This is a genomic window from Lederbergia sp. B243.17, from assembly GCF_057657925.1.
This window is the reverse complement of the sequence record NZ_JBWBKF010000043.1, coordinates 1-111,727: the sequence shown is the minus strand read 5'-3', so window position 1 is coordinate 111,727 and position 111,727 is coordinate 1. Positions and strand designations below refer to the sequence as shown.

Genomic DNA, 111,727 nt, shown 5'->3' with positions numbered 1-111,727 from the left:
TGGACAGACTCCTTCATCGGGTCGAAGTAATCCACCTGAATGAGGACAGTTATCGAATCAAACACAGAAGCACCATATTCAGAGAAGAACATGTTCAATCCTAGTTAGCAAAAAGTGTTCAAAACTACTTGACGGTAACAGCAAACCAATTAAATCGGCATCCCCGTCTCTATTGTTCTCCGTTCTGTGATAAACAAAGTTGTCTAAAACAAAAAATCCATTTAGTCGTAAATACCAATATGCAAGTTCTTCCCCATAATTTTTCATGTCATGACTGTTCTCCTATATTCTCTCTTAGGTAATCCTGATTAATAGCTAACTACAGGAATATTATAACATGTAAAAAAATAGAACGAGATTTTTTGCTTCTATACTCCAATTTAAACCTTCCTCCTTTCCCTTTCTACGCGGTCGATACTTGTCGCCTTGAACACATTCAAAGAGCTTCTTTGACAAATGTATATACTCTCGCTGCTGTGTATTTCAAGCCTGCCACCTTTAACCCACTAAGAGCATGTATGGGTGTTCCTCCTTTCAGTCCTAATACCTCTTTTATGAATAAATAAGTTATTATGTTACTTTTACGGAAAAATAGTTATCAACGCAAAAAGAGCAGATACAATAGCTTCTACCACATAGTTGCTATCATCCTGCTCCCATAATATTATTAACTGATTTAGTAATTCATTAAATTATCTTCTATTGCCTTGTAATTTGGTTTCACATTCTCATAGTAGTATGTCTTCGACAATAGTTTGCTTGCTTTCTCTTCCATAAAAAATGTAGCAATAATCGTGTCTATTTTTTTGTCTTCTTCGACACTCTCAACAGTTAATACTAGACTATTACTGTCGCCTTCAGCCTTGGGAACGTTGACCTAGATGTAAAATGGTGTTTTATGCTTGCCTATTTGCTCTGTTGCCTTTGCTATATCCAAAACACCAAGAGCGACAAGTTTGTCTATTTATCCTTTGTCTGTTACTATCACAACCATACTTAGCTAGTAAATCTTTAACATCCACTTTAACATCTAACAGTCCCTTGCGTTTGGTCATACAAAAAAACCTCCTATATCGTTAAATAGTCGATATACGGTGTAATTTCTTACATGACCGTTATACTGACCGTTTCACTAAACGATATAAGAGGTTGATTTGACGGGCTTATGTACCCATTTTTTTAGCGTCCCAGGAGAGATTCGAACTCCCGATCGACGGCCTAGAAGGCCGTTGCTCTTTCCTGCTGAGCTACTTATCGAATTAGTGATTCGGTCAAATTACGTACTTAGACCGAGATTCAAGCTTGAAGCAAAGCCATGTTTGTTTCGTTCTTAACTCCATTTCGTGTGTCTGTCAGATGTCACAAATACCCTACCTCAATATCAGAAATCGTGACGCCTCCAAAGCTCTCTTTTTTTTACAAACAGTCAATAATTTTACCAATCATCGAATAACACTTCTTTAATTACTATTATTTATCAACAACGCTGAAACTTTTCGAACGTTTATTCGTATGAATATTAAAGTATTTCCAAAGGTGGTCTAAACAATGAAAATATTCTTTCGAATTACCCTGTTATTTTTAGCTGTTTTGTGTTCACTAACATTATTATCGCAACTTACACATTATCCTTTGATATTATTAATCATACTAGCCGTAATCGGAATGGCAGGGCTTTTGCTTCAGAAAAAAATATATAATAAGTTTCTTCAACAGTTCAGGTTTATCTACGATACATCTAACCTAGAAGTTCCCAATTTGATAAAAAATATAAACGCTGCAGGAATGGAACTTGCTTTTATTTTCATCCTTGCTTCAATAGGTGCTAATCCTGTTACTGATTTAATCGAAGGTAAAATAAAAACAACCTTCTCATATAATACACTATTCTTTGAATTGGCATTAATTTCTATTTTTTTTGCTATTATTCCTACCCTTATTTATATTATTTATCATTTCATAAAGAACCCTGAAGAAAATTAACTGGACAAGCTAAGACAAATGAATGTCTTAGTTTTTTTGTTCATAACCCATCTATAGCAAACGTAAGTCAAGAAGCCTATTTTCATTTTATGCAACATTAGGCCCCATAGAGCCACAAGTAATTTAGAAATATCTATACTTCTATGTAAATTATGATAATAATTATTAAAAGTAGAAGTCAAGCCTATAGTAATTATCTAAGTTATCTAGTCTGGATAGGAAAAAATCCCCCTATTTCATTCGCAAATTGATGTAAGGGTAAACAATCTATATTTACATTGTGTTTATTTTGTTTCTAGAGTAGAAGATTATGATAATGAATTTATAAATTTTTCACTTTAACCCCTATTAAAACAATAAATCCACTTTTACATTAATAGATTGCTAAAACTTAGATTTTTACTATCAATTATTAAAGCATTTACTTAAGAATGATTTTAGAGTCTTTAAACGTGTGAGCTTTGTCTGATTTGAAACAATCATTGAACCTATCACCGATAAGTTGTATCTACTTTTATATCCTCCAAATATTCTACATACGCTGCCTTTTGGAAATGTGGACTATAGTTTCATAACCCTTTATTATAAGCTCTCTATAGCCACATGTTTTCATTTGTTGAAGAATAATAATCAATGCATCCTCAATGCTTTTTGAATCATTAACTTTTACCTTGGATTGTTGCGGTATGATTTCGACTTCCTCTGTATCAAAATCTACATCAAACAAACCCGATTTCTAAGTCATAATAAAAAATCCTTCATCTTGATTGAAATAGAAGTTAATTCCGGAACTATAATCACGTATAAAAAAAGGGATTCTGCATCGATGAACGAAGCCCCGACCGAATCCCTAATTTCTCACAAACCTTTATGTATTAAAGGTTTGAGACTGTTAAACTGTACGTCCCAGAAGGGAATAGAACTCCCGAGCGAATGTCCTTCTATGTGACCGAAGACTGACACAATCCCAGACGGGGAGGGGGTGCATAGAGCCATCTACCAGTCAATCCCCAAGCCTCATCCCCTCAAGCACCCTCGCCTTCTATTTAAACCAACCCTTCTTCTTCGACTGGGCAATCGCTTCAATCCGGTTGGTGACTTCGAGTTTATCCATGATCTGCGATATATAATTGCGGACAGTACCCGTTTTGATGCTCAGTTCGTCGGCGATTTCTTTTGTGTTGAGGCCGTCCGCGACAAGTTCCAGAACGGCTTTTTCCCTTTCGGTCAGCGGGTTTTCTTCGCTGTAGAGATCGTCCATCAATTCAGGTGCATACATCCGCCTGCCTGCCATGACGGCTCGGACGGAGCTTGCGAGTTCTTCGCTCGGGCTGTCTTTCAGCAAGTAGCCTTGGACGCCGGCACGGATTGCCCGCTGGAAATATCCGGTTCTCGCAAAAGTGGTCAGAATGATCACTTTGCAGCCGGTGTCCTGGATTTCCTCGGCCGCTTCCAATCCGGTTTTTTCCGGCATTTCAATATCCATGATGCAAATATCCGGCGAAAGGCTGCGGACAAGTTCCACTGCTTCTGTTCCATTCGCCGCTTTACCGACCACTTCCATGTCCTCTTCCAGACTTAGCAGTGATCCGAGTGCCCCGAGCATCATCCGTTGGTCTTCTGCCAGTACGATTCTGATCATGATTCCACCGCCTTTCCTTCCTGCCCTTTCACTTTCGGTACGGTCATGATGACGGTTGTGCCTTTCCCCGTCTCAAGTTTCAAGCTTCCATTTACAAACTCAAGCCTCTCCCTCATTCCAGAAAGTCCGTTTCCCGGTTCAAGTTTCTCGCCGAGTCCGCGGCCATCGTCACTCACTGTCACAGTCACTTCCCGTTCATTTTGTTCGATGATGATGTTGCAAGCCGATGCGTTGCTATGCTTCACGACATTCGTTACCGCTTCTTTCAAACACATGCTTAAAATGTTTTCAAGGAAAAGGTTGACGTTTTGCAGCGGAGGGTTATAACTGGCAGAGTAGCCGATTCCTGCCGCTATCAAAATCTGCTCCACCATCACCAGTTCGTCCCTAAGCTTGATTCCTCGCATAGCTGACACCATATTCCGCACTTCGTTCAGTGCGGTCCTTGCCGTCTGCTGGACATCCTTCAACTCCGCCTTCGCCTGTTCCGGATCTTTATAGACCAGTTTTCCGGCCAGATCACTTTTCAAGCCGATCAGCGACAGCTTTTGCCCTAGCGTATCATGCAGGTCTCTGGCAATCCGCTGCCGCTCCTCCTGTTTGACCAATTCGGCAATCCTCGTGTTTGCGACTTCGAGCTGCGCTTCCAGTTTCTCCTGTTTTTTTCGATTGAAGACATTGAACGGGAGAAGGATAACAGAGATATAAATGATGACAATGAACGGGATCTGTTTCAAAAAGAGCGGATCCTGCATGACGAGATTGAAATTGATCGATGCAGTGGTTGCCACGAGATGGATGATGTACAAGGTTAGAAAGGCAATCCGGTTTTTGATGTTTCCGTTATAATACGCGATATAAAATGCAAAATAGATAAATTGAAAAAGAATCGTCATCGTAATGGATATGGCGATCAAAATGCAGGTCCATAAATAGACCGGCCAGCGCTTAGAAAGGAAGGCGAGCCGGAAAACAATGAAAAACAGGCCGGTCAGCACGATTCCCGTAATGGTCTCAATGATGGATGTAGACTGGAATATAAAATAAAACGGCAGGATTGTGAAGATGCTCCAAATATAAGGCGAAATGCCTGACAGCTTGCTTGCGATTCGTTTCTTCATCTTTTTCCTCCGTTCCGATAAATAAAAGGCAAGCCCTCCATGCCATCATACCACATGGGGGCTTGCCTGCCTTGCCAATTCAGGATTTTGCGGTTTTGACTGAAGGTTTCACTTTCGTTCTCTTTTCATTTTCCATGCTTTTGATTTCGCTGAAGCTGATGAATTGTTTCTCTTTTTCATCCCATAGCTTAAAGCGAAGTGATTTCAAGCTTGTCTTCAATGTAATCGTCGGGACGTCCTGGAAGGTTTCATGCTTTTCATGCAACTCTTCCAGATAATAATTCGGCACACGCGGGCTCAAATGGTGGATATGGTGAAAGCCGATATTGCCGGTCAGCCATTGAAGCACTTTCGGCAGTTTATAGTAAGAGCTTCCGTCCATTGCCGCTTTGACAAAATCCCACTGATCCTGCGTCTCGTAATACGTATCCTCAAATTGATGCTGGACATAAAAGAGCCAAATGCCGAGAGAACCGGAGAGGAAGAAAATCGGCCCCTGGATGAGCAGAAATGCCTGCCAGCCGACGATCCAGCACACCAGTGCAGCTGAGGCCACTATCAGAAAGTTCGTCAGATAGGTGTTTCTTCGCTCTTTCGGTTTTGCGGTTTTTGTATTGAACCGGTACGCGATCAGAAACACGTAAATAGGTCCAAGCACAAACATAACGAAAGGATTACGGTAGATTCTATAGCTGAGCCTTCTCCATTTCGAAGCTTCCAAATACTCGTCCACTGTCATTACCCATACATCGCCGATCCCACGCTTGTCGAGGTTGCTGCTTGTTGCGTGATGGATCGAATGGCTGTGTTTCCACTGTTCGTAAGGGACAAGCGTCAGAACACCCGTGATGGTTCCTAAAATCCGGTTGGCCCGCCTGTTTTTGAAAAAGGACATATGGCAGCAATCATGGAAAATGATGAAAATCCGCACGAGGAATCCTGCTGCGACTGCACTGATGGCAAGCGTCAGCCAATAGGAAACGGACATGCTTTTCAGCGCCAAATACCAAAGGGCGAAAAACGGCAAAAGGGTGTTTACAATCTGCCAGATGCTCGTTCTCAAATTTGCTTTTTCATATGGAGCCACTTGTTTTCTCATACTTTTATGGTCATGGAATGACATATACGTACCTCCCTATAAAACTCTGTATCTTTAGGATAAGGGAAGAATTCGTTTTCATACAGGCATAATTGTCATGAGAAAAACATGACACTTGTCATGGTGATTGGAAACCGCAACCAGTTGGATAGAAAATAGTCCATCCGCACACCGGATGGACTCTGTGATTTATATTATTTTCGGTACACCGGCAGTGAGCAGCAGCGGAATGAGCCGCCGGACTTGATGATTTCCGACATGTCCACTTCCAGCACATTAAAATTCCGGCTGCGGAGACTCCGGTTCACTTCTTCGTTGACCGGCAGGCTTAACACCTTCTTGTCGCCGATCGACAGAACGTTCGTACCGAGTGTGAACTGTTCTTCCTTCGACACTTCGATCAGCTTGTAGCGTGAATCGAGCATCGACAGTGTTTCCCGGTCAAGCGCTTCCGGGAAAACGAGTGCATCCTTTTCGGAAAGGATGTTGAAAACACAATCAAGATGCAGGTATTCCTCTTTGAACGGCACCGGCACTATTTGGTGGTCAGGCAATTTATTAATCAGTTCAACGATCGCCTCCCCGTTCGTCCGGCTGCTGACGCCGACATAAACGGTGTTGCGGTCGACGATGACATCGCCGCCTTCGATCGTGCCGTGTGTCAACTGCTCAAAGGGAATCTTTTCGTGCTGCAGTTTTTCGGTGAGCACGTCTTCTTCTCCCTGCCTGATTTCCGCAGCCATTTCCCCGACAAACACTTTTTCCCCGATCGTAAAGCCAATGTCACGGGTGAATACTTGCTCTGGAAACTCTTTCCGGGGCGGAAGAAGGGTGACATGCACCCCATTATCTTCAAGTGTCGCAGCAAAAGCTTGATGTTCCTTCAACGCCCTGTCCGGGTCGATATTTTCATCCGCATATTGTTTCTGCGTTTCATTAATGATGTCTTTGATTTCCATATGTGTCGGCGGGCAGAGAATCACTTTTTGTAAAGCATCATACTCGCTGTTGCAAAAAGCGGCGCCTCGCCGGTCGGATACGATAGTCATGAACGGCCTCCTGTTTCGGTATAACTACTGACTGTTCTTTACCCGTTTTGGATCAGCCGCAAACTAATCAAGAGAAAGTCGCAGGCAGTAAGTGTTCAACGACAATCGTGTTGATCGCATTGATATACGCCTCAGCGCTCGCCTTAAGAATGTCGGTATGCGATGCTTTGGCGATATATGTTTCACCCTGGAATTCCACTTGGATTTTTACTTTGCCCAAAGCTTCTTTCCCCCTCGAAACACTTCTTATGTCGTATTGAACGAGCTTCACATCAATACTGCATGCGTCCATGATGGCGGAATATAAGGCGTCGATCGGGCCGGAGCCAGCCGCACTTCCTTTTATCGATTCACCAGCTTTCTTTAGTTCAACGCTGGCAAAAGGGAACTTTGAATTGCTGACGACTTGAAGGTCAAGTAATTCGTAAAAGTGGTCGCTGAAATGGTGGACGTCCTCCTCCATCGGGTTATGCTTCTTGTAATGGTTCTCAATGATCACATAGAGATCATGGTTGTATACTTCTTTTTTGGCGTCGGCCAATTCAAGAAAATCAGCAAATATGTCTTCGAACTCCGCTTCTTCAAACGGCTGCATGCCTAATTTTTGAAAAGCGGTTTTTACGGCATGTCTTCCGGACCGGGCAGTCAATACAAGCTCCATGTCATCAAGCCCGATATCGGCAGGCTGAATGATTTCATACGTATCTCTTGATTTGATCAGTCCATCCTGGTGAATGCCCGAAGAATGGGCAAACGCATTTTCGCCGGTAATCGCTTTATTCACTTGGACGTCCAGCCCCATAAAACCACTTACCATCCTTGATGTATTCATAATTTCCTTCGTCTGTATATCCGTGTATGCTTGGTAGATTTCAGGACGCGTATGGAGGGCCATCACGACTTCCTCCAAGGATGCATTTCCTGCCCGTTCTCCGATTCCGTTGATTGTGCACTCCACTTTGTCCGCGCCATTTTTAATGGCTGCCAATGTATTGGCTGTCGCCATGCCCAAATCGTTGTGGCAGTGGACACTTAACAGCACTTGATCATTCAAATTCTTTAAGCGGTCATTGATCCGATAGATCAAGTGGCCGAATTCCTCCGGCTCAGCGAACCCGACGGTATCGGGCACATTGATCATCGTCGCTCCCGCTTTGACAACCGCTTCAATCGTTGCCCATAAATAGTCAAAATCAGATCGGGAAGCGTCTTCTGTTGAATATTGCACATCCGGAAGCAGTGTTTTGGCGTATTTGACAGCCTCCACTCCAATATTCATGATTTCGTTTTTCGATTTGCCGAATTTCTTTTCTGCGTGAATGTCCGATGTGCCCAAAACGATATGGATAAGCGGATTTTCAGCATATTTTACGCTTGAATAGACTGCATCGATATCTGACTGAACGGCCCGGGCTAAGGCGGTAATGATCACATCATCCTTGTTCCCTACCTTCATCGCGATTTCCTTGACAGCCTGAAAATCGCCGGCGGAGGATGAGGGGAATCCCGCTTCGATCATATCGACTCGGAGATTTCTTAATTGCTTTGCGACCTCAAGTTTTTCATATAAATTCAATTTCGCACCCGGCACTTGTTCTCCATCTCTCAACGTCGTGTCAAACACCCATATTTTCTTTGTCATCGGAAACCACTCCTCTGTTCATGATTAAAATAAAAAAGCCCCGTCTCTATAAAAATAGAGACGAGGCGTTGCTCGCGGTACCACTCTAATTGGTTATGATTGATCATAAACCCACTTGTTTTCAGCGGCCATCACCGCCTATCTTAATAACGGAAGAAATCCGGCATCCCTTACTGTTGGTGTTCAGGGACCAGCTCTTGGATGAGTTCAAAGGGGTTAACTGCCGGTTTCCACCACCCACCGGCTCTCTAAAAGTTTATAAGCCTTTTACTAGTTCCAATCTTTGCTTTTTTGTATGGAATTATAGGCTATACTAATACAGCCGTTTCGAATAGTCAAGCGCAAATTTTCTGAAGCATGCGATTTTATCAAATCATTATTTGGCGGCTGCCTGCGGTACATCGATGGAGACTCTCCAGCCGAACGGGTCTTCTTCCTTGCCGGTCTGGATGCCGGTCAAAACATCATACAGTTTCTTTGCGACTGGTCCTGTTTTGCCGTCATTGATCGTCCAGTTTTCGCCTTTCCAGGCGAGCTCACCGATCGGGGAGATGACTGCAGCCGTGCCCGTGCCGAATGCTTCTTCCAATCCGCCGTTTTTATAAGCCTCTGCAAGGTCTTCCATCGAAATTCTTTTCTCTTCCACATCCATGCCCCAGTGTCGGAGCAGCTCAAGCACCGATTTGCGCGTGATCCCTTCAAGGATGCTTCCGCTCAAGGCAGGAGTGACGATCTTGCCGTTGATTTTGAAAAAGACGTTCATGCTGCCGACTTCTTCAATGTATTTCTTTTCTTTTCCGTCAAGCCAGAGGACTTGCGCGAAGCCTTCTCTTCCTGCTGCTTCCTGGGCCTTCAACGCACCTGCATAGTTGCCGGCGGTCTTAGCGTTGCCTGTTCCTCCAACAGCCGCACGGACATATTCGCTTTCGACGGCGATTCTGACCGGGTTGATGCCTTCTTTGTAATAGGCGCCGACCGGGGACAGGATGATCAGAAATGTATATTTTTTGGACGGGGACACCCCGAGATATGGTTCAGTTGCAAAGATGAATGGGCGGATGTAAAGCGATGTGCCCGGAACGTCTGGTACCCACGCCTGGTCGAGCATGATCAGCTGGTACAGCCCATGGAGCGCCAATTCTTCGTCGATATCCGGGATGCACAGCCTGTCGCATGAACGGTTCATCCTTTTCATGTTCTCGTCAGGACGGAACAATACGATTTCGCCTTCGTCCGTCTTGTATGCTTTCATCCCTTCAAAAACGGTTTGCCCGTAATGAAAGACAATCGCTGCCGGATCAAGGACAATCGGCTGATAAGGAATGATGCGGGCATCATGCCAGCCCTCGCCTTCCGTATAATCCATTGCAAACATATGATCCGTAAAATGAGTGCCGAAAGACAGATCATGGAAAGATGGTTTTTGCTTCAAGTTGCTGGCCTCTTGTACTATTATTCGTTCGTCTTTCACAAGGACATCTCCTCTTTTTCATTCTCGTTGCCAAATGCATTATTTGGATACCATTCATTGTAGCATATGTTTGCTGAAAATTCCGTTTTGTTGTACGAAAAACAAGAAATTTTGCAGTCTTATTTTCTAATTTGGCCGTCTCCATAAATAAAATACTTGGAGGAAGTCATCGCCGCAAGTCCCATCGGGCCACGCGCATGCAGCTTCTGGGTGGAGATGCCGATTTCCGCTCCGTAGCCAAACTCGAATCCATCTGTAAATCTAGTTGACGCATTATGATAGACACAAGACGCATCGACACGGGAAAGGAACAGTTCAGCATGAGCTGGGTCCTCGGTGATGATGGCTTCCGAGTGCATGGTACCGTACTTGTTGATATGCTCAATTGCCTCCTGGACGCTGTCCACCGTTTTGACGGCGACGCGGAGATCGAGATATTCTTCTTCCCAATCTTCTTCCGTTGCCTTTTCGGCAAAAGGGCATGCAGCTGTGACGGTTTCGTCTCCCGCAATCTCGACTTCTTGTTCATGGAGCTTTTCCAGCAGCGATGCACCGTGCTCCCGGAACCAGACTTTTTCGATCAGGATGGTTTCAACCGCATTGCAGACAGACGGACGCTGGCATTTCGCGTTGATCACAATCTCTTCCGCCATTTCCGGTTTCGCCGTCCGGTCGATAAAAATATGGCAATTGCCTGCGCCTGTTTCGATTACCGGCACGCTCGCTTCCCGGATGACGGTTTCAATAAATTTCTTGCCTCCGCGCGGAATGAGCACATCGAGATACTGGTTGAGCCCGAACAGCTCCTTCGCCGTTTCCCGGTTCGTGTCCTCGATCAGTCCAACTGCCTCCGCAGGAACCGCACTTTTTGCCAGCGCCTTGTGGATTGATTTTACCAATGCCTTATTGGAATGAATGGCAGATGAGCTGCCGCGCAGAATGACGGCATTGCCCGTTTTTAGCGAAAGGGTCGCCGCATCGACCGTCACATTTGGCCTTGCTTCGTAAATCATCCCGATTACCCCGATCGGCACCCGTTTGCGGACCATTCTTAAACCGTTGTCCTTTTCAATCGTCTCAAGCGTCTCGCCGAGCGGGCTCAGCATCGCAGCCAGTGTGCTGACCGCTTCGGCCATCGCCTGCAGTCTGTCCGGATTAAGCAAAATCCGGTCGAGCACCGCTTTTGGCAGGCCATTTTTCTCGCCCTCATCCAGATCCCGTGCGTTTTCCCGCAAAATCTCTTCTTCGTCTTCAAGCAATTGGGTGCTGATCAAGCGAAGCGCTTCGTCCCTTGCTTCCCCTGCAGCTGCCGCAAGTTCAATGCTCGCTCGCTTAGCTGCCTTTCCTTTATTGATCACTTCTGACATGTCATCTTCCCCCTCATTTATATTTTCACCCACCGGTTGCGGTGGATCACTTCCACTGTCGGCATGACCGGATTTTTGCCGCTCTCCCCTTTTTGGATGGCCGCTTTCAGTTCATCCGATGAATAGCCGACCTCTCCCTTGCCGAGCAGCCCAACTGATCCATGAACTTCGACGACATCTCCTTTTTGGAATGTTCCCTGAACTTTGAACACACCGGGAGCAAGCAGGCTTTTACCGTTGTAGAGAATCGCCTCTTCCGCCCCTTGATCGACGAACACCTTGCCGGCGGCCTCGGAATGGATGGCAATCCATTGTTTACCGGTTTTGACCGGGACAAGACCCGGCTTGCCGATGTAGGTGCCGTCGCCTCTCAACTCCAAAATATCAATCAGCTTCCGCTCCCCCTCCCCTTTTCCGATAAAAGTAGGAACACCGAGCGAGAGGGCTTTTTTTGCGGCGAGCAGTTTGGACTTCATGCCGCCTGTCCCCGCCTTGGATCCGGCCCCGCCTGCCGCCTCCAGCAGGATGTCCGGAATTTCTTCAAGCTTGTCAAGCCGGCGGGCAAGCGGGTTCATCCGCGGATCGGCGTCATACAAACCATTCACATCCGTCAAAATGATCAGCCTGTCAGCATGCAGGAAGCCGCTCACCAGCGCTGACAGCATGTCGTTGTCGCCAAACGTCAGCTCCTCGACGGAGACCGTATCATTCTCGTTAATAATCGGGAGAATCCCCCGTTCGAGCAGTTCTTCGAACGCCGCAAACGCATTCCTGAATCGCTCCCTGTTGGAAAAATCACTTCTCGTCAGCAAAATCTGTGCAGGGATCAGGCCGTAGGCGGCAAAGCTTTCAATATAATATTGGATAAGCAGGCTTTGCCCGACAGCCGCGGCTGCCTGCCGTCCTTTGATTGTAACCGGCCTGGAAGGATAGCCGAGCCGGGCGAATCCGGCAGCGACCGCCCCAGAGGACACTAGGATCACCTCATGCCCAGCATGCCGCAGCGCGGCAATTGCCCGCACATGGTCCTGGAACCTCGCTTCATCAATGCCCCCCCGCTCGTTTGTCAACGAACTGCTGCCAATCTTTACAACAATCCTCATCTTCTTCATTCTCCTGCACCTCGCCACATCATGATCGAACGGCCCAGCCGATAAGAAAAAGAGCCCTCCCGTCCCTATGAGTTAGGGACGGAAGAGCTCTCTTCCGCGGTACCACCTTAATTGGACGCCAAAAAACGCATCCCGCCTTTGGCTGTTAACGCCAGCATACGCCCATGTTTCGCATGGGACTCCGGAGGCAGGTTCGGCGGCTGACCTGCGGCGGGGCCTTTCAGCTCATAAGCCCCGTTCTCTGTCACCGTCATTTCCGCGTACTGATCCTTCCGTCACCGTTCTATTTTCAACTATTATTGCCTTGTTCCCCGCCGATGTCAAGCCGTTTTTGGCAATACGCCAGCACTTCTGCTTCTTCTTCGTCTTCCAGTCCAAAATCGAGCACTTGATCCGAGCCGTTTTCAATTAAATGATACTGGACAAGCCTGCCTGCATCGTCATTGACCGCAAAAATGGCCCTAAGATGGACTCCCTGTTCACGGAAAAGTTCATCATCCTCAGGCACGTCAAGCTGGAGGATCACTTCATATCTTTTTCCTTGTAAAATGCCTGTCGGGTCAACAAGCTCTTCAATCGAATCGTCAGTTATCTTCATCTTTAAAACCGCCTTATCTTCTTCTTTTTTTTATCCATAGTACCACAACAACAAGGAATGCTACGACGATTATCGCATACATAATAGTCGAATAGGTATCGAAATAGCGGATGATGTCATGCCAGGACTCGCCGACAGCCGCCCCGATGCTGACAAGGACCGCATTCCAGATGAAAGTCCCGAGTGCGGTGAAAAGGAGAAAAACGCCAAAGTTCATCTTCATCATGCCGGCAGGTATCGAAATCAGGCTGCGAATCACCGGGATGAACCGGCAGAAGAAAACAGTGAGAACTCCTCGGCGTTCGAACCACTTTTCCGCTTTATGCAAATCATCAACGGTCAGGCGCAGCACCCTCCCATACTTGCCAACAAATCCTTCAAGCCTGCTCACCTCGGCAAGCCGCCCTACTCCGTATAGGATAATCGCACCGGCAACGGATCCAAGTGTCGAAAACCAAACAACACCGCCGACAGTCAGCTCTGCTTTCGTAGTAATGAAACCGCCGAACAACAAAATCACTTCCGACGGAATCGGCGGGAATAAATTTTCAACCATGATCAGTAATAAGATTCCCATATAACCGAATTCTTCAATCATGCCGATAATCCAATTTTCCATGCATCTTGTCCTTTCCGCTCTTACTCCCATCATACAAGCATCTTGCCTATTTGATGACAATTGTTTGAAAGAATCGCGATCACACTGTCGTACCCGTTCAATTTTACACAGAACGGGTATGTTAGCAAAGAAGGAGTGATTTGTATGTATAAAAAACAGGAGCGCATCTTGATGTGGCTCGCCTTCGGTGCTGCCGCCATCATGCTGGCGGCGATTATCGGAAGGTTTTTCAGATGATAAAAGAAAGGGGAACTGAGAATGGGAAATGGTGATGCCTTGTTTTACAGCAGGGCGCTGACAGAACTGACTCTGTCATTCCACATTATTTACGCAACAATCGGGGTTGGCGTTCCGCTGATGATCATGATTGCCCAGTATGTCGGCATCAAAAGAAATGATGAGCATTATATCCTGCTTGCCCGGCGGTGGACGCGCGGTTTTGTCATTACGGTGGCTGTCGGCGTCGTGACCGGAACGGCAATCGGCCTGCAATTGTCTTTGCTTTGGCCAAATTTCATGGAACTTGCCGGAAATGTGATCGCCCTGCCGTTGTTTATGGAAACATTCGCTTTCTTCTTCGAAGCGATTTTTCTAGGCATTTATTTATACACTTGGGACAGGTTTGAGAATCAGAAGAAACATATGCTGCTGTTGATCCCCGTCGCGATTGGCGCATCGTTTTCCGCTGTTTTCATCACGATGGTCAATGCGTTCATGAATGCACCGCAAGGATTCGACTTTGTTGACGGCCAACTGATCAATATCAGCCCTCTCCTGGCGATGTTCAACCCGGCGATGCCGACAAAAGTGGCGCATGTCGTCGCGACCGCCTATATGACAGCGGCATTCCTGCTTGCTTCAATCGCCGCTTTCAGGCTCTTAAGAGGGTCGAATCATGTTTATCATAAAAAAGCATTGGCGCTTACGATGAAGCTCGGGTTAATTTTTTCTATTTCCGCTGCGCTGATCGGCGACTTTTCCGGAAAATACTTGGCGGAGTACCAGCCGGAAAAACTGGCAGCTGCTGAATGGCATTTTGAAACCGAAGGGAAAGCACCGCTCATGATGTATGGAGTACTTGATGACGGTGAAGTGAAATATGCAATCAAAATTCCATATGCACTCAGCATACTCGCCCATTCCAATCCGAATGCCGAAGTAACAGGGCTGAACGACTTCCCTGAAGAGGATATTCCGCCGCTTTACATCCATTACTTATTTGACATCATGGTAACGATCGGCATGTTTCTGGCAGGACTCTCTCTTATTTTCTGGATTGGCAGCAAGCGCAATTGGGCCTGGGTCCGCTCCCGTTTTTACCGCTGGCTCATTGTGCTTGGCGGACCGCTTGCCATCGTCGCCATCGAAGCCGGCTGGTGGCTTGCCGAAGTAGGCAGGCAGCCGTGGATCCTGCGCGGTTTTATGAGGACAAAGGATGCCGCCACTTCAAGCGGCCATGTCGACTTGATGCTGATGCTTTTCGCAGGGCTTTACATCGTCCTCGGTATCGGTTCTGCCGTCATCCTATGGAGAATGTTCCGGAGCAACCCGGTAGAACGTGAACTAGCGGACCGGGCCGCAGAAAAAGGCGGTGATCCTAAATGAATCTTGAATTAATCGGAATTTCCGTCCTCTGGATTTTTCTTTTCGGCTACATCATTATCGGTTCGATCGATTTCGGCGCCGGATTCTTTAATGCTTACACGCTTTGGACGAGGAAACATCACCTCATCAATGACATCATCCGCCGGTACTTGAACCCGGTCTGGGAAGTGACGAACGTCTTCCTCGTCTTCTTCTTCGTCGGGATGGTCGGATTTTTTCCGAAGACCGCCTTTTATTACGGGACAATCCTGCTTGTGCCGGCAAGCATCGCCATCATCCTGCTCGCGGTTCGCGGTTCGTACTATGCATTTGAAACATATGGGACAAAAGGACACCGGGGCTATGCGTTCATGTATGGGCTGTCCGGTCTTCTTATACCGGCATCGCTTTCCATCGTCCTCACCATCTCGGAAGGCGGCTTTGTCACAATCGAGAACGGCAAGCCTGTACTTGATTACTGGGGATTGTTCACGAGCCCGCTCACATGGAGCATCGTCGTCCTCAGCATTACTGCGGTCCTTTACATCTCGGCTGTTTTCCTGACGTGGTATGCGAATAAATCCGGTGACCGGAAGGCGGCGGAACTCATGCGGAAATATGCCCTCATCTGGGCGCTTCCCGCCATTATTACAGCAGGCGGGATCATTTATGAATTACGCGGCCATAATCCCGAGCACTATGCAAGGATGCTCGACCTGTGGGGTGCTTTCCTTCTTTCGTTCATTCTGTTTCTTGGCACTGTCGTGCTCATCATCCAGAGAAGACGATACGGCCTCGCTTTCGGCTTGCTTGTCGCACAATTTGCTCTCGCCTTTTTCGCTTACGGGTATTCGCATTATCCGTACCTGCTTTATCCGCACCTGACGCTTTATGAGAGCTTTACCAATGAAGCGATGGCGATCTCGCTGATCATCGCCTTCATCGGAGGGCTTTGCTTGCTCCTGCCTTCGCTCTACTTACTGCTACGGCTTTTCCTTTTCGATAAAAAGTATGTCGAAGGCAAAACCGATTATCATCCATGAAGGAGGAAAAATAGTGACCGATTTTCTGATCTTCTACGCACCGTTCATCATCCTTGCCCTGACCATCATCGCCGCTTTCTGGGTGGCGCCAAGGGATTGAACGGTCTACGGCCAAGAACGTACTAAAAATTGTAGTAGATCTTTTGCCACCGCTAGAACAGCGAGATAATGGCAAAGGATCTGTCTTCCAAACGAGGATGCCCGGAAAATCAGCGACTCTGATTCCGGCCGCATCCTCGTTTTTTAGTGCGATTTTCTTTATTCTCCGTTGCTCCTGTAATTTCCGCAAAGCGCTGGTGACGGCAGCCTTCCTTGAGGCATATCGGCCAGTGGTAGTGGCAATCCAGCATGCCACCAACAACCATCATCTAAAAGAGTTTCAGCAGTGTAAAGTTTATGTAAATTGCCCGTTTCCATCTTGAGAATAAAATGGCCCTATACTATGATTTTTCTAGCAGTTACCAGCTTCAAAAGGGTTCCCATTTGTGTTTAACTCAAAGAAAAAAACAATAAAGGGAGAAGGTCATTGAAAAAACGCCAATCATTAATACAGCTCTTCCTCATTTCTACGAAACTCGGTCTGACATCATTTGGCGGACCGGTTGCCCATCTCGGTTACTTCCACCATGAGTATATACAGAGAAGGAAGTGGATGGATGAAAAAACTTACGCAGATTTAGTTGCCCTTTGTCAGTTTTTGCCTGGTCCAGCCAGCAGTCAGGTTGGAATTGGAATCGGCGTGATGCGGGCGGGCATACTGGGCGGAATTGTTTCATTCCTTGGCTTTACCCTGCCCTCTGTTATCGCTCTTATGTTATTTGCGTTGCTTTTGCAGGGTCTCGATCCGGGTGAGGCCGGTTGGATACACGGATTAAAAATCGTTGCGGCAGCCGTAGTTGCGCATGCCATTTTAGGGATGGCACAAAAATTGACGCCAGATGTAAAACGAAAAACGATTGCACTGTTTGCATTGGTAATTACCCTTTTATGGCAAACCGCCTTTACCCAAGTCGGTGTCATCGCCGCTTCGGCACTAATTGGTTTTATTCTGTATAATCAGCATGCTTACAGCGGTTCCCCAAGCATTCATTTTCCTCTGTCACGCACTTTTGCCGTAATATGCTTGACTCTGTATGGCGGGCTGCTTTTTCTGTTGCCGGTCGCAAGAGAAATATTTTCTATTCGCTGGATCGCCATGTTTGATAGCTTTTACCGTTCAGGTTCTTTGGTGTTCGGCGGCGGACATGTCGTTTTGCCTTTACTTGAACGGGAATTAGTACCGACTGGCTTGTTAAGTGAAGAAGCATTCTTGGCAGGTTACGGTGCTGCACAAGCAGTGCCTGGTCCTTTATTTACATTCGCCGCCTATCTGGGAACCGTTATGGATGGTTGGCAAGGAGGGCTTGTTGCTACGATTGCTATTTTCCTGCCTGCATTCCTGCTTATCTTTGGCACGTTGCCTTTTTGGGATAGAATGCGCCGAAATCCCAAAGTAAATGGTGCATTAATGGGCGTGAATGCAGCGGTTGTTGGAATATTAATTTCAGCATTTTATCAGCCTATTTGGGTGAGTTCGATCTTAAATCCAATTGATTTTGCATTTGCAGCAATATTATTCTGCATGCTGGTATTTTGGAAAGCACCTCCCTGGATCGTTGTTGGGACAGGAGCAATTGGCGGTGCATTAATGTCAGTATTATAAACATATAATGATACATTCAGAGACTAACATCAAAGTTAGTCTTTTTTTCGCTGCACAACACTTCATTTTCAGGCTTCAACACGCAAGCACAAAGGCGTTTACTATATCAAAATACTATTCATTTCTTGCCGATGAAGTTGGTGTCAGAATAGAATATAACACCTGGTCATAATAGCGAAAACCACTCTTAACACCTGGTCATAACATCCAAGTAAAACCAGTCTCTATATCTAGCACCGCTCATATGAGCCCATAAAAAAACACCGCCCTCATAAAGGACGGTGCCTAGATAAATATTATTCTGCTATACAATCCAATGTATGACGGTAAGAGCCGACTCTGCATTTGTCGACAAAGATCTTCATGAGCTCGAACATCCTGTCATCGAATTTCTGCATCTCCTCCGGATGGAACTGTGTGCCCATAATCCGGCCGTCACTGCTTTCAAACGCTTCAATCACTCCATCCGCCGACCTGGCCATCGGAACGAGCCCTTCTCCGAGCCGGCCGATCGCCTGGTGGTGAAAGCTGTTGACGGCAACGACCTCTTCTTGAAGAACACGATAGAGCGTGCTGTTTTTTTCCACGATAACCTCATGGTTCAGCACGCCAAAGCGATTGCCAAAATGCAAATGATCCAGCGCTCCGGGTATTTCAGTCTGGATATCCTGGATCATTGTCCCGCCATACGCAACATTTATCAATTGTGAACCGCGGCAGATGCCAAATAGCGGAATCCCCTTGCTGCCTGCTTCTTCAATCAGCCGTAAATCCGACACATCAAGAGAAGGATTTGTCGGTCCGAGGCCGAGTGACGGCTCTGCTCCGTAAAAAGACGGGGAAATGTCCATTCCCCCTGTCATCAGGATGCCATCACAAAGCGACACCCAGGTCCGCGCCATCTCCTCATCCCCAAGCGTCAGCACTACCGGGATCCCGCCCGCCCTTTTGATCGCCTCGGGATAACTTAAATAAAGTGTATAACTTTCATTGTCCCTCACCATCTCGATATTGGTCGTTAATCCGATGATCGGCTTGTCCTTTACCAAAACAATCCCTCCCGGCCTTTTCAAATTGTGTATTGCTTAAAATTTAATACCCCGATCCACACATAAAAAAACAAGCGCTCCGGCAAGAACGCTTGTTTTTTCAAAAGGTATTATAAATGTTTTCGCATTCCTCAGCAGTCGGCTCGTAAAAGCAGTGCAGCTTGAATCTGCCGACGAGCGGCTGGCCATACCACGTCTGCGGACAGTCGCCTTCCGGACGGAAATACCAAAGACTGAACTTTGCCGGCCAAATCCGTTCACCTTTGACGGCTCTCCTCGCCAGCCTCCGCTCGCTTTCCCTTGCCCTTTGATAGAAATACCCGTGAGTCACCGCCTCAAACGCGTGTGGCTGGTGAATCATTTGGGGGACCGTCCGGATACCGACAAAATCAGAGCAATTCCCTCTGATCCGGTTGACGCCGACATTGCCGACTGCGAGCATTCCCTGAACGCCTTCTCCTTCCGCTTCCGCCCTGAGCAGCCTTGCCAGCAGGTTAATATCGGAAGACGTCGCTTTTACAACTGCCATCTTCGCCACCTCCATCATTCTTCGCCTTACCAGTTTATGATCAGAAGAAGCGATCGTGACAAAAGCCGGGAATCACTGCCCGGCAAAAATACGGCGGTAATCAGCAGCTACATCTTCAGGCCGTTTGTATGTAAGCGGTTCTTGATGAAGCATTTGAAAAAAGTTGATATCGCTTGTCCCAAGCATGCCCATTGTGAGACGCGGGACAATCCTTGCCGTCACATTCTCCCGTAATGACGAGTGGGCAGGCAAGGTCAGGGAAAGATTAAAGCTTGAAAACCCAGCTTCATCCAATCCGGCGAATATGTTCGTCAATCCTTTGGCAAAATTCTCCCAGTTACGCTCAGAAATATCATTGATGCAATACGCATTGCTGAAAACGGCAATCACATCATGATGGCTTTTAGGAGCGAACGCATGGAGCCAGTCTATACTGCAGGTGGTCCCAATCCAGCGCTCTCCTGCCTCTTTTTCCGCGGCAGCCAATTCTGAGAAGTAATGGCTGCCCTTCTTATCCCTGAACTGTTCAAGCTTTTCGGACATCATTGCCTGTGTGTTCGTCGGAGTATCCGAAATAATGACGTGCAAATGCGGATGGAGAATGCTGCCGCCAGATGCCGGCAAATAATTCCAGTTGATCGATGCGTATTTTGCATCAGGATCAATCGCTGCAACCCGCTGGATAAACGTCTGCGCCGCAAGAAAAGCATCCCTGATCATCGATACGGTGAATTCTTCAAGGTTTACGTAATGCTTACCCGAAAAAACAACGACCCCATTGTATTTGCTATACGGAAAAAGATTTGGAAAAAGGATGGCTTCCCCTTGCCGGATCCGCCCTTCCTCCGCAATCTCGGTTGGAAAAACTGGTGTCATTGCCAAGATGTTCTCACTGCAGAAAGGACAATTTTTGCCGCCGGTTTGCTCCGCCGCCTCATTGTAATCCGTCTTTGCCGGAGCAAGCCCCGCATCGAATACGAGCCGTGACGACTCACCTGTCAGCGGATCGAAGCGCACCTCGGTCTTTCGCTCAACTTTCTCCCCTTTTCCATCGAAAAAAACAAACGTCTCTTCTTTTCTATCAAATGATAAAGACATGTAATTCCCCCCTTATCCGTAGGATACTCAAATGATCTGAATTTTTCCAATAAAACGAATGCCGGAAGAATCGATCCCTTAAGCGCCACTTCAGTCCATATCAAGGTCGAGTACGACCGGACAATGGTCGCTTCCCATCACCTGGCAATGGATTTGGCAATCAATCAGCCTGTCCTTTAGTTTTTCGGACAGGACAAAATAGTCGATCCGCCACCCGATATTTCGCTCCCTCACTTTGCTCATATAAGACCACCAAGTGTACGCCCCTTCTTCATCCGGGTACAGATGGCGGAAGGCGTCGATGAACCCTTCATCAAGAAGCGTGCCGAACCGGCCTCGCTCCTCCTCGGTGAACCCCGAGTTGCCAAGGTTTGATTTCGGATTGCGCAAATCGATCGGCGCATGGGCAACATTCAAATCGCCGCATAAAATGACCGGTTTCATCGATTCCAGCATGTTCAGATGTTTGAGCAGCTCTCTTTCCCAATCAAGACGGAAGGACAAACGGGCAAGGTCTCGCTGCGAGTTAGGCGAATAAACCGTCACAACATAGTAATCTTCGAATTCAAGACTAATAACCCGGCCCTCCGGCTCCTCATCGGAGAGGCCAAGTCCATATTGGACGGAGAGCGGCTTTCTTTTTGTAAAAATTGCCGTTCCGGAATATCCTTTCCGCTCGGCATAATTCCAGTATTGATGATAGCCTTCAAGCTCAAGCTCGATTTGGCCAGCGACAAGTTTCGTCTCCTGAATACAAAACACTTCGGCGTCGATTTCGTTAAAATAATCAAGAAAACCTTTCCGGACGCAAGCCCGGATTCCATTTACATTCCATGTTACTAGTTTCATATGGCAGAACTCCTTTTTCATGCTGTACACAGGGGTGCAGGCTTTCCTCCCCTATTCATTGCAGGCTCCCTGGCATCAGATCGGCCATTCGTAAGGAGTCTCTTGATATACATAATAATTCAGCCAGTTGGAAAACAGCAAGTGGCTGTGCGAGCGCCACATATTATGCGGAGGCTGCAGCGGATCCCCGTTCGGAAAATAATTCTCCGGCGGCTCAATGTCCAGTCCCTTCTTTTTATCCCGTTCGTATTCCTGGGCAAGCGTGCATGTCTCATATTCAAGATGCCCGGTTATCATCACATTTTTCTCGTCCTTCGACAGGATGATGAACGGCCCGGCATCGCCTGAGGACAACAGCTGGAGCTCGGGATGCTGCTCGATCTCCATTTGGGAAACCGAAGTATAGCGGGAATGCGGGGCGATGAACACATCATCGAAACCGCGGACAAGCTTCACCGTCGGATCAGTCACCTGATGCCGGAACAGACCGGAGCATTTTGCCGGCAATTCATATTTGCCGATGCCGTAATGGTGGTACAGTGCAGCCTGCGCTCCCCAGCAAATATGCAAAACGGAAGTCACATGGTCCTTCGTCCAGTCCATGATCGTCTCCAATTCCTGCCAATAATTGACCTTCTCGAACGGCAGATGCTCAATCGGGGCACCCGTGATGATCATCCCGTCAAAATTGTGGTCGCGTATTTCCGAAAACGTCGTGTAAAACTGCTCAAGATGAGACTTGCTGACATTTTTAGACTCATGTGTTTCCATGTGCAGGAAAAAAACATTCACCTGAAGCGGCGTGTTTCCGAGCAGGCGGAGCAGCTGAACCTCCGTTTTTTCCTTTTCGGGCATCAAATTCAAAATCAGTATATTCAGCGGTCGGATATCCTGCCGATTCGCTCTCTCTTCATCCATGACGAATATTTTTTCGGATTCCAGCACTTCCCGCGCAGGCATCTTCTTCGGTATATTGATCGGCATGCCAAGCCCCTCCCCCGGATTGTTCTTTTTATTTTTCCATTATAAAGAGTATTCCCATTTTCGGCAATGAATGGTTCCCGCAGCCCAGTTGCCGCTACTATCATACTAATTGACCATTTCTATTTTATTCCACCCTTTTGGCTGTCTCCTCTTCGGCATGTATGGTATAACTAATGCAAGATTAACGGCCATAAGGGGGAGTCAGATTGAAATTCAAAAAGCTGGCAGCCGCTATCTTCTCTTCCATAGCCCTGCTGGCCTGCAGCGCCTGTGCCAAAGATGCGAAAAGCACCGATGTGCCGGCTGCCGAAAAACCTGCGGTAAATGAATACGACGCAATTGCCGCCAAAATCAACCGAGCAAAATCTACCGTTCCATTGGAACTTTCCGAATATAGCCGAACAACCGGCACTGAATTTACAATGCCGCTCTATGAATCTTTCGCTGTAAATGAAGAAATGACGATAAAAGGCAAGATCGCCAAGTGGAACCGCTTGGCAGGAGACTATGCCTGGATCAAAATCAAACAAGACGGAAACCCCGGAGAAGACGGTATCTTTGAATACTACGCACCGATCGACAAAGGGGTCCTCGATCAGACAATCCGTTTTTTTAATGGGGAAGGCACGTACACCGTCCAGATCATGCTGCCTAGCATGGACAGGGAAAACTATTATGTGGAAATCGCCCAATTCACCGTCCAAAACGTCAATCCCCGGCGATCACGCGACATTGCCTACACGCCGATTGCCCTGAAGGCTGGCCTGAAATTAAAGGAGCCCGCAGCAGGCTTTGGCCGATACAGCGGCTCCGTGCCGATTGAAGGAGAACTCACCCAGTCAAAAAAATTGGAAAACGTTATGCTGCAGATTAAGAAAGGCGATGAAACATGGCAGCACGTCATCCCAGTCACCAACAGCCATTTTACTTATGACCTTCCCCTCTTTTTTGGAAAGGGGACGCACGAAATCAATATTCTAGTTCCCGACGAGAACGAAGACAATCTCTACCAGTACGGCACCGCTTTTCTGGCGGACAACCTCTCCGGCAAAAGAACGGAGCCGATCCAATTCCATAAAGATTATGAGACACGCGGCATTGATTTGACTCAGCCGAAATTTGGCGGTGACAAGACCGAACTGACCTACCGCATCAGTGGCAGCATCAACCCAGATGCTGAATATGCCAAGCAAACGACACATCTCTATGTCAAAACGAAAAAAGGGAAAGATGAGGCACTCGATATCATTCCCGTTCAAAACTTTTCCTTCGACGATGACATTTATTTGCGCTTTGGGCCCGGTGAGTACGAAGTGACCGTCAATGTTCCTGAAATCAATCCGGATCCAGCTCCGTACTTTAGTTTTTATTCCGTTGCCGCCTTCAAGGTGGAAAATACGGCAAGAGAGGACAAGCGCAATTTGCTGCCGTCACGCGGAATTGAAGCCGAAGCTCCGGAAATCCGTGCTCTCGCCCATCAGCTAACGAAGGATGCTCAAAGCGACCGAGAAAAAGCAAAAGCGATTTACGAATATACAGCCCGAAATATTACCTATGACACGGAAAAATACGAGACCAATCAGTTCGAATGGGACGACAGCGCCTTGAAAACACTGAAAAAGCGTTCCGGCGTCTGCCAGGATTATGCCTATCTTGCCGCAGCCCTCCTACGGGCAAGCGGCATAGAAGCGAGATACGTCGCCGGAGAAGCAGGAAACGGCACGGTGAAGGAAAACCATGCCTGGATCGAAGCGAAAATAGACGGAGACTGGCTCGTCATGGACCCGACTTGGGGAGCAGGCTATGTCACAGGATCAACATTCGTCGCCCGTTATACAGACGAATATTTTGACCCAGAACCTGCCATTTTCAGCAAAACCCATATTCGCAAGAAAGTCGAGTATTGAACCAGTATGCCAGGAATCCGTTTCTTAGACCGATTCCTGGCGGAGCTGGCTATCATAGAGGCGGGCATAGAACCCTTTTTCCGCCAGCAGTTCCTCATGGGTGCCGGTTTCCGCGACTCTTCCTTCATCGAGCACAATAATCCGGTCTGCCTCTTGGATCGTATTCAGCCTGTGTGCAATGACAATACTCGTCCTCCCGTCCATCAGCCTTTTCAATGCCTGCTGGATCTTCATTTCGGTCACCGTATCGATGTTGCTCGTCGCCTCGTCGAGAATGAGCAGAGAAGGATTGGAGATCATCGCCCTGGCTATCGACAACAGCTGTCTTTGCCCCTGGCTGATGCCACCTCCCCCTTGCTCAAGCGTTGTGTCAAACCCTTCCGGCATTTTCATGATGAACGGATAGGCATTCGCCTTCCGCGCTGCTTCCTCAACTTCCAAATCTGTCGCATCCAGCCTGCCATAACGGATGTTTTCCCGGATTGTCCCTTTAAAGATGAATGCATCCTGAAGCACAAAGCCGATATGATTTCTGAGATCCTGCCGGTTGATATCGGTCGTTTTCATCCCATCGATCAAAATCGCCCCTTTATCAGGATCATAAAAACGGGCAAGGAGCCCGATGACGGTCGTCTTACCGGCGCCAGTCGGCCCAACGAGGGCAATCGTTTCACCCGGAGAGGCAGAAAAAGATACATCATCGATTGTCGGCGCATTTTTCCCATAAGAGAAGGAAACATGCTTGAACTCAATCTCGCCTTCCATCCGTTTCACCCGCCCTGGTTCCGCAAGCTCCCTTTCCAGCGGTTCGTCCAGAATTTCAAATACCCGCTCAGCACCTGCAATCGCAGACAATAGTGTGTTGAATTGGTTGGCCAGATCATTGAGCGGCCTTGTGAACTGCCGCGAGTATTCCGTAAACACGATGATCGCCCCGACAGTGAGCTGCTGATTGAGGGCAAGGATGCCCCCGGCACCAGCGATGAGGGCGAAGCTCAAATTGTTAAGCATATTCATCAGCTTCGGAATAAAACCGGAATACGTCTGGGCCCAATAACCTGCTGCGCGGAGCCGTTCGTTTTTCTCCATAAACTCCCCGATCATATGCTCTTCGACCGAGAATGTTTTCACGATTTTCTGTCCGGCAATCGTTTCCTGAATAAACCCGTTCAATTCTCCGAGATTGCGCTGTTGTTCCTTGAACAGCCTGCCTGTCCGATTCGTGATCCACTTCATACCGAAATACATGAGCGGCACGACAACCATCGCCACCCCTGTCAAAATCGGGCTGATCAACAGCATCACCGTTACCGTTCCTACAAGCGTCAGCACACTGGAGAAAATTTGGATCACTGACGAATTGAGCGTCTGGCTCATCGTATCGATATCATTCGTCAGCCGGCTCATCACTTCACCGTGCTGCCTCTTATCGAAATAAGCGATCGGCAGACCGTGCAAATGGGAAAACAGTTCTGTCCGCATCGTGAACACCGTATTTTGCGAGATACCGATCATCCAATAGTTTTGCAGAAAGCTGGATACAGAAAAAGCGAGATACACACCCGCTGTCCAAAAAAGAACGAGTGCGAGTCCTTCAACCTTGTGCTGTGAAATATACAGGTCGATGATGCGCCCGATCAGGTAAGGGCCGAGCAAAGCGGCGGCGGAACTGATGACGACGAGCAGCAAGACGAGGAAAAGCCGGCCTTTTTCGATGGCGAGGTACGACCAGATCCGTGTCAGCGTTCCCGTTTTTGGCTTAGCCATGCTGCCGCACCCCCTTTGGAAATTGTGTTTTGTAAATCTGCATGTACAGCTCCGAGTTCCGGAGCAGCTCGGCATGTGTGCCTTTAGCGAGCAGCCGGCCGTCATCAAGCAGCAGGATGACATCAGCCGACATCGCCGCGCTGATCTTCTGGGTAACAAGCAGAAGTGTGCACTCATAGCGTTTTACTGCCTCTAGCAGCTTCTGTTCCGTCGCAAGATCGAGAGCGCTCGTGCTGTCATCGAGCATGAGCAGGGACGGCTTCCGGATCAATGCCCTTGCAATCGCAAGTCTTTGCTTCTGACCGCCGGACAGATTCACCCCTTTTTGCCCAACCTTCGTTTCGTATTTTTCCGGAAACTTCATTATCGTTTCATGGATTTGCGCATCCTTCGCCGCCTGGACAACTTCCTCCATCGTATAGCGATCTGAGCCCCAGGCGATGTTTTCCCGGATTGTCCCCGTAAACAAAAACGCCTCCTGCGGCGAATAACCGATCTGCCTTCTCAGCGTCTCCGCCTGCACCCTCTTTACATCCACTCCGTCAATTTTCACCTGTCCCTTTTGCGGATCATAAAGGCGGGGAATCAGTCCGAACAGGGTCGATTTGCCCGCTCCTGTCGCTCCCATAACCGCAGCTGTCTTGCCCGCTCCGACTGTAAACGTCAGGTCTGAGACGGCCGGGTCCTGTTTTCCCGGATACGTGAAGGTGACATCGTCAAACTCGACGCTGCCGCCTGAAATGTTTGCCTCTGTTGAGGACGGATTGTCCATCATATCGACCGGCTCATCCAGCACCTCGTCGATCCGCTGGAGCGACGCTTTTCCGCGTGAAAATGCCATGATGATGAAGGTGAGCATCGACAGCGCCGAAGTAATCCTGAACCCGTAATTCACGACAGCGACTAGTTCCCCGAGCTTCACGCTTCCTCCTGTAATCTGCTTGGAGCCGAACCAAAGGACGACGAGCAGGGCCGCATTCATGACAAACAACAAAATCGGCGCCGTCAGTTCCACCGTTCTAAACGCCCGCACCGTCCCATCGCGGAGCGTCTCGTTCGCCTTCCGGAACTTCCCTTCCTCATACTTTCTCCGCAAAAACGCCCGAACAAGACGAATACCAGTCAAATTTTCCTGAATGACCTCGTTCACATCATCAAGCTTCCGCTGTACCTGCTTGAATTGGCGGCCATTCCGATTCATCATATATACAAGCAAAACGAGCAGAAACGGCATCGGAATAAAAAGAATCAGTGCTAGCTTTGCGTTTACCCAAAACGCCATGATAATGCCGCCGGCCGCAAGCAATGGCGCCCGCAGCATGATCCGCAAACTCATAAAAACCGTATTTTGAACTTGGGTAACATCATTCGTCAGCCTTGTAACGAGAGAAGAAGATTCAAATTTTGACAGATTGCTAAAGGCGAATGACTGCACCTTCTTGAACAGCGCCCCCCTCACATCAAAGCCAAACCCTTGACTGACCTTCGCTGAAAAAAATGAATTCGTAATACCGGCCGCAAATGCGAAAAACGACATCCCGACCATGACTCCGCCCCATTTCATTACCTGCGAAAGATCCTTCACCACAATCCCTTCATCGATGATCTTGGCCATAAACAACGGATGCAGCAATTCAACCGCAAGCTCAATCCCCATCAACGTCCAGGCAACCGCCATCAGCAAGCGGTATTTCTTTAAATACGATAATGCTCTCATGTCGTACCCCCGGATTGAATATTCTCTCATTTCCCGACCCACGCCGGGCTGCTTCATCCCATCGTACCACAAACCACTATTTCGCTTCCCGAATTAAGCACTAACGAAAAGCGGAGGCGCCTTGCCCAGGGGCGACAAGCATAAGGACGAAGAAGCAAAAGGCGCTTTCCAGCCTTTAGCTTCTTTGGACTTATGACCTCGAGCCCCTAGGCGCCGAAGCTGGACAGAGAAATGCGGAGGGCGACGTTTAGCACGTACAGATTGGAGGGATTCTGACGAGATAAAGGAAACACGGCGACGCAGGAGCCGTTGTTGACTTATCGTAGGAAGAATCCTGAAATCTGCTAGTCGCTGGCGTCTGGAGCTGGACATTACGTAAAGTGGAGGGCGCCTTGCCCAGGGGCGACAAGTATAAGGACGAAGAAGCAAAAGGCGCTTTCAAGCCTTTAGCCGTTTTTGGCTTATGACCTCGAGCCCCTGCCGCCCGGAACTGGACAACGAAAAGTGAAGGGCGATTGATCAGGGGCGACAAGCGCTGGAGAAAAGCATGGGTGGGTGATTCCAACCCATCTATGCTTTTTCGAAGCGACCTCGAGCCCTTATTGCTCAGAACAGGACAACGAAATGCGGAGGGAGCCTTGCCCAGGGGCGACAAGCATAAGCCGGAAACGGAAAAAGGCGCTTTCAAGCCTTCAGCCGTTTTTGAATCATAACTCCGAGCATGTCCCCAACCCGCCAATCCAAAATGGCCTCCCCGCAGTAACGGGAAGGCCTTGATTCATAATCTTCCTGATTTGATGATCGAGTAAAGCAGCCATAGCACCATCATCACCGCGATGACGAAGCCGATTTCGATCAGCGGCAATTTCCACATCATCGCGTTGGAATTGGCAATGGATGAACCGATGATCAGCCCGCTCATGATGATGCTGAACGCAAGCAGTACAATACTGTAGGAAAGACGGTTAACGACGATGTCCATTTTCCGAAGGAATCTGTCGAGCTGTGGACTTCCGACTTCAAGGCGGAACCGGCCGCGCTTGAGCAAAGTCAATAGATCCTGTGCTTCACCCGGCAAATCTTCCAGAATTCGGACGTTTTCAAGCGATTTTAGCCAGAAGCGCCGAAGGACATGATCGGGCTTATACCGTTCTGACAACATCTCCTTCCCGATTTCATACAATTCGTCAAGCATATTCATATTCGGATAAAGCTTTTTGATAATGGACTCTACCGATAGAACTGTTTTTCCGAGCAGCGTCAACTCTGGAGGGAAAGAGATGTCATACCTGTATGACAGTGCGAACATTTCATTGATCAGCTCGCCAATCCGAAGATCGCCGACTGATGTATCCGCATATTTCAGGCGCATTTCCTCGACGTCGATATACAGTCTTGACCGGTCAAGGCTCCTTGGGAACATCCCCATCTTTTCGATAGCACGGATCATCGCATCGGTATCCTCCTGATGCATGGCAATAATCAACGACGAGAAATTTTCCTTCATTTCCTTATCCAAGGTGCCGACAAGCCCAAAGTCGATCAATGCAATCCGCTGCCCATCTACAATAAGCACATTGCCGGGGTGCGGATCCGCATGGAAAAATCCATCCTGAAACATCTGCCGAAACATCGTACGGGCAAACTGTACTGCAATTTCTTCGGGAGCATAGCCGTGTTTGACCAACTCTTCTTCATCCGTGATTTTCACACCATTGATAAAATCGACGGTCAGCACTTTGGAAGTCGTGAATTCCCAATGGACGGCAGGGACAACGACATCATGTTCTAAATTGAACGAGGCCGCCCGTTCACCGTTCTTCGCTTCATTTTCGTAATCGAGCTCCTTCATGAGCGACTCAGAAAATTCCTTTATCAGCTCCTTTAAAGAAAGCTGCTTTGCCCAGCTGAACCGCTTCTCGAGCAGACCGGAAAGATCACGGATGATCTCCAGATCCGTTTCCATCGTCGTACGGATATAGGGTCGCTGCACTTTTACAGCCACGGGGTCTCCCGTATGTAGCTTCGCATGATGAACCTGTCCAATGGACGCGGCGGCAACAGGTGTTTCTTCGAACTCGGCAAACAATGAACCTACATTGCTGCCGAGCTCCATTTCAATCGTCTTCTCAATCTCTTTAAATGGAATCGTGCTGCCCTGGTCCTGCAGTTTTTCCAGCTCTTTTAAAATATCAGGCGGTATTAAATCCGGCCGCGTACTCGCCATTTGGCCCAGCTTAACGAATGTCGGCCCCAAATCCTCGAGCATATTCCGAATTCTCTCGCCGAGCGGATGATTCGCCGATTCCGGATCCCCTTTCCGTTCTTTAACCGAAACTTTTCCGGAAAAGCCCAGCTCTTTAACAATAAAGGAAAATCCATTTTTGATAAAAGCATTCATGATTTCCTGATATCGGTGAAAATGCCTCAGCTTTCTTTTCAACCACTTTCCCTCTCCTCTCCGACTGGCCGACTTATAGCACCGGGTCGTCCGGCAGATCAGGATCTTTTATAATCGTTGTCTGTTCTCGTCTCCTGTCCGCCTCCAGAGCAGCAATCCGCTCTTCCAGCCGGGTGATATCCTCCTTCGTTGCAAGGTTTAGCGAACGATACAAATCCTTCGCCCGTTTTTCGACGGCGGCGTCAAATTCTTCCTTCGCATCTTTCCCTCTTTGGTAGAGTTCTTCAGTCATTCTACCGGACTCTTCCCGTTTCACTTCACCTTTTTTGACGAGCTCATCGACCAATTTCTCCGCTTGCTCCTTAGTCACTACAACAGCGCCAAGCCCAAGCGAGAATATCCGATCCAGCATGTCTCCCATATCTCTCCACTCCTTGAAATTTGATAGTCTGCAGTTCTGTTTTTCCCTTTCCTCACGAAGGGAAACCCATTTCCTCTTGGTGTTTCGCAGAAAAGCGGGCTATAATAAGCTATGGAACAAGGAGGTTAGGATAATGACAAAAACAGAGACAGCTACGTTCGCGGGCGGATGCTTCTGGTGCATGGTCAAGCCTTTCGACCAATGGCCGGGGATTCACCGTGTCGTTTCAGGATATACGGGCGGAGACACAGAAAACCCTACATACGAAATGGTCAAAGGCGGAGAAACCGGCCATTATGAAGCGGTCGAAATCACTTATGACCCAGACGTTTTTCCTTATGAAAAGCTGCTAGAGATTTTTTGGCAGCAGATTGACCCGACAGACGCCGGCGGTCAATTCCAGGATCGGGGCGACTCCTACCGGGCGGCCATCTTCTATCAGACAGAGGCCCAGCGCCTTGCCGCTGAACAATCGAAAAAAGAACTTGCAGAGAGCGGTAAATTCAAAGAACCGATTGTAACCGAAATCCTGCCGGCCAAGACCTTCTACCCTGCGGAAGACTACCATCAGGACTTTTATAAGAAAAACAAAGAACACTACCTCGAAGACCGAAAACAATCCGGGAGAGATGAATTTATTGAAAATCATTGGAAATGAAGAAAAGCGGAGGGCGATTACTTAGGGGCGACAAGCGCTGGAGGAAAAGAGCGGGTGGATGCTTTCCAATCCACCTGATCTTTTCCGAAGCGGCCTCGAGCCCCTAGTCGCCAGAGCTGGACAATGAAAAGCGGAGAGCGCCTGGTCAGGGAGATTATGATCTCTAGCTCCTCCCGACCTGGGCTCGATAAAACATAAGGAGTGACCATCATACAATATTCGATTAAGCCATTTGAGGAGAAAGATATCCCTTTCTTATGGGAAATGCTGCACCAGTCCATCTTCGTCCCGGAAGGGCAACCAGCACCCAGTCTGGAAATATTGAAAGAACCAAATATAGAGAAATACTTAAAAAACTGGGGCAAAGAACATGACCATGCATTGGTTGCTGTTGATGGAGATCATAATGCTATAGGGGCCGTTTGGATAAGGGTATTAAGTAGCGAAAATGCGGGCTATGGCTTCATTAATGAGGAAATTCCTGAGCTGGGAATGGCGATTAAGCCCCAATATAGAGGCCAAGGGATCGGAAAGAACTTACTATTAAAAATGATTGATTTAGCTCATTCTAAAGGATACCCGGCTTTATCATTGAGCGTCGATCCTCTCAATAAAAATGCATTGCGAATGTACGAAAATAACGGATTTATAAAAGTATATGAAGACGACGGGGGCTCTTGGACGATGAAAAAGGATTTGTAACATCATGATACATCCTTTTCCCACGAATGAGCTTTTAGGGAATATGTAACGAGCGGCTTTCTTGCCACTCTTTTTTTAATTGAAGCGATAGTGGCAGCCATTATCAATTTTGCTCCACTCAAACCCTTTTAGCTTTTCCATCACTCAAATAAATAAAAGGACTGCCGGTATCTGGCAGCCCTCTTTTTCAAGTGGAAGTCGAATAGTCGATCTCATCCGGGTTAATCCGCTTCAGCGGTTCTTCCGCTGGCCCTGCGAGCACCTCACCGCTGTAAGTAAACCTCGATCCATGGCATGGGCAGTCCCACGTCCTCTCGCCGCTGTTCCAGTTCACTTCGCAGCCCATGTGCGTGCATGTTGTATCGACGACGAACAGTTCGCCCGCCTCCGTTTTGTAGGCACCGGCACGTTTACCTTTGATCGTTACCGGAGCACCTTCATCCGGCCCGATATCCTTCAATTCCTTGTCTGGCCGGTCCAGCTTGCCGCCAATCAATTCTTTGGCGACGTTCATGTTTTCTTTCACGACCTTCTTGATGCTCGGATCCGCTTTAAACCGTGAAGGCGTATACAGATCGATAAACCGGTTGTCGCGATTTTTTATCAAATCACGGATTAGCATGGCAGCCACTGCGCTGTGCGCCATTCCCCACTTCCGGTAACCGGTAGCCACAAAGACATTCGGGTGTTTATTCGAAATGGTGCCGATGTATGGCACTTTGTCCGGAGAATAGTAGTCCTGTGCCGACCAGCGGTACGCGATTTCGGTTGTTTGAAATTTGTCATTCGCGAATTTTTCCAGAGCTTCATAATGCTTGATCTCCGGCTCACCCTGTCCCGTTTTATGCCCGTCGCCGCCAAGGATCAAATATTCCTCACCCTTGATTTGGACGGAGCGGATCGAACGGGATGGCTGTTCGGCGTTGATGTACATTCCGCCCTGATAAGGGGATGACGCTTTTGCTGCAATGGCGTACGATCGTTCAGGATAGAGCCGGGCAAAATAGGCCTGTCCGTCATGGAATGGAAAATGAGAAGCGGAAATGACATAAGAGCCCTTCACAGTCGGTCCATTTTTCGTGGAAACTGTCACCGTTTCCCCTTCTTCCATCGTCGTGGCAAACGTTTCTTCGTAAATAGCGCCGCCCATTTTGACGATTTCCTCTGTCAGCGCCTTCAAATAGTGCAATGGATGGAATTGATACTGGCCGCGCATGACGACTGCCCCGATTGCAGGGATATCAAGCGGAATTTCGTTAACATACCCTCCGTCGATCCCCAACTTTTCATAAGCCGCCGCTTCTTTCTCAAGATCTTTTACATAATCCTGGGAATTCGTATAGACATAAGCATCGTCTTGTTTAAATTGGCAGTCGATCCCGAGTTCCTTTACGGTCCTGCTCATAAAATCGGCCGCTTCCATATTCGCTTGATAATACAATCTTGCCTTGTCCTCGCCGAAGTTGCCGATCAGTTCATCATAAATCAATCCGTGCTGTGCCGTAATTTTCGCGGTTGTATGGCCGGTCGTTCCGGTAAAAATCCGCCCAGCCTCGATCAGCACCACCTTCAGCCCTTCCTTCAGTAACAGATACGCAGCCGTTATGCCGGTAATACCTCCTCCGACAATCACTACTTCGGTTTGAACATCCTTATCGAGGCTAGGGAATGTGGGGCTGTCCGTCGAATCAAGCCAGTACGACTCCGGATGGTCTGGCATTTTTTCAAACTGTCCGTCCATGAGAATCCCTCCAAGTTCATCGTTCAGGAACAATATCCCCCTTTTCCCCTGAAAACATGTCTTTTTCCTACAATAAACAGGAAGAAAATAAAAAAAGCCCCCTGATGGGAGGCCTGTTCCGTTGATCAGCTGATCACTGGCAGCATTCTCGTTTCTTTTTCCATTTCTGATTTACATATCGGACAAACGGTTTTTTCGTCGGAAGAAAAGGCATCCCTCATCCAGCATGTACAGTCATCATTCGTGCATGACCATACTACTGTTTCTTCTTCAGGTACAGGCTCTTGCGGCCCCCTTCTATAAGCCATCACAAAGATCCCCTTTCAAGTTAATATATCTATTATACGCTAATCCAAAAGAGAAACCAAATCGGCTTCTCGACAAATGCTGCGTCCTGGGCGAAAAATCCCGCTCTGTTTTGGATAGCTTAACTAGAAATTGGGCTGTTTATCCGGTTAGTTTTGCTTTTTCTCGGTTGCCGCACCTTTATTCGCGGATGGGTCTCCGTTATTCTCGCATAGCGACAGGTTATTCGCGGATAGCCTTTTTTCTCGGATAGCGCTCTTTTATTCTCGGACGGCTTTCCGTTATTCTCGGATAGCGACAGGTTATTCGCGGATAGCCCTTTTTTCTCTCACTGCCCTCTTTAATTCTCGGATAGCGCTCAGTTATTCCCCGGTATCCCCGCTTAGCTGCACGTTTTCCCCCCTACCGCTTTTTTCTTCCCGATGGCCAAGCCCCACTTGCAATTCCTCCGAGTATACTAGCGACTCCGGCCGGGAATCATGCTATACTATTAGCGAATACCCTATATTGGAGGAATGTTGTACTTTGATTACTGTCCAAAACGTCGGGCTCCGTTACGGGGACCGCAAATTATTCGAAGATATAAATATCAAATTCACCCCTGGCAATTGCTATGGCTTGATCGGTGCGAACGGTGCCGGTAAATCGACCTTTATTAAAATTCTCTCCGGCGAGCTGGAGCCGCAGTCCGGAAATGTCCACATGACGCCAGGCGAGCGTCTTGCCGTGCTGAAACAGGATCACTTTCAGTATGAGGAAGAGGAAGTTCTGAAGGTTGTCATCATGGGTCACGCCCGCCTGTACCAAATCATGCAGGAAAAGGACGCCATCTACATGAAGGAGGATTTCTCCGAAGAAGACGGCATGAAGGCTGCAGAACTTGAAGGCGAATTCGCGGAATTGAACGGATGGGAAGCGGAATCCGAAGCGGCCGTTCTCTTGAAAGGCCTCGGTGTAGGCGAAGACCTTCATCACAAAAAAATGGCGGAGCTTTCCGGCTCTGATAAAGTGAAGGTTCTCTTGGCACAAGCTTTGTTCGGCAAACCGGACGTCCTGCTCCTTGACGAGCCGACGAACCACCTTGATATCCAGGCAATCCAATGGCTTGAGGAGTTCCTGATCAATTTTGAGAACACTGTCATCGTCGTGTCGCATGACCGTCACTTCCTGAACAAAGTGTGCACGCATATCGCCGACCTTGATTTCGGAAAAATTCAGATCTACGTCGGAAACTATGATTTCTGGTATGAGTCGAGCCAGCTTGCGCAAAGGATGGCTTCAGATGCAAACAAAAAGAAGGAAGAGAAAATCAAGGAGCTTCAGGCCTTTATCGCGCGGTTTAGTGCGAACGCCTCTAAATCGAAACAGGCAACATCAAGGAAAAAATTGCTTGATAAAATTACGCTTGATGACATCCAGCCTTCTTCCAGACGCTATCCGTTCGTCGGCTTTTCACCTGATCGTGAAATCGGCAACGACCTGCTCCGCGTCGAAGGGCTGACAAAAACGGTTGACGGCGTGAAAGTTCTTGATAACGTCTCTTTCATTATGAACAAAGACGACAAAATTGCCTTGGTCGGAGCGAATGAAATAGCGAAGACGACGCTGTTCAAAATTCTCGCAGGCGAAATGGAGCCGGATAGCGGCACATTCAAATGGGGCGTTACAACGTCACAATCCTATTTCCCGAAAGACAACTCGGAGTTTTTTGACGGATGCGACCTGAACCTCGTCGATTGGCTCCGCCAGTTCTCACCACAGGACGACAGCGAAAGCTTCCTCCGCGGCTTCCTCGGCAGAATGCTGTTCTCCGGCGAAGAAGTGAAAAAGAAAGCAAGCGTCCTCTCTGGAGGGGAAAAAGTGCGCTGCATGCTGTCGAAAATGATGCTGAGCGGCTCAAACGTGCTCATGTTGGATGAGCCGACGAACCACTTGGACCTTGAATCGATCACTGCCCTGAACAACGGGCTGATCAACTTCAAAGGCTCCATCATTTTCGCATCGCATGACCATCAGTTCATTCAGACGATCGCAAACCGCATCATTGAGATCACGCCAAAAGGCATCATCGACAAACAAATGACGTATGATGAGTATCTCGAAAACGATGAATTACAGAAAAAAGCGGCGGAAATGTATGCATAAGAAAAAAACCGGGACTGCATCCTACATGCAGCCCGGTTTTTTTGCTAAAACTTTCCGAATATATTGGATTGTTGGTCTTTTTCGGATATAATAAGAATTGTTTAGAGTTCCGAAATAATACATAAAGGGGTTTTCCTAATGCAAAAATTGAAGGAAAAACGTTTGACGCGCCAGGAAGTTCCTGAAGCACTTACATGGGATCTGCGCGATTTATTCGCAACAAGGGAAGATTGGGAAAAGGCACTAGAAGCCTTAACCAGTGACCTCCCTTCCGTCACTAAATATAGAGGAAAGATTGGGGAGAGCCCAGAAACGCTGCTCGGCTGTTTTGACGCTTTGGAGAAACTACAGGAAAAGGCAATACGGGTTTCCGCCTATGCAAGTCTGCGCCAATCAGCGGATGGAACTGACCCTGTCAACCAGGGGGATTTTTCAAAGGTTGCCGCAATGCAGGCCAAAGTCGGTGCCGAGTTATCATTCATCGATTCAGAAATCCTTGCTCTGCCATCCGAAAAACTTGAAGAATACTTGAACAGCCCTGAGCTGGCAAAATACAAGAAAACACTCGCCGACCTGCTGGAAAAGAAAGAATACATGCTCTCCCCCGAAACGGAGAAAGCACTGGCTGCACTCGGCGAAGTGCTCGCTGCACCGTATGCGATCTATCAAACAAGCAAATCTTCCGACATGCAATTCGACTCGATCCAGGATGATGAGGGCAACGAACTGCCCGTCTCGTTTGCGCTCTTTGAAGACGAATACGAACAGACACCAGATACGGAAGTTCGCCGGAAAGCCTATGATTCCTTCGTTCATACTTTAAAGCAATATAAAAACACATATGCCGCAACTTATGCTGCTGAAGTGAACAAACAGCTGGCCCTTTCACGTCTGCGCGGCTATGAATCGGTCACGCATATGCTGCTCCACCCGCAGCAGGTCACGCTCGAGATGTACAACAACCAGCTCGATATCATTCAAAAGGAACTGGCACCGCATATGCGCCGTTTCGCTGCGTTGAAAAAACGTGTGCTCGGCCTCGAGACAATGCGTTTTTGCGACTTGAAAGCGCCGCTCGATCCGGAATTCAGCCCGGTGACAACGTATGAGGAAACGACGGATACGATTCTCGAAGCGCTCAGTGTCATGGGCGAAGAATACAGCGAGGGAATGAAGCGGGCAATGACAGAACGCTGGGTCGACCTCGCAGACAATGTCGGCAAATCAACCGGCGCTTTCTGTAACAGCCCGTATGGCGTCCACCCCTATATTCTGATCACTTGGACTGACAACATGAGAAGCGCATTCGTGCTTGCCCATGAACTTGGCCATGCCGGGCATTTCTACCTCGCCGGCAAAAATCAGTCGCTTTTTAATACGCGGCCATCCATGTACAATATCGAGGCGCCATCGACGATCAACGAGCTTCTGCTGGCGGAACATTTGATGAAAAAAGCCGGTGACGACACACGGATGAAGCGCTGGGTCATCCTGCAGCTCCTCGGCACGTACTACCACAACTTCGTCACCCACCTGCTGGAAGGCGAATACCAGCGCCGTGTTTATACAGCGGCTGAAGGCGGCACACCGATTACTGCGAAGCTGCTCTGCGGCCTGAAATCGGACGTGTTAAAGGCATTCTGGGGTGACACGGTCGAAATCGATGAAGGCGCGAGCCTGACATGGATGCGCCAGCCGCATTACTATATGGGGCTCTACCCATACACGTATTCGGCAGGTTTGACTGTTTCCACCGCAGCTGCCGAAATGATCAAGGAGGAAGGGCAGCCTGCTGTTGACCGCTGGCTCGACCTCTTGAAAGCAGGCGGCACGCTGAAGCCGCTAGACTTGATCAAACTTTCCGGTGTCGACATGTCCTCGCCGGAGCCGATCGAGAAAGCCGTTGCCTATGTCGGCTCGCTGATCGATCAATTGGAAGAGAGCTATCAATAACACATAAAGAGCCGGTAATCCCATCATAAAGGGATTCCCGGCTTATTTTATTTATAGGCCGCCATCTTCTTTGTCGTTCAAATGATCCATTCCCTTGATGTCCGCCTCTTCCCTGCGTACCGTTTCGCTCACCGTTTCCGTATTTTTGACCTCTTTCTTGCCAATGATAATTTCTTCATTGACGACTGGCTTTTTCGTCACTTCCACACGCTCTTCTTTGAGCGGGATGCGGATTTCATCCGTACCCGTTTCAAATGAGGCAGCGGCTTCATCTTTTGCGGCTTGTTCGCCAACCGGCCTGCGTTCGATGTACACTTCTTCCCTGCTGACCGGCACATCAACGGACTGTTCTTCTTCGACGACATGCTTGCCGAGAGTTACTTCCCCGCTTTCCACCTTTGTCTTATCGACACGCAGCTTTTCTTCATGCAACTGCAAACGGGCCTCTTCATCAACATTCGTTAGATTGTCATCGACCCCACTGCCCACGCGCTGAATCAAAGGATCATCCGCTGCCAGCCCTTCTGCCACATGTTCGCGAATGCCCTGACCTCCTGCATCCGCCCTGCCGGACGCATCCCTATCCACATAGACAAGAATGCCTCCCTTTTCTATGTCCCCATGATAGCGGTCAATTTCAGCATCCGTTAGCCCGACTCTTGACAAGGCATCCCTGAACGGCTGCTCCCCCTTCATCATATCGGCGAAGCGCTCATGCCAGGTCTGATTCGCCGCCCTGACATCGATATCGGTCCGGCCCCGCATCGTCGAAAATTCGTCTTTGTCTTTCGCAACCGCATAAATATCGCAAGAGGTATACCCTTCTCTCTCCAATTTCTCAATTTCTCGGATTGCTTCCTCCACTGAATGAAAAACACCGATAACTTTTTTATCCATATAGAAACCCTCCTTAAAATTTTCTCTCCCCCGTCTATACCCGGCTGGCGAAGATGTACACTTAAGAAAAGCACAAGGCGCCCGCCTATCGGCGACAAGCATAAGACAAGCGCTGACAGAAGGCGCTGTTTGCCTTCGGAAGCGATTGACTTATGACTCGAGCCGATGGCGCCTGGAGCTAGACACCGACAAAAAAAGCGCCCGTCCGGAGAGCTTAATAGCTCATCCCGGACGGGCACTTCGTTTCACTGATTATACTGTCGCTTTTCTTTCCTCTTCGATTTTTTCAAGACGGGCTTTAACCTCATCTTCGGAAAGATCATGCTCTTTAATATAAAGGTTACGCGGATGTACGCGGCATTCATCTGTGCAGCTCCGCATGTATTTATGTTCATTTTCCTCATGGCAAAGGAATTGTTTGTTGCATTCAGGGTTTGCGCAATTTACATAGCGCTCGCATGGCGTGCCGTCAAAGTATTCACGTCCGACGATGACATGTTCCTTCTGATTGACTGGAACCGCGATCCTTTCGTCGAACACATAGCACTGTCCATCCCAAAGTTCGCCTTGCACTTCAGGGTCTTTTCCGTATGTGACGATGCCGCCGTGCAGCTGTGACACATCTTCAAAACCTTCGCGCTTCAGCCAGCCCGAGAATTTCTCGCAGCGGATACCGCCTGTGCAATAGGTAAGGATTTTTTTTCCTTCAAGAACCTCTTTGTTTTCACGGACCCAATCAGGCAGGTCGCGGAACGTTTCGATGTCCGGGCGGATGGCGCCGCGGAAATGGCCGAGGTCATATTCATAATCATTCCGGGCATCAAGGACAACTGTGTTCTCGTCTTGCATTGCCTCGAAAAATTCCTTCGGCTCCAAATACTTCCCTGTGATTTCATGCGGATTGATGTCATCTTCAAGGCGCAATGTGACAAGTTCTTTGCGCGGGCGGACATGCATTTTTTTGAATGCATGGCGATCGGCTTCATCGATCTTAAAGACCATTGTCGCAAACCGCGGATCGTTCTTCATTTTTTCCATATACGCTTCTGTTTGTTCCCATGTACCGGAAACCGTGCCGTTAATGCCTTCTGTGGCAACAAGGATACGGCCTTTCAAGCCGACATCTTTGCAGAATGCAAGATGCTCTGCCGCAAATTCTTCCGGATTTTCAATTGTTACATACTGATAATACAACAACACTCGATATTTAGGATTTTCAGACATGCAAAATACCACCTATCATCTTATATTTGCAAGATATAAACGTGTAGGAGGGTATCGTCCGGAGAAATTTCCGGATATACACTTTATTCTTACAGAGAAGTATTTTACATTTTTCTCGCCTGAAAATCAAGACTCTCCGTGTTGTTTGTCATAACCTGTACATCTTTTATAGCCGCCGAAAGCCTTCTCCAGCTTTTCCCCAAACTGAAAAATCGCTTCCTCATTCCCTGTTTTGGAAAGGATTTGAACGCCGATCGGCATGCCGTCATGGTCGCGTCCTGCCGGGATGACCAAAGCCGGCAGCCCCCAAACATTAGCGTAGGCGACATACGGCATGAATTGTGTAAAGGTTTTTCGGATTGAAAAAATCTCCTTATACACCCCTCCATGTTCAGGTGCTTCCCGGTGGTAAACCGGAAAGATGAGTATTCTCCTATCCAAATATTCATTGAGCTTGGCATCTCCTTCAGCAATCAGTCTTTCAATTTCCCGCCGTCTGTTCCTTCCTGGCTTGAAAAGCCTTGCTCCGATAAGGGCCCAGCTCAAATACAAGTGATAATCCGAATTCCGTCCAGCTTTTTCCTTCACGTACTCCTTTAAAGGAGACATTTTCCTGCCAGGGGGCGAAGCGGTTTCTACGACACTGTTCCCGCCATCGATAGACATCATTTCCTGCCAAAGCTTTGAGGACTCATGAAACAGAGGCGGGATACTGCGCCGAGCGTCAAATTCCTCATCAAACAGAGAGTGGATTTTCGTCAATAGCGAGTTCGTCTCGATCGAAAGCGGATAAAGGCCGCCGGGGAGGACTTCCACCTTGTAGTCCTCAAGCCGACCTGCAAGCTTGGTCTTGCCGCCGATAATGCTGTATAAAAGCCTCATATCCCGGACCGACTTCCCCATGGGCCCAATGCCGAGCATCCGCTCCTGCAGCGGGTGGGTAATATACGGATAGCTGCCCTGCTGGGACACCTGTGCGTTGCCGGATTTAAAGCCGACGACACCATTGAAATGAGCGGGAAAGCGAATCGAGCCGCCGATATCCGAACCGATTCCGGCCGCAGCACCGCCGACTGCAAGCAGCGCTCCTTCCCCGCCGCTGGATCCCCCTGCAGTCCGTCCGGTATCCCAAGGATTGTTCGTCCTGCCATAAAGTTTGTTATCGCTCTCCTGGCAAAAACAAAGGGCGGGCGTATTGCTCTTTCCGAGTATAATCGCCCCTTCCTTCTTTAAAAGCTCAACGACTTCCGCATCCCTCTCAGCTTTGCTGTTTTTCCGGTGCACGAGTCCGCCGGTCGTTTTCATTCCGTATACATCAAAAGATTCCTTCATGCTGATCGGCACACCTTCAAGCTGTCCAAAAGGGGTTCCTGATCGAATCCTTTCATCCGCTTCACGGGCCTCCCGCCTTGCCTGTTCGAACCTCTCCTCAACGAGGCAGTTGATCTTCCCGTTCACACTCTGCAAGTGGCCGATATACGTTTCTGTCGCCTCAACCGAACTGAGATGCCCGCCCGCAATCGCCTCCGCAATCTCATGGGCATCCATATCCAATATCGCTTCTTTCGTCAACTTGCCAACGCTTTCAATCAACATGAACATATCCCCTTCTATTGGCATTGAAAAAGCTTTTACTATATATATTTCTGTCCGCATGCGAAAAATTCCTCTCATGCGGGTACATTTGTTTAGACCAGTGGAAAGGAACCGTTTATAATTAAAATATACTGAGAATAGAAAGGTTGTTGAGATGAATCCACAAGAATTGATTGAACAAAAAATACAGCACCGGAAACTGTCGCGCAAAATTCTCTTCTGGCGCGTCCTGCTTGTTACAATCGGAGCTACGCTGATGGCCGTCGCGCTCGAATTGTTTCTTGTGCCGAACCATATATTGGACGGCGGCATCACCGGTATTTCGATTATCCTCTCCTATCTTACCGACTTCCGGCTCGGATTTTTCATCTTTCTCTTAAATCTGCCATTCATCTACATTGGCTACAAACAAATCGGGAAAACATTCGCCTTTACGACCTTGTACGGCATTACCGTTCTTTCCATCGCTTCGATTCTTCTGCACGATGCCATTGTCGTCACGGACGACATTTTGCTCGATACGGTTTTCGGCGGCATCATACTCGGCGTCGGGGTCGGCATCGTCATCCGTTACGGAGGCTCGCTCGACGGCACAGAAATCATGTCAATCTTGCTGAACAATAAGCTGCCATTCTCGGTCGGCGAGATCGTCATGTTTTTCAACTGCTTTATTTTTGCGTCTGCCGGGTTTGTTTTCACGTGGGAACGGGCGATGTATTCGATCATCACCTACTTTATCGCATTTAAAGTGATGGATATTGTCATTGAGGGACTTGATGAATCAAGGGTAGCCTGGATCATCAGTGACGAAGTGGAAAATATCGGCGACGCGATCCTTGCCAGGCTTGGGCGCGGCGTCACCTACCTGAAAGGCGAAGGGGCTTATACCGGCGACGACAAAAAAGTCATCTTTTGCATCGTCACACGATTGGAAGAAGCGAAATTGAAGTCGATCATCGAAGAATTCGACAACACTGCCTTCCTCGCTGTCGGCAGCATCGCCGAAGTCAGGGGCGGCCGATTTAAAAAGAAACATATTCATTAATAGAAACGGCCGAAAAGGACAATTCCTTTCCGGCCGTTTTCTTTCTATCTCATTCTCCTGCGTGGATCTCTGCCACTTTTTCATCACTCGGAAGCAGCCAGGTGAGAAGGCCGGCAAGCGGAAGGAAGCTGCTCAGAATCATGATAAACTTTACACTGAACAGATCTGCCAATGTACCGAACAAAACCGCACCGACCGCTCCCATCCCGAAAGCGAACCCGACGATCAGGCCGGACACCATCCCGATTTTCTCCGGGACAAGCTCCTGCGCATAGACGACGGTCACACTAAAGCTTGAGGTGATGATAAAGCCAATCAAGAGGAAAAGCGGACCGACAACGCCAAGCGGCACATACGGCAGCATGAGTGTAAGCGGAGCAGCTCCCGCCATCGAAAGAAAGATGATATTCCGCCTGCCGAACCGATCAGCGAGCGGTCCGCCGAAAAAGGTGCCGAGAACACCGGCGAACATAAAGATGAACACATAAATTTGCGCATTGCGAATCGATAAACCATAATCATTAATCAAGTAAAACTGATAGAAATTGCCGATCGCCGCTGAATACCAGGAACGGGCAAACACGAGAAAGACGAGCAGCACAATCGCCGCCTTGATCTTCGGATGAAGGCGGACCTTCCCCTTCTCTTTCGATCCGTCCTTCTTCCGGAACCTTTCCTCTTCCAGCTGCCCTTTATACCAGCGTGAGACGAAACTGAGGAGAACAATGCCGGCCGCCGCGACAGCGACAAATGCGAGTGCCCCTTTCTGTCCCGTCATGACGAAGATGAGCGCCGTGAAAACAGGTGCGAGCGACTGTCCGAAGTTCCCGCCGACCTGGTAGATCGATTGGGCAAGCCCCCGTTTTGTCCCTGCCGCCATATAAGCGACCCGTGAGCCTTCCGGATGGAAAACCGCCGACCCGATTCCGATGAAAAAGACAGACGCCAAAATCATATAGAAATTTGAAGAAAGCCCGAAGCCGATCAGCCCGAGCAAGCTTAAAAACATGCCGAACGGAAGCAAGAACGGCGTCGCCCGCCGATCCGCAACAAAGCCAAAAACCGGCTGCATAACCGAAGATGTCATATTCAGCATAAAAGCGATCCAGCCAATTTGCGCATAGGACAAATCAAGCGTCTTTTCAAAAATTGGGTTCATCGCCGGAACGACCGACTGGATCGCATCATTGATCAGATGGCTGCCGGAAATAGCGAAAAGAATCCCATAAACCGTCGCCATTTGCGGCCTTCCTTTACTAGCTTGCACTTTGTCCATCAATCATCCTCTTTCCCGGGCTGTTGAGCAGCCCCTGCTTTTTCTAAAAAAATTCGCCATAAAATCATGTGGCAGACCGCCACAGCTTTCGGATGGCCGGCATGCTTGACTTCTTCTACCAAGAAAAGATCGACTTCGTATAAGGCTTGGCAGTCCAGCAGCCCCACTCTTTTTTTGCAGCTTCGAACAATAAGTGGGTTCAGCCTGTTACAGCGGCGGCTTTTGCCTTCATCATTTTCCGGTTCGGCAGACAGAAGCCCGCCGCTATATCCATGAATACCGACCGACAGCCCCTACTCTTCCCCTCCGCAAACAACTTCCGGAAGAGTGTCGTTTTGCCTCTGTTCTGGTAGCCGCTATCCCAAATCTTTCGCTTCCTGCCACGGCGTTGCACTTCCTTCATTATCTTCAAGCAGGAGGATATCCACCTTGTCGCCCTTCCCGTATCCTCTCGTGCCACCGGCCAAGACGAGCAGGCAGTCCGCCCATGCAAGCGAGGTGACAACCCCTGGTTTGTCCAAGCCGACCGGTCCGGCCAAAATCTTCCCGTCTTCGAACCGGAGCTTTGCGCGCACAAAGCGGCTGAACGGATTCGGCTTGGTGAAGTCGGCCGCTAAGCAGCCTTTCACCGATTTTAAGAACGGTTTATCGGAATGGAGCCAGTATTTTATGTAGGGCCGGACGAACAGTTCAAAACCGACGTAGCATGCAGACGGGTTTCCGGACAATCCAAACAGCAACTTTCCGTCCCGCTCGGCACAGCTTGTAACGCTACCCGGCCGCATGGCGATTTTGTTGAACAGGGACTCTGCCCCGATTCGCCTGAAAATTTCAGGCATATGATCGAAATCGCCGACAGAAACACCGCCGGTCGTGATGACAAAATCACACTCGTCCATTGCCTTTCCAATCACCGAATGGAGAGCATCAAGCTCATCCGCAGCTTCAGCATACATCTTCGGGATGCCGCCCGCCCGGATGATCTGCGCTTCAATCATCGGCCCGTTGCTGTTGCGGATTTTTCCAGGGACAAGCTCCTCGTCCGGCTGCAGCAATTCACTTCCAGTCGCTATCACGCCGATAACCGGTTTTTTCGCGACCTTTACCCGGGCATAGCCGAATGTCGCAAGCAGCGCCTTCACCCCCGGATTAATCAACGTTCCTTTTTCGATCAGCAGCCCGCCTTTTTTCGTGTCCTCACCTTGAAAGGAAATGTTTTCTCCCTCGGCGATTTCACGTTCTACAGTAATCATTTTTTGTCCGTCTTTAGACGTCTCCTTTACGAGTTCAAGCATGATCACACAATCGGCTCTAGCCGGGATTTGTGCGCCGGTCATAATCCGGACCGCCTCCCGTTCACCAACATGGATAAGACTCACTTGCCCGGCCCCGATTTCATCGACGACCTTGAATATGTATGGTTCTTCACTTGAAGCTTCTTTCGTGTCGCGCGAACGGAGGGCAAACCCATCATACGGCGAGCGGTCAAACGGCGGCACGTCATGTGCTGCTTTGAGCCCCTCTCCTAACCGACGGAAGTCACAATCCTCAAGCGGCACCTCTTCCAGCGCCCCCCGCCTTTTCAAGGCCATTACTTTTTCCACCGCATCCGCTACCAGAATCGGTTTCCGCACTTCTACCATTTCGCTTCCCCCTAACCGCCGATATACGACATTTCGATTTTCTTTTTCTTGCCCTGGCCGCCATCACCGTTGCGCAAATCGGAATAGCGATCCTTTCGATTGCCCCACAAGCCGGCAACATGGCCAAACAGTTCTTCGTCTGTCAAGTTACCGCGGAGGGGCACCTTTAGATCATGGCCTTCACTCGCAAACAAACACGTATAGAGCTTTCCGTCAGCCGAAATCCGCGCCCTTGTACAGGAGGAGCAGAACGATTCCGAGACGGAGGTGATGAAGCCGATTTCCGCTCCCTCATCCTTATGCTTAAACCGCTTCGCCACTTCGCCAAAATAGCCAGGAGCAACCGGCTCCAGTTCAAACTCTTGTTCTAGAAGTCTGAGAATCTCCTTCTTTGTCACCACTTGCTCCATATTCCAGCCATTTGAATTTCCGACATCCATAAACTCGATAAAACGGATCGTGACGCCAAGCTCCTTGAAATACCGTACCATCGGAACGATTTCCTGCTCGTTTACACCTTTTTGCACAACCATATTTACCTTAATCGCAAATCCGCAGTCAAGTGCCGCACGGATTCCTTTCAACACAGCCTCCGAACGGATTCCCCGCCCGTTGATCGCTGTAAACACTCCGTCATCAAGCGCATCAAGGGAAATATTGAGCCGCCGCAGCCCCGCCTTATAGAGCGGCTTCGCATACATAGGCAGCATAACCCCATTCGTTGTCAGGCCGATATCCTCAATCCCCGGAATCGCAGTTAGCGCCGCGATTAAATCCGGGACGCCTTTTCTCATCAGCGGCTCCCCGCCGGTAATACGCAGTTTTTTCACACCGAGCCGGCTGAAGATCCTTGCTGTTCTCTCAATCTCTTCAAATGAAAGCACTTCGCTTTTCGGCAAAAATGCGTAATCCGGACCGAAAATGTCAGCCGGCATGCAATATTGGCAGCGAAAATTGCATTTATCGGTAATCGATATTCTTAAATCATTCAAAGGACGGTTTAATTGGTCGGTTATCATGCTCGTCTTATCCTTTCCGTTCCTTATTTGGATCATTAATCATGCTTTCCAAAGTTGAAACCGGCGCTTGCCTCGCTGCGCCGGAAGATTCTTTTTATTGTAACATTTTTCACTTACCCCAGACTATCAATCCGACTGTGATTTTAAATACCGCCGGGCGGGTATAGTTTGTAAGGAGATTGATTAACTTGTAAAGAAGAGCTTGTATTGAACGAACAAAGGAGTGGTTAAATTTGAAAAAAGGATTAGGAGCGCTCATTGGAATCATCGTGGTACTTGCAATCGTCATCATTCCTCTGCTCGGAAGCTACAATGGTTTCGTGAACGCCGAGGAAGACGTGAACAAGCAATATGCCCAGATTCAAAACCAGCTTCAGAGACGGGCGGATTTGATCCCGAATCTCGTGAACACCGTCAAAGGATACGCCTCCCATGAAAAAGAGGTGCTCACATCGATTGCTGATGCCCGGTCAAGGCTGATTGGCGCTAAAACCCCGGCGGAACAAGCTACCGCGGATGCAGACCTGACGAGCGCACTCGGCCGATTACTCGTCATTACAGAAAATTATCCCCAGCTTAAATCGGATAAGCAATTTACTCAGTTGATGGATGAACTATCAGGTACAGAAAACCGGATTGCCGTCGCCCGGATGGACTATAACGAACAGGTGACTTTGTACAACAAGAAAGTCAAGCAAATGCCGGGACGACTCGTAGCAGGAGTATTTGGTTTCGATGAAAAAGAGTATTTCAAAGCTGACCCGGCAGCGCAAAAGGCGCCGGAAGTAGATTTTAACGGAGATGGTGAGGGATGACCAAGAGAGCCCTTTCCCTCTCTTTCCTCTTTTTGCTGATTTTCACATTGGTCGCCATTCCTGCGCGTGCAGCAGATGTGCCCGAGCTGGCTGGCGATATTTATGTGCAGGATACGGCAAATATGTTTTCAGCCGAGCAAAAGAGGGAGCTGCTTGACCTCGGCAGATATCTTGATGACCGGACAGGCGCTCAAATCGCGGTCCTGACGATCCCGTCGCTTGAAGGCGAAGAGCCGGCCGATTACGCGCTGAAGGCATTCCGCAAGTACGGGCTTGGGGCTAAAGGGGACAACAATGGGGTGCTCCTTCTTTTCTCCCTTCCCGACAAGGAGAACAACATTGACGGGGAAGTGTACGTCGAAGTCGGCTACGGTCTTGAAGGAATCCTTCCTGACGGGAAAGTGGGAAGAATCCTCGATGAGTATGCACTTCCCTACCTGAATGAAGGGTATTATGACGCCGCTGTCGAAAATACGTATAAGCAGCTATTTAATGAAGTGGCCTCCGAATACAATTTGGACAGACAGGCAGAGACAACAAGATTTGTTCCGGATGCTGCAGGGCAGCAAGAGGGCCCGTCCCTGCTGAAAATCATTCTCTATGGCATTATTATCTTGATCGTCGTCATTTTGGATTTCAAGTTTTTCGGCGGCATGCTCACGTACACATTGATCCGCATCCTCAGTATCTTTGCCAGCCGCGGTGGTGGCGGCGGAGGTGACGGACCGCGCAGAGGCGGTGGCGGCTCTGCCGGCGGGGGTGGCGCTGGCAGAAGCTGGTAATTCCCCGGAATCGATAGAAAGGAATGAACTGATATGGAAAAAGGCATTCGAATGATTGTCCACGGCAATGTACAGGGCGTCGGCTTCCGCTATTTTACTCAGGAAGCGGCAGCCGGACTCGGGCTCAAAGGCTGGGTGAGAAATCGTGAGGACGGCGACGTCGAAATTGCCGCGGAGGGACCTCAGGACTCAGTCGACCAATTCATCGAAAAAATCAAAGCAGGACCCTCCCCGTTTTCAAGAGTCGATGACTTCACGATCAGTCCGCTAGACGAAAAGATAAACCTATCCTCCTTTCGGATCAAATATTGATAGAATGCCAGCAAAAAGTGGCCGGGCGATTCAATTCCCACTGAATTTCCCGGCCCTTTATTTTTCCTCTTGTATGAATTGTTGGCTGATAGGGCTAGACCTTTAAACTCGAATATGGAGAACCCTTTCTTCTATTATGAAAGCCCTTATTAGTGCAATCCTTCACATTAAATGAATCATTTTACTGGTTTATATATTTGAAGTGAATCCCCATCATCTTTTATTCCATATGAATGTGGAAGCCCCTTTAGTAAAATAACTGCTTGTATGTCACCTCTTGAAGCAAATAGATTAATGATCCATACAAATATAGGCAGCCAAATTCCCACTCCTGAAAGGATAAAACTTAACACTACGGAGATCATTCCTAAAATCAGCATGGGTGCTAATGTAATCAATATGTAAGAATTTTTATTAAAAACCGCTTCACTTTTAGCAAATATGAAAGGACCGCTAAATCCATACTGTGGACTGATTCCGCTAAAATGTTTCATCAATATTCCATGTATCAATTCGTGTAGCACTATGTACAACAATATTACTAGAGGTACCACAAGTAGTAATAAAGGCACGGCTTTTATCAATTTTAATAATTCGATGAGCGGAACACAATATTGCCCTACAAAAACACCTATAACAATAAGAATAAGTATACTTATATTTATGATCTTAGGAATTTTGATTTTCTCCCAGTCCACTGTCTTACATTCTGCGTAGTTTTGAGACAAGTTCTTCCCTCCTTAAATGTTTCCAATATTATTGATGGATGCTTACTTGTATAAATTACTTCAGGAGCAATTCTACTATCGAAACATCGTTCTTCCTGATAACCTTTGATAAACTTCTGCGTAAGCTGCTCCTTTAGTTACTAGATTTCATCTATCAATTTTCTTCTAATCTTTGATATCAGCCTCTCCTCTTTAAAATGTACCATATATTCTGATAAACTCTATATCCTTTACCTTTATTCTTAGGTTGGTGGAAGTCGATTGTCACGGATTTTTGATTTCTGACCGAACACAAATAGCTGCGCCTACCCCGAAAAGGTAGACGCAGCTATTTGTTAAAAAATGAATCCGATGTTTGTCACTTTTCCCTTCAGACCAATATTAAATGGCCTGTGCCAAAAGCTTTTTCAACAATGGAAACAGGAGGTCGGGCAGTTTGTCGACGGATGGCACGATGATGCTGTACTGGCCGTAAATATTTTGGAAGACCTTTTTCTGTTCTTCGCCGATCTCATCGTTGGAAAGGAAAATGTTGAAGATCTCGATCCCCTGCCTTCTCGCATCAACAACTGCTTCATGCGTATCAATGATCCCGTTTTGACTGTAGCCGAATGCTGCAGGCTCCCCATCCGAGAAGACGATCATGAATTTCTGTTTCTCGTGCCTTCGTGCAAGCCGCTCGCCCATGACCCGGATGGCAAATCCATCGCGGTTGTCTTCTTCCGGCTGAAGCTTCATGATCTCCGGTCCAGCTTGTTCCTTCAGACAATTGGAGAACGAGATCGGGATGCTGAAGTAATTGGGCTGGTCTTCGGCGCTCGCTTCATTCGCATCCTCCCAGAAACCGACGATTTCATGATGGACCTTCACAGATTTCAGCGCTTCGTGAAACAGAACGATTCCCCGTTTCGTTTCCTCCATCTTATCCTGCATCGACGCCGAGCAGTCGACGAGCAGGGTGAACACCGCATCAATTTCCTTCGAAGGCTCCTGTTTTTTATAAAAGAGCTTCGGCTGCTCTTCGGTGAAATAATGGAGGAGCTTCCGCTTGTTCAGCCTGCCGAACAGCAGACCGGAACGCGGTTCAATGTTTTTGTGCTCAAGCGTCCGGTGCATGATGTTTTTCAGCTTTTTCTGGTAGAGAGTGATGCTTGCCTGGTCTTCCTTGTACTGGACACGATCCTTTTCGCTAACTTGAAAATCGGTGCGGAATACGGCGCGGGCACGCTTGTTTTCATGTCCGTATTTTGGTGTGCCTCCTGCAGGAATGTCCTTTTTCCCTTCCATTGCTTCCAGGTCGGAAAAGTCTTTGTTGGCGCTTTTCTGTGCAGAGCCCTGAACCATCGCAAGCGCCTGGTCCCCGGCTTCCCCTTCTCGCGCATCTTTGTTGAAAATCTTCGTTCCCGTTCCCTGCTCCAAATCAAATTGAAGGAAGCTTTCCCCCGGATCCTTCGTTTCCCGGTGCCATGTTTTCATCTCTTCCTTGAACACTTCCGCTTCCTCCGGCTCCTCGTCTGCGATATCACAATTGGCAAGCGGATCCTTGCGCAGCAGGTCACGGTATTCCACACCCTTTTCCTCGGATGCCGACATGTTGCCAAGGTGGAAATATTCATTCAGCATATCCCGGCCCAGACTCTCGCCTGCAATATCATAAATCTGCCTGGATATTTGGGCAGTTTCTTCCGTCGAACCGGCAGAAAAGGCAAGCTCAAGCCTTTCTCTGATGGAGGGCACAATCCGGCCAAGTTCCTCAGGGAAGGACGGAACATCGTAAATCGGGCTGCTTGCATTCAAGAGCGTATAGATGAAGTTGAACAGTGCATCGGTGAAGACACTTTTTTGCAAATTCACCTTCAGCTGATTAGCAAAATAGCTTTGATAAATTTTTCTCCGGACCGAAAACTCCGCCCGCATTCCGGGTCTTGCCCGCTTGCAAAGCTCTTCGATCCTCAGGTCTTCCAGCAAAACAAAAAGCTGGATGGCAAAGCTTGGGTGTGCCTGTTTCCGGCTCCAATCGCGAAACCGCATCGCAGCAGCCCTGTCGGTATACTGCAAATTGCCCATCGCCCGCAAGAACACATCCGACTTCATTCCGCCCTTCGTTTCCCCATCCGGGCGATGGCTCCAAAAATGGCTGACATAGACGATTTTCTCTTCCATGTCCACATAGGAATGAGAGCGGATCTCCGTTTCATAATCCGGATCCCGCGCTAGCGTCTTGGTCAAATCCGCCAGCTCCATCGCGAGCATCGAGTCCACTTTTTCATCATTAAAGTCAATGAACCGGTACATGCCGCTCCCTCCTTATGCGAATAATGTCGCGGCAATATTCATGATTGCCGCTTTCTCCCTCTCTTCTTCCATCTTATCGGCAATCCCGCGCTGGATTGCACGCAACGGCGGCATGAACACGGCTAGATCACATGTGTCAATCAGCGCACGGATTGAAGCGGCATCCTCCGGAATCTGCCCGTTCTGCACTTGGGTAATCAAGTCACCCGACAATGCGACAAACTGTTCGAGCAGCCGCTCATCTTTCAGCAGGCTCTCGTTTCGAAGAACCGTCTTCAGCATTTCTCCTTGGATGTATGGAATCTCGACGATGACAAAACGGTTTTTCAGCGCTTCATTCAATTGTACTGTGCCGACATAGCCTTCATTGATCGCCGCAACGACTCCGAATGTTTTCTTTGCTTGTATCACATCGCCTGTAAACGGGTTGGCAAGCATCCGCCTGTAATCGAGAACACTATTCAAGATCGGCAGCGTTTCCGGCTTCGCCATATTGATTTCATCGATATAAAGGAGATGGCCGCTTTCCATTGCTTTGACGACCGGTCCAGGAACGAAATCGATCCGGCTTCCACCTTCATCCGCTGTAATTGTATTGAAGCCGAGAAGCGCCTCCGCATCCATATCAACCGAACAGTTCACGCTGTGCATCGGCTGGTTCAGAAAATGCGACAGTGTTTCCGCAAGCTTCGTTTTCCCTGCGCCTGTCGGACCTTTCAATAGAACGTTTTTCCCGAGTGCCAGTGCGATGATTGCATCTTGCAGCAGATGATCATCCGAGGAGATGAACCCTCCTTTTCCGAGCCAATCCTGATCGGTTATCGTATATCCTGCACGCCTTGTATGAATCAAATCATTGATCTCTTTCGGCAATTCCATTTTATTCATGATGTATTCAATCCTTTCATCCGTTGCCTGCCTCCCGCTCGGGCAGACACGCTTCTTTTTCATGATACATGTAAAGAGTCCCCCTGTTCAAATATAACGCAGGCACGCAAAAAGGCGGCAGGATTGCTCCCGCCGCCTTCCTCATTTATCCTGCAGCCTCTTCTGAAAACTGACTGTTGTACAGGTCGGCATAGAACCCGCCCTGCTCAAGCAGTTCTTCATGTGTCCCCTGTTCAATCACTTTCCCTTGATCCATTACAAGAATCAAGTCAGCATGCTGGATCGTCGACAGCCGGTGGGCGATGACAAAGCTTGTTCTGCCTTTCATCAGCCGGTCCATCGCCTGCTGGATGAAGACTTCGGTCCGTGTATCGACACTTGACGTTGCTTCATCGAGAATCATGATCGGCGAATCAGCCAAAATGGCACGGGCGATCGTGAGCAGCTGCTTCTGTCCTTGTGAAATATTGGACGCTTCCTCGTTTAGAATCGTGTCATACCCGTCCGGCAATGTGCGGATGAAATGGTCGGCATGCGCCGCTTCGGCAGCAGCAACCACCTCTTCCTCCGTTGCACCTTTCTTCCCGTAAGCGATATTATCGCGGATCGCCCCCTTGAAAAGCCACGTATCCTGCAGTACCATGCCGAACATGCTCCTTAGCTTCTCACGCGGCAATTCCGTGATGTCGGTTCCGTCAATCAAAATCCTGCCGCCTTTCAGTTCATAAAAGCGCATGAGCAGATTGATCATCGTTGTCTTCCCGGCACCTGTCGGACCGACGATGGCGGCCGTCTGGCCAGGGGCAACATGGATGTTCAAGTCCTCCATCAGCAAATCGTCCCCATATCCGAACTGGACATGGTCGAACCTTACTTCACCCTGTACCTTGACAACGTCCTCCCCGGCCTTTTCCGGGATTTCCTCTTCCTCATCCAACAGTTCAAATACCCGCTCAGCCGCCGCCACGGTCGACTGGATGATGTTGGCGATATTCGCCGTTTGCGAAATCGGCTGGGTGAACTGTTTGGAATAGGTGATGAACGTCTGAATATATCCAATCGAGATTGAACCGTTTATAACCAAAATACCACCGGCCAGACTGATGAGCACATAGCTCAGGTTGCCGATGAACGACATGAGGGGCATGATGATCCCCGAGATGAACTGCGCCTTGCGTCCGGCTTCGAACAGCTTGTCGTTCACCCCGTCAAACTCACGCAGCGATTTGTCCTCCTGACCGAACGCTTTGACGATAGAATGCCCCGTATACATTTCCTCAATATGCCCATTCAATTCTCCAAGTGTCTTTTGCTGGCTGCCGAAATATTTCTGTGATTTTGACAAGAACGGCCGGATGACAAAAATGGAGAGCGGAAGGCTGAGAATGGTGATGAGCGTCAGCAGCGGACTGATCGTAAGCATCATGATGATGATGCCGACAATCGTTACAATCGACGTAATAAACTGCGTCAAGCTCTGCTGCAGCGTACTGCCGATCGTATCAATGTCATTGGTGACCCGGCTCAGCGTCTCCCCATGCGACCTGCCGTCATAATATTTCAACGGCAGTCTTTTCAGTTTGCGGAAGACGTCTTCCCGCAAATCATACACCGTATTCTGTGCCACACTCGCCATCAGGAATTGCTGGATAAACTGAAACACGCTGGCAAATACGTACAAACCGCCAAGAAACAGCAGCATCTGTCCAATTTTACCAAAATCAATTCCTCCGCCTGAGGTTCCCTGGAGCTTGGAATAAAATCCTCCAATCAGTTCGTTAATCGTATCCCCCATTACCTTAGGGCCGTATATGGAAAATACGGTGCTGAGAATCGCCGTAATGAAAACGGCAATTAATCTAGTTCTGCGTGGGCGCAAATAAGCGAGGAGGCGGCGCAGTGTTCCTTTGAAATCCTTCGCTTTTTCGCCGGCGACCATCATATTGCCATGTCCGCCGCCTCTTCTCGGAGCAGTTCCCTTGCTCATGCTGTTTCCTCCTCCCCGAGCTGCGACTTCACGATTTCACGGTAAATCTCATTCGTTTCAAGCAATTCTTCATGCGTCCCCATGCCGGCAATCCGGCCTTTCTCCAGGACGAGAATCCGGTCTGCATCGATAACCGTGCTTACCCTTTGGGCAACGACGAGGACGGTCGCCTCTTTCGTTTCCTCTTTCAGGGCAGCCCTGAGTTTTGCATCCGTCTTGTAGTCGAGAGCCGAGAAGCTGTCATCAAAAAGATAGATGTCCGGTTTCCTGACGAGCGCACGTGCAATCGACAGGCGCTGCTTTTGCCCGCCCGACAAATTGGACCCTCCCTGCTCAATCACCGTGTCATAGCCGTCGTTCATCTTGCCGATAAAGTCGTCTGCCTGCGCTACTGAAGCTGCATGGCGGACCTCCTCATCGGTTGCATCTTCTTTGCCGAAACGGATATTTTCCGTAATCGTGCCCGAGAACAGCAGCGCCTTTTGCGGCACAAGCCCGATTTTCGAGCGGAACTCATCTTGGGAAGCGTCCTTGATATTAACTCCATTAATGCGAATCGTTCCGCTTGATGCTTCATAAAAACGGGGGATCAGGTTAATAAGTGTCGTTTTCCCGGCTCCTGTCCCGCCAATAATAGCGGTGACTTCACCTGGCCCCGTTTTGAAAGAAATATTCCTCAGTGCGGCCTCCTCAGCGCCGGGAAAGCGGAAAGTCACGTCGGCGAATTCAAGCGTACCCCGGTTTTCATTGGCCGATTTATGCCCCTCATCTTCAATTGACGGGCTCATGCTGAGCACCTCATTAATCCGATTCGCCGAAACAGAAGCCCGCGGGATGATGACAAACATCATGGATGCCATCACAAGGGCGAACATGATCTGCATTACATATTGGATGAAGGCCATCAAATCCCCGATTTCCATCGCCCCGTTGTTGATGCGGATTCCGCCGAACCAAATGACCGCGACAATCGACAAATTCATGATCAGCATCATCATCGGCATCATAAACGCCATCACTTTATTCACTTTGATCGAGACAGAAGTCAAATCCGAATTGGCCCTCTCCAGCCGTACCTGCTCATCATTCTCTCGATTAAACGCGCGAATGACGCGGACGCCGGTCAAATTTTCACGAAGGACAAGATTGAGCGAGTCCAGCCGATTCTGCACAAGCTTGAACAGCGGGAGCCCTTTTTTCATTACAAGCAAAATCGTTCCGACCAAAAAAGGGATGATGGCCAAAATAATGAGGGATAGTTTTGCATCCTTGGAAACGGCCATGATGATTCCCCCGACGAGCATGATCGGTGCCGTAATCACCATCCGGAGCATCATCATCACGACCTGCTGCACTTGGGTGATATCATTTGTTGTCCTTGTAATGAGCGAAGCGGTGCCCACTTTGTCAAACTCTTCAAGGGTGAAGTCGCTTACGTGGTGGAACACTTTTCTACGCACATCGCGGCCAAGCCCCATCGCAGCCTTTGAAGAATAGAAGCTGGCAGCAATTGAAGCGCCGACACCGACAAGCGCGACGACAAGCATGATACCCCCCCTGCGCCATATGTATGGGATGTCTCCCTTGACGATCCCGTTGTCGACGATGTGCCCCATCAACGTCGGCAAGTAGAGATCCGTCATTGCCTGGAGAAACACAAGTCCAAATACGGCTAGGACAATCCATTTATACACGGCCAAATTTTTCAGTATTTTAAACATTTGCGATCCCTGCCTTTTTAATCAAAATAGCGGTCATATGAAGGTACCACTATTGTTCTATATTGCCTTCTACAGAAAAAGAAAACGGACCTTTCGCAAGTCCGCATTTCGTTTCCGATATGATTTATTCTTCTGTACCGAGCAAGATCGCCTCCGTCACCTGCGGCAGCGCTTTCTGATAAGTGTACAGGCCCCTGCCGACCTTTACAATATTCTCATCGGCTTTTTCGATTGTTTTCATGAAAGTCGTCATATTGGCAATCCGGAAACCCGTCTGGTCTTCGATCTCACGCTGCAAGTCTGCGCCCCTGATCGGCCCTTCCTGCGATTTCAAGATGGTGATCGCTGTATCGCGCATTTTCGTTGTCTTGCTTCTTCTTGACGGCCGACCCTTCCGTGAGCGGCCATGGTGGACGGAACTGTCTCCATGTTCAGCGTCCGGGCTATCCAGATACAATCGGGACGACTCTAAAAATTCCGACCTCGTCTTCTCACCGCCGGTCCCGTCCTTTTCATCAAGCTCTCTCAAACGGCCCAAGATGGCGCTCCTTTCCCGCTGCAGCATTGCCATCAATCTCTCTTCCGCATCCCGCATCTGTTCCAGCCTTAATTTTAAGGCGGCGCGTTCATCAAACATAAGGGTTACACCATCCAATCTTCTATTTCTCTATTTTCTCCAACTATTATAGTTTATGAACGATAGTACCGTAAAGAAATTAGTAAGTAGAAAGCCGGTAAAACCCTTAATTTTGCGAACATTCCAGCAAAACGGTTGCAATCTCCGCTCCCCTTTTATATAATTTGTGTTGTAAGCGCTACCATTCACAGCATGATCTTTCCCAGAAATCAAAATAGAGGAGGAATTCAATGAGCCAAGTAACAATGAACGTCCATGAAAAGGTGCAAAAATTCCTGCAGGGCACAAAAAAGTTATACATCAACGGGGAGTTTGTCGAGAGTGCCTCCGGCAAAACCTTCGATACGCCGAACCCGGCAACAGGCGAAACACTCGCCACCCTGTATGAGGCGGAAGCGGAAGATATCGACCGTGCCGTCAAAGCCGCACGCAAAGCGTTTGATGAGGGCAAATGGTCTAGAATGAGCGCAGCAGCACGGAGCCGGCTCATGTACAAGCTGGCGGACCTGATGGAAGAAAACAAAGAAGCACTTGCCCAGCTCGAGACGCTGGATAACGGAAAGCCGATCGGCGAAACATCGAATGCGGACATCCCGCTTGCGATTGAACATATGCGATATTATGCCGGCTGGACGACAAAGATTGTCGGCCAGACGATTCCGGTGGCCGGCCCGTTCTTCAACTATACACGCCATGAGGCGGTAGGGGTCGTCGGCCAGATCATCCCATGGAATTTCCCGCTGCTGATGGCGATGTGGAAGCTCGGTGCCGCCCTTGCGACCGGATGCACAGTCGTGCTGAAACCGGCGGAGCAGACACCGCTGTCCGCCCTCTTCTTCGCCGAACTTGTTGAAGAAGCCGGGTTCCCGCCGGGTGTGGTCAATATTGTTCCGGGCTTCGGCGAAACGGCCGGTGATGCGCTCGTCAACCATCCGGAAGTCGATAAGATTGCTTTTACAGGGTCGACAGAAATCGGCAAGCTGATCATGAAAAACGCAGCCGATTCACTCAAGCGGGTGACGCTTGAGCTCGGTGGCAAATCGCCGAACATCATTCTCCCGGATGCCGACATGTCAAAGGCCATCCCTGGCGCACTCAATGGGGTCATGTTCAACCAAGGCCAGGTGTGCTGCGCAGGGTCGAGAGTTTTCATCCAAAAGAAACAGTTTGATAATGTAGTAGCCGATATGGCCTCCCATGCCAAAAACATCAAGCAAGGATCAGGGCTTGAAAAAGATACGCAGATGGGGCCGCTCGTTTCAGCTGAGCAGCAGAACCGGGTACTCGGCTACATTGAAAAAGGGATTAGCGAAGGAGCTGAATTGCTGACAGGGGGCAATAAACCGCGCGAAGAAGGGTATTTTGTCGAGCCGACCATTTTTGCCGATGTCAATGACGAGATGAGCATTGCAAAGGAAGAGATTTTCGGTCCTGTTATCGCCGCCCTCCCGTATGAGGACCTTGATGAGGTGATCAAGCGGGCGAACAGCAGCGAATATGGGCTTGCCGCCGGTGTCTGGACGAGAGATGTCGCGAATGCCCACTACATCGCAAATCGCCTGCGCGCAGGCACAGTATGGGTCAACTGCTACAACGCGTTTGATGCCGCATCGCCGTTCGGGGGCTATAAACAGTCCGGCATTGGGCGCGAAATGGGTTCGTACGCACTGGACAATTATACAGAAGTGAAAAGTGTCTGGATTTCCATGAAATAAAGAGTTTCCTAGAAAGCAGGAGGCGTAGCCGTCCCCTGCTTTCTCTCTGTCTTATAGACGGAAATATTAATTTATTCTGTCAAAATCCTTTATTTTTCGTTAAGAATGCGTTAGAATAAAAGCACAGAGAGAAATGATTCAATTCCATAAGGAGGTTTTTGCTGATCATGAAAATCATGAGTAACGAACTGCTCGTCGCAGCGTATCGGGATGCAAAGAAAAACAACCACGGGAATGATTGGATTCGGCTGTTAAGAACGGAAATACGAAAACGGGGTCTGAATCCGTAAACCGCTCATTTGTCTCTGTCCATAAGCAATAAGGAAGCATACATTCAAACAATGAAACTGCAGCGCACATATCATATGTGCGCTTTTCTTTTTACATTCTGTACTCGTTGCTTTCTGACACCTCCCTCTTTGTTGCCCACTCTCCCCCCTCACTCGGCATTTAATCTTCATGTACACAGGAAAACCTTCGGAACATATGCAGATAGTCTGTTAAAGTAAGTATCTAGGCAAATCATTTTAAAGTAAAAAGTTCTTTGCAATTGAAACTTTTCGCTCCCCTTTCTGCCTCTAATATGTGAAGGGAGGATTTACATGCCATATTCTATCCAATTAGTCGAGTCAGCCGTAGCAGGAGACAAGGAAGCATTTGAACAATTAGTAAAAGCTGAGAGTGAAAAATTGTATAAAATTGCGTACTTACATATGCACAATAAAGAGGATGCACTGGACGTACTGCAAGAAGCCACCTATAGAGCATATGTCTCGATACATAAACTCAAATCTCCGGAGTATTTCAGTACTTGGCTTGTCAAAATAGTCATTCGAACAGCGTATAAAGAATTGGAACGTAAAAAGAAAACAATTCAATTGCCTGATGAGACGATTCAATTTCTCTTAGAGTCAAATCAAAATGAGGCCTCCTCTATTGATTTATCAGATGCCCTTTCTGCGCTGAATGTGGATTATCGTAATGCCATAACGCTTTTCTATTATTACGATATGCCTATCCGCACCATCGCAGCCGTACTCGGCAAGCCTCAATCGACTGTTAAGACTTATTTACGACGGGCCAAGTTGGAATTGAGAAAAACGTTAGGAGATGATTACTATGCAAAAAGACTTATATAACGATATTGAAATTCCGAAAAGCGAAATCATGCACGCCATTGATAAAGGAATTGAACGCGGAGAAAAAGCTCGAATTGTGAGCAAGAAAAAAAGTGTTTTAAAAAGAGCTTCCTTCTTCACTTCTATCGCTGCTGGGATGGTACTTGCATCAGGGTTTGTCTTTACCCCTGTCACAAACGTGTTGGCACAAATACCGATCATTGGCAGCCTCTATGAAAAATATCAAATGCCAATTGGCGAGAAATTGGCTTCAAAACAACTGATCACGGAATTAAACGAAGTCGTCGAAGACAATGGTGTCAAAATGCGGATTACGTCCATATTTTATGATGGTCAATATGTTGGCTTGACCTTTAAAGCGACTGGTGAAAATTTAGCCGAATCTATCGGAGGAGAAAGGGCTCCAGAATCCGGTTATACATTTGAGATGTTTGACCGGGGGGATGAAACATCTTGGTGGGGAGGTTCAATGGGTCCTTTAACAAAAGAACCGAATGGATATGCCGGTGCGATGATTTTAGAAAATCCGGATACAAATGCAGCGGATTCCTTTACTCTGCCAATCACTTTCACTCACATGGCAGGAGTAAAAGGAGAATGGTCATTCAATCTCCCAATTGAAAAATTACCTGCAAAAGAAATAGCCCTTTCGCAAACGATATCGTCAAGCGATAGAGCGTATCGTATCCATTTTGACAAAATAGTTGTGGGACAAACAAATGCTACCTTATCGTATGAAGTATTGCAGGCGCTCGGTGTGGAAGGCGAAAAGTTGGAGATGTCCATAACAGATGATAAAGGCTTGCCTATTTCGGCAAATGCACTCTCCTCTTCCAAAGTTATCTTCGAAATTGATGCTGCAAACACAGACTATGTCTTAATTGAACCGGCCTATAAAATCGGTGAAAGAAAAATAAAGTTAGATGCGTTTAAAATACATGTGAAATGACTAAGAAAGATCCGAACGCTTATCAAGTTCGGATCTTTTTTCTCATTATTGCATGGGCTGGATTCTAGCTGCTAATCTTGTCTTGCCTCCTGCGCTGCAATTCTCATCTGAATTTTCACACTTCCATTCAAAAAAAGGCTGTTCGGAGAGTTTCCGAACAGCCTTTTCCATCAACCTTCCAATAGAAGATCTTCCGGATTTTCGAGCAATTGCTTGATTGTTACGAGGAAGCCGACTGCTTCTTTTCCGTCAATGACACGATGATCGTAGGAAAGAGCCACATACATCATTGGGCGATTTTCCATTCTTTCCGCATCGATTGCCACAGGACGTGTCTGGATCGTATGCATGCCGAGGATCCCCACTTGTGTGCCGTTTAGGATCGGTGTGGACAGCAGCGAACCGAAGACGCCGCCGTTTGTGATGGTAAACGTGCCTCCCTGCAAATCGCTAAGGGCAAGTTTGTTGTCACGCGCTTTTTTCGCAACTGCCAAAATGTCGCCTTCAATTTCCGCGAAGTTTTTGCGGTCGCAGTCACGGATGACCGGTACGACAAGACCTTCGTCAGTAGATACCGCAACACCGATATCATAGAACTTCTTCAGCAACAGTTCATCGCCTTGGAGTTCGGAGTTGACAGCAGGGTATTTCTTAAGCGCAGCCACGACAGCTTTCGTGAAGAAAGACATGAAGCCTAGACGAACGTCATGCTGTTCGTAGAACTTGTCCTTTTTGCGCTTGCGCAGTTCCATGACAGCCGACATATCAATCTCATTGAATGTTGTCAGCATAGCCGCGTTCTGCTGAACTTCCACCAAGCGTTTCGCGATCGTTTGACGGCGGCGGGACAGGCGTACACGCTCAACCGGCTTTCCGTCTTCTGCAGAAACAGGAGCTTTTGGTGCCGGCGCAGAGGCTGGTTTGCTTGCCTGCTGAGGTGCAGCATTGTAAGCCTCAACATCCTGTACGCGTACACGGCCAAGCGGATCAACAGTCGGGACGGCATTTAAATCGATGCCTTTTTCGCGAGCCAATTTACGGGCAGCAGGAGAAGCGATCGGACGGTCTTTCTTTTCTGGTTCCGCATTTTCGGATGCCGCAGGAGCTGCAGCCTCTTTCTCAGCAGGCTTTTCTTCCGCTTTTGGCGCTTCCTTGGCAGGCTCAGCTGGTGCCGCTCCTGCCGATGCTCCAGCTTCAACGATGGCGATCACTTCACCGACCTGCACGTTGTCGCCTTCTTCTGCTTTGATTTCTTTCAACACACCCGCTTCTTCGGAAATGACCTCGACGTTCACCTTGTCCGTCTCCAGCTCAACGATGTATTCCCCTTTTTCGACTTGGTCGCCGGGCTGCTTCAACCATTTTGCAATGGTACCTTCCGTAATTGATTCTGCTAATTCGGGCACTCTTATTTCAGCCACAATCATATCCTCCTCTTGTTTACCTTGCATGCGTGATTTTTATCTAAAGCCATGGCAACACGAGCAGACGGCATGGAATCCTTCCATGCTCGCTGCCCGCGGCAGGCTTATATATACAGTATTTATTTAATTAATTATTTCTTTTTTGTAAGTGCTTCGCGGATGATCCGGTTCTGTTCTTTCTTATGCACAACAGGATCCCCCTCTGATGTGCTTGAACGTCTGCGACGGCCGATATAGGAGACTTCCGCCTTCTTCGGCGCCAGTTCGCGCAGATACGGATCGACATGTGTCCAGCCGCCCATGTTCTTCGGCTCTTCCTGTACCCAGACGATTTCCTTCACTTTCTTGTAGCGGGACAGGATTTGCTTGATTTCTTTTTCCGGGAACGGATAAAGCTCTTCCACCCGGACGATATGAAGCCAATCTGTATCCGTTTCGCTCTTCAGCTGGTCTGCCAGATCGATCGAAACTTTGCCGCTGCAAAGAACGACTCGTTCAACCGCATCATGGTTTTCACCAAGTCCAGGCTGTTCGATTACAGGCTGGAACTTCCCTTCGGCAAGCTGGTTGATGTCTGCTGCGGCAAGCGGATGGCGAAGCAGATATTTCGGCGTCATGACGACGAGCGGCTTCACTTCGTCTTTGGTCAAGATGGCTGCCTGTCTTCTCAAAAGGTGGAAGTACTGAGCAGCGGACGAAAGGTTTGCCACCGTCCAGTTGTTTTCTGCAGCAAGCTGCAGGAAGCGTTCGACACGGCCGCTGGAGTGCTCCGGTCCCTGACCTTCATATCCATGAGGGAGCAGCATGACAAGACCTGATTTTTGGCCCCATTTTGCTCTTCCGGAAGAAATGAATTGGTCAAAGTACACTTGCGCCATGTTGGCAAAATCGCCGAATTGCGCTTCCCAGATGACGAGTGTTTCCGGCGCAAACACGTTGTATCCGTATTCGAAGCCGACAACAGCAGCTTCTGTCAGCGGGCTGTTGTATACAGCAAAGGACGAATGGACATCCTTCAGATGATGAAGCGGGATAAATTCCTCGCCTGTCTTTTCGTCATGAAGGACGAGGTGGCGCTGAGCGAATGTTCCGCGCTGTGTATCCTGTCCAGTGAAACGGATTGGCGTGCCGTCTTTCAAGATGGATGCAAATGCCAGTGTTTCGGCATGGGCCCAGTCGATTTTCGCTTCGCCGGTTCCAATGTCATCACGTCTCTTCAAGATTCTGACGAGCTTTTTAAAGACGTTGAAGTCTTCCGGCCACTCGAGCAGCTCGCTGTTCAGCTCCGTCAATTCTTTTGCATCGACCGCCGTTTTGATATCAGGAAGCGGATTGACGACGTATACCGGAGGATTCATTATCGTATCTGGATCTTCTTCCTTTTTAGGGACCTTATCATAGGCTGCCTGGAGCTTCGCCTGGATTTCACTGTCGATTCCCGATACTTCCTCATCTGTGAGGACTCCTTCTGCCACAAGCTTTTCTCCGTACAATTCCTTCACAGTCTTGTGATTATGGATCATCTGGTACATCAGCGGGTTTGTCACCATCGGCTCATCCGTCTCATTGTGTCCGAACCGGCGGTAGCCGATCAGGTCGATGACGAAGTCCTTATGGAACGTTTCCCGGTATTCAAATGCAAGGATTGCTGCAGCCAAAACTGCTTCCGGATCGTCGCCGTTGACATGGACGATCGGGATTTCGAAGCCTTTTGCGATATCAGATGCATATTTCGTTGACCGTGAGTCTTCGCTCTCGGTCGTAAACCCGATCATATTGTTGGCGATGATATGGATGGAACCGCCGGTGTTGTAGCCTTTCAGCCCGCCCATATTTAGGGTTTCTTGCGTGATGCCTTCACCTGGGAAAGCGGCGTCTCCGTGAACAGCGATCGCAACACAGCTGTCCATATCCTGGGTAGGGTAGCCTGCCGTTTCTCGATCTTCCTGAGCAGCTCTTGTGTAACCGTCTACAACCGGCCCCACAACTTCAAGGTGGCTCGGGTTGTTCGCCAAGGTGATTCTTGTTGTCGCTGTGCTTCCGCGCTTCACGCGTCGGTCAGCTCCAAGGTGATATTTAACATCTCCTGTCCAGCCGTACGTAATGCCGATCGACCCTTCAGAAGGGATAAGATCTTTATTCGGCGCATGCTGGAACTCGGAAAAGATCAGTTCATATGGTTTTTCAAGCACGTGTGCGAGAACATTCAAACGGCCCCTGTGTGCCATGCCGATATTGACGGTTCTTGCTCCAGTCTCGACTGTCGATGAGATGACTTGGTCAATCAATGGGATTAACGTGTCAACGCCTTCAATCGAAAAACGCTTCTGACCGACAAATGTGCGGTGGATGAATTTTTCAAAGCCTTCCACTTCCGCAAGCCTCTTGAGCAAATGTATTTTCTGCTCTTTTGAAAGCTCAGGATAGAAGCTGCCTGACTCGATCTTCTGCTGAAGCCAGTTTTTCTCCTCCAGCTCATGGACTTGATGATATTCAAAAGCCAATTTCTTTGTATATACCTCTTTCAAGTGGTTGATCGCATCCAAGCCGTCCTTCAAATTGGACGAAGCATTCGGCGAAATGAAAGAAGCAGGGATTTCCCGCAGATCCTCTTCCGTCAGATTAAACTCGGAAGGCTGGATTCGGCGCAGATCCTTTTGCCTGTCGTTGAGCGGATTGATGTCCGCCGCCAGATGGCCGTATGTACGAATATTGTCCGCCAGCTTGACCGCCGCAACGATTTTCCCGAACATGTCCGGGTTTGCCGGCAGCTGATAGGAAACATCTGCCTGCCCTTGTGTCGATTCCGCATCCGGGCTTGTTGCTGGTGCACCCTCTTGGTCAAAGAGTTTGCGCATTTCCTGGTCAATGCTGTCCGGATCTTGCAAATACTGATCATAGACACCCATTACGTAGGCCAGGTTAGGACCCGATAAATTTTGCCATGGTGAACCTTGATATGGCGTTTGTCTGCTCATCTGTGATACCCTCCACCATTCAGAACATTTTAATTTAATTCATTTAATAATGATTCATTAGTGAAAAAAGCGATTGCATCTTTATTTTAGCACTGCGCACAAAGAAGTTAAAGGTCATTCTGTCGTTTCGTGTCGACAGTAAATAAAAACTAACCGGAATTTTCATATACCATCTTACTACTATTAAACTAAAAAAACCATTTATTTTGTCCACATTTTCGTAAACTATTCATGTAATCCCAATTGTTTTTTCTTGCATTTCACCCTTTTTCTCTGTTATGTGACGTACATGTGCCCGCCTGGAACATATACTAACGTGAAAAGGAGTGAAGAAATATGCTGCCATGGGGAAAATTCCCGTTTGAAAAAGAATGGAATCCATTCGGGAATGCAGCACAGCCGAATGCGGTCGACAGCTACATCCAAGACCTGATGAAAAGCATGACACAAGCCCATCTCCCGAAGCAGGAAAGCGAGCCTCCTGCCGAAGAGCCGGGCAGCATCCAAGCCGACATCTTTGAAACATTCGACTTTGTCTACATCCGGCTGAAACTCCCTTTGGATTCTTCTCCCGGCAAGCTGAAAATTTTCCACACGTCAAATAAAGCGATTCTTGAAAATGTATACGAAGACGGAGACCGCCATACCCTCATCCTGCCTTGCCTTGTGAAAAAACGCGGCGCCACTGCCATTGCCAAGGACGGCATTCTCGAAATCAAGATCCCGACGTCCAGCGATTCGCAGCTGACGGAAATCGATGTGTCTGAGCGGCTTTAACGCACTCTATATGGTCACGGCTGATTCTGCTTGTATTTCTCCAACAGTTTCATGAAATCATCCTTCATCGCGGCCGCTAAAGCGGGCAGTTCGACTACTTTTTCGATTTGCTGCCAGTTTTTCCGGTCATGGAAAAAAAGATGGTGCAAGTCAGCAATCGAAAAATCATTCTGCAGCCGCTCAACCAAGCTGATTTTCGAGTTTTCTTCCACTCTGCCCTCCTGCAGCACTCGTGCGAGATAGCCGGTCTTCCCCGTCTTTACCAGTTCTTTCAGCATGCCGGGATATTTGTTGTACCGGTCGATTGTCACGCACGGAATCCTGCCCGTCGTGATCTGCACCACGGTTTCCCCTATCGAATAAATATCGCCGATGAAGACGTCGGTCTCTGTCATCCCGGCGACAGTTATATTCTCGCCAAAAGCCGGAACTTCGAGTTCTTTTCCGCAAAACTCAGCCCACATTTGATAATGCTCATGGGGATAAATACAGGCAGCCCGATCTTCGCCGCCATGATGTTTCTTATCGGCAACCCCGTCATTTTCAAAGCCATTCCGCGATAAAAACGCTCCTTCAACAGGTTTTTTCCCGATGCCGCTGTTCATCGTTCCGCCAAAGCCTCCGATCAGCTGCGGGCGGCCCGTATTCAAAGAAATAATGTTCATTCCGCTTCCCCCTTGTTTCTCTCTTTTCCTCAAGCTTAATCTACAGTTCCTTCCATGTCTATCCATTGCGGATAAAAAGACTAAAACAGCAAATAGTAAAGATACCAACTAGCGAAAGGAAATCGCAATGGGAAGACAAAAAGAGAAGAAAGCCGGCCTCGGCAAAAAAAAATGGGCGGTTGCAGCGATCGCCTCTATTCCACTCATCATGACACTCGGCAATTCTATGCTGATCCCGATTCTTCCCCTCATGGAGAAGAAGCTGGACATTACGAAGCTGCAATCCAGTTACATCATTATGGTTTATTCGATTGTCGCCATCTTCCTCATCCCGATTGCCGGCTTTTTATCAGATCGTTTTGGCAGGAGGGTCGTCATTATCCCAGCTTTGATTTTGACAGGGATCGGCGGCCTCATTGCCGGCTGGGCCTCGTGGAAGCTTGATTCGCCCTTTTCCCTGATTGTGATCGGCAGAATCCTGCAGGGCGCAGGAGCTGCTGGCGCGTTTCCGATTGTGCTGCCGCTCGTCGGCGATTTGTTTGAAGATGAGAAGAAGGTCAGCTCTTCGCTAGGCCTGATCGAGACGTCCAATACTCTTGGAAAAGTACTCAGCCCGATTCTCGGGTCCTTGCTCGCTGGCATCATCTGGTTCCTGCCATTCATGATGATTCCGGCGCTTTCGCTCATCTCGCTCCTCCTGATTATTATTTTTGTGAAAAAGCCTGACAAACAGCCTCATAAGCCAACGCTGCGAGAGTTTTTCAGCAACACGAAGGCTGTGTTCAAGGAGCATTGGAAGTGGCTCATAGCCGTCTTTTTAATCGGGGCGATGCTCATGTTTATTCTATTCGGCCTGCTGTTCTATCTTTCCTCAATCCTCGAAGATGACTATGATTACGACGGGGTCAAAAAAGGCTTCCTGCTTGCCATACCGCTTGCCGCTCTCTGCATCTCCTCCTATGTTGCCGGCAAGCTGATCAAAGACAATAAGGTCAGAATGAAATGGATCACCTTCTTCGGCATCCTGCTCGCGGGCGGTGCAGTTGCTGCAACGATGGTTTCGAGCAATTTCATCTACCTGATTACCGTTTTTCTATTTTGCGGAGTCGGCATCGGCGCTGCGCTTCCATGCCTTGACTCCATCCTGACCCAATCGATCGAGAAAGAAATGCGCGGAACGATTACATCCATCTTCAGCTCGATGAGGTTTGCCGGCGTCGCTGCCGGTCCGCCGATCACCGCCATGCTGATGGGCGGTTCGATCCGCGACATGATCCTCGTATTCGCGGGCGTCAGTGCAGCCGCTGCCGTGCTCACCTTTCTTGCGATCAAACCCGGCGGCGGTGGCAAAAAGAAGAAACGGGCAAAAGTAAAACCTGCACTCGGGTAATGAAAAGGGATGGCCTCAATCGGCCATCCCTTGTTCATTCGCTATTTTCCTTTTCCAATGCCTTTTCGAGAGAGAGTTCCGGACGCTCGCAGGCGAAATTTTTACAATGGAATAGGGCGAACGGATGCTCACTCCGCTTGTCTTCCCATTCTTCCGGCAATCCGGCCTCATCCCCGATTTCAATCAACACATCGAATGGATGGTGATGCTTATGATACGAGGCAGCAAACTCCCGCCTCTTGGCAGTGTCTGTCCCGGAAACGACCCATTCCCCGCCGCCGGCATGCTTGCCGAGGACGGCGAGCAGCATATAGACCGGTCCGCTTGGATAGAGGCTGATTTCCTCCCCGAAAGACCCAAGCATTTCCGTCACCTTCTCATCAAGAGAGCGGTCGCCTGTTAGCTTCGACAGCCGCCAAAGATGAAACGCAGCGACACTGTTCCCTGATGGCAGCGCACTGTCTAGCACCTGCTTTTCTCTTACGAGCAATTCCTCCCCGTGATGGGCAGTGAAATAGAAGCCGCCGTTCTCATCGTCCCAGAAGAGCTCAATCATCTTCCCGGCAAGATCTTTTGCTTTTTGTACGTATATACTCTCCTGTTCCGCCGAAAACAACTCAAGATATGCCCACAGCAAATAGGCATAATCATCGAGATAGCCTTCATATTTCACTTCCCCGTCGCGGAACCTTGCGAACAGTTCGCCGTCACGGACCATTCTGTCTTCAATAAAGCGAGCCGCCTTCTTTGCAGCCGCAAGATATTCTTCTTCGCCAAACACAGCCCCTGCCTTCGCCAATCCGGCAATCATCAAGGCATTCCAGCTCGTAAGCACCTTATCATCGAGATGCGGATAGACACGCTGCTCTCTTGACGCCAGAAGCTCCCGTTTCATCGTTTCGATCTTCGCTTCCAGCTCATCAAGCGGAATGCCGAGATCCTCCGCTTCATTTTCAATACTTGTCCAGACGAGGTTTGGGATGTTCTTCCCCTCGAAATTCCCTTGTTCCGAAAGATCATAAATTCGGCAAAACAGCTCGCCATCCTGGTGGCCGAGCACATTCAGCACTTCATTATAGTCCCACACATAGTATTTCCCTTCGATTCCTTCGCTGTCCGCATCGATCGCAGAATAGAACGCACCGTCTGCATTCGTCATTTCCCTTTGCACAAACCGGAACACTTCCCCTGCGATCTTGCGAAAACGCTCATCCCCTGTTGCCTGATAGCCTTCCGCATATGCATACAGCAGCAATGCGTTGTCGTAGAGCATCTTTTCAAAATGGGGGACGAGCCAGACACGGTCTGTCGAATACCTGGCAAAACCGCCGCCAATCTGGTCGTAAATGCCGCCGTCCGCCATCGCATTCAGCGTATCCTCGACCATTTCGAGCGCCTGGTCTTCTCCGCTGTACTTAAAGTAGCCGAGGAGAAACAGAAGCTGATGGGGCATCGGAAACTTTGGCTCCTGGCCAAATCCGCCGTATTCCTCATCAAACTGCCCGGCAATCTGCATATACGCTTTCTTCACCGTTTTCTCGCTCACTTCTTTCCGGCTGCCTTCGCCAGAGCCCGCCCTCAGCGCTGCTGTCACTTTTTCTGCAATCTCCCCAATTTTGTCGGGTTCTTCGCGGTACTTTTCAGCAAGCTGCGGGAGAATATCCACCATCCCCGGCCTGCCATACGCGCTCTCTTTTGGAAAATAGGTGCCCGCATAAAACGGCTTCCGGTCCGGCGTCAAAAACACATTCAACGGCCAGCCGCCCTGGCCCGTCATCATCTGGCACACATTCATATAGACCGAATCAATATCCGGCCGCTCCTCCCGGTCCACCTTCACCGCTACAAAATGGCGGTTCAGCAAAGCGGCTACTTCCTCATCCTCAAAGCTCTCTCTTTCCATGACATGGCACCAATGGCAAGTTGACGTTTGCAACCACTAGGAATATCCAATAGACAGAAAGACAGGCTTGCCTTCTCTCTTTGCTTTTTGAAAGGTCTCAGGAGACCACTCAAGCCAGTTTACGGGGTTTTTTTTATGTTGTAATAGGTAAGGTGACTTAGACTCCACAAGCCAGTTAAACTCCTTAGAATGACGATCTTTAGATAAATACGATTTCATATCCATTTTCCTCCTAAGATACATAATGGAAGAACTGCTTTTGTTGGTTAGGCGGCTGTCTTATGGCCGATAGTTTTTAATCAAAAGAGTTCTATGTTTGTTATATTGTACGGTAATGGGCAATTTAAACAAATAAAAAAAAGCGTGCCACTATTACCGCACGATTCAAGCATTAAAATCATCAAAGTGTTTATTGTAATATTTACATCGTCAATGCTCATCTGATTTTGAGGCACTTCAACCGTTCCATCGCCTTTGACTTTGTATTCAATGCCCTCATGATCGTCCTCATCATAAAACTCATCTAGGCTCATTTGAGAAGGCTCCATGTTGAGAGAAACGCCTCGGCCGGCATATGGGTATAGCTTGATGATCTGATTCTCGCTATCCCCTTTAACATTGAATTTGAGAGCAATGACGATGACGACGATACTGACTGGGGTTGGATTGGCTTAATTGGTTTGGCAGGTCTTCTAGGGTTTAGAAGAAACGATAGGAAATAAAGATAGCCAATTAGCTGCCATTAGTTCCAAACCGGACAAGAATAGGATCCCTTGTGATTCTTTTCTTGTCTTTATTCATTTGCAATGTATTTTCCTCATCAGGATCTCCTTGCTGCACTATTTGGTCGAACTGTGAATTAGAGTTTTACCCAACATCGCTTTCTTTATTCGAACATACATTTTGTGTATATTTAATGCATACTAACTAAATGGAGGTTAAACTATGCGATCAATTGATTTAATTCTATTAAATTTCAACGAAACTCGTAGAAGAAGTATTAAGGTTTGGACTTCGATTCCTCAAGAAAAACTACATTGGAAACCCGATGACGAAGCAATGACTTGTCTAGAGATGATTAGGCATGTTCTAGAAAGTGAACATTATTACCATTTAGCTATTAAAAATCGTGGAAGTCTAGAAGTATTCGATTCTCCATTCGAAAAACAACCATTTTCTACTGTAAATGCTGAATTAAATTTTGCAGAACCATATAGAAGTCACTTCTTAGAAACTGTTAAATCTTTTTCTGAAGAAGACCTAACAAACATTAAAATTGATCGTTCTGATTCAGGATACATAAGAAGTTTGGGCGACATGTTACTAAGAATTGCTTATCACGAATCAGTTCATACTGGACAATTGCTTGATTATTTAAGAACTGCACAGGTTCCAAGAATACGAGTTTGGGATTAAAAGATATACAGGTGTACTCACTTAGGTGATACGCCCTTTTTCTTTTTAGTTACTACGTAATTTGCTTCTACTGCGCCACCTTCCCCACTAACAGCAACTCCCGCCGATGGGTCCACATCTTGTTCTTGCGCTTCGCCTGCTCCTTTGATACCGATGATCTTCTGGTCGATGTCCGTGGGCTGCTGGCAAGGCAAGAGTATAAATCAATCACGAAAAACTTGCAGCGCGGCAAAAAGATTGGCGCTAGGCTTGAAAGATAGACAAACGGTCCTGCTCCTTTTCCATATCAGTTCGATCTATCGGTAAAAGGAATCGTTAAGGATGAGGAAAAGAATAAAATTTACCAAGAAATGAAAAGTATGATTCTAAATGTACGCCCCTGTTATGAGGTAACATGGTATTTAAACAATCGCGGAATTCCGTCCCCGAAAGGCGGTTTATGGCACGAAAATACAGTTAGAAGAATCATGCTCGATGAAACTCACTTGGGAAGAATCATCTCAAATAAAACCGAAGGCTTCGGCCATAAAAATAAAAAGACAAAGCCATTGCGCTATCTTCCCCGTGAAGAATGGGTCATCGTAGAAAACTGCCATAAGCCGTTAAAGACAGTGGAAGAAAGGTTATCCCTCATCGAGCTCGAAGTGGAGCCTTTTTACTATCTGGACTAGTTAAGTGCGGGAAGTGCGGAAAGGCAATGCAATTTATCAGAAAGCCAAATGGTGTATCGGTAAAGCCGTGCCAGGCTGCAGATCCATATGGCAATCGATGCGGTAACAGAGGAATAAAAGTTGATGTACTTACTGTAGCGATAAATTTTAAGCTTGAGGAGCTTGAAGAACGTCTACTCAGATACGAGCAGCATTTAGATAAAGATGAATTACTCAGATCACAAGAGGTTCTTGATTTTAAGCAATCTGAATTGAGTAAGCTTGAGAAAGCTTTGGTGCGAATTAAAGAGCTTTACGAAATTAGAGATTATACCCGCGAGGAATATCAAGAGAGAAAAAAGGCGCGGAGTCGGGAAATACAATTGCTTTCCGATGAAATTGAGGGGGTGAACGCAAAGCTCAATCACTATGAACGGAAAACCACCGAAGAGAGAATATCAAAGATAAAGAGTTTTAAAGAGATTTGGTCATCAAATGCGGCGAGACGGTTTGCCTTATGATCTGCACTCATGAAGCCACCTTCTTTCCATTTTCTTTTTACCATACCACAACGAAAAGCAATCATACGTATGCAGCCAATAAAAAATCCCCCGATTCAAAGGCACCGAGGGATTTCTTCGTCATTTATTTACATTCGAATGTTCGTTCAATGGCAATATGCCGTCCTCTTCCAAGATGTACTGATGGCACTCCAGCAGCGAGTCATGGATCTCCTGAGTCAATTTTTCTTTGTTATAGGCACAGACCGAAACGATTCCCTTGTTTCGGATCACGCCGTCAACCGACCGTTCATACTCAGTCAACGTATCGGCAAAATCGCTTATATTTCCCCATTCCACATGTCCCCACGTACAGACCGTTGTTCCATCTTCCTTTGCCTGATCGATCAGCCCTGCAAAGGACTCGGTGATTGCATTCGGGTGAAAGGAACCGTTTGAAAAGTAAAAGTCATAGTTGTTAATAAAAATGATGTTCCTATTGGCCGCATGCATCATCGCCTTTTCCAGAAACAGCATATTCCGTTCATTTTCAAGGACAATAATCTGGCAGTCACTGGCCAAGGACGCCTCCATAAAGGCAAGAGTATCCTGCAAATATTGATTTTCATCCGGAAATGGATAATAAATATGACATCCATCTTTCTCTTTTGCTTTCTTTAGAATATCAGACCACGATTCTCCCATTTTAATCTCCCCCAATCGTTTAATCTGTCATATATTCATCATACCTTCAACTTCGGTAGCAGCGGAGGAATACCTGTCTGAAAACGTAAAAAAAAAGAGGAATTCCTCGAGATTGGTATGAAAACCCAAGGAAACCCTCATTTCGTCTTACGAATTTGTTCCTGCTTCTTGCTGTTTCGGCAATAGCCATGCCGGAATGATAGATACAGCCGCAAGCAGGACAAGGATGATAAACACGGTATGCAAGCTCAATTCCAGTGCCTGACCGCTCAATTCATCGCTCAGCCATAATCCCGACACAGCGATGCCAATTGTTTGCCCGAGATTCCGCATCAAGTTATTCGATCCCATTGCGGCTCCCCTCATGTTCCATTCAACCGCAGACTGGACGATGACAGTTATCGTTGTGCTCGTCAGTCCGAAGCCAATCCCGGCAATCGCCGTCACGACCATCATCCACATGACGGTCGTATCCGTTCCGAACCCGGCCATTCCAAGGCAGCTGAGCATGACAATCACCATGCCTGAGGCCGTGATTCGGTTGACCGGGAATTTTCCGATCCATTTCCCTGCCAGCATCGCCCCGACCGGCCAGGTAAGCGACATCGGCAGCATGGCAATGCCTGACGATGTTGCATTCAAATTGCTTACGCCCTGCACCCAGAGCGGAATGTAAAAGGTGATCGCCACGAGGATAAAGCCAAAAATGAATCCGGTAATATTGGAAAGGGCAATCATCTTGTTCGTGAACAAAGCGATTGGGATCATCGGTTCCCTGCTTTTTGACTCAATCCACATAAATGCCGCAAGCCCTACAGCAGCCATGATGAAAAACATCACAATGCCAACTGTGGCCTGCTTCTCTTCTTTCAGAAGCGTGAGCGCATATAAGAATGATGTCATGCTGATGGCAAAGGCGATAATACCTGGATAGTCGATAATCTGCTTTTTCTTCTCAAGCGATTCATGAAGCGCCGACGACAGCAAGACCATTGACAGGATGCCGAACGGAAGATTCATAAAAAAGATCCAATGCCATGAGATTGCATCGACGATAAAACCGCCGACGAGCGGGCCGATGACACCTGAAATCCCCCATACACTTGAAATCCAACCTTGGATTTTACCTCTTTGCTGATAATCAAAAACATCACCGATGATCGTCATCGGAATTGTCGTCAAGGCGCCAGCGCCAATCCCTTGAATAAGTCGGAACGCGACAAGCTGACCCATTGTCTGGGAAAGGCCCGAAAGCATCGATCCGACAAGAAAAATGACTACACCGATGTGGAACATCTTTTTCCTTCCGTATAAGTCTGCAAGCTTGCCAAATACCGGTGTCGAGATGACGGTCGCCAACAAGTAGACCGAGATGACCCAAGTATAAAGATGGCTGCCGCCCAAATCTCCTACGATTTTAGGCATCGCGGTACTCACGATTGTCCCCTCAATCGCCGTTAAAAATGTGGCTATGAGCAATGCAGCCACTACGGATTTATGTTTCGTTTCTTTATTCATCGTTTCCTCCTGATCCGGCCGTGCTAGTCATGGCCGCCTTTATTATATCCCATCCTTCACGGCGTGTGTTAGCGGAACAGAAACAAACGGGAAGGGCCGGTTTATCGTGCCGGCACTCCCCGTTCGCGTTTACTCTTTATCAAAATTGCATTCTTCCAGCGGAATCATTTTCGTTTTGTTTTTCCATTTATAAACAAGCCAGACGACCAGGAACAGCGGCAGTCCGATATAGGAGGCGATGAGCCCGCTCCAATCCCAGTCCCCTTCAAGCAGCGCCGGGAAGCTTTGGCCAACGATGATGACCGCACAAAGGATAAAGGCGACAATCGGGCCAATCGGGAACCATTTGGCCAAATACGGAAGGTCTTTAACATCCTTTCCTTGCGCAATATAGGCTCGGCGGAATCGGTAATGGCTGATGGCAATCCCAAGCCAGGTAACGAACCCGGCCATCCCGGAAGCATTCAGCAGCCAGATGTACACTTGTCCGTCGCCGAAAAATGTCGTCAAAAAGGCAAAGCAGCCAACGAGCGCTGTCACGATCAATGCCGGAACCGGAACCCCTCTTTTGTCCAATTTAGCGAGAAACTTAGGGGCACTTCCGTCACGCGCCAAGTCCCAAAGCATCCTGGCCGACGCATACATCCCCGAGTTGCCCGCGGAAAGGACTGCTGTCAGAATGATCGCGTTCATCACCGAAGCGGCGAAAGCAAAGCCGGCGCGTTCGAATACGAGGGTGAACGGACTGACCGAAACCGCTTCGCTCAAGAGGCGTTCATCTGTATAAGGGATGATCATGCCAATCACAAAGATTGCAAGAATATAGAACAAGAGAATCCGCCAGAACACGGACTTGATCGCTTTTGGAATCGTCCTCTCCGGCTCTTCACTCTCTCCTGCCGCGACCCCGAGGAGCTCTGTTCCCTGAAAGGAGAACCCTGCTGCCATGAAGACACCGAGAATCGTGAAAAATCCGCCATGGAAAGGAGCGTCCGCCACGGTGAAATTGGTAAATCCGATCGCTTCGCCGCCCATGATGCCGAAAATCATCATCAAGCCGGTCACGATGAAAATGATGACCGTCACAATCTTGATCAAAGCGAACCAGAACTCGGCTTCCCCGAAGCCTTTAACAGACAGGTAGTTCAAGCCGAACATGATGATCAGCGCCAGTCCGCTCCAGATGAACGACGGACTGTCCGGAAACCAGAACTTCATAATCAGCACGACCGCCGCAAGCTCTGCCGCGATCGTAATCGCCCAGTTGTACCAATAGTTCCAGCCGATCGCAAAGCCAAAAGACGGGTCGACGAATCTTGCCGCGTACTCCTTGAATGAACCTGCGACCGGCATATATGCCGCCATTTCAGCGAGGCTCGTCATTAAAAAATAAACCATGAACCCGACGGCCGCATAGGCGACGAGCGCGCCGCCCGGGCCAGCCTGATGAATTGCGCCGCCGCTTGCGAGGAAGATGCCGGTGCCAATCGATCCTCCGAGCGAGATCATTGCCAGGTGCCGGGCTTTCAATTTTCTTTGCAGCTGCCCTTCTACCTGTGTGCCTTTCTTGTTTGCCATGCTGTTGCACTCCTTCTTTTGGTGAAGGGTGGATTTCCTGCTGAAAATAGAAAACAGCCGTCGAAGAAGATCGACGGCTGTTGCAGACCGTAAAATCCTTCCGAAGATAGCCCTCCACGTTTTTTGTAAACGTGACAGTGATGCCCCTTTTCGGAACATCCCCAGCATAGGCAGCCAATGATCCGCCTACACTTCGGCAACTTTTCCTTCCCCGCATCCTCATCAGTCTCATTGGACTTTAAATGCGATACTCATAAAAGCTGCACCTCTACCCCATCGGTGAATGGGAATTATCATGTTATATTTCGATTATAAAACAATTTGTCGAATGCTGCAATCGATTCGTACAGCCCAGAAGTTTCCTGGCTTTCATTTAGGCCGCTTATTTGCGGTCAAAAGAGTAAAACTTTTCCCATGGCTCATACTAATAAGGAATCGATACAGAAAGATTGGAGAGATGGATATGGAAGCGAGACATACAACGGAAGAAGCTTTGCGCGACTTTAAACAGGGAATGGGCACATTCACCGAAAAGATGCCCGAGTTTGCCAGCCGCTTAAATGCGTTTACGGAAGAATGCTTTAAAGCGGGATCATTAACCGAAAAGCAAAAACAGCTGATCGCACTTGGCATCAGCCTCCATGCCCAGCATGAATACTGCATCATTTACCATACAAAGGGCTGCCTCGACCAAGGCTGCAGCGAAGAAGAAATCCTGGAAGCGGCAGGTGTAGCCGCGGCCTTCGGCGGCGGTTCCACAATCAGCCAAACAGTCACGCTCCTACAGGAATGCATACAACAACTGGGCGGCCGCCTGCAATGAAAAAAACGAGGGAGCTCCCCTCGTTTTTTAACTGCTCTTCATCACACCGTAAAGAATACAAGCGACCCCGCCGAAGATCCAAAGGATTTTGGCAAGCGACACCTTTTCGGCAATGCCGAACAAGCCGATCGCGGTCGTTAGAATCATAATGATCGGGCCAATCAGCGCCAGTGAACTATTGATGACGAGCGCCTTTTCCACATCATTGTATCTCAGGAACAAAAATGCCGCGAATAGCTCGATGCTCCCCGATACCATCCTCATGAAGGCCATCCCGATAATCGCTTTTTCCAAAAAATGAATCATCCGCTCATCCCCCGCTTACTGTGCTGTCAACAGTATATGCGGGAATCCGAAAAGAAGGACAAGTTTTCAGAGAGGGACCGTTCTCAGTCCTCCTCCTCCTTGTCGCTTTTCGTATGCTTCATATCCCTGAGCAACTGTGTGTTCATGCTTCCCTGGACAATATCTTCAAGGAAAAAGCGCCCGGCGAGATCCAAATACTCATCATCATCAAACATTTTCGCATTTTGCAGCTCCATCTCCGCAAGACCGTCATACTCGGCAACGAGTGCATACGTATGATCCGGGCCGGTAAGCGGCGTCAGAATCCGCACATTGTGATTGTATTTTTCATTACGGTAATCCTTCATTTCCTGCAGATTTTCAAGCCCTTCTTTGAATGCTTCCTGTTTTAGCTGAAATGTCTGGTACACATAGACCGTCATGCGGCTGCCTCCTTAAAATACCTGTTGATCTATTATCTCTCCCCACATGCTCTTTTATCCTTTGCCTGTCGTATGAAAATTGAAGGCGTACAAGCATCCACTCATGAATACATTGATAGAAACATGGATATTGGAGTTGAATCGATGGGACTTTTCTTTGGATATGTGTTTCTTGGCTTATCTCTCGCTGCGCCGATCGGACCCGTCAATGCCGCACAATTGGACAAGGGGATCAAGAGCGGATTCTTTCATGCGTGGCTCGTCGGTTTCGGCGCAATGATCGCCGATCTTGTCTATATGCTGCTCGTCTATTTCGGCATCGTTCATTTTCTTGAAATTCCGTTTATGAAAACTTTTCTATGGTGTTTCGGATTTTTTGTTCTCACCTATACAGGGGTTGAAAGCATCGTCAGCGCCGGAAAAATCGCAGGGGACATGCGCAACGCGAAGGCGGACTCGGCCGCCAAATCGTTCTTCTCCGGCTTTTTCATGTCAATCTCAAACCCGCTGACCATCCTGTTTTGGCTCGGCATCTACGGCTCGATTCTTGCCAAGACGGCTGCAGAAAACGCGCCGTCAACGGTAGCCCTTTACAGCTTCGCGATTATTGTCGGCCTGCTCATCTGGGACGTAACGATGGCGGGCGTTGCCAGCATCTTCAGGCGGTTCATGACGGATAAGCTCCTGATGCTCATTTCCATCGTTTCCGGCCTATCCCTGATCGGATTCGGCATCTACTTCGGCATCCAGGCTGTGAAAATGTTCCTGTGATGGTCACGCTCGCTCCGTCTGCGGATTTTTACTTTTCTTTTTCACAAGATGGATAATGAACAGAGCTGCTCCGATCAAGGCAATGAATGCTAGACTCACGAAAAATCCCGGCCTGCTCGATTTCTGGACGAGCGTGCCGCTGATCGCAAGCAAAATCAAAAACATGCCCGCAAATCGTTTCGCATGCCCGAATGCTGTTACCTCGATCAGCTTCGGGTACGAGATAAGAATGAAAAACCAGTTATACAAAAGCATGAGCCCCGCCGCCGTTGTAATGTATTCATACACCGAGTCCGGCATTAATAGCGCGGTGACAATCGACACAATTAATCCGGCAATCGTCAGCCCAAAGGCGAACGGCGGCACTTTCAGCTTCCCTTTTTTAGCGAACAGCTTTGGCGCATCACCATCTTCCGCGAGCGTAACGATCATGCTCGTAACCGCGAACAGCGACGCCGCCATTGTCGAAAATCCGGCAATGATGATGCCCGCCGTAAACATATGAGGGAAAAAGGAAAAATCAAACTTGTCCAATGCGATGACGAACGGGCTCTCTTTCGCATTGAACTTGCCGACCGTCGCGAGGCTGACCGCAAGTGTTAATGAAATGATATAAATGATGACGAGCGCAATCAGCATGACTGTCCCCGACTTATGTGTATCTTCCTTATTTTTCAGGCGGACTGCCATGATCCCCATAATTTCGATACCGCCAAAAGCATAAAATCCGAAAATGAGCGAGGCCCACAGTCCCGTCCAGCCTTTTGGCATAAATTCATCCATCGAATTCGGAACGTGCGGCTTGAAGCCATCACTTAGTCCGAACAGACCGGAGAGCACGATTACACCGAGAACGATAAACATCAGAATGGCGGCAATCTTTACAATCGCGAACAGGTTTTGCGCCCGCTCGAATCCTTTTGTTCCAATCATGACTACAATAAGCCCGAGCACCGCATAGCAGACAGAAAACACCCATAATGGTACATCCGGGAACCAAAACCTCGTCAACAGCGACAATGCCGTCAGCTGACTCCCAGTGATGAGCATCTCCGAAAACCAATACACCCAGCCGCTGCCGAAACCGGCCCATCCCCCATACGCTTTTTTCGCATAGGAGCGGAAAGCGCCAGGCTGCGGGTCTTGTGCCGACATTTTCGCCAAAGCCTCAAATACGAAGTACGTCCCAACCGCTGCCAGCAGAAAGGAAATGAGAATGGACGGCCCCGTCATTTTGATTCCGAGCCCTGACCCTAGGAAATAACCGGTTCCGATGATACAGCCGACACCAATCATCGAAAGCTGCCACCATGCCAGTTTCTTGTCTTTCTTTCCCCCTCCGCCTTTACCGCCTGCCCGCGCTGTAATCTCCATCCGAATCCCTCCTTTTTACAGTAGTAGTATGGTCGGAGGCCGGAGGATTATGTATTGGACGATTGCATCCGGCAAAGGCATTTCTCCACTATTTTTCGTATCTATCCTTTCTACAAAGCTTTTCAGAACTTGCGAATTGCTATATACTTTTCAGATAACTGCCTTTTTAAGGCGGATACATAATGATGCTTCATACATAGTCAGGAGTTGGGTTGGAAATGTCACAACAGGAACATTGGAAATCGAAAATCGGATTTATTTTTGCCGCAGCCGGTTCGGCAATCGGTCTCGGGGCGATCTGGAAATTCCCATATGTGGCCGGCACAAATGGGGGGGCAGCCTTTTTAATCATCTTCTTGGCCTTTACGCTTCTTCTCGGGATGCCGCTTCTGCTTGGGGAATTCATCCTTGGCCGGAACGGGCAGACAGATGCCATCTCGGTGTACCGGAAACTGGCGCCGAAGACGAACTGGAGTGTTATCGGCAAAATCGGCGTTGTCGCCTGCTTCCTTTTGCTGTCTTTTTATAGCGTCATCGGCGGCTGGATTATTCTTTATTTGCTTAAAGCGTTGACGGGCGGGTTGCGCGGCCTTGAGGCAAGCGGGTTTGAAAGTTTGTTCGGGGAAATGATTTCGAACCCGATTGAAACGATTGCCGCCCAGGCGGGATTCATGCTGCTCACTATCATCGTCGTTGCCAAAGGGGTACAGGAAGGCATCGAAAAAGCCAGCAAATTCATGATGCCGGCCTTGTTCATCTTGTTCCTTCTTTTGATTGTCCGCTCCCTCACATTGCCGGGAGCCGGCGAAGGGATCGCCTTTTTATTCGTGCCTGATTTCTCGATGGTCACGTCGGATACAGTCTTGTTCGCGCTCGGACAGTCATTCTTCACCTTGAGCATCGGCGTATCCGTCATGGTGACATACGCATCGTACTTGCCGAAAACACAGAATCTGCCGAGCAGTGCCTTTTCGATTCTGATGATGAACATTTTGATCGTGCTGCTGGCCGGTCTTGCCATCTTTCCTGGGGTATTCACGTTTGGCATGCAGCCTGATGCCGGTCCGACACTAATTTTCGCCGTATTGCCGGCGGTCTTTTCAAAACTGCCATTCGGCACATTGTTTTTCATCGCCTTTTTGATCTTATTTTTATTCGCAGCCCTTACTTCGGCATTTTCAATGATTGAAATTATCGTAGCGACAAGAAAAAGCAGCAGCCCAGCCGGAAGGAAAAAGCTCACATGGAAGATCGGCGTGCTCATCTTCCTTGCGGGCATCCCGTCCTGCCTCTCATATGGAGTGCTAGCGGATGTGACACTATTCGGAAAAACGATTTTTGACCTGATGGATTTTCTCGTCTCGAATGTGCTGATGCCGCTCGGCGCCTTGCTGATCGCCCTTTTCATCCCGATGAAGATGTCGCGGAAAGCCCTCTTCGAGGAAATGTCAGCCGGCTCCAAAACGGGCCGCGGTTTTTTCACATTATGGTACTACCTTTTAAAATACCTCGCCCCAATTGCGATTGTCATCGTCTTTTTGGATGTAATTGGCGCACTTAACTGGCTGAAGAAATGAGCGAAAAAGCTGTTTCCTGTACAAGGAACAGCTTTTTTCATTGATGAACGATGGCGTGTTTTCTGTTATACTAGTGGGATGACGAAAAGATAGCAAGAGGAGAATGGAATATGAGCAATGATAATTTCTGGCTTGATTTGCCGAAGCCGTTTTTTATATTGGCACCAATGGAAGATGTGACAGACGTCGTCTTCCGCCACGTCATCGCTGCAGCAGCGAAGCCTGACGTGTATTTCACAGAGTTCACGAATACGGAAAGCTACTGCCACCCGGACGGACAAGCGAGCGTACGAGGCCGTCTCACGTTCACAGAGGACGAACAGCCGATTGTCGCCCATATTTGGGGAGACAAGCCGGAGTATTTCAGGCAGATGAGCATCGGTATGAAGGAACTCGGTTTCCGCGGCATCGACCTGAACATGGGCTGCCCGGCACCGAACGTGGCTCCGAAAGGAAAAGGCGCCGGCCTGATCCGCCGCGCTCCTGTTGCAGCCGAACTAATTGAAGCTGCCAAAGCCGGCGGACTGCCCGTCAGTGTCAAAACTAGGCTCGGCTATACCGAGATCGACGAATGGTACGAATGGCTCGCCCATGTCTTGGAGCAGGATATCGCGAACCTCTCCATCCATCTGCGCACGAAAAAAGAGATGAGCAAAGTCGACGCCCACTGGGAAATCATCCCGGAAATCAAAAAACTGCGCGACAAGATCGCTCCGAACACGCTGCTGACGATCAATGGCGACATCCCGGACCGGGCAAAAGGCTTGGAGCTCGTTGAAAAATACGGCGTCGACGGCGTCATGATCGGCCGAGGCGTCTTCACCAACCCGTTCGCCTTTGAGAAAGAGCCAAAAGAACACAGCGTGAAGGAATACCTCGACCTGCTGCTTCTGCAGCTCGACCTCCACGACAAATACTCGGCGGAGTTCGAACCGCGTCCATTCAAACCGCTCCTCCGCTTCTTCAAGATTTACATTCGCGGATTCAGAGGCGCGAGTGAACTGCGGAATCAGTTAATGAATACGAAGTCGACTGATGAAGTGAGGAAAATGGTGAAAGAGGTTTTAGACGGATTGGAATAAATGTAGAACAGCATGGGGGGGATCATCTCCCCATGCTGTTTTTTGTAGAACGAACCGGCTTATTTGCCAGCCAAATGAATTTCTTTTTCAATTTGATTAAGAATCCTTTCCCAGTATTGCTGCATCTCTTTTCTAACATGCTGATCAGAGAGATTTTCTTGGTGAAAACTAATCGTGGTTTTTGTATGATCTTTTGATATGATTCGAACTTGAATGGTAGACGGTTTGTCCCACCCTTCTTTTTTCCAGCCAAGCCGAAGTTGGTGGAGAGGTTTTACAATTCGGATTTCGCCTTCTCCTATCTTTGTAAAGAATTTCTGACCTGGCTGAAGGTTTATTCCATCGCTATCACCTAACCATGATTTTAGTCCATCTTCAGAGGCGATAATATCCCAGGCTTTTTCCTGTGAAATAGGAAAGGTTCTTCTAACTCCTACTTGAAATCCAACAGTCTTCGTTTGGCCAACCATTTTCCTTGTGTCCATTCCCTCACCTCTTATGAAAAATAAAACACCTATTTAAAAGTTCTTGGTATCACCAAAAAACCATTTTTCAACAACTATTTATCTTCGATTTAAACTAAATACATTCAGAAAACACTGGCGCATACACACCAAAGTATCTTCTATTGTATGTATCAAGGGGGCAGGGATGGTTATGGAGTGTTCCAAGGACAGTATGGGTACGACGAAATCATTTCAAAAGCACATGGTCCATGGCAAATTACGTTTATAAATACAGATTGGCTGGCACTTGGGTTCAAATTAATCCCCAATGCCAGCCAATTTCAGATTGATTTTTGTCGTTCCATTATTCAACAAGGTTTAAAAAACTGCTTACGGTTTTTATATTGTTCTCTTTCGGATAATTGACGTATAATTGTCCAGCCAAACGAACAGGATCGCCGAAAAAATATCGTTCAAATTGGGTTTGTCTCGTTCCGAATGAACTCATTGTCAGATCCCAGGCGAGCCGGAACAATTTTACCCGATCAAGGGCAGTTCGATTTGCGGCTTGAAGATACAGATCAAGATCTGCTTGAAGTGTGTTGAAAGCATTTTCCGACGGCAATGATACAATCCCGCTCGCCGCGATTAACTGAATGATTTCTGTAAAGCGCGGGTAAATCCTAGGAAAAACGTTACTCGCCACCTGCAAAGGAATCAAGCTCGGAAGCATGACTCCCCATTCATCACATTCTGCATCGTTTTCGGATTTCTCCAGCAGAGCTTTCATCGTTTCAATCCCAATGATGATTTCAGAACATTTTTCCTGGATATGCTGATATTCATTGATGTTAATCGTGTCGACAAGGAGTTCGGCCAAACCATGGATGAATTCGAGTTTTGCAATCTGCCTGATGATGACTTGATGATAGGCCAAATGATAAAAAGGGCTTCTCTCTTTGAAGTCTGTAGCAGCATCGACATTGTCATAAAAAAACACTTTTTCCCACGGCACGAACACATTGTCAAACACAACAATCGAATCCATTTCTTCAAATCTGGAACTGAGCGGATAATTGAAGCTCGATTCTCCCCCAACAAAGGATTCTCTGCAAATAAACTTTACCCCTTCCGTATCAGAAGGGATGGAAAATCCAAACGCTTCGTCAGGATTAAAAAAGAGCCGGGGTGCCGTATAAACCAATACCTCATCTGTCAAACCGCCTTGAGTGGCGAGAAGACGCGCGCCTTTTACGATGATACCTTTATCATTTCTCTCGACAACTCTTGCGGAAATCGCCTCTTCGGAAAATCCTAAATTAAGTTGGGAACGATTCACCTGCGGGGTAATGAACGTATGAGTGAACGAAAGATCTTTTTCCATCGCCCTTTGATAAAGAGCCCGCATGTTTTCCGGGAAGCAGTTTTCTTTCCCTTTTAAAATGCCAGAGGATGCCGCATAGCACATAATGGCCGTATTCATATAATCGGGGCTTCTACCAAGCAATCCACACGTCTTTTTTGCCCAGACCTCCATCATTGCCCTTCTTTTTCTTAAATCCGCTTTCGTCCTTGGCAGCAAATACGAAAGGCCGACCGTTTCCTTCGTATCCGGGTCGCTGAATGTCAATTTGTCTTTATAGGAAGGTTCCAATTGCATATCATACAACGAAGCGGTTGTCTTCATAATCCCTTTAAAGGCAGGATGTTCCGAGATTTTCCCTTCGACTCTCTCCCCATCAAACAAAAGATTTACATTCGACTGATCAATCCGATCGATATACTCTTTCCCGCTGATTATTCCCATATGAACGCTCCTTAACCATGCAAATATGCTGATTGGTCTATTGTATTTATGGAGGTTTTGGCCTATTCCGGGAAATGTGAATGGGGAAGCATAATGAAAATAGCATCGTCGTCCTAAATAGTCTTGCTGTATGGTATCATAGCTTCAACAGAAATCTTTAGGAGGCTCTAATGAAAAAGACAATCAAAGTTGTGGCAGCAATCATCGAAAATAACGACAGGGAAATCCTTTGTGCGCTTCGTTCTCCAGCAATGTCACTCCCAAACTTGTGGGAGTTCCCAGGTGGTAAAGTGGAAAAAGACGAAGATCTCAATACCGCTCTAAAAAGGGAAATCGCAGAAGAAATGAATTGTAAGATTGAAATCACAGAGGGTGTTTTCAACGACAATACACATGAATACGATACATTCATCATTAATTTAATTTCAATCAAATGCCGAATTATCGAAGGAACGCCGACACCTAGTGAACATTCCAAGGTAGTTTGGCTGAAACGGGAAAATTTAGATTCGCTCAAGTGGGCACCTGCCGACATCCCAGCCGTCCAACAGCTCATCGAGGAAAAAGGTGCAGTCTTCTCACACTGAGAGGACTACACCCTTTTTATAAACTCTGTATAAAGACTCCCCGGTATTTTGTTCTGCAATTTCAGTTGGACAGTAATCGGCTTTTCACCGGAAAACTCGACAGTTTCCCCTTTTCCAATATAAATGAATGGCTCATTTTTGCCGTCGATTTGCCGATACTTCCTCACAAACAAATGAAGGTGGATACCGTTCCGCTGATTGTAAATGATATTTTGGCCCCTATCCGAATTCTGTGATGTGCTATTCGGCGTCTGCCATTGGAAAAATTGCTCATCGACAAATTTATCATGGTAATTGATGCTCTCTTTAATATCCTCTTCTTTATGAAGATCAATGAACAAAAAATAATCTGGCCCGTTTGTTAGTAGCCCCGAGCCTCTAAACGAGCTATGAATTTTCCGGTAGTTGGACAAAAGAGCCGCATCGACCATTTGGTATTGCTCATACAATTTAAAATGAGGAACTCCATAATCTTTCGTTTTAAATTCCTTCTCGTATCGGTGAATGCCATAATTTAGAATATCCTCAACGAATAACCGATAATCTTCGTTTTCCAAAATCCTGTTGAAAACCGGCGATTTCACTAGTTTTCTATTGTGATAGTGAACGAGTTTAGGCTTTTTTCGTTGGAAACTATCATAATAATCGTGGTTCAATGTTTCAAAGGCATGCAACACACTATCATCCTCAACATCTTCCACCAGTTTCAGGATTTCCCGTTTGGCCATCTGTACATCAATTTCTTCATGATCTACTAAATAGCGCAAGATGACAAACTCATAACTCCGCTTTAATGGTAGCTTGCTTGATAACTCTTTAGTTATTTCTTCAAAAGCTTCATCTGCCAAGAGAGCCTGCAAATCATTTTTCTTTTCAATTTTTGCAATGAATTGCAAATATGTTTTCTCGCGCCGTATATACTTTACTGGATCAGGAGCCCCATCATACTTAAAGTAGTCCATCAAATAAAGCGGAATCCGTCCTTGATTCTGCTTTTTAAACTCCAGATATTCTTCTTTCAAGTACTTCATGGAATTGAAATTTTCCTTATCAATCTGAGCCAATATCCGGTCTCGTGAAATTCTGTCCATTTGAATATGAGTATTGCCTGGAATATTGGCAAAGCTAGTCGCGATCGCAACTTTGAGACTTTCTTTATCATAATAACGACTTCCATTTAACCCCATGGCAATGAGAAACGCTTTATTATGATTGCCGATAAAATCAAGCACTGTTAAAAACGATTTGCTTTTATGCTTCCGCAGTCCCCTGCCCAATTGCTGGATAAACACAATAGGTGAATTGGTCGGCCGCAGCATCAACACAAGATTAACGGAAGGAATATCCACACCTTCGTTAAAAATGTCTACCGTAAAAATAAACTCCAACTCATCTTGATCGTCTTCCAACTTGTTCATGAAATGCTCGCGTCGATCCTGGGAATCATTCGAGGATAAGCACACACTTGGAAAACCTCGTTTGTTAAATTCGTTCGCCATATACTGGGCATGCTCAACACTTACACAAAACCCCAGACCTTTTCTTTTTTCACCGTCATGACCATAAAAAAGGAACTTCTCAATAATAAAATCGACACGCTCGTTCACCTTCAGCTTTTTCGTCACTTCCTGAATGTTGTCAATATCAACATCGCTCAAGTCGACGCTTTCAATATCCGTAATGCCGAAATAGTGGAAAGGAATGACCAATTCATCTTCTAACGCCTCATGGAGACGAACTTCGAGGGCAACGTTATTATCAAATAACTCGAAAACGTTTTGACCGTCGCTTCGTTCTGGAGTAGCAGTCATCCCTAAAGTGAACTGAGGGGTAAAATATTGTAGTACCTCTTGGTATATAGGACTTGTCGCATGGTGGGCTTCGTCGATAATTATATATTCGAACTCATCTCGTTCAAACTCACGAAAACATTTAGAAACTGTCCAAATAGTTGCGAAAACATAGTCTGTGTGTTTTTCCTTGTTGGTCCCCGTTAGAAGACCGAATGTTAGATTCTCATTGGGCAAGAGAAATTCAAATGTTTCTTTCGCTTTCTTCAATATTTCTACTCGATGGACAATAAACAAAAGCTTCTTTGGCTTTACATTTTTCACATCAAAAGCCGACATATATGTTTTCCCAGTACCTGTTGCGGCGATGACGAGTGCCTTTTTCTCCCCAAATCTTCTCAATCTTTCTAAATTCTCTGTAGCCCTCTTCTGCATTTTGTTAGGAACAATATACTGTTTCTCTTCATAAATCATTTGATGGGTAACCTGCGTACTCTTGACTGTTTTTAGAAAATCTTCATATCTGGCAATGAATTTATCATCCGCTTCCTCACTCAGATGCCATAGGTTGTCGAACTCCTTTAAAACATCCTGAATAAACTGCCCATCTTCCTTCGCGATAATTTCAACGTTCCACTCTATGTTGCTTTTCAGAGCGCTTTGCGTAATATTGGACGAGCCAATGATAACCTTGTATGTATCGCGATACTCGAAAACATATGCCTTTGTATGAAAACCAATCTCTTTATCCGTCACAAAAACCTTAAGGTGTACGTTGTCAAACTCTCTTAGTTTCTCTAGCGCCTTCGCTTCGGTGAAATTTAAATAGGTAGACGTAATAATCTTCCCTACCGCCCCTCTCTTCTCAGCCTCTTTAATAGGATCGAGAAGCAACTGGAGCCCGCTAAAATTAATAAAGGCCACACTAAAATAAAAACGCTCACATTCCTCAAGAGAGGAAACCAACTCATTTAATAAATTCTCTATCCCTGAATTGACGATAAGTCTTTTATCTATAACGTCCATTACTGTACTCCTGTGTACTAAATTTGTAAAACTAGTAAGGAACTTTAATATTTTTTGTTTCCAATTATATAAACTCTCCTTAATCGCAACTTATCAAGTGAAATGTTTCATTCAAACGCCGTATACTTCTCCTTACTCCCATACGCTTTCTCCACCGGATACTTCTTGCTGTTTTTCTCTATTTTCTGTTCTACAGCCGCTAAAAGATCGATGCCGGAGTCATTTGCGAAGAGAAGAGTGTAGATAAACACATCCGCCAATTCGTCCTTCATCTCTGCAAAACTCTTCTCTATCGCTTCTTCGCTTGTTTTCCATTGGAACGTTTCAAGCAGTTCGCTAGCTTCCAAGGAAAGCGACAAAGCCAGATCCTTAGGATTGTGGAATTGTTTCCAATCTCGCTCCTCTCTGAACTCTAGGATTTTTGCGGTTAATTGTTCAATTTCATTCATCGTTTTCACCTAACTTGTTTTGGTATTCAAGCAGTTGCTTTCTCAATGCCTCGTCACTTGCGTATAGATACAGCCCTTTTATCCCGCGCTTCATCAAAATATTGACCGAATTTAAAATGATTCTTTCCTTTGCTGCCTCGACATCCTCAATACCTTCAGTCCCAGCAAAAGCTCCCACATCTTTATATGCATCGCTTTTTACGACCAGTTGGTCAGAATACTCGTCATATGTAATGGAAGGTCCCAAAATGACGCCTACGTAGTTCAAATCGAATCCTTGGATTGTATAAATTGAACCAGCTTCATTTACTGTGGACGCTTCCTCCGCCCAGGTGAATTTATTGTCTGTGATGTTCCACGGAATGCTGTATTCTCCACTATCCTCCGTGATGTAGTAAACTCCCCCATCCTTCTTATGCAAATAGTCAAAGGTGGAGACGACACGGCTAAGACCGAATTGTTTATTTTTCTCTATGATGGCCTCATGCATTTCCTGCAGTGTCGCAAAAACTTTCAATTCATAGTCTTTATCGTATGGCATAGGCAATAATCGCCGTTTTTTGAACTGGTTAATCCAGTCAATCACCTGATCATTTGCGTTCATACGGAACTGGTTGGTAAGTTGATAATAATCCGTATAAAAACTTTTATCCGTCAGGTTTTCTAAAGTGATCTCTTGCCAAAGGCTCTTTAGTTTCAAAACTTGATCGCTGTCATAGACGATGACGACAATTTTCGCAAGCTTAAGCAGTTCTTCCAATTGATTTTCAGCGGAAAAGTTATTATAGTTATCCGGCCGTGTTAATAGTAAATGTGCCTCATCCACTAGAATAATATCAACTTTTTTATTTTCCTTAATCAAACGATTGATTAGTGGTGTCGGTTTTGCAAAGTTTTTGGCTTTTAGGTGTTTTAATTGAGAAGCAATTCCCTTATAAGTTTTGAACATTTCCTCGTGGTTTACAACCAGGTAGTTTTCCGTATTATAAAGTGGTGAAGAAGCTTCCGTTGTCAGTTCTTGAATTGTATTGAAAATGGAACTTAACACAACACTTTTCCCGACTCCTGCCTCTCCTTCAATCAAGAAAAGACTTCCATATTCACCGAGCTCGTTTTGCACCTGTTCTTCGCAAAACCGCAGGACTTTCTCCTTTAAATCAAGCTGATCCAGAGACAATTCTTTGAATGGAGATAATTTAAAGATGTCCTTATTCTCAATTACATGATGCTTGTTGGTGACAATGCCTTCTTCATAGAGCTTCGCCCATAGCTCCTGAAAGACGCCTTGGTCGTAGTACGGCTTATCATAATAATTATGCGTGTAATCGCTAGTTGTCTTGCTCTTATTTTGAAGCTTGTATTTCTCATCGCCCAAAAAGTAATTGATCAGCTTTGTTTCAAGATGAAACGTTGCGGAACGGTTGAATTTTTCATGCTTGATCAAGTGCATGGACTCCAATTTTTTTCGTTCTTTATCTTTCATATGAGTTTTCATGCGCTTTTTAAAATAGACGGTTTCCCCGATATACGCCTCTTTGGCACCATTTAATATATAAATCACCGGATAGTTCAGAAACATTTCATTGTTCCCTATCCCTTTTAAACTTCTTTCTCTAAATGGCCAAGTAATAATCTCTACGTTTTCCAATCTTACCACCTACAGTCAAAAACCTTGATAAGTGAATTCTTACATTAAATCTTCTTTCTTTCAATAGAAGTACACTCTTTTCGAAAGAGTTTTAAATAAACTTCAGTTAGTCACCTTCACACCCTTTGACATTAGCCAATTAACATAACGGCCCTTACTGCGCTCGTACCACTCGCTAGTGACAAAGTAATCTTCTCCATTGATTCTAAGCGGTTTTGCATAGTAGCGCGGATAATAATTGACCAATCTTTGCTCTTTAATATTTTTTGAGTGATCAACCTTTTTTAAGAAGGGATAGTTTAAATCAAAAGTATTCTTGCTATATCTTTTATCCTGCAGGTAATTAATATCTTCATTGGACAGTAAGCCACTTTCAATTAACCGAGGAAATGTGTCTCTTACTAGTATTCCAATTTTCAATGCAAAGCCTCCAATCTGGTTTTAGCACTTTTTCTACAAAAACACTTTAAATATTTTGAAAAATGATGAGGTGCAATGTCAGGTTCATTCACTTATAAAAGCAGCATTTGAACCTGACACTTTTGCAATTCTAACTTCTTTCCGCTTTAATCAATTCCCTAATCCTTTGGTCAATTCTCTCTATCTCATTCGCCGGATTTTTCCACCAGTTCCGGCTCCAGATCCGTTCGATCGTCCAGCCTCTGGATTCCAAGTATCTTTGACGATACACATCTCTTTCCCTCGCACTAGGGGAGCTGTGGTACATGGCGCCGTCGCATTCGATTCCAAGGATATACCTCGAGCTGTCGTTCGGGTGGATGACGGCCATGTCGATCCGGTAGCCGGACATCCCCACCTGCGTTGTAACGTCGTAGCCAAGGTTTCGAAGTGCCTCATACACTTGCTCTTCAAATGGCGAGTCAAAGTGCAGTGCTTCGTTTACAACATGGGTGCTGACGGCTTCGTTCACCTCTTGGACGACCGCGTTGATGTCTTCCTTCCTTCCGCCCGAGATTGCTCTCGCGTATTTCAGGTAGGATTTTAACAGTTTCGGCCCGCGTTCGGCCGTATTGGCGACGTTCAGGTCTTCCGGCTCGATGCTCGAGACGACGATGATTCCTTCTTTCGCGCGGGTGATGGCGACGTTTAGGCGGTTTTCGCCGCCTTTTTGGTTGAGTGAACCGAAACGGCTGTAGACCCTGCCTTCTTCATTTCTCGCGTAGCCGATCGAGAAGATGATCAGGTCCCGCTCATCCCCTTGCACGTTTTCAATGTTTTTAACAAATAAACGTTCGTCTAAATCGCGCGCCATTAAGTCATTGTAGAGGGTTCTGAATTCCAGATCCTCTGCGGCTGCCTGATCAATCATATCCTGAATCTTTGTCTGCTGTTTTGCGTTAAACGTTATGATCCCTACAGTCCGTCCCGCATTTTGCTGGAGAACATTTTTTAACTGGGCTACGACTTCTATCGCTTCTATTTCATTCGATTGGTTAATCCAGCGTCCCTCTACTTTTCTCCATTCGATGCCAGGCGGCTCCTTGAATGGGGTGACGTTTGGCGCGATCTGAATATAACCATTGTAGAAGGCGTGATTAGAGAAATTGATCAGTTCTTCATACATGGACCGATAATGCCACTGCAGTATTCTCTCAGGAAAACGCCTTTTTGCTAAGTTGAGTAGGCTGACCGACTCATCTGTATCAAACTTTGCCTCTTCCTCATCTTCTTCATCGGCATAGCCGGCGCGGAATAAATTACTAGGGGGAAGCTGTTTCTCATCTCCCGCTATGATCACTTGCTTGCCGCGATACACCGACGGCATGCCGCTCTCGACAGTTAACTGGGACGCCTCGTCAAAGATCACGATGTCGAACAATCCCTCTTCTAATGGGAAGATGGAAGACGCCATCTCCGGCGACACGAGCCAGACGGGCAAGATGTCGACCAAACCTTGATCGGCAAACTGGTTTACCAATTTGCGGAGCGGCCAAATCATTCTTTTCTTGCCTGTTTGATGTTTAAGTTCCTTCACAGCCTTGCCATATGCTTCTTGGGCGTTGCGTACTTTACTCTTTAATTGATGTTGTAAAAATTCCGCTGCCACTTTACGTTTCTCCTCTAATTGTAGAGAAAACGATTCGCGTATCCGGGCAAATTCGTTCGTTGAGATTTTTTGCACATCGGGATATTTCGCTTCAATTTGGTCGATCCAATGGATATAAGCCGAATTCTTTAATTTATCGACCCAGAACTCTGGCAATGATTGGCCTGAATCATTGTTTTTTTCTTGTAGGGCAGCAATCACACGCTTCGTGTCCTCACTTGCCTGCTCATAAAAGCTGTCCATCATTTTCAGGTCATCGAAATCCCGATGGATATACTCCAATAACAAATCCAGTTCCTTTAATGGAATATCTCCTTCTGCGATCCGACCCTGCAACTCTTTCACTTGCTTAGCTTGAATAAAAGATGAAAGAGTTTGAACATCATCCGCCATCGCCTTCGTTACTTGCCCTAATTCATGCATGATTTTTAAGGCTTGCTTGACTTTGACCCATTCAGTAGAACTTGTACCCTTAAACTTCTCTCCGTTTGTAATCTCCTCGATGATGGATTTTCCAGAAACATTCGTCCACCAAAAAATACGCAAACCTTGCAGGGTACGTTTCTGCGCATCATCTAGATCAGGATATATTTTTTCTAACCGTTTTTGTACTTCCCAAGTATAGGCAGGTGTTATTTTTTCGATATCCAGTGCCTCTATATACTCTGTCGCTCTTTTTGCCTTGGCGATGACAGACTCTAATGTTTCAACTGCCAGTAATTTTGATTTTATGTCAAACGCCGCAAAGCTCGTCCGGTTAATCAATGGGTACGATGGATCCCCGAACCGTGTAAACCACTCTCCATACGTATAAACTGCGTCCGTCATATCACGCAGTGACTCCTTCGTCAAACGGTCAATCACTCCGTTTAAAGAAATCATGCTATTCGTTTCGGTCATTGGTTTCGCCACACCGTAGAGTTCGTACAATTTATAGCCGGATGGCTGCGTTTCATAAAGAGCTTGTGCAATCGTATTAAGAAGCTGCTCTTGGGTAGCTAATCGCGATGAGACCGCATTCAGCTTTTCGGCTGCATCTTCAAACTTCACTTCATTGTGATCTAAAACGGCGGATACTTTTTGGTATAGTGCTTTGCGGTCTACCTTTTCATCTTGAACGAGCGCAACATGGTCACTTAATCCTAAGCTGTCCAATCTTTGATAAACCACATCCAGCGCCGCGCGCTTTTGGCAGACAACAAGTATCTTCTTATCCCGATGAAGAGCGTCTGTTATCAAGTTAACAATGACTTGTGACTTTCCTGTTCCCGGTGGTCCATGGACAACCAACCCTTTGGCATGGTGTGACAATCGCAAAATTTCTTCTTGGGACCCATCCGTTTGAAGAAGGTTTAGAATGTCCTCTTTCTCATTCTCTACCTCATCCTCTTCAATGCCGCTATCCAGCACTCCTGCTTCGATTTGCATGTTGTCTTCCGAGTTGATCATTTCCCCAACTAGCGAGAGAGAACTCTCTTCCGATAAGTTGATCAACTCATCATAATCTCGGATGATGGCAGAACCACCTTGAGGAAAGTCGCCGATAACGGCATGTTCAAGCAATGTGAGATTAGCTATTTCTGGTATATCACTCGACTTATATTCCTTCAACGGCTTTAGACCCGTTTCAGTATATTGAACCTTTAAATGGTGTTTCTCTAAAAAGTCTTGAATTGCGGAAAAGTCTTGTGAGCCTGCAACTGAAACCGCTTCTTCAAACATTTCTTCTGTAAAGCCAATTTTGTTTAGTTTCTTCAAGGCTAAAAACAGAGTCCGATTTAACTGAGGGCCTTCCTCTTCCACGCGCAGCACCCATTTTTGCATAGCAATCGAATCTCTTTCTAAACGAACAGGGTATAAGAACAGCGGGGCTTGAATGAAGGTTCCATCGAGGAGAACGCCAGATAGAAAAGGATAACCCAGATAAAAGTCATGTACGCCTGTCTCCTCTTCCATTGATTTGATTTGTCGGTACAAATCCGTTAACTTCTTTGATAAAATCATTGATTTCTCATCATCCAGAGAAGGATTCAATAGCGTCAATTTGCCTTTCGACTTCGGGTTGATAATCTTTTCCAGGATCGATTTTCCGTTCTCCTTGCTCCCTATTGCACCCAAACTGGCAAGATCAAAATTCCATTTTTGATAGAGCTTTAATAGACGGATAGAACGGTTGCGTTTATTAATATTGTTCAGCTTATCGCGCATATGTACTAAATGGTCTTTCATTTGTCTCACTTCTTTCAATTAAAACGTGTTGTAGAAACACTCTAACCTAAATTATACCTTACTATGTAGTCAATAAGTAATAGGGAGAAATAGTTAATTCCCCATTCATATACAATGAAAACTTAATCTGTAGAGTACAAATATAAAAAAGCATTGGCAACAGCCAATGCTCTAATTCTAAAATCTACACCCCGTCCAAATGTCCGCCCAGCCGCAACAGGAGCCGTTCCCATCAACAATCCCCGTCCAAACCTTTAATACAGGCAATATTGTATGGTATAACATAATAAGTAGAAATTTGTATAAACTGAATTGGGAATGCTGAGGCCCCACTAAACAAGAGGATTAGCTCTAAGTATAAGAATAAAATTACTGGAAAGGAATGGCGACTGGCGGTTTGCCACGAACCTTGGTAATCTACCTTATGAGAGAAATTAGTTTGCTAAAAAAACTTACGATATTAGCGATTTCGATGCTGATGATTCTTTATCTATCTTTTTTCATACGCAACCAATTCACTTTTGATCGCTCTATCGTTTTGCATTTGGTATTGGGCTCTTGCTTTTTGCTGTCGAGTATTTCTCAATTTAAACGAAAGAGTTATGTTTTTGGATCCATTTCTGCCTGGGGAGTCATACTAATATTGGTTAGCCTTTTCCAGACCCACTCTGGTTAAAGCCTATCGGTGATTTTCTCCTGTTTAACTTAGTCCCAAATTATTCAATATTCAAAGTTAGTCAACTAGACCTAGGTTTAGTATTTTATTAGAAAAGGTCTTTTTTTGCCTAATCTCCCTCTCTATTCCACAGTCATGCTCTCAGTCTCTCGTCCTCTCTCTTTTCCTTATCAATCGACTTGAACACAACGAAAAAGTACAATGACCCGCATAGGTACAACAAGCATGTGATCGAAAAGACGATTGCATAGCCTCGGTAAGAGCCATTCGCCGCGACGATTCCCATCGACACCGGCCCCATCAGCGCCCAGCCGAGGTTGAACGCCATCTGGTTGACGGAGTTCGCGAGGCCTTTTACGTCATCGTCGACCTTCGACATCATCAGTGACATTTGAATCGGGTTGCCGGCGTTCATGAGCGCCTGGCGGAACAGGAAGCCGAATGTCGCCAGCAAAAGACTGTTGGTAAATCCGGTCAGCAGCAAAAACGGCAAGGAAGCGAGCTGCAGGAAGACGACTGCCCGCACCTCTCCGATTTTTTTCACGACTGCCGGGCCGATGAACATCGCGACAGCAGTCGCGGCCTGCCCGAGCGAGATGATCAGGCCGATGGATGTTGTCGAAGCCTGGAACCGGTCGGCAAAGTACAGGTTCAGATACGGGATGACGAGTCCTGCGCCGAATCCGATAAAGAGCTGGGCGATCGCGAACAGGATGATCATCCTCAAGCTTTTCCGATGCGCCTTCAAGTGGCGGAACAGGTTCTGTTCCATCGCCAGTTTTTCAGCCGGCTGCTTTTTCCTTTCATCAATCCGCCAGATCGGCACAAGACTGCATAAAAAGATGACCGACCCGGCAAGCAGCGTTACCCTGATTGCCATGAGCGGTGTCCAAAACATTCCGAAAACATCGGTCAAAGAGCCTCCAATCAGGTTTCCGACGACGTTTGCGGCTGTCATCAGCCCAAAATGAAGCGCGAACAGCTTCACCCTTTCTGCAGGCGAGGAATTCTCGGCAAGCAGCGGAATCGTCGATACTTGGATGAACGCCTGTGTGAGTCCGGTCATGAATGCTGCAATAAGAAGCAGATGCTGCGGCTCGATCACACTCCTGAACACGAGTGATATCCCTGTAAAGAACATACCGAACAAGATGATGTTTTTCCTGCCGATCCGGTCGCTCAACAGGCCAGCCGGGATCAGGATGATCGCCGTTGCCAAAGCTGTCATCGAGATCACTTGCCCATTCACCGCATCGGGAAATTCCAATTCACGAATATAAAAATTATAAATGACCATAAAAATACCCAGCCCGATTTGGCTGAATATATTGGCAATAAACGCCAGCTTGATATTCCGGTTGAAACTTTTCCAGCTTGAACTCCATTTGAGAAGCTGTTTCATGTACATCCTCCACTCATTATTTCGATACCCTAAACAATAATAAGTCGGAATTGGCAAAAAGTAAATGGATTGGATGAATTTATTTTAGCCGTAATTTTCTACAGGAACTTACCTGTTTCGTTTGCAACAATCCGGGTAAGATGATAGTATGCTATTGACACTATATTTAGTGTTTGATAGTTCTATAAAATACCATATGTTGAGATTTTAACAAGATCAGGTGCCCGCATCAGGGTTTAAAAGGGAATCCGGTGAAAGTCCGGAACTGTCCCCGCAACTGTAATTGCCGACGAAAGGGAATCGCCACTGTATCCACCGGGATATGGGAAGGCTCCCCGGTAGGATGACGCATAAGTCAGGAGACCTGCCTGGTTTTGTCCGAGTTTCAATTCTTCGGGGATTGAGGAGATGAAACGATAGCGAAACAGGTCTTTCTCTTTCCTATCGTTTTCCATCCGCTCCTTCCCCGGGGCGGATTTTTATTTTTCTTAGGAGGATGAGATTGATGTCGACCATCATCAAAAAAGAAACGGGTTCACGGGAGCTTGAATTCAATGAAGAACGGCTCCGCAACTACATTTCCCGCGTGGCGGGAATCGAATCGGAAGAGTATGCCGGAAAAGTTATCCGGGCGATTTCCGCGAAAAAGGAATGGAAGGCCGAGTCGATTACCCAGCTTCTCATCAATACGGCGCTCGAAAACATTGATGAAGTGAACACCCACTGGTCGCATGTTGCGGCGAAAGTATATTTGGAGAATCTCTATAAAAAAGCGAGCCAGAACCGTTCGTATGACAAAGAAGCAAAATACGGCGACTTTTATGGACTGCTGAAGACACTCGCTGGAAAAGGCATTTACGCGCCGAACATCCTTGAAAAATACAGCCGTGAGGAGATCCTCTCGCTTGCCGAACTGATCGAGCCGGAACGCGACCTGCTCTTCGACTATATCGGCCTTCACACACTGGCAACGCGCTACCTGGCTACCGACCACGAGAAAAATACATACGAACTGCCACAGGAGCGCTGGCTCGTCATCGCCATGCATCTTATGCAGGACGAACCGTCCGACAAGCGTTCGAAGCTAGTCGGCGAAGCTTACTGGGCACTGTCCAACCTTTATATGACCGTGGCGACACCAACGCTAGCGAACGCCGGTCTTGCCCACGGGCAATTGTCCAGCTGCTTCATCGACACGGTCGAAGATTCGCTGCTTGGCATCTACAACAGCAACACCGACATCGCCCGGCTATCAAAAGACGGCGGCGGAATCGGCGTCTATATGGGCAAAGTCAGAAGCCGCGGAAGCTCGATCAAAGGGTTTTCCGGTGCGTCATCCGGAGTACTTCCATGGATCAAACAGCTCAACAATACTGCTGTCAGCGTAGATCAGCTAGGTCGGCGTAAAGGTGCGGTTGCCGTTTATTTGGACGTTTGGCATGCCGACATCCTCTCCTTCCTCGACCTCAAATTGAACAATGGGGATGAGCGCCAGCGTGCGCATGACATCTTCACCGGCGTCTGCCTCCCTGACCTGTTCATGGAGCAGGTCGAGCGTCGCGGAGATTGGTATCTTTTCGACCCGCATGAAGTGAAGACGGTAATGGGCTATTCTCTCGAGGATTTTTATGATGAGAAGAAAGGCGAAGGCTCCTTCCGCGAGAAGTACGAGGAGTGCGTCCAATCGAACGGATTGACCAAAACAAAGGTCCCTGCGATTCAAATCATGGCAAGGATCATGAAATCACAGCTTGAGACCGGCACGCCGTTCATGTTCTACCGCGACGAAGTGAATCGGAAAAACCCGAATGGACATGAAGGAATGATCTATTCCAGCAATTTGTGTTAATGTTAGCACCTTCAGTCAGTAATGGCTGTCGAAAACTCCGTTAAACGGGGAAACCCTTATTTATAAGGCAATCCCGTGCTAAATCTCTGCTGTTGTAGTAACATCGAAATGAGAACAAATATTCCCATGGAGGTGTGTTTGTTGGCAAAGCCCTTTGGTTTTGTTTACGAGACTACAAACAGGATTAATGGTATGAAATACATTGGGAAATGTATATATGGTCGGGCAAACAATTGGGAAACATATTTAGGGTCAGGATTGTATTTGAAAAGAGCTATTAAGAAGTATGGAAAAGAAAACTTCAGAAGAGAAATTCTTGCCGAAGCTTTTACGGAAAAAGAATTAAACCAAATGGAAGAGTTGTTTATCGAAAAACGGAATGCCGTAGCTTCACCGGACTATTACAATATAAAACCTACTTCAATCGGCGGAGACTGTTTTACAATGAACCCTAACAAGGAAAAAATCAGGGTCAAGAAGGTAAAACAAATGACAGGTTCTTCTAATCATCAGTTTGGGAAGAAAAAAACAAAAAGGATGATCGAATCTGTGAAACAAGCAAACTCCAAAGCGATAGTTATTGATGACATCCACTATTGCTCGATCGCAGAGGCATCAAGATGTTTATCGATTAACAATACGACCATTCTGTATCGATTGGATTCCGATAATTTTCCAAACTACCGAAGGCTGGCCCCTAAAAGCGAAAAGCCCACTCATAAGGCTGCCGCTTATAAATGCATAGTCAAGAATGTCACTTATGAGAGCATTGCTAAAGCCGCTAGTGCTCATAATATTTCTACTCACGCAATGCGGATGAGAATGTATTCGAAAAACTTCCCAGACCATCATATCATTACAGAGTAAATGCCTAACGACTATCGAAAGCATAGCTAGTTGGAAAAATACTAGTGAAGAAGCGAGTAGAGTACCCCTCAAGCGAGGCTCTGATGAAAAGCAGAGATAATTCATAAAGGGAAAAGCGGAGCATCCTACCAGGTTAAGCTGAGGATGATGATATAGTCTCCTCTACATGGTGACATGTAGCTGCATAGTTATTATGCGGATTAGGTGTAGCGAGCCTAATTGAAGAAGAGGACCGAAATAATGCAAAACATGTCTGCTACGGTCCAGACCGAAGAAAAAATCGAAGACGGCATGATTATCACTTATAAAAAGCCGGGCGACTTTGTCGTGTGCAACCTTTCCTCTATCAATCTCGGAAAAGCTGTTCCTGACGGAGCACTCGAGCGCCTGATTCCGATTCAGGTCCGGATGCTCGACAATGTTATCGATTTGAATACGATTGATGTCAAACAAGCTACCATTACGAACCGGAAATACCGGGCGGTCGGCCTCGGCACTTTCGGCTGGCACCATCTCCTCGCTTTGAAGGGTATTAAATGGGAGACGGATGAAGCTGCTGAGTTTGCGGATGATCTATACAAGACAATCGCATACCTCACAATCCAATCAAGCAGCGAGCTGGCGAAAGAAAAAGGCGCCTACCCTGCATTTGCGGGAAGCGACTGGGCTACAGGCGACTATTTCAGAGAGCGGGGCTATTTGGACGGCGGACAAGCCGAAGAATGGCAAGCACTGATGGAAGAAATCGGCGAACACGGAATCCGCAACGGATACTTGATGGCAGTTGCGCCAAATTCAAGCACATCCGTCATCGCCGGCTCTACAGCAAGCATCGATCCGGTCTTCAAGCCGTTCTATTATGAGGAGAAGAAGGATTTCAAGCTGCCTGTCGCAGCGCCTGATCTTGATCACCGCACGTATGACGTATACCGCAAATCAGCGTATGTTGTAGATCAGCGCTGGTCAGTCCGCCAGAACGCAGCGCGCCAGAAGCATATCGACCAGTCGATCTCCTTCAATTTCTATGTGCCGCATACGATCAAGGCTCAAGTCTTGCTTGATCTTCACCTGCAGGCGTGGGATTCCGGGCTGAAAACGACGTATTACGTCCGCTCGACCGCCACGGATATCGAGGACTGTGTCTGGTGCGAATCCTGATTTGTTACGCCAGTTTCAGCGGCAACACGCAGGAGACGGCCGAAATGATCGGAACGGTGCTGTTGGAGAAAGGCTGCGAGACGACATTGTACAGGATCGGCGGCGGCGGGGCGATCCCCGATCCGTCCGCCTTCGATGCAATGCTCGTCGGCAGCTTCACCTGGGCGAAAGGCTCGACTCCCCTGCTTGTGAAGGATTTTGTCTATGAGCTCGGATACAAGCCGCCGGCTGTCTTCGTTTTCGGCACCGGCGACACCCAATTTGGCGGGGATGATCTCTTTTGCAGTGCTGCTGAAAAGCTTGCCCGTTTTTACGGATCGGCGGCCCCCCCTTTAAAAATCGAACAAAGTCCCCGAGGCGCTCAGGAACAACAGGTCCGCGCCTGGACAGAAGGAGTGTATGCATATGTCAGAAACATTAACGATGGTAAAAGTATTGGAGCCGGCGAACCCAAATAGATCGACCGCTCTATTCGGCGGAAAGGCGAGCGGGATTTTGAATTGGAATGACCTTGCCTATCCGCACTTTTATGAACACCGTGAACAAATCCGCGCCCTTTTCTGGCGTGCCAATGAAGTGGACATGACCCACGACATCAAGCAATTTCCACGGTTGGACGAGAGAGAACGGGAAGCTTTCCTCAAAATCATCGGCCTGCTGGCCACTTTAGACGGCCCGCAGACGGATATGGCGGCAAGGATTTCACAATTCTCGACCGATCCATCCGTCAAATCTATCATGGCGACAATCGCTGACCAGGAGAGCGAGCATAACCACAGCTATGCGTATGTGCTTTCTTCTGTAACAAATCACCGGGCACAGATGGAATCGTTTGAAATGGGACGGAAAGATGAGGTGCTTCTGAAGCGCAACGAGCGGATTGTCGACGTGTACAATGATTTCGCCGAAAATCCGACAATCGAAAACGTCCTGAAAGCCATGGTCTACACGACACTGCTGGAAGGCCTGTTCTTCTATTCCGGATTCGCCTTCTTCTACAATCTCGCCCGCAACCAGAAGATGGTCGGCACATCAACGATGATTTCCTATATCAACCGCGATGAGCTGCAGCACGGCCGCTTCATCAGCGAGCTGTTCCGCGCCACACTCTCTGAAAACCCGGAACTTAATACGGAAGAATTCACGGAGTGGGTGTACGAACAGTTCCGCTTCTCCGTCGAGCAGGAGACGATCTGGAGCCGGTATGTTCTGGACGGAATCGAAGGCATCGACCTGATGGAAATGGAAGGCTATATCCAGTACCGCGCAAATAAAATGCTGCGCATGCTCGGCCTGAGCGACCTCTACCCCGACCATACCGACAACCCGATGAAATGGATCCGGGCGTACGTCGACAATTTCGACGACACGAAAACAGACTTCTTCGAACAAAAATCACGGCAGTATACGAAGACGAGCGACTTGAATGGATTTGATGAGCTGTGAGAAAAGCGGAGGCGGCCGTTTAGCGACGTACAGATTGGAGGGATTCTGACGAGATAAAGGAAACAAGGCGACGAAGGAGCCGATGCTGACTTATCGTAGGAAGAATCCCGAAATCTGCTAGTTGCTGGCCGCCGGAGCTAGACAATGAAAAGCGGAGGCGCCTTGAACAGCTGCGACAAGCATAAGGCGAAGCCGGAAAAAGGCGTGTTTCAGCCTTTCTCCTGCTTTGACTTATGACCTCTAGCAGCTAGGCGCCGCAGCTAGACAATGAAAAGCGGAAGGCGATTGATCAGGGGCGACAAGCACAAGATGAGAAAGGAAAAAGGCGCTTTCCAGCCTTTCTCCTTTCTTGACTTGTGACCTCGAGCCCCTATCGCCTGCAGCTAGACAATGAAAGGCGGAAGGCGATTGATCAGGGGCGACAAGCACAAGACGAGAAAGGAAAAAGGCGCTTTCCAGCCTTTCTCCTTTCTTGACTTGTGACCTCGAGCCCCTATCGCCTGCAGCTAGACAATGAAAGGCCCCGTCCGGCAAAATAGCGGACGGTTTTTTTAGGCAAAAAAGGTTTTTGTTCAGGAATATAGAATTTGATTAGAAAACCATCTTTTTCACAAGGAGAACAGTCATGAAAAACCTTTTACTGCAATCGCATTGTATCTTTCCAACGCTGGATATGAACAAGACCGCAAAATTCTACGAACAGAGAATGGGTTTTACTTCTGTCCGCTATGTAGACGCGGATGAGCCCCATATTTGCTTATACCGGGATACCATAGAAATTATTCTAACCCAATCAACCGGTCAACAGGTCATGCCGAATCGGGTCTTATACGGATATGGGTATGATGCGTACTTTATCACCAAAAATCAAGAGGATCTTCAAGAGGAGTTTGAACGCGCGAATGTGAAGATCGTTCGTCCGCTTAATGATACGGATTACAATAACAGAGAATTCGTTATCGAAGACGTCGACGGAAGATGGCTAGCTTTTGGTCTGAAGGTGGAGTAATGGCAGAGTGCTTCTGCCAGGGCCAAGGAAACAAAAAAAAGGATGCCCCTAATGGGACATCCTCTTTTCAGTTCGTGAACTTATTATAGTTTAACAACGTTTTCAGCTTGTGGTCCACGTTGTCCTTCAACGATTTCAAATTCAACTTGTTGACCTTCGTCAAGTGTTTTGTAGCCTTCGCCTTGAATTGCGCTGAAGTGTACGAATACATCGTTGCCGCCTTCAACTTCGATGAAGCCAAATCCTTTTTCACTGTTAAACCATTTTACTGTTCCTGTTGCCATGGGTAAAAACCTCCAAAAATTTTTTAATATGTTACTCATATTTACGGTGTAAATAAAAATTCACATATTATAAACAATACCCACAATCTGGAGTAGATATTCTTTATAACATGCGAACGTAACTCCATACAATATTCATTAATATTAAAACTGTGCAGCCGTATTTTGCGGTAATGACAGGTAAAACTGGTAAATCCAAAACAACGAAAGCCCTTCCTCTCTCCCGTCCTTGCGGCTCCTCGACCGCGCCAGTGAGATTTGCATTTCAATACGAATCGTATTGTGAGGAAAAAGGTTTGGTTTGGATCCGGGCTAAAAACTTGTCTTCTATAATTAAGTTCTACCTAATCATACATGAGCATGTTAGAAAAAGCAAGAAAACGGATCAAATCTTTTTCGTTTAAATTCTGCAAAATTCGCAGGCAACTGATGCTATTTTACCCCTTTTTCAAAATATAAAACCCCATTTCCGCAGATTTTTTCAAGTCGGCGAAAAATAGGGTCGAAAGACTTACGCTTGCTCTTTCAATGCCAATCGATAGAGAAAGATGCAGAGCAATACCCAGCCTGCACCGGCAGCGAAACCGCCGATAATGTCGGTCGGATAGTGCACGCCGAGGTAAATCCGGCTGATGCCTGTAAAGAGGATTATCGCCGCCGAAACAGCCATGAGCCCCTTCCGTCCGCGTTTCCCCAGGAATGTGAGCAATGCGAATGTAGCGAAGCTCCAGAAGACCATTGTATTCATCGCATGCCCGCTCGGAAAGCTCGTTCCATCAATCTCAATCAATCGGTGGAAGTTCGGGCGCTCACGCATAAAATGGCTTTTCAGCAAGCGGTTAAGCACCCCGGAACCGAGCGGAATGGCCATCCCTAGAAACAGGCCGAGCGCAAACCGTCTGCGTAAAAAAAGTGCCCCGACCAATACGGCAGCCATCGTATAAATCGCCTTTCCTTCGCCGGCCCACGACAGGAACTTCATCATCTTTGTCAGAAACGGATTTTCAAGCCCCTGAACCCAGTGGATGATGCCGAGATCGAACGTCCTGCCCGCCGCTGTATTGTAAAATATGGCCATAAACAGGAAAATGGCAAGGCAAAAAAGTATCCAACCGACGAACTGGACATTCGTCGTATTTCCCCTCTTCTCTCCCATTTTGATTCTCCCCCTGTTCTAGTTCGTTCTATTTATTTTGACTCCGCCGCTTTTGCCGTTTTCTTTCTTTTGGCCGGCTGTTTTGTTTTTGGCTTCGTCCTGTCGATAGACGCCTGGAGCGCGGCCATCAAATCGGTAACGTTTGCGGCAGGCGCCTTTTCCTTCGCCGTGACAAGTGCCTTGCCTGTCTTTTTCGACTCGACAAGCGCCAGAACATCCTCTCGGTATTCGTCCTTATAGGCAGCCGGGTCAAACGTCGTCGTCAGTTGGTCGATCAGCAGGATAGCCGTATCCAGTTCCTTCTTGGATACCGCATCTCCAGCTGGCACATTCGGGACCTCTGTCGCATTTCGCACCTCGTCCGGATAATGGATCGTCTCCATGACAAGCGTATCTGCATAGACGCGGATAACGGCCAGCTGCTCCTTGGAACGGATCATGATCTTTGCAACACCGACCTTTTCCGACTCTTCCAGCGCCTTGCGGAGGAGGCTGTATGCTTTGCCCCCGCTCCCGTCCGGCGACATATAGTAGCTCCGGTTGAAGTAAATCGGATCAATTTCACTGATCTTGATAAAATCCAAAATCTCCACCGCTTTTTCCCCATTGTTTTTTGCCAGCGCCTTCAGCTCATCTTCCTCAACCGTAACAAATTTCCCTTTCGCCACCTCATACCCTTTGACGATATCCTGCGGACCGACCTCGACCTCGCAAGCGGGACAGGTCTTCTGATATTTGATTGGGGTATGGCATTCCTTATGCAAGGAACGGAAAGAAATATCCTTGTCTTCTGTAGCGGCATGGAGTTTGACGGGGATATTGACGAGCCCGAAACTGATGCTTCCTTTCCACATTGTGTGCATGATGGTTCAACTCCATTTTTTCTATTATTATTGCGGAACTTGACCGTTCTTCATACACATTAACTTCTGGAAAACGGGCTACACTACAAGGAAGTTCAGATACGAGGTGAAAACGATGCTAAAGCCGATGCTTCCCACACTTGCTTCCTCTCTGCCAGCGGCCGGAGAGTGGCGCTATGAAATTAAATATGACGGTTTCCGCGGCCTGCTTGAATGGCGGGATGATAAGCCGCATTTGTGGAGCCGGAATGGCAAAGACCTGCTCCCTCTTTTTCCTGAGCTTCGTTCCTTCCTCGATGAACTCTTCCCGGAGGTGGAACGTCATTTTCCGCTGCTCTTAGACGGTGAATTGGTCATTCTCAGAAATCCGAATGCAGCCGATTTCCAGCTTTTGCAGACGAGGGGGCGTCTCCGCTCCTCTGCGAAAATTGAACAGGCTGCCGCCTCACGCCCTTGTCATTTTCTCGCATTCGATCTGCTGGAAGCGGACGGCAAGGAGCTATACGAGCTTCCTTATGAAAAAAGAAAAGAAAAACTTGAAGCTCTTTTCAGCGGTCTTCACCTGCCTCTTTCTCCTGATCACTCAGACAATTCCCGGCTGCAGCTGATTCCGTCTGCCTCCTCTTATGAAGAGACCGCAAGGACTGTGTTTAATTTTACGGGTGAAGGGATTGTCGGAAAGAAGCTCGGAAGCAAATGGATCGGAGGCAAACGGACGGACAACTGGCTCAAATTTAAAAACTGGCGCACGGTTTCCTGCTTCATAACCGGCATGGATGAAGCAAACCATTATTTCTCTGTCGGCGTCATGGAAAAAGACAGCATCGTTTCGATCGGCGCATTTGTGTCAGGGCTCGATCAAGAGACAAAGTCCGCCCTGAAAGAAACGATCCGGAGTAATTCCAATGGCAAAAACGGCAGCTTCCTTGAAGTCGCTCCGGGCATCTGCCTCGATCTCCATTACTTGGAACGGTATGACGGCGAGTTGCGTGAGACGTACTTTAAAGAACTACGTTTTGATCTGCACCCGGAGGATTGCACAGTTGAAAGATTCCTTACGGATGAGGCGCTGCTGCCCGAATCGGTCCATCTTACGCATCCGGACAAGCCTCTTTTTGAAAAGAACCCGCTGACCAAGCTCGAGTTTGTCCGCTATTTGCGGTATGTTTCCCCGTATCTTTTGCCGTTTTTGCAGAACCGCGTTTTGACGTTGATCAGGGCACCGCATGGGATTTTCGGCGAAAGCTTTTACCAAAAAAGCATACCGGAAACGGCTCCTCCTTTTGTCGATTCCTTTCAATATGAAGACAATGAAATGATCGTCTGCAGCCGGCTCGAAACACTCATCTGGCTTGGAAACCAGCTTGCGATCGAATTCCATATTCCTTTCCGGACAATTGAAAGCCCGTTCGTCAGTGAAATCGTGATGGACCTTGACCCGCCGGCACGCTCCGAATTCGGGCTTGCTGTCAAAGCAGCCAGGTTGCTGAAAGGGCTTTTTGACCAACTTGGCCTTTTGTCCTTTATCAAACTGTCCGGCAATAAAGGGATGCAGGTTTACATCCCGCTGCCTGAAGGGCAATTCTCCTGGGAGGATACGCGGCTGTTCACGGAATTGGCAGCACGGTTTCTGCTCGAACAGGACCCTGAATCGTTCACGGTAGAAAGGTTGAAAAAGAACCGGGGAAACCGTCTCTATGTCGACTTTATCCAGCACGCTGAGGGAAAGACAATCATTGCCCCCTACTCGCTCCGCAATAATGAGGACGGTCTTGTTGCCGCTCCCCTATTCTGGGAGGAAGTGACGGATACGCTTGACCCTGAATGGTTCACTCCTAGGCGAGTATTGGAGAGACTCGGCACGCTGGGCGATCCGTTCCGGCTTTATTTTCAGTCGAAGCACATGCAGCCATTCGGCCAAGTGCTCGAAGCGATACGCTCCTATTAATACTCACTTGCCAGCAAGCCGAGGCAAAACATCTTTTCTTCATTCGTCAGTCGGCTGTCCAATTTGATCAACGGTGCATTGGAACTGTAATATGCCTGGAGCGGAAGGGGCATTTCGCCCTTTTGGATTGTCGCTACTGGCTGTCCATTCTTGCAGATCTGCCTTTGATATGGGGAGCTGCAATGCAAAAATTCGCTTGTGCCAAGCTCGTAGGCCTCTTCCCTCTTCGATCGCCTTGTCTTTTGAATCGACAAAGCAGTCCCTTCGGTGAGAAGACCGACTTCATTTTTTCCGATCAGCAAGCTCCATTCGTTTTCTGTCTTGTGGTCCGTAATCAGCAGTCCAGTTTGAAACCCGTTTGTTCCCCTCCCTTTTTTTCTCTCGACTGTATATGCACAAGCGCCGTTCGATGAATAGAAATAAAGCAGGTTTTCGTCGTTGGGAGAGGGAAGGAGAATCAGCTGTACGGAATTGGCCCGGCTCTTCATAAGAGATCCCGGCAAAGAAGAAATTCTGTAATAATAGTATCCGTATTTGGCGAGAAACCAGAGCCCCGACGCCAAGCAAATGAGACCCGCGGCTGCAACCGGCAAGAATGGTATCCGGACAAAAGCGGGAAGCATAATCAAGGCGAAGATAACAAGGCTAATGATCGTCTGGTGCAGATAAAGGTGCATTTTTGAGGAATAGTGTTTTTTTATATTCATTTGTGGGCGGCTCCTTATGCGGCATACTCTTTATACTATACGGGAGTTTGCGCCAGGACATGCCAAATACTTAAAAACCCGGCGTGCAGAATGCAGCCGGGTTGAGACTTACTTCAAAAAACGTATTGTGAGCGGAATGCGGTAAATTTCTCCCTCGAATGCCTTGATCGCACCCATGATCGTGAAAATGAAAACAACGAGTCCAATAACCGGTAAAATGAGAAAGCCGATCAAGACAACCATCAGGATCGAAGCGACAATTGAATAAATGGAATAGGAAATGAAAAAGTTTAGATATTCCCTTCCGTGTACATCAACAAAAGGTGAACTGTCCTTTTTGAGCAGCCATATGATCAATGGCCCTAAAAATGCGCTGAAAAAACTCGTCACATATATGGCGCATGCCAATATTTTATCATTGCTAGATTCCATATTAAAACACTCCTTTTCTTCTTCTTGTTCTAATTATACGATTTAATTTAAAATAAGGTTTCATTTTTTTTATCCGCTCCAATCTCTTTGTCGAATGAGCGGGAAACACGTCACAAAATAGATTAAATTACCCTATTTTCAAATGGCGATTTTTTTTGTATGATGTCTGTAGAAATACTTCAATTTCATACAGCTCATAATTGAGGGAAGGCAAATGGTGCGCCACCAGTCTGCGCTTGGCTGGTTCTAGTGGGTTCGATTCCCACCCCGAAATTTTTTATGCAACTTTAAAAAATTTCGAGGGTAGGAACGAATTTGTACGGGACTGCCCTGCCCAGGAGGGAGAAAATATGCTCAAAAAGCGAGAATTGAGCGGGCATGAATGTCATGCTTTATTTGATTTAATGACGCACCCTGATGTCTTCCCTTTCGTGCGCCACAAAGCAAATTCCTATGAGGAGTTTGTCTTTTTGACAAAGCAAACGATTGAAGCAGAAGAACGTGGAGAGTTGATTTCAAGGACGATCCTTGATGAATGGGGAAATCCGATAGGAACAATCAACCTATTCGATATCCGGGACGGCGCCGGATTCCTCGGCACATGGATCGGGAAACCGTACCATGGAAAGGGCTATAACTCCCCTGCCAAGGAAGCCTTCTTCCAAGAGTTGTTTTTCGAACACGAGATTTCACAGGTTTATATGCGTATCCGCAAAGAAAATCTCCGTTCCAAGCAAGCTGCGAAAAAGCTTCCCTACTCCGTATTTGCCAATGAAACACGTCCAATGATTTTTAATGAATTGAATAAAGATGAATATATCTATGATCTATTTGAAGTGCCGAAGGATCTATTCCTCCTCAACCATATGAGGGAGGGAGCAATCCAGGAGGCGTTGCAGCCGATGGAAGCCTGATCCTCTCGATGAAGGAGCCGGTTTCCACCGGCTTTTTTCGTATCATCATGTTTACATAATTATATTATGTAAATGTATTTTTTTGTCTACCGGATATTTATAGGATTATGATATAATCCGGTCAGGTTCTAATGGAATAGGATGATGGATTTGATACAAACTTTTACACTCGGAGAGAAATTTAAACGACTTTGGATCATTCTCCTTCCGATCTTGATCACCCAGTTGGCCATGTATTCGATGAGTTTCTTCGACATCGTGATGACCGGGAAGTTTTCACCAGAGCACTTAGCCGGGGTAGCGGTCGGCTCCTCGATTTGGAATCCCGTTTTCACCGGCTTGTCAGGTATTTTGCTGTCGGTCACTCCGATCGTCGCCCATCTGACTGGCGCCGGAAAAAGCAAAGAGGTGCCCTTTACCGTCACACAAGGCATGTATGCCGGAACTGCGATTGCGCTCGTAATCTTAAGCATCGGGGCAATGGCATTGAATCCGATTCTTGATTCGATGCAGCTGGAGGCGGAAGTGAGAAGGGTTGCTTTCTACTACCTGGCCAGCCTTTCATTCGGAATCGTTCCCCTTTTCGTTTATAATGTGCTCCGTTCATTTATTGATGCCCTCGGCAAGACACGGGTTACGATGTTTATCACATTGACGGCGCTGCCGATCAATGTCACTCTGAATTACCTGCTCATTTACGGAAAACTGGGCCTTCCACGGATGGGCGGGATTGGGGCAGGCATCGCGACCGCGATTACCTACTGGCTTATTACGGCGATTGCCGTTGTGATGATCCACCGGAGAAAACCTTTTGCGGACTTCAAGGTGTTCTCCTCTTTCACACGCATCTCCCTTGCCAAATGGAAAGAGATATTCGTGCTCGGCGTGCCGATCGGCTTGGCAATTTTTCTTGAAACGAGCATTTTTTCGGCCGTTACCCTTTTCATGAGCAAATTCGGCACGACGGTGATCGCCGCCCACCAGTCGGCACTGAATTTCGCTTCGGCCCTGTATATGGTCCCGCTCAGCATGTCGATGGCTCTTACAATCGCGATCGGTTATGAAGCGGGAGCCAAACGACTGAAGGATGCACGCCAATACAGCATGCTCGGCATCATTTCCACTGTTTGCACAGCCTTGCTGCTCGGCTCTATGCTATTTCTTTTCCGTGGTCCGATTTCACATCTGTACAGCTCGGACCCTGCTGTTGCCGACATGACGCGCCGCTTCCTGCTATTCGCCGTCTTCTTCCAGCTGTCGGATGCGGTACTGGCGCCGATCCAAGGGACGCTGCGCGGTTACAAGGACGTAAACGTTACGTTCATCATGGCTCTCGTTTCCTTTTGGATCATTGGGCTGCCGCTCGGCTATTTCTTTTCAACGACAGACATGGGGCCATTCGGCTTTTGGATTGGTCTGATTGCCGGTCTTGCTGTGGGAGCCGTGGCTCTCTTTATCCGGCTTCAGCTCGTGCAGCGCAGACAGCAAATTGAATATACGCAAGAATAAAGGATCGATATGGGGACATCATTCAAATAGGAATCGGTGTCCCTTTTTTCACATGACGGCATTTTAATATAATGAAGAAAAGGATTGATTAGATTGAAAAAGGTTACGCCATTCTTAATGTTTCAAAATGGCAAGGCAGAAGAAGCGATGAATTTCTATACATCCTTGATCCCGGATTCGGAGATTACGGCCATCACTCGATATGGAGCAGGTGAAAGTGGAGACGAAGGGACTGTGATTCATGCGGCCTTTACCTTGAAAGGGCAGGAATTCATGTGCTTCGACAGCAACATCAAACATGAGTTTACCTTTACCCCGTCCTTCTCTATCTATCTAACTTGTGACTCAGAAGAAGAGATTGATTCACTTTACGAGAAGCTTATCCAAGATGGTCATCCCCTGATGCCTTTAGGAGACTATGGGTTCAGCAAGAAATTCGGTTGGCTGAATGACCGATTTGGCGTTTCATGGCAGCTGACCCTCCCAAGCTGACCTTGTAGGCAAAAAGAAAAGGAAAACGCTCATGTTGTTGTAAAGTGGTACCTGTAGGTAGGACACTCGAAAAAAAGAGTGTTCAACCTGCAGGTGCTTTTTATATACTTGAAATTAAGAATATGGGATTAGGGGATAACATGAGCAAAGTAACTTTTTCGTCCGAACAGGTAAGTGCA

The 111,727-nt window shown here is 47.5% G+C and carries 94 protein-coding genes, 4 pseudogenes, 2 riboswitches and 1 other annotated feature; of the genes and pseudogenes, 40 read left to right on the top strand and 58 right to left on the bottom strand.

Annotation, left to right across the window (positions count from 1 at the left end):
* Nucleotides 1–104, top strand: a pseudogene (locus tag AC0TWI_RS08845) (ATP-binding protein); the annotation flags it as partial.
* Between the two features lie 792 nt (nt 105–896).
* On the opposite strand, the gene AC0TWI_RS08840 reads toward AC0TWI_RS08845, so the two are convergent.
* Complete coding sequence (locus AC0TWI_RS08840) at nt 897–1,055, bottom strand: hypothetical protein (RefSeq protein WP_488125977.1); 159 nt, start codon at nt 1,053–1,055, stop codon at nt 897–899.
* Between the two features lie 493 nt (nt 1,056–1,548).
* Between AC0TWI_RS08840 and AC0TWI_RS08835 the strand changes: the two genes are divergently transcribed.
* Nucleotides 1,549–1,983 carry a hypothetical protein gene (locus AC0TWI_RS08835; RefSeq protein WP_488125976.1) on the top strand — a complete coding sequence of 145 codons (435 nt, stop codon included), beginning with the start codon at nt 1,549–1,551 and terminating at the stop codon, nt 1,981–1,983.
* Between the two features lie 1,042 nt (nt 1,984–3,025).
* Here the strand turns inward: AC0TWI_RS08835 and AC0TWI_RS08830 are convergent.
* The 10 genes from AC0TWI_RS08830 to AC0TWI_RS08785 all read right to left on the bottom strand — a co-directional run bounded on the left by AC0TWI_RS08830 (nt 3,026) and on the right by AC0TWI_RS08785 (nt 13,703).
* Complete coding sequence (locus AC0TWI_RS08830) at nt 3,026–3,625, bottom strand: response regulator transcription factor (protein WP_488125975.1); 600 nt, start codon at nt 3,623–3,625, stop codon at nt 3,026–3,028.
* Complete coding sequence (locus AC0TWI_RS08825) at nt 3,622–4,746, bottom strand: sensor histidine kinase (protein ID WP_488125974.1); 1,125 nt, start codon at nt 4,744–4,746, stop codon at nt 3,622–3,624. The genes AC0TWI_RS08830 and AC0TWI_RS08825 overlap by 4 nt, the downstream gene beginning before the upstream one ends.
* Before the next feature lie 79 nt (nt 4,747–4,825).
* A complete protein-coding gene (gene desA, locus AC0TWI_RS08820) occupies nt 4,826–5,869 on the bottom strand; it encodes a Delta(5) desaturase DesA (RefSeq protein WP_488125973.1) in 1,044 nt (347 codons plus the stop codon).
* 170 nt (nt 5,870–6,039) lie between these two features.
* On the bottom strand, nt 6,040–6,894 hold the full coding sequence (locus AC0TWI_RS08815; protein ID WP_488125972.1) for a dimethylarginine dimethylaminohydrolase family protein: 855 nt from the start codon (nt 6,892–6,894) through the stop codon (nt 6,040–6,042).
* 67 nt (nt 6,895–6,961) lie between these two features.
* Complete coding sequence (locus tag AC0TWI_RS08810) at nt 6,962–8,536, bottom strand: 2-isopropylmalate synthase (protein ID WP_488125971.1); 1,575 nt, start codon at nt 8,534–8,536, stop codon at nt 6,962–6,964.
* 53 nt (nt 8,537–8,589) lie between these two features.
* Nucleotides 8,590–8,829: a binding site (T-box leader), on the bottom strand.
* Nucleotides 8,830–8,912: 83 nt separating this feature from the next.
* The gene (locus AC0TWI_RS08805; RefSeq protein WP_488125970.1) at nt 8,913–10,007 is read right to left on the bottom strand and encodes a branched-chain amino acid aminotransferase; all 1,095 of its coding nucleotides are present in this window, start codon (nt 10,005–10,007) and stop codon (nt 8,913–8,915) included.
* Between the two features lie 119 nt (nt 10,008–10,126).
* Nucleotides 10,127–11,374 carry a glutamate-5-semialdehyde dehydrogenase gene (locus AC0TWI_RS08800; RefSeq protein ID WP_488125969.1) on the bottom strand — a complete coding sequence of 416 codons (1,248 nt, stop codon included), beginning with the start codon at nt 11,372–11,374 and terminating at the stop codon, nt 10,127–10,129.
* Nucleotides 11,375–11,391: 17 nt separating this feature from the next.
* Complete coding sequence (gene proB, locus AC0TWI_RS08795) at nt 11,392–12,486, bottom strand: glutamate 5-kinase (protein WP_488125968.1); 1,095 nt, start codon at nt 12,484–12,486, stop codon at nt 11,392–11,394.
* A 289-nt stretch (nt 12,487–12,775) separates the two neighbouring features.
* Nucleotides 12,776–13,084 (bottom strand): DUF6509 family protein, encoded by a 309-nt coding sequence (locus tag AC0TWI_RS08790; protein ID WP_488125967.1) that lies wholly within the window; start codon nt 13,082–13,084, stop codon nt 12,776–12,778.
* Nucleotides 13,085–13,097: 13 nt separating this feature from the next.
* Nucleotides 13,098–13,703, bottom strand: a complete 606-nt coding sequence (locus tag AC0TWI_RS08785) for a DedA family protein (RefSeq protein ID WP_488125966.1) — start codon at nt 13,701–13,703, stop codon at nt 13,098–13,100.
* A 258-nt stretch (nt 13,704–13,961) separates the two neighbouring features.
* Between AC0TWI_RS08785 and AC0TWI_RS08780 the strand changes: the two genes are divergently transcribed.
* The 4 genes from AC0TWI_RS08780 to AC0TWI_RS08765 all read left to right on the top strand — a co-directional run bounded on the left by AC0TWI_RS08780 (nt 13,962) and on the right by AC0TWI_RS08765 (nt 18,032).
* Complete coding sequence (locus AC0TWI_RS08780) at nt 13,962–15,308, top strand: cytochrome ubiquinol oxidase subunit I (RefSeq protein WP_488125965.1); 1,347 nt, start codon at nt 13,962–13,964, stop codon at nt 15,306–15,308.
* The gene (locus AC0TWI_RS08775) at nt 15,305–16,330 is read left to right on the top strand and encodes a cytochrome d ubiquinol oxidase subunit II (protein ID WP_488125964.1); all 1,026 of its coding nucleotides are present in this window, start codon (nt 15,305–15,307) and stop codon (nt 16,328–16,330) included. Before AC0TWI_RS08780 ends, AC0TWI_RS08775 begins: the two co-directional genes overlap by 4 nt.
* Nucleotides 16,331–16,343: 13 nt before the next feature.
* A complete protein-coding gene (gene cydS, locus AC0TWI_RS08770; RefSeq protein WP_488125982.1) occupies nt 16,344–16,430 on the top strand; it encodes a cytochrome bd oxidase small subunit CydS family protein in 87 nt (28 codons plus the stop codon).
* Between the two features lie 426 nt (nt 16,431–16,856).
* Nucleotides 16,857–18,032, top strand: a complete 1,176-nt coding sequence (locus AC0TWI_RS08765) for a chromate transporter (RefSeq protein ID WP_488125963.1) — start codon at nt 16,857–16,859, stop codon at nt 18,030–18,032.
* 296 nt (nt 18,033–18,328) lie between these two features.
* On the opposite strand, the gene AC0TWI_RS08760 is transcribed toward AC0TWI_RS08765, so the two are convergent.
* The 5 genes from AC0TWI_RS08760 to metA all read right to left on the bottom strand — a co-directional run bounded on the left by AC0TWI_RS08760 (nt 18,329) and on the right by metA (nt 22,541).
* Nucleotides 18,329–19,081, bottom strand: a complete 753-nt coding sequence (locus tag AC0TWI_RS08760; RefSeq protein WP_488125962.1) for a gamma-glutamyl-gamma-aminobutyrate hydrolase family protein — start codon at nt 19,079–19,081, stop codon at nt 18,329–18,331.
* A 100-nt stretch (nt 19,082–19,181) separates the two neighbouring features.
* Nucleotides 19,182–19,610, bottom strand: coding sequence for a cell wall hydrolase (locus AC0TWI_RS08755; RefSeq protein WP_488125961.1), 429 nt, complete (start codon nt 19,608–19,610; stop codon nt 19,182–19,184).
* Nucleotides 19,611–19,682: 72 nt separating this feature from the next.
* Nucleotides 19,683–20,708, bottom strand: a complete 1,026-nt coding sequence (locus AC0TWI_RS08750; RefSeq protein WP_488125960.1) for a hypothetical protein — start codon at nt 20,706–20,708, stop codon at nt 19,683–19,685.
* Between the two features lie 90 nt (nt 20,709–20,798).
* On the bottom strand, nt 20,799–21,557 hold the full coding sequence (locus tag AC0TWI_RS08745; RefSeq protein WP_488125959.1) for an exodeoxyribonuclease III: 759 nt from the start codon (nt 21,555–21,557) through the stop codon (nt 20,799–20,801).
* A gap of 75 nt (nt 21,558–21,632) precedes the next feature.
* On the bottom strand, nt 21,633–22,541 hold the full coding sequence (metA, locus tag AC0TWI_RS08740) for a homoserine O-acetyltransferase MetA (RefSeq protein WP_488125958.1): 909 nt from the start codon (nt 22,539–22,541) through the stop codon (nt 21,633–21,635).
* 206 nt (nt 22,542–22,747) lie between these two features.
* Between metA and AC0TWI_RS08735 the strand changes: the two genes are divergently transcribed.
* A complete protein-coding gene (locus AC0TWI_RS08735; RefSeq protein WP_488125957.1) occupies nt 22,748–24,448 on the top strand; it encodes a transglutaminase domain-containing protein in 1,701 nt (566 codons plus the stop codon).
* 24 nt (nt 24,449–24,472) lie between these two features.
* On the opposite strand, the gene AC0TWI_RS08730 is transcribed toward AC0TWI_RS08735, so the two are convergent.
* From AC0TWI_RS08730 to AC0TWI_RS08715, 4 genes are all read right to left on the bottom strand, one after another.
* Nucleotides 24,473–26,215: an ABC transporter ATP-binding protein gene (locus tag AC0TWI_RS08730; protein ID WP_488125956.1), complete on the bottom strand. Its 1,743-nt coding sequence runs from the start codon at nt 26,213–26,215 to the stop codon at nt 24,473–24,475.
* The gene (locus tag AC0TWI_RS08725; RefSeq protein ID WP_488125955.1) at nt 26,208–27,932 is read right to left on the bottom strand and encodes an ABC transporter ATP-binding protein; all 1,725 of its coding nucleotides are present in this window, start codon (nt 27,930–27,932) and stop codon (nt 26,208–26,210) included. The genes AC0TWI_RS08730 and AC0TWI_RS08725 overlap by 8 nt, the downstream gene beginning before the upstream one ends.
* 778 nt (nt 27,933–28,710) lie before the next feature.
* On the bottom strand, nt 28,711–30,375 hold the full coding sequence (locus AC0TWI_RS08720; RefSeq protein ID WP_488125954.1) for an ABC1 kinase family protein: 1,665 nt from the start codon (nt 30,373–30,375) through the stop codon (nt 28,711–28,713).
* A gap of 31 nt (nt 30,376–30,406) precedes the next feature.
* The gene (locus tag AC0TWI_RS08715; protein WP_488125953.1) at nt 30,407–30,754 is read right to left on the bottom strand and encodes a phasin family protein; all 348 of its coding nucleotides are present in this window, start codon (nt 30,752–30,754) and stop codon (nt 30,407–30,409) included.
* 133 nt (nt 30,755–30,887) lie between these two features.
* Between AC0TWI_RS08715 and msrA the strand changes: the two genes are divergently transcribed.
* Both msrA and AC0TWI_RS08705 read left to right on the top strand, forming a co-directional pair.
* Nucleotides 30,888–31,412 carry a peptide-methionine (S)-S-oxide reductase MsrA gene (gene msrA, locus AC0TWI_RS08710; RefSeq protein WP_488125952.1) on the top strand — a complete coding sequence of 175 codons (525 nt, stop codon included), beginning with the start codon at nt 30,888–30,890 and terminating at the stop codon, nt 31,410–31,412.
* A gap of 201 nt (nt 31,413–31,613) precedes the next feature.
* Nucleotides 31,614–32,114, top strand: a complete 501-nt coding sequence (locus AC0TWI_RS08705; protein ID WP_488125951.1) for an N-acetyltransferase family protein — start codon at nt 31,614–31,616, stop codon at nt 32,112–32,114.
* A 187-nt stretch (nt 32,115–32,301) separates the two neighbouring features.
* On the opposite strand, the gene AC0TWI_RS08700 is transcribed toward AC0TWI_RS08705, so the two are convergent.
* Nucleotides 32,302–33,855, bottom strand: a complete 1,554-nt coding sequence (locus AC0TWI_RS08700; RefSeq protein WP_488125950.1) for an FAD-dependent oxidoreductase — start codon at nt 33,853–33,855, stop codon at nt 32,302–32,304.
* Between the two features lie 125 nt (nt 33,856–33,980).
* A complete protein-coding gene (locus tag AC0TWI_RS08695) occupies nt 33,981–34,163 on the bottom strand; it encodes a cold-shock protein (protein WP_488125949.1) in 183 nt (60 codons plus the stop codon).
* A gap of 523 nt (nt 34,164–34,686) precedes the next feature.
* Between AC0TWI_RS08695 and AC0TWI_RS08690 the strand changes: the two genes are divergently transcribed.
* Both AC0TWI_RS08690 and pepF read left to right on the top strand, forming a co-directional pair.
* On the top strand, nt 34,687–36,306 hold the full coding sequence (locus tag AC0TWI_RS08690) for an ABC-F family ATP-binding cassette domain-containing protein (protein WP_488125948.1): 1,620 nt from the start codon (nt 34,687–34,689) through the stop codon (nt 36,304–36,306).
* 138 nt (nt 36,307–36,444) lie between these two features.
* Entirely contained in the window at nt 36,445–38,259 is a 1,815-nt protein-coding gene (pepF, locus tag AC0TWI_RS08685; protein ID WP_488125947.1) for an oligoendopeptidase F, read from the top strand.
* Nucleotides 38,260–38,310: 51 nt separating this feature from the next.
* Here the strand turns inward: pepF and AC0TWI_RS08680 are convergent, their stop codons facing one another.
* The 3 genes from AC0TWI_RS08680 to AC0TWI_RS08670 all read right to left on the bottom strand — a co-directional run bounded on the left by AC0TWI_RS08680 (nt 38,311) and on the right by AC0TWI_RS08670 (nt 41,976).
* Entirely contained in the window at nt 38,311–39,156 is an 846-nt protein-coding gene (locus AC0TWI_RS08680; protein WP_488125946.1) for a DUF2382 domain-containing protein, read from the bottom strand.
* A gap of 252 nt (nt 39,157–39,408) precedes the next feature.
* Nucleotides 39,409–40,380, bottom strand: a complete 972-nt coding sequence (trhO, locus tag AC0TWI_RS08675) for an oxygen-dependent tRNA uridine(34) hydroxylase TrhO (protein WP_488125945.1) — start codon at nt 40,378–40,380, stop codon at nt 39,409–39,411.
* A gap of 126 nt (nt 40,381–40,506) precedes the next feature.
* Nucleotides 40,507–41,976, bottom strand: coding sequence for an amidase (locus AC0TWI_RS08670; RefSeq protein WP_488125944.1), 1,470 nt, complete (start codon nt 41,974–41,976; stop codon nt 40,507–40,509).
* Nucleotides 41,977–42,130: 154 nt separating this feature from the next.
* On the opposite strand from AC0TWI_RS08670, the gene AC0TWI_RS08665 reads away from it, so the two are divergent.
* A complete protein-coding gene (locus tag AC0TWI_RS08665; RefSeq protein WP_488125943.1) occupies nt 42,131–43,021 on the top strand; it encodes a YitT family protein in 891 nt (296 codons plus the stop codon).
* Between the two features lie 49 nt (nt 43,022–43,070).
* On the opposite strand, the gene AC0TWI_RS08660 is transcribed toward AC0TWI_RS08665, so the two are convergent.
* The 3 genes from AC0TWI_RS08660 to moaA all read right to left on the bottom strand — a co-directional run bounded on the left by AC0TWI_RS08660 (nt 43,071) and on the right by moaA (nt 46,995).
* Nucleotides 43,071–44,297 (bottom strand): MFS transporter, encoded by a 1,227-nt coding sequence (locus AC0TWI_RS08660; RefSeq protein ID WP_488125942.1) that lies wholly within the window; start codon nt 44,295–44,297, stop codon nt 43,071–43,073.
* A 356-nt stretch (nt 44,298–44,653) separates the two neighbouring features.
* Nucleotides 44,654–45,940 carry a molybdopterin molybdotransferase MoeA gene (locus tag AC0TWI_RS08655; protein ID WP_488125941.1) on the bottom strand — a complete coding sequence of 429 codons (1,287 nt, stop codon included), beginning with the start codon at nt 45,938–45,940 and terminating at the stop codon, nt 44,654–44,656.
* Between the two features lie 11 nt (nt 45,941–45,951).
* Nucleotides 45,952–46,995: a GTP 3',8-cyclase MoaA gene (gene moaA / locus AC0TWI_RS08650; RefSeq protein WP_488125940.1), complete on the bottom strand. Its 1,044-nt coding sequence runs from the start codon at nt 46,993–46,995 to the stop codon at nt 45,952–45,954.
* Between the two features lie 197 nt (nt 46,996–47,192).
* On the opposite strand from moaA, the gene AC0TWI_RS08645 reads away from it, so the two are divergent.
* Genes AC0TWI_RS08645 through AC0TWI_RS08635 form a run of 3 tightly spaced genes read left to right on the top strand, consistent with a single transcriptional unit; the run spans nt 47,193 to nt 48,868 of the window.
* Nucleotides 47,193–47,774, top strand: coding sequence for a LemA family protein (locus AC0TWI_RS08645; protein WP_488125939.1), 582 nt, complete (start codon nt 47,193–47,195; stop codon nt 47,772–47,774).
* Nucleotides 47,771–48,556, top strand: a complete 786-nt coding sequence (locus AC0TWI_RS08640) for a TPM domain-containing protein (protein WP_488125938.1) — start codon at nt 47,771–47,773, stop codon at nt 48,554–48,556. The genes AC0TWI_RS08645 and AC0TWI_RS08640 overlap by 4 nt, the downstream gene beginning before the upstream one ends.
* 33 nt (nt 48,557–48,589) lie before the next feature.
* Entirely contained in the window at nt 48,590–48,868 is a 279-nt protein-coding gene (locus AC0TWI_RS08635; protein WP_488125937.1) for an acylphosphatase, read from the top strand.
* Nucleotides 48,869–49,044: 176 nt separating this feature from the next.
* On the opposite strand, the gene AC0TWI_RS08630 is transcribed toward AC0TWI_RS08635, so the two are convergent.
* The 6 genes from AC0TWI_RS08630 to AC0TWI_RS08605 form a co-directional block, all read right to left on the bottom strand.
* On the bottom strand, nt 49,045–49,596 hold the full coding sequence (locus AC0TWI_RS08630; RefSeq protein WP_488125936.1) for a DUF3267 domain-containing protein: 552 nt from the start codon (nt 49,594–49,596) through the stop codon (nt 49,045–49,047).
* A gap of 381 nt (nt 49,597–49,977) precedes the next feature.
* Nucleotides 49,978–51,891, bottom strand: a complete 1,914-nt coding sequence (locus tag AC0TWI_RS08625) for a vWA domain-containing protein (protein WP_488125935.1) — start codon at nt 51,889–51,891, stop codon at nt 49,978–49,980.
* A gap of 12 nt (nt 51,892–51,903) precedes the next feature.
* A complete protein-coding gene (locus tag AC0TWI_RS08620; protein WP_488125981.1) occupies nt 51,904–52,770 on the bottom strand; it encodes an ATP-binding protein in 867 nt (288 codons plus the stop codon).
* Between the two features lie 154 nt (nt 52,771–52,924).
* On the bottom strand, nt 52,925–54,766 hold the full coding sequence (locus AC0TWI_RS08615) for an ABC transporter ATP-binding protein (protein WP_488125934.1): 1,842 nt from the start codon (nt 54,764–54,766) through the stop codon (nt 52,925–52,927).
* On the bottom strand, nt 54,763–56,487 hold the full coding sequence (locus tag AC0TWI_RS08610) for an ABC transporter ATP-binding protein (RefSeq protein ID WP_488125933.1): 1,725 nt from the start codon (nt 56,485–56,487) through the stop codon (nt 54,763–54,765). The genes AC0TWI_RS08615 and AC0TWI_RS08610 overlap by 4 nt, the downstream gene beginning before the upstream one ends.
* Nucleotides 56,488–56,611: 124 nt before the next feature.
* The gene (locus tag AC0TWI_RS08605) at nt 56,612–57,124 is read right to left on the bottom strand and encodes a Rok-like winged helix domain-containing protein (RefSeq protein ID WP_488125932.1); all 513 of its coding nucleotides are present in this window, start codon (nt 57,122–57,124) and stop codon (nt 56,612–56,614) included.
* 230 nt (nt 57,125–57,354) lie between these two features.
* Between AC0TWI_RS08605 and AC0TWI_RS08600 the strand changes: the two genes are divergently transcribed.
* From AC0TWI_RS08600 to AC0TWI_RS08585, 4 genes are all read left to right on the top strand, one after another.
* Nucleotides 57,355–58,839 (top strand): aldehyde dehydrogenase family protein, encoded by a 1,485-nt coding sequence (locus AC0TWI_RS08600; protein WP_488125931.1) that lies wholly within the window; start codon nt 57,355–57,357, stop codon nt 58,837–58,839.
* Between the two features lie 167 nt (nt 58,840–59,006).
* Nucleotides 59,007–59,129, top strand: a complete 123-nt coding sequence (gene sda, locus AC0TWI_RS08595; protein WP_488125930.1) for a sporulation histidine kinase inhibitor Sda — start codon at nt 59,007–59,009, stop codon at nt 59,127–59,129.
* Nucleotides 59,130–59,441: 312 nt separating this feature from the next.
* Complete coding sequence (locus AC0TWI_RS08590) at nt 59,442–59,978, top strand: sigma-70 family RNA polymerase sigma factor (RefSeq protein ID WP_488125929.1); 537 nt, start codon at nt 59,442–59,444, stop codon at nt 59,976–59,978.
* The gene (locus tag AC0TWI_RS08585; RefSeq protein ID WP_488125928.1) at nt 59,959–60,927 is read left to right on the top strand and encodes a DUF4179 domain-containing protein; all 969 of its coding nucleotides are present in this window, start codon (nt 59,959–59,961) and stop codon (nt 60,925–60,927) included. Before AC0TWI_RS08590 ends, AC0TWI_RS08585 begins: the two co-directional genes overlap by 20 nt.
* 170 nt (nt 60,928–61,097) lie before the next feature.
* Here AC0TWI_RS08585 and odhB read toward each other — a convergent pair whose 3' ends face one another.
* Both odhB and AC0TWI_RS08575 read right to left on the bottom strand, forming a co-directional pair.
* On the bottom strand, nt 61,098–62,348 hold the full coding sequence (gene odhB / locus AC0TWI_RS08580; protein ID WP_488125927.1) for a 2-oxoglutarate dehydrogenase complex dihydrolipoyllysine-residue succinyltransferase: 1,251 nt from the start codon (nt 62,346–62,348) through the stop codon (nt 61,098–61,100).
* 134 nt (nt 62,349–62,482) lie between these two features.
* On the bottom strand, nt 62,483–65,329 hold the full coding sequence (locus AC0TWI_RS08575) for a 2-oxoglutarate dehydrogenase E1 component (RefSeq protein WP_488125926.1): 2,847 nt from the start codon (nt 65,327–65,329) through the stop codon (nt 62,483–62,485).
* A 336-nt stretch (nt 65,330–65,665) separates the two neighbouring features.
* On the opposite strand from AC0TWI_RS08575, the gene AC0TWI_RS08570 reads away from it, so the two are divergent.
* Nucleotides 65,666–66,106 (top strand): Hsp20/alpha crystallin family protein, encoded by a 441-nt coding sequence (locus AC0TWI_RS08570; RefSeq protein ID WP_488125925.1) that lies wholly within the window; start codon nt 65,666–65,668, stop codon nt 66,104–66,106.
* 14 nt (nt 66,107–66,120) lie between these two features.
* On the opposite strand, the gene AC0TWI_RS08565 is transcribed toward AC0TWI_RS08570, so the two are convergent.
* Nucleotides 66,121–66,771: an MOSC domain-containing protein gene (locus AC0TWI_RS08565; RefSeq protein WP_488125924.1), complete on the bottom strand. Its 651-nt coding sequence runs from the start codon at nt 66,769–66,771 to the stop codon at nt 66,121–66,123.
* A gap of 127 nt (nt 66,772–66,898) precedes the next feature.
* Here AC0TWI_RS08565 and AC0TWI_RS08560 point away from each other — a divergent pair, with 127 nt between their 5' ends.
* The gene (locus AC0TWI_RS08560) at nt 66,899–68,161 is read left to right on the top strand and encodes an MFS transporter (protein ID WP_488125923.1); all 1,263 of its coding nucleotides are present in this window, start codon (nt 66,899–66,901) and stop codon (nt 68,159–68,161) included.
* Between the two features lie 34 nt (nt 68,162–68,195).
* Here the strand turns inward: AC0TWI_RS08560 and AC0TWI_RS08555 are convergent.
* Both AC0TWI_RS08555 and AC0TWI_RS08550 read right to left on the bottom strand, forming a co-directional pair.
* Nucleotides 68,196–70,283 (bottom strand): annotated as a pseudogene (locus tag AC0TWI_RS08555) (thioredoxin domain-containing protein).
* 80 nt (nt 70,284–70,363) lie between these two features.
* The gene (locus AC0TWI_RS08550; RefSeq protein ID WP_488125922.1) at nt 70,364–70,597 is read right to left on the bottom strand and encodes a hypothetical protein; all 234 of its coding nucleotides are present in this window, start codon (nt 70,595–70,597) and stop codon (nt 70,364–70,366) included.
* Nucleotides 70,598–70,657: 60 nt separating this feature from the next.
* On the opposite strand from AC0TWI_RS08550, the gene AC0TWI_RS08545 reads away from it, so the two are divergent.
* The 4 genes from AC0TWI_RS08545 to AC0TWI_RS08530 all read left to right on the top strand — a co-directional run bounded on the left by AC0TWI_RS08545 (nt 70,658) and on the right by AC0TWI_RS08530 (nt 72,651).
* Nucleotides 70,658–70,786: a WGxxGxxG family protein gene (locus tag AC0TWI_RS08545; protein ID WP_488125980.1), complete on the top strand. Its 129-nt coding sequence runs from the start codon at nt 70,658–70,660 to the stop codon at nt 70,784–70,786.
* 223 nt (nt 70,787–71,009) lie between these two features.
* A complete protein-coding gene (locus AC0TWI_RS08540) occupies nt 71,010–71,480 on the top strand; it encodes a DinB family protein (RefSeq protein WP_488125921.1) in 471 nt (156 codons plus the stop codon).
* 311 nt (nt 71,481–71,791) lie between these two features.
* On the top strand, nt 71,792–72,151 hold the full coding sequence (locus AC0TWI_RS08535) for a recombinase family protein (protein ID WP_488125979.1): 360 nt from the start codon (nt 71,792–71,794) through the stop codon (nt 72,149–72,151).
* A 26-nt stretch (nt 72,152–72,177) separates the two neighbouring features.
* Nucleotides 72,178–72,651, top strand: a complete 474-nt coding sequence (locus AC0TWI_RS08530) for a hypothetical protein (RefSeq protein WP_488125920.1) — start codon at nt 72,178–72,180, stop codon at nt 72,649–72,651.
* Between the two features lie 120 nt (nt 72,652–72,771).
* Here the strand turns inward: AC0TWI_RS08530 and AC0TWI_RS08525 are convergent, their stop codons facing one another.
* The 3 genes from AC0TWI_RS08525 to AC0TWI_RS08515 all read right to left on the bottom strand — a co-directional run bounded on the left by AC0TWI_RS08525 (nt 72,772) and on the right by AC0TWI_RS08515 (nt 76,431).
* The gene (locus tag AC0TWI_RS08525) at nt 72,772–73,335 is read right to left on the bottom strand and encodes an MEDS domain-containing protein (protein WP_488125919.1); all 564 of its coding nucleotides are present in this window, start codon (nt 73,333–73,335) and stop codon (nt 72,772–72,774) included.
* A 147-nt stretch (nt 73,336–73,482) separates the two neighbouring features.
* Nucleotides 73,483–74,853, bottom strand: a complete 1,371-nt coding sequence (locus AC0TWI_RS08520; protein WP_488125918.1) for an MDR family MFS transporter — start codon at nt 74,851–74,853, stop codon at nt 73,483–73,485.
* A 129-nt stretch (nt 74,854–74,982) separates the two neighbouring features.
* On the bottom strand, nt 74,983–76,431 hold the full coding sequence (locus tag AC0TWI_RS08515) for an amino acid permease (protein ID WP_488125917.1): 1,449 nt from the start codon (nt 76,429–76,431) through the stop codon (nt 74,983–74,985).
* A gap of 99 nt (nt 76,432–76,530) precedes the next feature.
* Nucleotides 76,531–76,710: riboswitch (Lysine riboswitch) on the bottom strand.
* A gap of 178 nt (nt 76,711–76,888) precedes the next feature.
* Here AC0TWI_RS08515 and AC0TWI_RS08510 point away from each other — a divergent pair.
* Nucleotides 76,889–77,254 carry a carboxymuconolactone decarboxylase family protein gene (locus tag AC0TWI_RS08510; protein ID WP_488125916.1) on the top strand — a complete coding sequence of 122 codons (366 nt, stop codon included), beginning with the start codon at nt 76,889–76,891 and terminating at the stop codon, nt 77,252–77,254.
* 27 nt (nt 77,255–77,281) lie between these two features.
* On the opposite strand, the gene AC0TWI_RS08505 is transcribed toward AC0TWI_RS08510, so the two are convergent.
* Nucleotides 77,282–77,560: a YqhV family protein gene (locus tag AC0TWI_RS08505; protein ID WP_488125915.1), complete on the bottom strand. Its 279-nt coding sequence runs from the start codon at nt 77,558–77,560 to the stop codon at nt 77,282–77,284.
* A gap of 83 nt (nt 77,561–77,643) precedes the next feature.
* Nucleotides 77,644–77,982 carry a hypothetical protein gene (locus tag AC0TWI_RS08500; protein ID WP_488125914.1) on the bottom strand — a complete coding sequence of 113 codons (339 nt, stop codon included), beginning with the start codon at nt 77,980–77,982 and terminating at the stop codon, nt 77,644–77,646.
* 144 nt (nt 77,983–78,126) lie between these two features.
* On the opposite strand from AC0TWI_RS08500, the gene AC0TWI_RS08495 reads away from it, so the two are divergent.
* Nucleotides 78,127–78,753, top strand: a complete 627-nt coding sequence (locus tag AC0TWI_RS08495) for a LysE family transporter (RefSeq protein WP_488125913.1) — start codon at nt 78,127–78,129, stop codon at nt 78,751–78,753.
* A 3-nt stretch (nt 78,754–78,756) separates the two neighbouring features.
* On the opposite strand, the gene AC0TWI_RS08490 is transcribed toward AC0TWI_RS08495, so the two are convergent.
* The gene (locus AC0TWI_RS08490; RefSeq protein ID WP_488125912.1) at nt 78,757–80,127 is read right to left on the bottom strand and encodes an amino acid permease; all 1,371 of its coding nucleotides are present in this window, start codon (nt 80,125–80,127) and stop codon (nt 78,757–78,759) included.
* A gap of 218 nt (nt 80,128–80,345) precedes the next feature.
* Here AC0TWI_RS08490 and AC0TWI_RS08485 point away from each other — a divergent pair, with 218 nt between their 5' ends.
* On the top strand, nt 80,346–81,704 hold the full coding sequence (locus tag AC0TWI_RS08485) for a sodium-dependent transporter (RefSeq protein ID WP_488125911.1): 1,359 nt from the start codon (nt 80,346–80,348) through the stop codon (nt 81,702–81,704).
* A 110-nt stretch (nt 81,705–81,814) separates the two neighbouring features.
* Nucleotides 81,815–82,786: a tRNA dihydrouridine synthase gene (locus AC0TWI_RS08480; RefSeq protein WP_488125910.1), complete on the top strand. Its 972-nt coding sequence runs from the start codon at nt 81,815–81,817 to the stop codon at nt 82,784–82,786.
* Nucleotides 82,787–82,845: 59 nt separating this feature from the next.
* Here the strand turns inward: AC0TWI_RS08480 and AC0TWI_RS08475 are convergent, their stop codons facing one another.
* Nucleotides 82,846–83,271 carry an SRPBCC family protein gene (locus tag AC0TWI_RS08475; protein WP_488125909.1) on the bottom strand — a complete coding sequence of 142 codons (426 nt, stop codon included), beginning with the start codon at nt 83,269–83,271 and terminating at the stop codon, nt 82,846–82,848.
* Nucleotides 83,272–83,596: 325 nt separating this feature from the next.
* Complete coding sequence (hpaB, locus tag AC0TWI_RS08470) at nt 83,597–85,039, bottom strand: 4-hydroxyphenylacetate 3-monooxygenase, oxygenase component (RefSeq protein ID WP_488125908.1); 1,443 nt, start codon at nt 85,037–85,039, stop codon at nt 83,597–83,599.
* 170 nt (nt 85,040–85,209) lie between these two features.
* Here hpaB and AC0TWI_RS08465 point away from each other — a divergent pair, with 170 nt between their 5' ends.
* Nucleotides 85,210–85,626 (top strand): (deoxy)nucleoside triphosphate pyrophosphohydrolase, encoded by a 417-nt coding sequence (locus AC0TWI_RS08465; RefSeq protein WP_488125907.1) that lies wholly within the window; start codon nt 85,210–85,212, stop codon nt 85,624–85,626.
* A gap of 5 nt (nt 85,627–85,631) precedes the next feature.
* Here AC0TWI_RS08465 and AC0TWI_RS08460 read toward each other — a convergent pair whose 3' ends face one another.
* From AC0TWI_RS08460 to AC0TWI_RS08435, 6 genes are all read right to left on the bottom strand, one after another.
* Nucleotides 85,632–88,442, bottom strand: coding sequence for a DEAD/DEAH box helicase (locus AC0TWI_RS08460; RefSeq protein WP_488125906.1), 2,811 nt, complete (start codon nt 88,440–88,442; stop codon nt 85,632–85,634).
* A gap of 107 nt (nt 88,443–88,549) precedes the next feature.
* Nucleotides 88,550–88,882 (bottom strand): nucleotide pyrophosphohydrolase, encoded by a 333-nt coding sequence (locus AC0TWI_RS08455; protein ID WP_488125978.1) that lies wholly within the window; start codon nt 88,880–88,882, stop codon nt 88,550–88,552.
* A 1-nt stretch (nt 88,883) separates the two neighbouring features.
* Nucleotides 88,884–90,539 carry a DUF2075 domain-containing protein gene (locus AC0TWI_RS08450; RefSeq protein WP_488125905.1) on the bottom strand — a complete coding sequence of 552 codons (1,656 nt, stop codon included), beginning with the start codon at nt 90,537–90,539 and terminating at the stop codon, nt 88,884–88,886.
* Between the two features lie 102 nt (nt 90,540–90,641).
* Nucleotides 90,642–90,959: a hypothetical protein gene (locus AC0TWI_RS08445; protein WP_488125904.1), complete on the bottom strand. Its 318-nt coding sequence runs from the start codon at nt 90,957–90,959 to the stop codon at nt 90,642–90,644.
* A 130-nt stretch (nt 90,960–91,089) separates the two neighbouring features.
* Nucleotides 91,090–94,836: an AAA domain-containing protein gene (locus AC0TWI_RS08440; protein WP_488125903.1), complete on the bottom strand. Its 3,747-nt coding sequence runs from the start codon at nt 94,834–94,836 to the stop codon at nt 91,090–91,092.
* Nucleotides 94,837–95,645: 809 nt separating this feature from the next.
* Nucleotides 95,646–96,914, bottom strand: coding sequence for an MFS transporter (locus AC0TWI_RS08435; RefSeq protein ID WP_488125902.1), 1,269 nt, complete (start codon nt 96,912–96,914; stop codon nt 95,646–95,648).
* Between the two features lie 201 nt (nt 96,915–97,115).
* Nucleotides 97,116–97,300: riboswitch (cobalamin riboswitch) on the top strand.
* A gap of 119 nt (nt 97,301–97,419) precedes the next feature.
* Between AC0TWI_RS08435 and AC0TWI_RS08430 the strand changes: the two are divergent.
* The 6 genes and pseudogenes from AC0TWI_RS08430 to AC0TWI_RS08405 all read left to right on the top strand — a co-directional run.
* Nucleotides 97,420–98,760, top strand: a pseudogene (locus AC0TWI_RS08430) (ribonucleotide reductase N-terminal alpha domain-containing protein); the annotation flags it as partial.
* Between the two features lie 144 nt (nt 98,761–98,904).
* Nucleotides 98,905–99,630, top strand: a complete 726-nt coding sequence (locus AC0TWI_RS08425; protein WP_488125901.1) for a hypothetical protein — start codon at nt 98,905–98,907, stop codon at nt 99,628–99,630.
* A gap of 231 nt (nt 99,631–99,861) precedes the next feature.
* A pseudogene (locus AC0TWI_RS08420) lies at nt 99,862–100,788 on the top strand (ribonucleoside-diphosphate reductase subunit alpha); the annotation flags it as partial.
* Nucleotides 100,789–100,832: 44 nt separating this feature from the next.
* The gene (locus AC0TWI_RS08415) at nt 100,833–101,246 is read left to right on the top strand and encodes a flavodoxin (RefSeq protein WP_488125900.1); all 414 of its coding nucleotides are present in this window, start codon (nt 100,833–100,835) and stop codon (nt 101,244–101,246) included.
* Nucleotides 101,194–102,234: a ribonucleotide-diphosphate reductase subunit beta gene (locus AC0TWI_RS08410; RefSeq protein ID WP_488125899.1), complete on the top strand. Its 1,041-nt coding sequence runs from the start codon at nt 101,194–101,196 to the stop codon at nt 102,232–102,234. The genes AC0TWI_RS08415 and AC0TWI_RS08410 overlap by 53 nt, the downstream gene beginning before the upstream one ends.
* Before the next feature lie 625 nt (nt 102,235–102,859).
* Nucleotides 102,860–103,243, top strand: a complete 384-nt coding sequence (locus tag AC0TWI_RS08405) for a VOC family protein (RefSeq protein WP_488125898.1) — start codon at nt 102,860–102,862, stop codon at nt 103,241–103,243.
* A gap of 83 nt (nt 103,244–103,326) precedes the next feature.
* On the opposite strand, the gene AC0TWI_RS08400 is transcribed toward AC0TWI_RS08405, so the two are convergent.
* From AC0TWI_RS08400 to ku, 3 genes are all read right to left on the bottom strand, one after another.
* Nucleotides 103,327–103,527 (bottom strand): cold-shock protein, encoded by a 201-nt coding sequence (locus tag AC0TWI_RS08400; RefSeq protein ID WP_144919921.1) that lies wholly within the window; start codon nt 103,525–103,527, stop codon nt 103,327–103,329.
* Between the two features lie 511 nt (nt 103,528–104,038).
* Entirely contained in the window at nt 104,039–104,683 is a 645-nt protein-coding gene (locus AC0TWI_RS08395; RefSeq protein WP_488125897.1) for a phosphatase PAP2 family protein, read from the bottom strand.
* A 32-nt stretch (nt 104,684–104,715) separates the two neighbouring features.
* Nucleotides 104,716–105,546, bottom strand: a complete 831-nt coding sequence (gene ku, locus AC0TWI_RS08390) for a non-homologous end joining protein Ku (protein WP_488125896.1) — start codon at nt 105,544–105,546, stop codon at nt 104,716–104,718.
* 115 nt (nt 105,547–105,661) lie between these two features.
* On the opposite strand from ku, the gene ligD reads away from it, so the two are divergent.
* Nucleotides 105,662–107,494, top strand: a complete 1,833-nt coding sequence (gene ligD, locus AC0TWI_RS08385) for a DNA ligase D (protein ID WP_488125895.1) — start codon at nt 105,662–105,664, stop codon at nt 107,492–107,494.
* Here the strand turns inward: ligD and AC0TWI_RS08380 are convergent.
* Both AC0TWI_RS08380 and AC0TWI_RS08375 read right to left on the bottom strand, forming a co-directional pair.
* Complete coding sequence (locus tag AC0TWI_RS08380) at nt 107,491–108,201, bottom strand: hypothetical protein (protein WP_488125894.1); 711 nt, start codon at nt 108,199–108,201, stop codon at nt 107,491–107,493. The genes ligD and AC0TWI_RS08380 overlap by 4 nt on opposite strands.
* A gap of 108 nt (nt 108,202–108,309) precedes the next feature.
* Nucleotides 108,310–108,633, bottom strand: coding sequence for a DUF4870 domain-containing protein (locus tag AC0TWI_RS08375; protein WP_488125893.1), 324 nt, complete (start codon nt 108,631–108,633; stop codon nt 108,310–108,312).
* A 350-nt stretch (nt 108,634–108,983) separates the two neighbouring features.
* Here AC0TWI_RS08375 and AC0TWI_RS08370 point away from each other — a divergent pair, with 350 nt between their 5' ends.
* The 3 genes from AC0TWI_RS08370 to AC0TWI_RS08360 all read left to right on the top strand — a co-directional run bounded on the left by AC0TWI_RS08370 (nt 108,984) and on the right by AC0TWI_RS08360 (nt 111,548).
* Nucleotides 108,984–109,547 carry a GNAT family N-acetyltransferase gene (locus tag AC0TWI_RS08370; RefSeq protein WP_488125892.1) on the top strand — a complete coding sequence of 188 codons (564 nt, stop codon included), beginning with the start codon at nt 108,984–108,986 and terminating at the stop codon, nt 109,545–109,547.
* Nucleotides 109,548–109,697: 150 nt separating this feature from the next.
* Nucleotides 109,698–111,056: an MATE family efflux transporter gene (locus AC0TWI_RS08365; protein ID WP_488125891.1), complete on the top strand. Its 1,359-nt coding sequence runs from the start codon at nt 109,698–109,700 to the stop codon at nt 111,054–111,056.
* Between the two features lie 93 nt (nt 111,057–111,149).
* Nucleotides 111,150–111,548, top strand: a complete 399-nt coding sequence (locus AC0TWI_RS08360; RefSeq protein WP_488125890.1) for a VOC family protein — start codon at nt 111,150–111,152, stop codon at nt 111,546–111,548.
* Nucleotides 111,549–111,727 lie beyond the last annotated feature (179 nt).

Excerpts from the sequence above, each read along its gene's own strand:
- AC0TWI_RS08570 (WP_488125925.1), top strand. The coding sequence starts at position 65,666 with ATGCTGCCATGGGGAAAATTCCCGTTTGAAAAAGAATGGAATCCATTC.
- AC0TWI_RS08510 (WP_488125916.1), top strand. The coding sequence starts at position 76,889 with ATGGATATGGAAGCGAGACATACAACGGAAGAAGCTTTGCGCGACTTT.
- AC0TWI_RS08840 (WP_488125977.1), bottom strand. The coding sequence starts at position 1,055 with ATGACCAAACGCAAGGGACTGTTAGATGTTAAAGTGGATGTTAAAGAT.
- trhO (WP_488125945.1), bottom strand. The coding sequence starts at position 40,380 with ATGTCTGAAAATCCTAAATATCGAGTGTTGTTGTATTATCAGTATGTA.
- AC0TWI_RS08780 (WP_488125965.1), top strand. The coding sequence starts at position 13,962 with ATGGGAAATGGTGATGCCTTGTTTTACAGCAGGGCGCTGACAGAACTG.
- pepF (WP_488125947.1), top strand. The coding sequence starts at position 36,445 with ATGCAAAAATTGAAGGAAAAACGTTTGACGCGCCAGGAAGTTCCTGAA.
- AC0TWI_RS08370 (WP_488125892.1), top strand. The coding sequence starts at position 108,984 with ATGCTCAAAAAGCGAGAATTGAGCGGGCATGAATGTCATGCTTTATTT.
- AC0TWI_RS08415 (WP_488125900.1), top strand. The coding sequence starts at position 100,833 with ATGATCGGAACGGTGCTGTTGGAGAAAGGCTGCGAGACGACATTGTAC.
- AC0TWI_RS08680 (WP_488125946.1), bottom strand. The coding sequence starts at position 39,156 with ATGGATAAAAAAGTTATCGGTGTTTTTCATTCAGTGGAGGAAGCAATC.
- AC0TWI_RS08700 (WP_488125950.1), bottom strand. The coding sequence starts at position 33,855 with ATGGACGGACAGTTTGAAAAAATGCCAGACCATCCGGAGTCGTACTGG.
- AC0TWI_RS08620 (WP_488125981.1), bottom strand. The coding sequence starts at position 52,770 with ATGGAATTGCCGAAAGAGATCAATGATTTGATTCATACAAGGCGTGCA.
- AC0TWI_RS08515 (WP_488125917.1), bottom strand. The coding sequence starts at position 76,431 with ATGGCAAACAAGAAAGGCACACAGGTAGAAGGGCAGCTGCAAAGAAAA.
- AC0TWI_RS08560 (WP_488125923.1), top strand. The coding sequence starts at position 66,899 with ATGGGAAGACAAAAAGAGAAGAAAGCCGGCCTCGGCAAAAAAAAATGG.
- AC0TWI_RS08750 (WP_488125960.1), bottom strand. The coding sequence starts at position 20,708 with ATGTCTTTATCATTTGATAGAAAAGAAGAGACGTTTGTTTTTTTCGAT.
- AC0TWI_RS08730 (WP_488125956.1), bottom strand. The coding sequence starts at position 26,215 with ATGGCTAAGCCAAAAACGGGAACGCTGACACGGATCTGGTCGTACCTC.
- AC0TWI_RS08815 (WP_488125972.1), bottom strand. The coding sequence starts at position 6,894 with ATGACTATCGTATCCGACCGGCGAGGCGCCGCTTTTTGCAACAGCGAG.
- AC0TWI_RS08480 (WP_488125910.1), top strand. The coding sequence starts at position 81,815 with ATGAGCAATGATAATTTCTGGCTTGATTTGCCGAAGCCGTTTTTTATA.
- AC0TWI_RS08825 (WP_488125974.1), bottom strand. The coding sequence starts at position 4,746 with ATGAAGAAACGAATCGCAAGCAAGCTGTCAGGCATTTCGCCTTATATT.
- AC0TWI_RS08520 (WP_488125918.1), bottom strand. The coding sequence starts at position 74,853 with ATGAATAAAGAAACGAAACATAAATCCGTAGTGGCTGCATTGCTCATA.
- AC0TWI_RS08435 (WP_488125902.1), bottom strand. The coding sequence starts at position 96,914 with ATGAAACAGCTTCTCAAATGGAGTTCAAGCTGGAAAAGTTTCAACCGG.
- AC0TWI_RS08575 (WP_488125926.1), bottom strand. The coding sequence starts at position 65,329 with ATGAGCAGACAAACGCCATATCAAGGTTCACCATGGCAAAATTTATCG.
- AC0TWI_RS08565 (WP_488125924.1), bottom strand. The coding sequence starts at position 66,771 with ATGAACATTATTTCTTTGAATACGGGCCGCCCGCAGCTGATCGGAGGC.
- AC0TWI_RS08375 (WP_488125893.1), bottom strand. The coding sequence starts at position 108,633 with ATGGAATCTAGCAATGATAAAATATTGGCATGCGCCATATATGTGACG.
- AC0TWI_RS08830 (WP_488125975.1), bottom strand. The coding sequence starts at position 3,625 with ATGATCAGAATCGTACTGGCAGAAGACCAACGGATGATGCTCGGGGCA.
- ku (WP_488125896.1), bottom strand. The coding sequence starts at position 105,546 with ATGCACACAATGTGGAAAGGAAGCATCAGTTTCGGGCTCGTCAATATC.
- AC0TWI_RS08505 (WP_488125915.1), bottom strand. The coding sequence starts at position 77,560 with ATGATTCATTTTTTGGAAAAAGCGATTATCGGGATGGCCTTCATGAGG.
- AC0TWI_RS08600 (WP_488125931.1), top strand. The coding sequence starts at position 57,355 with ATGAGCCAAGTAACAATGAACGTCCATGAAAAGGTGCAAAAATTCCTG.
- AC0TWI_RS08835 (WP_488125976.1), top strand. The coding sequence starts at position 1,549 with ATGAAAATATTCTTTCGAATTACCCTGTTATTTTTAGCTGTTTTGTGT.
- AC0TWI_RS08490 (WP_488125912.1), bottom strand. The coding sequence starts at position 80,127 with ATGGAGATTACAGCGCGGGCAGGCGGTAAAGGCGGAGGGGGAAAGAAA.
- AC0TWI_RS08640 (WP_488125938.1), top strand. The coding sequence starts at position 47,771 with ATGACCAAGAGAGCCCTTTCCCTCTCTTTCCTCTTTTTGCTGATTTTC.
- AC0TWI_RS08380 (WP_488125894.1), bottom strand. The coding sequence starts at position 108,201 with ATGAATATAAAAAAACACTATTCCTCAAAAATGCACCTTTATCTGCAC.
- AC0TWI_RS08695 (WP_488125949.1), bottom strand. The coding sequence starts at position 34,163 with ATGGCTTATAGAAGGGGGCCGCAAGAGCCTGTACCTGAAGAAGAAACA.
- AC0TWI_RS08550 (WP_488125922.1), bottom strand. The coding sequence starts at position 70,597 with ATGAGCCTAGATGAGTTTTATGATGAGGACGATCATGAGGGCATTGAA.
- AC0TWI_RS08660 (WP_488125942.1), bottom strand. The coding sequence starts at position 44,297 with ATGGACAAAGTGCAAGCTAGTAAAGGAAGGCCGCAAATGGCGACGGTT.
- AC0TWI_RS08525 (WP_488125919.1), bottom strand. The coding sequence starts at position 73,335 with ATGGGAGAATCGTGGTCTGATATTCTAAAGAAAGCAAAAGAGAAAGAT.
- AC0TWI_RS08400 (WP_144919921.1), bottom strand. The coding sequence starts at position 103,527 with ATGGCAACAGGAACAGTAAAATGGTTTAACAGTGAAAAAGGATTTGGC.
- msrA (WP_488125952.1), top strand. The coding sequence starts at position 30,888 with ATGACAAAAACAGAGACAGCTACGTTCGCGGGCGGATGCTTCTGGTGC.
- AC0TWI_RS08775 (WP_488125964.1), top strand. The coding sequence starts at position 15,305 with ATGAATCTTGAATTAATCGGAATTTCCGTCCTCTGGATTTTTCTTTTC.
- sda (WP_488125930.1), top strand. The coding sequence starts at position 59,007 with ATGAAAATCATGAGTAACGAACTGCTCGTCGCAGCGTATCGGGATGCA.
- hpaB (WP_488125908.1), bottom strand. The coding sequence starts at position 85,039 with ATGGGAATAATCAGCGGGAAAGAGTATATCGATCGGATTGATCAGTCG.
- AC0TWI_RS08530 (WP_488125920.1), top strand. The coding sequence starts at position 72,178 with ATGCAATTTATCAGAAAGCCAAATGGTGTATCGGTAAAGCCGTGCCAG.
- AC0TWI_RS08440 (WP_488125903.1), bottom strand. The coding sequence starts at position 94,836 with ATGAAAGACCATTTAGTACATATGCGCGATAAGCTGAACAATATTAAT.
- AC0TWI_RS08500 (WP_488125914.1), bottom strand. The coding sequence starts at position 77,982 with ATGACGGTCTATGTGTACCAGACATTTCAGCTAAAACAGGAAGCATTC.
- AC0TWI_RS08590 (WP_488125929.1), top strand. The coding sequence starts at position 59,442 with ATGCCATATTCTATCCAATTAGTCGAGTCAGCCGTAGCAGGAGACAAG.
- AC0TWI_RS08665 (WP_488125943.1), top strand. The coding sequence starts at position 42,131 with ATGAATCCACAAGAATTGATTGAACAAAAAATACAGCACCGGAAACTG.
- AC0TWI_RS08485 (WP_488125911.1), top strand. The coding sequence starts at position 80,346 with ATGTCACAACAGGAACATTGGAAATCGAAAATCGGATTTATTTTTGCC.
- AC0TWI_RS08800 (WP_488125969.1), bottom strand. The coding sequence starts at position 11,374 with ATGTCAGAAGTGATCAATAAAGGAAAGGCAGCTAAGCGAGCGAGCATT.
- AC0TWI_RS08715 (WP_488125953.1), bottom strand. The coding sequence starts at position 30,754 with ATGGGAGACATGCTGGATCGGATATTCTCGCTTGGGCTTGGCGCTGTT.
- AC0TWI_RS08625 (WP_488125935.1), bottom strand. The coding sequence starts at position 51,891 with ATGTACCGGTTCATTGACTTTAATGATGAAAAAGTGGACTCGATGCTC.
- AC0TWI_RS08725 (WP_488125955.1), bottom strand. The coding sequence starts at position 27,932 with ATGAGAGCATTATCGTATTTAAAGAAATACCGCTTGCTGATGGCGGTT.
- AC0TWI_RS08495 (WP_488125913.1), top strand. The coding sequence starts at position 78,127 with ATGGGACTTTTCTTTGGATATGTGTTTCTTGGCTTATCTCTCGCTGCG.
- AC0TWI_RS08755 (WP_488125961.1), bottom strand. The coding sequence starts at position 19,610 with ATGGCAGTTGTAAAAGCGACGTCTTCCGATATTAACCTGCTGGCAAGG.
- AC0TWI_RS08790 (WP_488125967.1), bottom strand. The coding sequence starts at position 13,084 with ATGAAGATAACTGACGATTCGATTGAAGAGCTTGTTGACCCGACAGGC.
- metA (WP_488125958.1), bottom strand. The coding sequence starts at position 22,541 with ATGCCGATCAATATACCGAAGAAGATGCCTGCGCGGGAAGTGCTGGAA.
- moaA (WP_488125940.1), bottom strand. The coding sequence starts at position 46,995 with ATGATCCAAATAAGGAACGGAAAGGATAAGACGAGCATGATAACCGAC.
- AC0TWI_RS08610 (WP_488125933.1), bottom strand. The coding sequence starts at position 56,487 with ATGTTTAAAATACTGAAAAATTTGGCCGTGTATAAATGGATTGTCCTA.
- AC0TWI_RS08810 (WP_488125971.1), bottom strand. The coding sequence starts at position 8,536 with ATGACAAAGAAAATATGGGTGTTTGACACGACGTTGAGAGATGGAGAA.
- AC0TWI_RS08670 (WP_488125944.1), bottom strand. The coding sequence starts at position 41,976 with ATGTTGATTGAAAGCGTTGGCAAGTTGACGAAAGAAGCGATATTGGAT.
- ligD (WP_488125895.1), top strand. The coding sequence starts at position 105,662 with ATGCTAAAGCCGATGCTTCCCACACTTGCTTCCTCTCTGCCAGCGGCC.
- AC0TWI_RS08655 (WP_488125941.1), bottom strand. The coding sequence starts at position 45,940 with ATGGTAGAAGTGCGGAAACCGATTCTGGTAGCGGATGCGGTGGAAAAA.
- AC0TWI_RS08785 (WP_488125966.1), bottom strand. The coding sequence starts at position 13,703 with ATGGAAAATTGGATTATCGGCATGATTGAAGAATTCGGTTATATGGGA.
- AC0TWI_RS08745 (WP_488125959.1), bottom strand. The coding sequence starts at position 21,557 with ATGAAACTAGTAACATGGAATGTAAATGGAATCCGGGCTTGCGTCCGG.
- proB (WP_488125968.1), bottom strand. The coding sequence starts at position 12,486 with ATGAAGAAGATGAGGATTGTTGTAAAGATTGGCAGCAGTTCGTTGACA.
- AC0TWI_RS08615 (WP_488125934.1), bottom strand. The coding sequence starts at position 54,766 with ATGAGCAAGGGAACTGCTCCGAGAAGAGGCGGCGGACATGGCAATATG.
- AC0TWI_RS08460 (WP_488125906.1), bottom strand. The coding sequence starts at position 88,442 with ATGGACGTTATAGATAAAAGACTTATCGTCAATTCAGGGATAGAGAAT.
- AC0TWI_RS08605 (WP_488125932.1), bottom strand. The coding sequence starts at position 57,124 with ATGTTTGATGAACGCGCCGCCTTAAAATTAAGGCTGGAACAGATGCGG.
- AC0TWI_RS08405 (WP_488125898.1), top strand. The coding sequence starts at position 102,860 with ATGAAAAACCTTTTACTGCAATCGCATTGTATCTTTCCAACGCTGGAT.
- AC0TWI_RS08585 (WP_488125928.1), top strand. The coding sequence starts at position 59,959 with ATGCAAAAAGACTTATATAACGATATTGAAATTCCGAAAAGCGAAATC.
- AC0TWI_RS08395 (WP_488125897.1), bottom strand. The coding sequence starts at position 104,683 with ATGGGAGAGAAGAGGGGAAATACGACGAATGTCCAGTTCGTCGGTTGG.
- AC0TWI_RS08635 (WP_488125937.1), top strand. The coding sequence starts at position 48,590 with ATGGAAAAAGGCATTCGAATGATTGTCCACGGCAATGTACAGGGCGTC.
- AC0TWI_RS08410 (WP_488125899.1), top strand. The coding sequence starts at position 101,194 with ATGTCAGAAACATTAACGATGGTAAAAGTATTGGAGCCGGCGAACCCA.
- AC0TWI_RS08475 (WP_488125909.1), bottom strand. The coding sequence starts at position 83,271 with ATGGACACAAGGAAAATGGTTGGCCAAACGAAGACTGTTGGATTTCAA.
- AC0TWI_RS08465 (WP_488125907.1), top strand. The coding sequence starts at position 85,210 with ATGAAAAAGACAATCAAAGTTGTGGCAGCAATCATCGAAAATAACGAC.
- AC0TWI_RS08540 (WP_488125921.1), top strand. The coding sequence starts at position 71,010 with ATGCGATCAATTGATTTAATTCTATTAAATTTCAACGAAACTCGTAGA.
- desA (WP_488125973.1), bottom strand. The coding sequence starts at position 5,869 with ATGTCATTCCATGACCATAAAAGTATGAGAAAACAAGTGGCTCCATAT.